Here is a 112902-nt window from a genome sequence, read left to right on the forward strand (position 1 = left end):
AGCTCGAGCGCTCGCCAACCGCGAACGACACTGCCGACCCGCCCTTCGAGATGCCGGGCGACATGCAGCTGAACGGCGCCCATGCGTCCGTGCGGGTGAAGATCACCGTCGAGGTGAGCATCGCCGACACCGCGCCGGCCGGCACCAGCACCTCCTTCAGCATCATGCAGCAGGCCTTCAACTCCGCGCTGCTCCCCGCTTCGCTCGGCGACTACGTGTTCGAGGACAACAACTACAACGGCATCCAGGATGCCGGCGACACGCCGATCGAAGGCGTCACGGTGGTCCTGCTCAAGGACGGGGTCGAGACCGGGCAGGCCGACATCACCGATGCGAACGGCCGCTACGATTTCGCGGGCCTTGCGCCCGGCGACTACAGCGTCCGCTTCGAAACGCCGAACGGCTACGAAAGGACTCTGGAGGATGTCGGCGACGATGCGCTCGACAGCGACATCGACGCGGCCGGCCTCAGCGACGCGGTGACGCTCGGCTTCGGCGAGACCAACACGACGCTCGACGCGGGGTTCATCCGGCGCGCCTCGCTCGGCGACTACGTGTTCTGGGACAAGAACGAGAACGGCATCCAGGATGCGGGCGACGAGGCGATCGAGGGCGTCACGGTCAACCTGCTGAACGCCGACGGCACCCAGGCCGGCGTCTCGACGACCACGGACGCGACCGGCTTCTACCAGTTCTCCAACCTGCTGCCCGGCGACTATCGCGTCGAGTTCGTGACGCCGACGGGCTTTGCCCCGACCGTGGCGGACCAGGGCAGCGATGCGGCGGACAGCGACGCCGACGTCGCGACCGGGCGGACCCCGGTCGTCACGCTCGGCTCCGGCGAGCATGACGACTCGCTCGACGCCGGCTTCGTGAAGCCGATCGTGCAACCGAGCGCCGAGCTCGGCGACCGGGTCTGGCTCGACAAGGACGCCGACGGCATCCAGGACGCCGACGAGAACGGCATCGCCAACATCAAGGTCGAGCTGCTGGACGCGACCGGCACGACCGTCCTGCGCACCGAGTTCACCGACGGCGCCGGCGACTACCTGTTCAGCGGCCTGCAGGCCGGCAGCTATCGCGTGCGCTTCGACACCACGGGCTACCGGCAAAGCCCGGCGGACCAGGGCGACGACGCGCTGGACAGCGATGCCGGCGCGGGGGGCGTGACGGGCATCTACACGCTCGCCGATGGCGAGCAGAACCTCACGGTGGATGCGGGCCTCTATCGGCCCGCCGCCATCGGCGACCGGGTGTGGCTCGACCTGAACGCCAACGGCGTGCAGGACGGCGGCGCCGAGGCCGGCATCCCGGGCATCAAGGTGGAGTTGCTGGACCAGAACGGCGACGTCGTCGCCTTCCAGTTCACCAACCTGACGGGCAACTACCTCTTCACGGATCTCGACCCCGGCACGTACAGCGTGCGCTTCGACACGGCCGGCTACGAGCAGAGTCCGGCGGACCAGGGCAACGACGCCTTCGACAGCGACGCGGGCGTGGGCGGCGTGACCGGCCCCTACACGCTGCTGTCGGGCGACACCAACCTGACGGTGGATGCCGGCCTGTATCGCCTGGCCGGGCTGGGCGACTATGTCTGGCTCGATGCGAACGGCAACGGGCTGCAGGACGACGGCGCCACCGGCCTTGGCGGCGTCACCGTGCTGCTGCTCGATGCGGTCGGCAACCCGACCGGCGCCTCCACCGTCACGGCGGCGGACGGTTCCTACAGCTTCGATGGCCTGGTACCGGGCAGCTACGGCGTGCAGTTCGTCGCGCCCGCCGGCTACGCCTTCACCGCGCCCGACGCCGGCTCCGACAGCAACGACAGCGATGCGAACCCGGCGACCGGCAAGACGCAGAACGTCACGCTGCTGTCGGGCCAGTTCAACGGCACGCTGGATGCAGGACTGGTGCGCCTGACGCCGGTGATCGAGGTGGTGAAGACCACCAGCGGCGACGTGAATGTCGCGGGCACGGACGGGATCACGCTGCTGGCGGGGTCGGACGTGTTCTGGACCTATGCGGTGACGAACACGGGTCCGGTGGACCTGACGAACATCGTGCTGAACGACGACGTGGAGGGGGCGATCACCAACCTCGTCTCGGGCGACGATGGCGACAACGTGCTCGAGGTCGGGGAGACCTGGATCTACAAGGCCTCGGGCACGGCGGTGCTGGGCGACTACGACAATGTCGCGACCGTCACGGGCCAGTTCACCGACGGCCTCGGCACGGCAACCGACGTCCAGGATACGGACCCGAGCAGCTATGTCGGCGTGCGCCCGGATGTGGACATCGAGAAGCTGGTTTCTGTGGATGGCGGCGCGACCTTCGTGGATGCGGACGACCCGACGGGCCCGCAGCTGCTGGAGGGGACGAACCAGCCAATCTTCAAGTTCGTGGTGACGAACACCGGGACGGTGGCGCTGACCAACCTGGTTGTCGATGACGACAAGCTGGACCTGAACGGCGCGGCGGGCGGCGATACGGTGACGATCCCGACGCTGGCGGTGGGCGAGGTCACGGAGTTCACGGTGACGGGCGCGTGGCAGGCGGGCCAGCACGTGAACACGGCGACGGTCGCGGGCAGCTTCACCGACGACTGGGGCAACTCGGCCGATGTCGGCGACAGCGACAAGGCACATTACGTGGGCGTCGAGAACCTGACGCCGGTGATCGAGGTGGTGAAGACCACGAGCGGCAACGCGAATGTCGCGGGCACGGACGGGATCACGCTGCTGGCGGGCTCGGATGTGTTCTGGACCTACGCGGTGACAAACACGGGTCCGGTGGACCTGACGGACATTCTGCTGAACGACGATGTGGAAGGCCCGATCACGAACCTTGTCTCGGGCGATGACGGCGACAGCGTGCTCGAGGTCGGGGAGACCTGGATCTACAAGGCGTCGGGCACGGCGCTGCTCGGCGACTACGACAACGTCGCGACGGTGAGCGGCACCTATACGCCGCCGATCGGCGGGCCGAAGCAGGCGACGGACACGGACCCGAGCCGCTATGTGGGGGTGCGGCCGGATGTGGACATCGAGAAGCTGGTCTCGGTGGATGGCGGCGCGACCTTCGTGGATGCGGACGACCCGGCGGGCCCGCAGCTGCTGGAGGGGACGAACCAGCCGATCTTCAAGTTCGTGATGACGAACACCGGGACGGTGGCGCTCACCGACCTGGTGGTGGACGACGATAAGCTGGACCTGAACGGCGCGGCGGCCGGCGACAGCGTGACGATCCCGACGCTGGCGGTGGGCGAGGTCACGGAGTTCACGGTGACGGGCGCGTGGCAGGCGGGCCAGCACGTCAACACGGCGACGGTCGCGGGCAGTTTCACCGACGACTGGGGCAACTCGGCCAATGTCGGCGACAGCGACAAGGCGCACTATGTCGGCACCTCGGCGCTGCGCAGCCTGGACATCGAGAAGACCACCGACGGTACAAGCAACAGCAACACGACCGACCCGGACTACGACAACGAGGATGCCGCGGACGGCGCCGGCGTGCCGGTCCTGGTCGCGGGCTCCGATGTCACCTGGACGTACAAGGTGACCAACACGGGCCAGGCGTCCTTCGCCGCCGACGAGATCGCGATCGTGGACGATAACGGCACGCCGGGCGATTCCTCGGACGACATGACCATCGCGAATGGGCGGATCGTGCGCATCGCCGACGAGGTCGGCGACAACGACGACCTGCTCGAGGCCGGCGAGGTGTGGCTCTACGAGGCCAGTGGCGTGGTGCAGTCCCTCGGCGGTGCCGGCGCGCCGGTGACCATCCTGATGGAGGGCAACAGCGCGCTCTCCGGCGCGGTCGGCAACACGCGCGAGTTCGGCGCCGGCGGCGTCAACGTGAAGGCCAGCGCCTTCAGCCGCGACAGCACCGGCACCTGGGCCGAGGCCTATCTCGGCGCCTATGGCGGCGGGCTTGGCGTGACAGACGGCAGCGAGGGCAACGGCAGCGGCGAATCGCACACGGTGGACAACACCGGCCGCGACAACTTCGTGCTTTTTGCCTTCGACCAGCAGGTCGTCGTGGACGCGGCCTATCTCGGCTACGTGTTCTGCGACAGCGACCTGCGTCTGTGGATCGGCACGCTGCCCGACGCCTTCACCGCCGACATCATGCTCAGCGACGCGGTGCTTGCGGGCCTCGGCTTCACGGAGGTCAACGAGACCACCCTGAGCACGGCGCGCTGGGCCGACTTCAACAACGGCAACGTCGCGGGCAATGTGCTGGTGATCGCCGCCAACACCGGCGAGCCGACCACGGAGGACTTCTTCAAGATCGAGAAGCTCAAGGTCGCGCCGAGCGGCGAGGGCCTCTACAAGAACATCGCGACCGTCTCGGCGCCCGACACGCCGAGCGACTCCGATGCCAGCCACTACCGGAGCGTTGCGCCGCCGCCGCCCAAGCCGGGCCTCGACCTGGAGAAGACGACGAACGGTCCGAGCAACAGCAACAGCACCACGCCCGACTACGACAACGAGGACACGGCGAACGGGGAAGGCGTGCCGCTGCTGGCAGCCGGCACCCAGGTGACCTGGACCTATCGAGTCGAGAACACCGGCAACACCACCTTCACGGCGGGTGAGATCTCGCTGGTGGACGACAACGGCACGGCCGCCACGGGCGACGACATGTCGATCGCCAACGGAAAGATCGAGCGGATCGCCGACGAGGTCGGCGACAACGACGACCTGCTCGAGGCCGGTGAGGTCTGGCTTTACGAGGCGAAGGGCATCGTCAAGGACCTGACGACGCCGGGCACGACGGTCGGCTTCGACTTCTCCGGCAACAGCTGGACGGATGGCGGCAACGGCAATGTCCGCAGCTGGACCTCGGGCGACGTCTCGGTGAAGGCCAGCGCCTTCAGCCGCACCGAGGCCGGCAGCTGGGCGACCGCCTGGCTCGGCGCCTATGGCGGCGGCCTCGGCGTGACGGATCGCGGGGAGGGCGACGGCAGCGGCAACCGCCACACCGTGGACAACTGGGACCGCGACAACTTCGTGCTGTTCCGCTTCGACCAGCAGGTCGTCGTGGACAAGGCCTTCCTGGGCTACGTCGTCTGCGACAGCGACATCTCGGTCTGGATCGGCACGATCGACAACGCCTTCAACACCACCGTCACGCTGACGGATGGCGTGCTGAACGGGCTCGGCTTCTACGAGGTGAACAACACCACGCTGAGCAGCGCCCGCTGGGCGGACTTCAACAGCGGCAACCTGGCGGGCAACGTGCTGGTCGTCGCCGCCTCTGTCGAGGACAAGACGCCGGACGACTACTTCAAGATCGAGAAGCTGGCGGTCGCCAAGGGTGCCACCGGCGGCGTGTATTCGAACAAGGCGACCGTCTCCGCGCAGGGCGTCAGCGACAGCGACCTCAGCCACTACAAGAACGGCGCGGCCGCAACGCCCGGCATCGACCTGGAGAAGACGACCAACGGGCCGAGCAACAGCAACATCGTCACGCCCGACTGGGACAACGAGGACCTGCCGGATCACGCCGGCGTTCCCATCCTGACGCCCGGATCGGGCGTGACCTGGACCTACAAGCTGTTCAACTCCGGCGAGACGAAGATCGCCGCTGCGGACATCCGGCTGGTGGATGACAACGGCACGATGGGCACGGCCGACGACATGTCCATCGCCAACGGGAAGATCGAGCTGACCGCGAAGCAGGGCGGCAATCAGGACAACATCCTCGATCCGGGCGAGACCTGGTTCTACGAGGCGAAGGGCACGGTGCAGGACCTCACGACCTGGGGCGGCTCTACCACCTTCGACTTCTCGGGCTCCAGCGCGCTGTTCGGGACGCATGGCAACGTCCGCACCTACACGCAGGGCGACCTCTCCGTGAAGGCGAGCGCCTTCAGCGAGGTGAACGGGACGTGGCAGAGCGCCTATCTCGGCGCCTTTGGCGGCGGGCTCGGCGTGACCGACCGCAACGAGGGCGACGGCAGCGGCGACCGGCACACGGTGGACAACATCGGACGCGAGAACTTCATCGTGTTCCGCTTCAACCAGGATGTCGTCGTGGACAAGGCCTTCCTGGGCTATGTCGTCTGCGACAGCGACATCTCGGTCTGGATCGGCAGCGTCAACAACGCGTTCAACACTTCGTTCTCCCTGAACGCCTCGGTGCTCAACAGCCTCGGCTTCACCGAGGTGAACGACACCACCTCCGACAAGGCGCGCTGGGCGGACATCAATGCCGGCAACCTCTCCGGCAACGTGCTGGTGATCGCGGCCTCGCTGGCCGACACCACGCCGGACGACCGCTTCAAGCTCGAGAAGCTGGTCGTCCACAAGGAGCCGGAAGTCGGCTTCTACGAGAATACGGCAACCGTCTGGGTGCCGGGCGCCAGCGACTCCGATGTGAGCCACTACACCAACCCGGATATCTGGCACTGATCGCGATGGCGCCGGGCCGGCCTTGCCGGTCCGGTGCCATCCCGCGTCAATCCGTAAGCAACACCACGTCCTCGGGCGACCACGCCAGGCGCACCATGTCGCCCTCCCCGATGTCCCGCTGCGGCATCGCGTTCGGCGTGTCGGCCGTCATCGTCGCACCGGCACCGGTGCGGCACGCGAAGCGAAGACTTGATCCCATATAGGTCTTCTCGACGACAGTCGCGCCGATGCCCTCTCCATCCGCGCCGTGCGGCAGGATCCGCAGCTTTTCGTAGCGCAGCACCGCAAGAACACCGCCATCCGTGGCGCCATGCGGCGGCGCGATTCCGCGCAGGCGCAGCCCCGCCGGCCCTTCGGCCTCCGCCAGGCCCTCCGCTGCGCGCCCCGTGAGCCGCGCTTCGATCATGTTCGCATGCCCGACGAAGGTCGCGACGAAGCGGTTGGCTGGACGCTCGTAGATCTCGGCCGGTGTGCCGACCTGTTGCAGGCGCCCGGCATTCATCACGGCGATGCGGTCCGACATCGCCATCGCCTCGCCCTGGTCGTGGGTGACGAAGACGAAAGTGGCGCCGAGCTGTCGCTGCAGGCGGCGCAGCTCCTCCTGCATCTGCAGGCGCAGCTGCAGGTCGAGCGCGCCGAGCGGCTCGTCGAGCAGCAGCACGGCAGGGTCGTTCACCAGCGCCCGCGCCATCGCCACGCGCTGGCGCTGGCCGCCGGAAAGCTGGTCCACGCGCCGCTCGCCATAGTCTTCCAGCCGCACCAGGCGCAGCGCCTCCTCCACGCGCCGGGCGGAGGCGGCGCGGTCAGCGCCCTTCATGCGCAGACCGAAGCCGACATTCTCCCGCACGCCGAGATGCGGGAACAGCGCCAGGTGCTGGAATATCATGTTGGTCGGGCGCTCATAGGGCGCCAGGTGCAGCACGCTGCGTCCCTCGATCAGGATGTCGCCCTCGGTCGGCGCCTCGAAGCCGCCGATCGAGCGCAGCAGCGTGGTCTTGCCGCAGCCGGACGGGCCGAGCAGCGAGAAGAACTCGCCCCGCCGGATGTCGAGCGAAACGTCGTCGAGCGCCGCGACGTTGCCGAAGCGCTTGCCGACCTTGCGGATGGAGACGGCGACCGCCTCGGCCGCCATCCCCCTTTCCTGTCCTGGCACTCCGTCTTCTCCGATCAGGCGGCCTTGAAGCGGCCCCAGGCCTCGATCCAGCGATCCATCGCCGCGGGGAAGGCGTAGCGGTGCAGCGGGATGCCCCGCTTCTCCACGTCGTAGCCGAGCCGCGCCTGATCCTCTGCCGAGAAGCTGGCGGCGACGTTGGCGTTGGTGACGGGATACTGCGTCTCCTCGCCGAGCTGCTTGCCGAACTCGTCGGAGAGCGCGCCGTTGATGGCGGCGTGCGCCAGCTCCACGTTGCGGGATTCGCGCGGGATGAAGGCGGAGTGGGTGAACACCAGCAGGCCCTCGCGCGGCCAGTTGTTGGTGACGTTCCGGCCCTGCGCCTGCAGCGCTGCGCGCATCGGGATCCAGCCGAAGATCGCGTCCACCTCGCGCGAGGACATGAGGTTCACTGCTTCCGCGAAGCTACCCCAGATGGTGCGGAAGTTGCGCTTCTTGGAGATCAGGAATTGCGTGACCCTGTTGAGATCCGCCTGCGACATCGTCTCCGGCGAGCGGATGCCGAGATGCAGCGCGGTGAGGCAGATGGACTGGTATGGATCGTCGCGCAGCGCGACGCGGCCGGCGTACTTGTCGTCGAACAACAAGCCCCAGGACTGGGTGAGCGGGTCGTTCTCCGGGATCCGGTCGCGGTCATAGACGACGCTGTCATAGCCCCAGACGACGGGCAGCATGAAGGTGTTGTCGCCACGCTTCGTGATCTCGGACTGGAACAGCGGCGAGATCTTCGCCGCATTCGGGATCTTCGAGAGATCGAGCGGCCGCGCGAGTTCCTGCCCCGCGCGTTCCCGCAGCACGGGCGCCTGGATGAAGCCGGTGGTGGAGTACATCAGGTCGTAGCGGCTGGTGCCGCCCGGCGCCATCAGCTTCGCCGCGGTGTCCGTCGGCGAGACATAGGGCAGGTTCTCGATGCGCGCGTTGATCTGCCGCTCCAGGATGGCGCGCGCGCCATTTGGCAGGAAGGGTCCCGGCATCACCGCGACCAGACGGCGCTCCTGCGCCGAAGCGGGGCCGATGCCCGCGGCGAGCGCGGCACCGCCGGCCAGGCCGAGCGCGGCACGGCGCCCGAAAGCATGTGTCGTCATCGTCACCTCCTCTGTTGTGGCAGTCGTGGAATTCATGTCGAGCGATCGGCTCGGCGGCCGATCGCGAAGGCCGCCAGCGACAGGGCGGTGGAGACCAGGATGATCACCACCGCCATCGCGGGCAGGTGCGGCGCGATCTCGTCCACCACCAGCAGCCAGAACAGCACCGGGATGGTGCGGTCATGGCCGCTGACGAAGACGGTGCGGATGAACTCGTCGAAGGAGAGGGTGAAGGCGAAGAGCGCGGTTGCGACCACCGCCGGCATCAGCATCGGCCAGACCACGTGGCGGAACACCTTCAGCGGCGTCGCGCCCAGGTCCATCGCCGCTTCCTCCAGCGTGCGGTCGAAGCCGTGCACGCGCGGATAGAGCGTGAGGAAGGCGAAGGGCAGCACGTAGTTCACATGCGCGACCAGCACCGTGGTCCACAGGTCGGACCGGATCTCCATGTAGCCGAAGAAGATCAGCAGCACGATGCCGCCCACGATGCCTGGCAGCAGCACCGGCAGCAGGATCAGGTTCAGCACCAGCGACTGCCCGCGCACGCCATGCCGGAAGCCGAGCGCCAGCAAGAGCGCGAGCGAGGTGGAGATCACCGCGGCCGTCGCGCCGACGGCCAGCGAATTGGCGAAGGCCGCGATCAGGTCCGCGCTGTCCAGCACCTGCGCATACCACTTCGTCGTCGCGCCCTGCAGCGGGAAGCCGGTGGAGGTGCTGTCGTTGAAGGACAGCAACAGGATGACGATCAGCGGCAGGTAGAGGAAGGTCAGGAACAGCCCGGTGTAGAGGAAGAGCCCCGTCCGCCACCAGCGATACGGGTCGCGCGCGCGCGGCGCCGCGGCGCTCACTTCTTGCCTCCGGTGAAGACCTCGGCGATCCCGATCCAGCGGCCCGTCACCAATAGCAGCGCGCCGACGATCCCGACCAGCGTGACGGACAGCGCCGCGCCCATCGCCCAGTTGTTGTTCGACAGGAACTGCGAGGCGATCATGTTGCCCAGCATGATGCCCGATGTGCCGCCCAGCAGCCGTGGCGTGACATAGGCCGAGACCGCCAGCAGGAACACCATGATGCAGCCGGAGAGCACGCCCGGCCAGGACAGCGGCAGCACGACGTGGCGAAAGGTCTGCCAGGGTCGCGCCCCGAGATCCGCCGCCGCCTCCAGCAGCTTCGGGTCGATGCGTCCGAGTGCCAGGTAGATCGGCAGCGTCATGAACAGCGTGTACACATAGACCAGGCCGACATAGACCGCGCCCTCGTTGTAGAGCAGCCACTCCACCGGCGCGTCGGTGATGCCCAGCGCCATCAGGCTCTGGTTGATCAGCCCGTTGCGGCCGAGGATCGGCAGCCAGACGAAGGTGCGTACCACGTAGCTGATCCAGAAGGGCACGAAGACCGCGACCAGCCATACCGCCTTCCACGCGCCGCGCCGCGTCGCGAGGAACCACGCGAGCGGATAGGAGACCAGCAGCGAGAGCAGCGTGGTCAGCGCCGCCATGCGCAGCGTCTTGACGATGAGGTCGAGGTAGAGCGGTTCCTCGATGATGCGGGCGTAGCTGTCGAAGACGAAGTCCGGCGTGGTGCCGAAGATCGAGGATCGCCAGAAGGAGACGGCGACCATGAAGGCCACCGGCGCCAGGCCGAAGACCAGAAGCCAGGCGACGCCGGGCAGCATCAGCCAGAACGGCTTTCCGATCGGCCGCACGCCGGGGAAGGGGCGCGGCATCGTTCAGCCGCCCCGCGCGCGGCGTGTCGCGGCAAGGTCCAGCGCGCCGCCCGTCACCACCACGCCGTAGTCGCGCAGGGCCGCCGCCACGCTCACCTTGCCTTCGCGCACATCGGCCAGCACTGCCGCGGGATCGCGCGCGAAGGGATCGCCGTAGCCGCCGCCGCCGCCGAGCGTGAAGCGCAGCCGGTCGCCGGCGTGCAGGCGGCGGTAGATGCCGTGCTCCGCCGGCTGGCCATTCACCCAGAGGCCACCACCGCGTCCCGCGCCGCCGCCCGCGCGCCCGCCGATCGGGAAGCTGCCGCCCTCGCTGCGCCCGTTCAGCCGCACGGAGCTCTCGACATAGCCGCCGGCCAGATCGGCGTTCAGCACCTCGAACTCGACCTCCTGGCCAAGGCCGCCGCGGAATTGGCCGGGGCCGGCGCTGTCGGTCACGAATTCCTTGCGGCGATAGACGATCGGCGCCTCGCGCTCCGTCACCTCCATCGGGATGTTCGCGGTGTTGTTCGGGAAGCAGAGCGTCGGCCAGCCATCCTGCCGCACGCTGCCGCCGAAGCCGCCGGAATGCTGCGAGATGGCGAGGAAGCTGCGCCCGTCGCGCCAGCGCCCGTGCAGGTACATCTCGTTCGCCGGGCAGCCGCCGTTGCCGCCCAGCACCGCTTCCGGCAGCACCTGTTCCAGCGCGCCGTAGATCACCTCCGGCAGCAGGTGCGAGATCATGGTGCGGCCCCAGGTGGAGGCGGGCGGGCGGCTGTTCACCGCCGTGCCCTCCGGCGCCAGGATCGTGATGGCGCGCATGCAGCCATCGTTGTTCGGCACGTCCGGGTCCAGCGCCAGCTTGATGGGATAGGCGCTGTAGCTGCGCGTCATGTTCAGCGTGCAGTTCACCGCCGCGCGCACCTCGCCGGATGTGCCGGCGAAGTCGATCGTCACCTGGTCATCCGCGATCGTCAGCGCCACCTTGATCAGGATCTGCTCGCCGGTGACAGGCAGCGGCGGCAGCAGCGTTTCGCTGCGCCAGGTGCCCTTGGGCAGCTTCGCGATCTTGGCCCGCAGGCTCCGCTCGCTGCGCGCGGTGATCTCCGCGCCGAGCTCGCCCAGGTCCTCGAGCCCCGTTTCCGCCAGCATCGCCGTCAGGCCGCGCGTGCAGACGTTGTTGGCGACGAGCTGCGCGCGCAGGTCGCCCAGCACCTTCTCCGGCACGCGGATATTGGCGCGGATGAAGGCGAAGATCGCCTCGTTGAGCTTGCCCGCCTCGTAGAGCTTCATGATGGGGATCTTCAGCCCCTCCTCGTACATGTCCTTCGATTCAAGCGTGGACATGCGCCCGCCCATGTCGAGGTGATGAACGATGCAGAGGGTGAAGCCGACCAGCTTGTCGCGATGGAAGATCGGCGATGCGACGGAGATGTCGATCAGGTGGCCGCTGGCGGCCCAGGGGTCGTTGGTGATGATCACGTCGCCCGGCTGCAGCGTCTCCGCCGGGAAGACCTTCAGGAAGTTGCGCATCACCTCCGGCACGATGCCGAGGAAGCCGGCTGTCGTGACCGTCGAATGCGCCAGCATGTCCGCGCGCGCGTCGAACACGGCGCAGCAGAAATCGTGGTACTCCTTGACCGAGGGCGTGTAGGCGGTGCGGATCAGCCCCTGGGCCGCCTCATCCACGATGGCGACCAGGCGGTTCCACAGCACCTGCACGGAAACGGCGTCGAGGCGCATCGCTCAGCCCTCCCGATCCGGCGTGGCGAGGTCGATGATCAGCGCGCCCGAGTCGTGCACGCGCAGGATGTCGCCGGGCCCGATCACGGTGGTGGATTCGCGCTCCTCCACGATGGCGGGGCCGACGATCTCCTGGTGCAGCGCGAGGGTCTCGCGGCGATACACCGGTGTCTCCTCGAAGCGCGCGGCGTCGTGCTGCCAAGCCGGGCGTGTCGTGACCGGAGCGCCTGGCTTGCCAGCGCGGGGCGCCGGCAGGGCCGGTGGCGGCTGCGGTTGGCGCGCTTCCACGCGCAGTGCCGCGATCTCGATCGGATTGTCGTCGTCCACCTTGCCGTAGAGCGCCTCATACGCCGCGACGAAGCCGGCCGCGAGCTGTTCGGGCAGCGTCGCATCCAAGGCACCGCCGATCGGGATCTCCAGCGCGTGGTCCTGGCCGTGGTAGCGCAGATCGGCACTACGGCGGACCTCCGGCGTGGCATCGGGCGGCAATAGCGCGACAGCCTCCGCGGCCAGCGCCTCGAGCTCCTGCGCGACCGCGGCGACGTCCAGCCCGGCGAGGCGCCGGTTCACCGGCCGGCTGCGCTCGAAGGCGATGGGCGCGGCGAGCAGGCCGAGGGAGGACATCACGCCGGCCAGCGGCGGGACCACCACGCGGCGGCAGCCGAGACGGCGCGCGAGGCCGACCGCATGGACCGGTCCCGCGCCGCCCGTCACCACCAGCGCAAGCGCGGCCGGCGACTTTCCCTTGTCCGCGACATAGACGCGGCCGGCTGCGGCCATCGTCTCGTTGACGATCGCATGGATGCCAGCCGCCGCGCGTGCCGTGTCGAGCCCTGCCGGCTCGGCGACACGCGCGGCGATCGCGGCCTCGGCCCGCGCGCGGTCCAGCTTCATGTCGCCGCCGAGGAAGAAATCCGGGTTGAGATAGCCGAGCGCGAGATCGGCGTCCGTGACCGTCGGCGCCACGCCGCCCAGGCCGTAGCAGGCGGGCGCGGGATCGGAGCCCGCGCTTTCCGGCCCCACGCGAATCAGGCCGAGATCGTCCACCCGCGCGATGGAGCCGCCGCCGGCGCCGATCTCCAGCAGGTCATAGACCGGCACGGCCACGGGCATGCCGCTCCCGGCCTTGAAGCGGTGCACGCGGTCCACCTCGAAATGACGCGTGCGCGCGGCGCGCCCTTCCTCCACGAGGCAAAGCTTCGCCGTGGTGCCGCCCATGTCGAAGGCAAGCAGGGAGGAGAGGCCGAGCCGGCCGCCGAAATAGATGGCGGCCTCCACGCCTGCCGCGGGCCCGCTTTCGACGATCTGCACCGGGAAGCGCTTTGCGATGTCGGCAGTCGCTGTGCCGCCGTTGGACAGCATCATGAACAGCGGCCGCGCATAGCCGCGCTGCCGCAGGCCGTGCTGCAGCCGGTCCAGATAGGTGGCGGTCAGCCGCTTCACATAGGCGTCCACCACGGTGGTGGAGCTGCGTTCGTATTCCTTCGGCTCGGGATGCACCTCATGCGACAGCGAGAGTTCCGCGTCGGGCAACTCTTCGCGCAGGATTTCGGCGATGCGCCGCTCATGCGCCGGATTGGCATAGGCATGCAGCAGGCAGACCGCGACGGCGTCGACATTCGCTTCGCGGAAGCGGCGCGCCGCCTCGCGCACATCCCCCTCCTGCAACGGTTCCAGCACGCTGCCATCGGCCAGCACGCGCTCCCGCACGCCGAGGCGCAACTCGCGCGGAACCAGCGGCGCTGGGTAGCGGATGAACATGTCGAACAGGTCGTAGCGCACCTCGCGCCGCATCTCGATCACGTCCCGGAAGCCGGCGGTCGCGATCAGGCCGGTGCGCGCGCCGCGCCGCGTCAGGATGGCGTTGGTGACGAGGGTGGTCGCATGGATCACGCCCGCGGCCTCGGCCGCGAAGCCCGGGCGCTCTGCCTCCAGCGCGGCGATGCCGCGGAACACCGCTTCCTCCGGCGCATGCGGCGTGGTCAGGACCTTGGCGGCGAGCACGCTGCCCTCCTCGACCAGCACGAAGTCGGTGAAGGTGCCGCCGATGTCGATGCCAAGCCGCGGGCCTGCGCTCATGCCGGTGCCGTCTCCGTTGCGGGCTGGACGTGGGCGGAAAGCGGTGCAGGATCGCCGGGCACCGCGGAAGGGACAGGGTGATGAGCGTGATGATCGTGGGCGCCAGCGGCTTCGTCGGGCTCGCCCTGGCCGAGCATCTGCTGGCGCGCGGGGACGCGGTGGTCGCCGCCGATATCGAGGCGTTGCCGCCGCGCGCCGCGCGCGACTTCGCCGCGCTGCCTGGCCGGCTGATCGCCGTCGAGCGGCTCGACGCCACGGATGGGGAGACCTATGCGGCGCTGGTCGCGCGCCACCGTCCGCGCGCCATCGTGCATCTTGCCGCGCTCACGCCGCTCGGCCGCGTGCCACCGGCGCTGGCGCGTCGCACGGCGGCGGTGAACGTGCTCGGGCCGCTGAACGCGGTCGCTGCCGCCGCGGCGCTGCCGGGCTGCTTCCTCGTCGTCGCTTCTTCCGGCTCGGTCTTCGGCGCCGCCGGCTTCGATGCGCCTGTGCTGGACGCCAGCATCCGCCCCGACCCGCAGAGCATCTATGGCGTCGCCAAATTCGCCGGCGAGCGGATGAGCCTGCTTGCCGCCGCCGAGGCCGACGTGCCGCTCGCCGTGGCGCGGCTGTCCTCGGTCTTCGGCCGGTGGGAGCGCGCGACGGGCGCGCGCCCGATCGCCTCGCCGCTGCTGCGACTCACGCAGCACGCACTGGCCGGTGAGCCGGCCGTGATCGCCGATGCCGGCAAGCGCGACTTCATCTACTCGGCGGATGTCGCCGCCGGCCTCGCGAGCCTCGTGGACACGGCAAAGCCCGCGCCGAAGCCGCTGCATCTCGCGCCGGGCATCACCTGGTCGCTGGCAGAGTGGTGCGAGGGGCTGGCGCGGCGCGTCCCCGGCTTCACCTGGACGCTCGACGCCGACGACCTTGCCGCCGAGTCCGCCTCCAACGCGCGCGCGCCGATGGAGACGGAGTCGCTCGCCGCCCTCACGGGCTTCCGCGCCGCCTATGACATGGAGCACGCGATGGAGGACGATCTCGCCTGGCGGCGCGCAGCGGCCGACTGACCGAAGCGGCGCCGCGGGCCTCACGCGCCGCCCTCCGTCCAGCCTGCCTCGGCCTGCATCAGCGCGGCGGTGCCCACCACGCCGTCGCGCAACGCCGATGGCGCCATGCGATCCGCGACGCTGCGCCCGTCGCCGTCGCGCAGCACCGCGCGGAAGGCGGCGTCCATGGCCGCGATCGCGGCGCGCTGCGCATCGCCCGGATAGATCACGATGGCGAAGCCGAGTTGGGCAAGGCGTTCGGGCGGCAGCGGCAGGCCATGCGCGCTCATGCTGGCATTCAGCAGTTGCGGCACGCCCGGCAGCGCGGCGCCGGCCGTCTGCATCGCGGCCGCATCCTCCAGCCCTTCGACGAAGGCGATGTCCGCACCCTCGGCGAGATAGGCGCGCATCCGCGCGAACGCCGCATCCAGTCCCTCGGGCTTCACCGCATCGGTGCGCGCGATGATCAGCGGCCCGCCGCCCCCCATCTGCTCGACCGTGGCGCGCGCGGCGCGGATGCGCGCCAGCATCTCCGCCTGCGCCACCACCGCCACGCCCTCGAACAGGCCGCAACGCTTCGGGAAGGGCTGGTCCTCGATGTGGAGCGCCGCGACGCCGAGCCGCGCATAGCGCCGCACGGCATGGGCCAGGTTCAGCAGGCCGCCATAGCCCGTGTCGGCATCGGCGATCACCGGTGCGCCGCCGGCGCCCTCCACGATCTCGCCGATGCGCGCTTCCATCTCCGACAGGCCGAGGATGCCGAGGTCGGGCTGCCCGGCGGCGCGGGCAATGGCGCCGCCGCTCGCATGCAGCGCCGCGGCGCCCGCATGGATGGCGAGCCTGGCCGAGAGCCCGTCCCAGACGCCGGGCGCCAGCACCGGCATCCTGCCGGCGCCTGCCGCCATCAAGGCGCGCAACCTCTCCGCGGCCGCAAAGCCCATTGCCCCGTCCGCTCTCCCTTCCGTCGCTCCGCCCGGACGAGGCTTGATCGCCCGGGCGCTGTTCGGTATGGCGAACACTGTCCGGAAAACAGACTGCATGGGGAGGCCGAGGCTGGTCAAGTCCGCAACCAGGGCGCTGGACGTGCTGGAGCTGCTGGCCGCGCGGCCCGAGGCGATGTCGCATGGCGAGATCGCGCGCGCGCTGCGCATCCCGAAGAGCAGCCTGACCGAGCTTCTCGCCACCCTCGAGCAGCGGCACTACGTGGTGCGCGAGGGCAGCGGCACGGCGGAGCGCATGCGCCTCGGCCCCGCCGTGCTCGGCCTCGCCGGCGTTCTGCTGCGCCGCACCGACGTCACGCGCCTCGCGCAGCCCGTCGTCGCCGCGCTGATGACCCGCACCGGCGAATCCGCCGCGCTGGTCGTGCGCGAGGGCGCGGAGGTCGTCGTGGTCTGCAAGGAGAACTGCAACCAGCCGATCCTCTACTCGCTGCAGCTCGGCGAGCGCGGGCCGGTGAATGCCTCGGCCGGCGGCAAGGCCATCCTTGGCGCGTCCTCCGCCGCCGAGATCGAGGCCTACCTCGCCCTCGGCGCGCTGCCGCGCCTCACGCCGCGCACCATCACCGAACCCGCCGCCCTGCGGCGCGAATTCGCCACCATCGCGCGCAGCGGCATCGCCTTCAGCCGCGAGGAGATGATCGAAGGGATCATCGCCATGGGCCACGCCGTGCTGGACGCCACCGGTCAGCCCTGCGCCGGGCTTTCGGTGGGCGTGCCCAAGGTGCGCTTCACGAAGGAGAAGGAGCGCCTGCTGGCCGACGCGCTGCGCGCCGCCGCGGCCGAGATCTCCGCCATGCTGGGCTGGCGCGACCAACCGAGGAGGGCAGCCGGATGACCGGCGGACAGACGATCACCCAGAAGATCCTCTCGCGCATCTGCGGCCGCCGCGTCGCGCCAGGCGAGGTGGTGATGCCGCAGGCGGAGCTGATCACCGTGCATGACTGGTACACGGTGAACGCCTTCCGCACGCTGGAGGAGTTCGGCGTCACCAAGCTGCACGACGCGTCCCGCGTGCTGCTGGTGACGGATCACGAGCCGCTCGCCGTCTCCCCCCAGGCCTTCGCACGGCAGCAGGCGGTGCGCGGCATCGCGAAGCGCTTCGGTGTGACGCACCGCGACTCCGGCCGCGGCGGCCTCGGCCATGTCTTCCCGGTGGAGGAAGGCTTGGTCACGCCGGGCATGTTCGTCTTCGCCTACGACCCGCATGTGACGAATTTCGGCGCCGTCGGCGCGCTCGGCATCGCCGTGCTGACCGAGATCCCGGAAGTGCTCGCCTGCGGCTCCGTCTGGCTGGAAGTGCCGGAGACGCTGCGTGTCGAGATCACCGGCAGCCTGCCCTTCGGCGTCTTCGCGCGCGACGCGGCGCAGAAGCTGATCGGCAGCCACGATGCCGCGCTGTTCGAGGATGCGGTGGTGGAATATGGCGGGCCGGGGCTTGCCTCGCTCGGCATGGATGCGCGCCACACGCTGTGCAACACGCCGGTCGAGCTCGGCGCCGTCTCCTCCATCGTGGAGCCCGACGCGGTCTGCATGGCCTATGCGACGGCGCGCGCGCAGCGGCCGATCCATGCCGCGCTGCCCGATGCGGATGCGAGCTATCGCGCGCGCATCACGCTGGATCTCTCGTCGCTCGCGCCGCAGGTCGCGCTGCCGCCGACGCCCGACAATGTGGTGGACGTGACGCAGGCCGCCGGCAAGCCGATCGGCCATGCCTTCATCGGCTCCTGCGCGTCGGGGATGCTGGACGACCTGCGTGTCGCGGCCGCGGTGCTGCGCGGACGGCAGGTGGCCGAGGGCGTGCGCATGATCGTCACGCCGGCGACGCAGCAGGTGGCGGCGGACGCCGCGGCCGAAGGGTTGATCGAGGTGTTCCTGCGCGCCGGCGCGATGGTGACGGCGCCGGGCTGCGGCGTCTGCGCCGGCGGGCGCATCGGCGGCGTGACGGCAGGCGAGCATTCCATCGGGACCGGCACGCGCAACGAGCCCGGGCGGCTCGGCGCGCATGAGGCGGTGCTGCACATCGCGGGGCCGGCGACGGTCGCCGCATCCGCGGTGGTCGGCAGCATCGCCGATCCGCGGCCCTTCCTGCGCGAGGCGGCCTGGGGGATGGCGGCATGAGCGAGCTGACGCTGCGCGGACGCGCCTGGGTCTATCCCGACAACGTGGCGATCGACGGCGACCTGATGGCGCTGGAATGGGCGCTGAAGCGCGAGACGCGGCCCGAGGTGTTGCGGGAGCATGTCTTCGCCGGCCTGGATCCCGATTTCCCGAAGCGCGCGCAACCCGGCGACATCGTCGTCGGCGGCAAGCGCTTCGCGCAGGGCAACCCGCACATCCAGGGGATGATCGGCCTGCGCGGCTGCGGTGTCGGGCTGATTGCTGAGAGCATCCCGATCGGCTCCTTCCGCAACGCGCTCGCTGCCGGTTTGCCCGTGCTGCCGCGCTGCCCCGGCGTGCGCGCGATGTTCGCGAACGCCGAGGAGATCGAGGTGGACTTCGCCGCGGCGCGCGTCCGCAACCTGACGCGCGGCACCGAGGCGAGCTTCCCGCCGCTCGGCGCACATCTGGTCGAGATGCTGCGCGCCGGCGGCTGGGGCCCGATGTTCCGCCGTCGCCTTGATGCGATGGCGGCAACCTGATCCGAACCAAACCGGGAGACGACGAGATGACGACGAACTTCGCTCTTACGCGCCGCCACGCTATGGCCGGCGCCGCGCTTGCGACGCTCGCCGCGCCGCGCGCGATGGCGCAGGCCTATCCGGCCCGCCCGGTGCGCCTGGTGGTGCCCTTCCCGCCGGGCAACACCTCCGACATCCTCGCGCGGCTCGTCGCGGAGGAGGTGCAGAAGCGCCGCGGCGTGACGGTGGTGGTGGAGAACCGGCCCGGCGCCTCTGGCGCGCTCGGCGTGCAGGCGGTGACCGGCGCGCGGGCGGATGGGCTGACGCTTCTGGTCACCACGCAGTCGCCCATCGTGGTGAATCCGCCGCTGATGAAGAACCCGCCCTATGATCCGGTGCGCGAACTCTCGCCCGTGGCGCTGTTCGCGCGTACCGGCTTCATCCTGATCGCCGCGCCGGACTTCCCGGCGAACAGCATGGCGGAAGCCGCGCGCGTGCTGCGCGCGGGACCTGCGGGCCGCTTCAGCGCGGCCAATCCCGGCCTCGGCACACTGAGCCACCTGGCGATGGCGCTGATGGCGCTGCAGCTCGGCACGCAGATCGAATCCGTCCCCTATCGCGGCAGCGCCGCCGCGCTCGTGGACGTGACCGCAGGGCGCGTGCCGCTGATGATCGACGGCTTCAATTCCGCCGTGCCGCAGGTGCGCGGCGGCAAGGCGAAGGCGCTGGCGGTCGTGGCGCGCCAGCGCTCCGCGCTGGTGCCGGACGTGCCGAGCATGGCCGAGAGCGGCGTGCCGGAACTGGCGGAGCTGGAGGCGCTGTCCTGGACCGGCCTGTTCGGCCCCGCCGGCACGCCGCCCGAGGTCGCGGCGTGGTGGACCGCCGCGCTGGGCGAGGTGATGCGCGATCCCGCCATCGTCGAGAAGCTCGCCCAGACCTTCATCGAGGCCGTGCCTCCCAACTCCGCCGAGGCCTTCGCGCAGGAGATCGCGGCCGATCTGGCGAAGTGGACGCGCGTGGTGCGCGACGCGCGGATCGAGCAACAGTAAGCATCGCGGCGCCGCGTCAGCCTTTCGGCAAGGCCGACGCGGCGACGACGCGGAACAGCAGGTCCTCGCGCCAGGGTGCCGCGATCAGGCGCGATCAGATGTCGAGATTCGCGACCTTCAGCGCGTTCTCCACGATGAAGTCGCGGCGCGGCTCCACCACGTCGCCCATCAGGGTGGAGAACACCGTCTCGGCATCCTCGATATCCTCCACCCTCACGCGCAGCAGCGTGCGGTTGGCGGGGTCGAGCGTGGTCTTCCAGAGCTGGTCGGGGTTCATCTCGCCCAGCCCCTTGAAGCGCTGGATCGTCAGACCGCGGCGGCCCTGGGCGATGATGCGGTCCCAGACCATCAGCGGGCCGTGCTGCGCGGCATCGGCGCCCGTGTCGAAGCCCAGCATCGCAGGACCAGCCGCGTAGTCGCGCGCGAATCCTTCGCGCCGCTCGTCCAGCCAGCGCGCCTCGGCGCTCTTCAGCGCCGTCGCGTCCAGCACGTGGCGCTCCGCGACGCTGCGCACCACGCGGCCGAGCGAAAGGGTCGCGCCATCGGCGGTCGCCTTCCAGCCGCGCTCATTCTCAGGCGCCAGCGCATCCAGGCGCTGCTGCAGCAGCGCGGCGGCATTCGGCGCGCGCTCCGGGTCGAGCGTCAGCGCGCCGGCCACGGCGGCCTGCTCGACGATCTCGGCGGGCACCTGCGTCGCCAGGCGACGGATGCGCGCCTGCACCTGGCGCAGCCGGTCCACTTCCTCGCGCAGCTCGTCGCCGCGAAGCTCCCGCCCGTCGGCGAAGCGCAGCCGTGCGCCGGCCAGCGCCTTCTCCAGCAGGAAGTCCTCCAGCGCGCGGTCGTCCTTCAGGTAGCGCTCGTCATTGCCGCGCTTGGCGCGATAGAGCGGCGGCTGCGCGATGAAAAGATGCCCGCGCCCGATCAGCTCGTGCATCTGGCGGAAGAAGAAGGTCAGCAGCAGCGTGCGGATATGGCTGCCGTCCACGTCCGCGTCCGTCATGATGACGATGCGGTGGTATCGCAGTTTTTGCGGGTCGAAGCCGCCCTTGTCGGCGGGGCCCGGCCCGATGCCCGTTCCGAGCGCGGTGATCAGCGTGCCGACCTCCGCGCTCGACAGCATCTTGTCCATGCGCGCGCGCTCGACGTTGAGGATCTTCCCCTTGAGCGGCAGGATCGCCTGGAAGCGCCGGTCGCGCCCCTGCTTGGCGGAGCCGCCCGCGCTGTCGCCCTCGACGATGAAGAGCTCGCTCTTCGCCGGATCCTTCTCCTGGCAGTCGGCGAGCTTGCCGGGCAGGGTGGAGATGTCGAGCGCGTTCTTGCGCCCGACCTTCTCGCGCGCGAGCTGCGCCGCCTTGCGCGCCGCGGCGGCGAGCACGACCTGCTCGATGACCTGCTTCGCCTCCTTCGGATGCGTCTCGAACCAATGGCCGAGCGCGTCGGCCACCGCCATCTGCACCACCGGCTGCACTTCCGACGAGACCAGCTTGTCCTTGGTCTGCGACGAAAACTTCGGGTCCGGCACCTTCACGGACAGCACGGCGGTCAGGCCCTCGCGCATGTCCTCGCCCGAGAGCTCGACCTTCTCCTTCTTCGCCAGGTCCTCGGCGTATTTCGCGACGACGCGCGTCAGCGCCTGGCGGAAGCCGGCCTGGTGCGTGCCGCCGTCGCGCTGGGGGATGTTGTTGGTGAAGCACAGCGCCAGCTCATGCGGGCTGTCGTTCCACCACATCGCCAGCTCGACGCGGATGCCGATGTCGGTGTCCTTGCTGACCAGCGAGATCGGCGGCTTGAAGATCGGCTGCTTGCTGCGGTCGAGCCATTCCACGAAGGCGACCAGGCCGCCCTCGAAGCGGAATTTCTGTTCCTGCGCCGGCACATGCCGGTCGTCGCGCAGCTCGATGGCGAGGCCGCTGTTGAGGAAGGCCAGCTCACGCAGGCGCCGCTCCAGCACGGCGAAGTCGTATTCGGTCTTGGTGAAGGTCTTGTCGGAGGGCTTGAAGGTCACCTCGGTGCCGTTCGGGTGGTCGGACGGGCCCACCACCTTCAGCGGCTGCACCGTCTCGCCATGCTCGAAGCGGATGAAGTGCTCCGTGCCGTCGCGCCAGATGCGGACCTCCATCCACTCCGACAGCGCGTTCACCACCGCCGCGCCGACGCCGTGCAGGCCGCCCGAGACCTTGTAGGAGTTCTGGTTGAATTTTCCTCCCGCATGGAGGCGGGTGAGGACGACTTCCGCGGCGGAGACGCCTTCCTCCGGGTGGATGTCCACGGGGATGCCGCGCCCGTCGTCCAGCACGGTGACGCTGCCGTCGCCGTTCAGCGTGACGGCGCAGCGCGTGGCGAAGCCCGCCTGCGCCTCGTCCACGGCGTTGTCGATGATCTCGAATGCCATGTGGTGCAGGCCCGAGCCGTCGTCGGTGTCGCCGATATACATGCCCGGCCGCTTTCGCACGGCCTCGAGCCCCCGCAGCACGGTGATGGAGGCGCTGTCATAGGCCTCCTGCCCCTCGTTTCCGGGGGTCGGTGGCGTGGCGCGCGCGGCGGCGTCGGACATGCCGGCGGATACTCCTGGGGCGATGCGGCTGATCCGCCTGAATATAGGGATTCAGGCGGGATTCGGCACGGGGAATTCCGGCATGGGAACGAGGCCGGAGGGGGTGGCGCGGAACCCTTCCGCGATCCCTTTCAGGGGCGCGAAGATATCGGGCTCGGTGCCTGTCAGGAAGACCTGCGCGGGCAGGTCCGACAGCGCCGCATACAGCGCCTCCCGCCGCGCCTGGTCGAGATGCGCGGCCACCTCGTCCAGCAGCAGCAGCGGCGCGAAGCCGCGTGCGGCGCCGATCAGCGCGGCATGCGCCAGCACCACGGAGACCAGCAGCGCCTTCTGCTCCCCCGTCGAGCAGAGATCGGCCGGCATGTCCTTCGGCAGGTGCACCAAAGCGAGGTCGGCGCGATGCGCGCCCACCGCGGCCCCGCCCGCCGCCGCGTCGCGGCCGCGATTGGCGGCCAGGTCCTCCCGCACGCGGTCCTCCACGGCCAGGGCCGGCGCCTGGTCCAGCGCCTGGGCGATCGGGTCCAGCAGGTCGAGCCGTGCGGCAGGAAATGCGCCGGTCGCCGTGCCGGCCGCGAGCACCGCATTCAGCCGCGTCGCCAGCGCCCGCCGGGCGGCGGCGGCGGCGACGGCGTGGCGTGCCATGGCATCCTCCAGCGCCGCCAGCCAGCGCGCATCGCGCCTTCCCTCGGCCAGCAGGCGGTTGCGGCCGGACATGGCGGTCTCATGCGCCGCGACCTCCCGCGCATGGTGCGGTTCCAGCGCCCAGACCAGGCGGTCGAGGAAGCGGCGGCGGCCGCTCGCACCTTCCTGGAACAGCCGGTCCATCTGCGGCGTCAGCCAGACCGCGGCGGCGCGATCCGCCAGCTCGGCGCCGGAGCGCAGCGGCTCGTTGTCCAGGCGCCATTTGCGCCGCGCATCGGCGCCCTCCTCGCCCACCGTGCCGGTGGCGATGTCGCAGGCGCCGAGCGGCCCCTCGAAGCGGCCCCAGGCGGCCCAGGCGCGGCTTTCGCCGCCCGTGCGCCGGCCGATCTCCGCCGCCCGCGCGCCGCGCAGGCCGCGGCCGGGCCCGAGCAGGCTGATCGCCTCCAGCAGGTTGGTCTTGCCCACGCCGTTCTCGCCGGCGATCGCCACGATGCGCCCGTCGAAGCGCGCCTCGAAGGCCGGGTAGGAGCGGAAATCGGTGAGCCGCAGGCGCGTGAGCCGCAGCGGCGGAGGAGGCAGGGTCAGCGGAAGGTTTCCAGAAGGCGTATGTCGCAGCCGGGAATTGCAAGCCGTGCCAGGCGACGATCGGTGGTGACGAGCGGCAGTGCGGTCCAGATCGCCGCCTCCAGGTAGAGGCAATCGTAGATCGGGTGCCCCAGTTGCAGCGCATGCCGCATGGCGCCGGGCAGCAGCACGGCATCGGGCAGCCGTTCGATGGCGGCTTCACCGATCACCGCCAGCCGTTCCGCCGCTTCGGCCTGCGACAATTCACCACGCCGCGCCGCCTTCCACAGCACGCTCGCGCATTCGATGTCGAGCAGGTCGGGCGCCAGCAGGCGGTGACGGCCGAGCGTGAGCGCCGCATCGCTGTCCGCTTCCGCCAGCACCCATTTCACCACGACGCTGGCGTCGATGACGAAGGCCACCGCTCAGCGCTCGTCGCGCGCCTCGCGCAACAGAACCTCGGAGGGCGTGATGCGCCGCCCGGCCGTCTCCGCCCGCATCCGCGCCGCGCGTTCCCAGAAACCGGCCGGCGCGCTGGCCGCGCGGGCGGCCCGCAGCACCTCCCGGTGCTCGGCTTCCACCGAGCGTCCGTGCGCCGCCGCCCGCGCCTTCAGCCAGGCGACCGTCTCCTCATCCACGTTGCGCACCAGGAGCTGCGGCATCGGCTCCGTTCCGTCCTGCTATCAACGATAGCAAGATACGCGAACGAAGCCGGAACTTCAAGCCAGGGCGGCGGCGGCCCGGGCTTGCGGCGTCGCCGCGATCTCCAGGATCAGCTTCCGCCGTATCGCACTGTGGAAGCCCTCGAATCCCTCGGTCGGGACCAGGAAGGCACCGGCGCCGCCGATCACCTGGCGTCGGTAGTGCTCTTCCAGCTGCGTTTCGCCGGGCTGGCCGGCGGCGGCGAGCAGCCCGCGCTCCTGCAGGATGGGCAGGCCATTGATCGTCACGCCCTCCGCCACCGCCAGGTCGCGCTCGGCCTCGGGCGAAGGGCCTTGGTTGTTCTCGCCGTCGCCGGAGATGTCGATCACGCGGCGCATCGCCGTGAAGGGCGCGGAGCCCAGGTGCCGCCGCGCAACGCCAAGCGCCGCCGAGATCGAGGTCCAGCCGCCGCCGCGCCGCGGCTCCCCGGCGATCAGGCCGGCCACCGCCTCCGCATCCGCCTCGCCGGCCAGGCGCGTCCAGGGCACCAGCACATGCTGGTCGTGCATCCCGGACCATTCGAAGTAGAGCAGGCCGATGGCGCCGACGAAGCCGGAGGCGATCGCCGCCTGCACATCCGGGTGGCGCAGCGCGGTGGCATAGCCTTCGCGCTGCAGGCGCAGTTCGGACGGGCGCATGGATTGCGAGACATCGGCCGCCAGGACCAGCAGCAGGTCCAGTTCCTCGGCGGTGGCGCGCGCCACGCGTGGCGCGGCCAGCAGCCCGCCGGCTGCGGTGAGCAGGGTCCTTCGTCGCATCGAACACGATCTCCCAGCGAGTCCGGTCCCTGTCGGGGACCAGAACCGCCGGAAGCCGCGCCGGTTCGCTGGGGCGGGCGCTCTTCCGCGTGATCGGGCCGGCGGGTCAGACCCGCATCGGCATCAGCACGTATAGCGCCTCGGGCTTTGCGCTGTCGGTCACGATGGTGGGGGCGGAGCCGTCGGCGAAGCGGAACTCCACCTGCTCGACGATCTGGTCGGTGATGTCGTTCAGGTAGCGCGCCTGGAAGCCGATCTCGAGCGGGCTCGATTCGTAGCTGACCGTGTCGCCGTCCAGCTCCTCCTGCGCCTGGCCGAGCTCGGGGCTCGCGGCGGACAGGAGCAGATGGTTGCGGTCCACCGAGAGCTTCACCGGCCGCGACCGCTCGCTGCTGATGCCCGCCACGCGGCCGACAGCTTCGGCAAAATCCTTCTTGGCGACCTTCAGCACCTTGTCGTTGCCGCGCGGAATCACCCGCTCGTATTCGGGGAAGGTGCCGTCGATCAGCTTGGAGGTGAGCTGCACCGGGCCGAGGGTGAAGCGGATCTTGGTGTCCGAAAGCGCGACGGCGATCTCGTCCTGCACTTCCTCGGCCAGCTTGCGCAGCTCGTTCACGGTCTTGCGCGGGATGATCACGCCCGGCATGCCGGAGGCACCCTCTGGCAGCGGTTCCTCCACGCGGGCGAGGCGGTGGCCGTCGGTGGCGACCGCGCGCAGCACCTTGGCGCCGCCGGCTTCGGTCGCGTGCAGGTAGATGCCGTTCAGGTAGTAGCGCGTCTCCTCCGTGCTGATCGCGAAGCGCGTGCGGTCGATCAGCTCGCGGAGCGGCCCGGCGGGCAGGGCGAATTTGTGCGGCAGCTTGCCTTCGGTCATCGAAGGAAAATCGTCCACCGGCAGCACGGCGAGCTTCGCGTCGAAGCGGCCGGCGCGCAGCGTCAGCTGCGCATCGCCGCCGGGATGATCGAGCTCCAGCTTCGCCGTCTCCGGCAGCTTGCGCACGATCTCGTACAGCGTCGCGGCGGGCGCGGTGGTGCGGCCCTGGCGCGTGACGGTGACGCCGGGCACTTCCTCCACCACCGCGATCTCCATGTCGGTCGCGGTCAGCTTGAGGCCGCCCTCGCGCGCCTCGAGCAGGACATTGGCGAGGATCGGGATGGTGTTCCGCCGCTCCACCACGCTCTGCACATGCGCGAGCGCCTTGAGCAGCACTGCCCTGTCCACCGAGAACTTCATGGCACCCGACTTCCCGACGCTTCGTGGTGGCCCCGGCGCGACGCGCCGGAACCCCCATGGCCTCCGATCCGCCTTGCGGCGGGGTCGGGCACCTTACCAGCCGCGAGTCGCGAGTTGAAGGCGGCTAGAGACCTGGAAGCGGCGGCATCGGCGTGCCCGTCTCCAGCCGCATGCCGAACTTCCCGATCGCGCCCCAGGCCCGGTCGTATTGCGGCGGGCCCTTCAGCGCATCCACCCGGCCGAGCGCCGCGGCGGCCCGCATCGGCCAGTAGGGGTCGCGCAGCAGCGCGCGGGCCAGCAGCACCATGTCCGCCTTGCCCTCCGCGATGATGGCCTGGGCCTGCTCGGGCTCCGTGATCATGCCGACCGCCGCCACGGCGACGCCCGCCCCTTCCCGCACGGCGACGGCGCCGGGCACCTGGTAGCCGGGGCCGACCGCGATCTTCTGGCGCTGCGGGTCGATCCCGCCGGAGGAACAGTCCACCAGGTCCACCCCGGCTGCCTTGGCGCGCCGGGCCAGCTCCACGCTGTCGGTGGTGGTCCAGCCGCCCTCGATCCAGTCGGTGTGGGAGATGCGCAGCGCCAGCGGCATGTCCTCCGGGATCGCGGCGCGGACGGCCTTCACCACCTCCAGCGTCAGCCGGGTACGGCCCTCGAAATCGCCGCCCCAGCGGTCGTTGCGCTGGTTCGACAGCGGCGAGAAGAACTGGTGCAGCAGGTAGCCATGCGCGCCATGGATCTCGATGAGCTTGTAGCCCGCGGCCACGGCGCGGCGCGCGCAGGCGGCGAACAGGCCGGGGATCGCCTCGACCTCCTCCGCCGTCATCGCGCGCGGCGTGGCGAAATTCGCGGTCGCCTGGGCGGAGCTGGACAGGATCTCCCAGCCCGGATCGGCCGGCCCGTCGAACCAGGCCGGCAGGCGCGAGCCCTTTCGCCCGGCATGGCCGATCTGGATGGCCGGCACCGATCCGGCATGCGCGATGGCGGCGGCCAGCCGCGCATGGGCGGGGATCTGCCCGTCTTCCCACAGCCCGACATCGCCCGGCGTGATGCGGCCATCCGGCGTGATGCCGGTCGCCTCCACCATCACCATCGCCGCCCCGCCGATCGCGCGCTGCAGCAGATGCGCCAGGTGCCAGTCGGTCGGCTTCCCGTCGTCGGCGCAACAATACATGCACATCGGCGACACGCCGATGCGGTTGGCGAAGGTGACGCCGCGCAGGGTCAGCGGGTCGAACAGGTGGGTCATTCAGCGTGCTCCGGGCGCCGCCGCGGAGGTCGCGGCGGGCAGTGATCCAGGTGTTGCGGGCGGCGCCGCGGCTGTCCAGGGCGGCAGGCGGCCGAGCCGGCTTTCCATCACGACGAGGAAGGGCGGCCAGCCCGGCGGCGCGGGCATCACGCGTCCCCAGCTGTCCGCGGGAAAGCGGGTGAGCATCACCGTGTCGAGCACATTGCCGCCCACCGCCTCGACCACGCCGGGCGCGGTCCGCACCACGATGTCGCAATGCATCGGCCGCGCGCGCCCGTTGTCCGCCGCCCGATGCGTCCAGTGCAGCAGAGGGCGCGGGCTGCGGTCCGAGCAGAGCAGGTCGCCCGGGCGCGGCGCATACTCGGTCGGCGCATGCGGCATGAAGGCGGCGGTGTCCGGGTAGCTCCGCGCATCGGCGATCAGCCCGTCCAGGTAGAAGGCATGCGTGGCGCTCGGCGGGAATTCCCGCGCATCCACCCCGGCCGAGACGAACACCCAGGAGATGAAGGCCGCGGACCAGGCGAAATCGCCCCAGAGGGGGATGCCTGGCGGAAGCTGGCCCGTCAGCACCGCCTCGTAGCGGATGCGGTTGTGCAGGATGGCGCCGTGGTCGGTCGGCACCGCCCGCCAATAGGCCAACACGCGCGGGAAGTTCCGCGGGTCCGATTCGGGGCTGTCCTCCGTCGGCTCGGTGAAGGCGTCGCGCTGGCGCGCGCCCCAGTCCTGCCACTCGGCGAGCGCGATGCGCACCACGCGCTCCGCGGCGGAGGGCGGGTAGGTCACGGGCGGCTTCGCGGCGCAGGCCGCCACGGCGAGGACCGGCAGCAGCGCTAGACCGTGCTTCACGCGGTGGCCGCATCCGTCGGCCGGCACTCCAGCGCCAGCCGGTCCGGCGCCAGCAGTGCCAGCGTGGTCAGCGCCTGCAGGCTGCCCGCCACGCCGTCGCGCCCGACCACCTCGAGCGTGCCGAGACGCGGTCGCACCAGCGGGCGCAGCAGCGTGACCGCCATGCGGTGGATCTCCCGCGCCCGGGCGATCACGTCGTCGGGCAGTCGCGCGCCCGCCTCGGCGGCCAGCACGGCGGCGCCGGCGGCGCGCGCCAGCAGCGCCAGGGCCTCCGGCTCCTCGGCCGCATCCGGCGCGGCGCCGGCGAAGCGCAGCCCGCTGCCCGGCTCGGCCGTGATGGCGCCGAGCAGCGCCGCGAGCGTGCCGAGCGCCGCCCCCCCATCGGGCCAGGCCGCGCCGCGCGCAAAGGCCAGGATGGCGAGCGCCTGCGCCGCGAGCGAGGGCGCCTCGCCCGGCGCCCGCACCAGGCCTTCCGCGTCGCTGAGCGATGCGAGCCGGTCGAGCAGCCCGGCCTGCATCGCCGCCGCCGCGTGTTCCCCGGCGCGGCGCAGGGTGTCCGCGGCCAGCGCCGTCCAGGCGAGTTCGGTCGCATCCATCGCGGACGCTTCCAGCCGCGCCGCATGCCGGGCGGCGAAATCGCGCAGTCGCGCGCGACGCTCAGGATCGAGGCCCTCGGCCCAGGCGCCGCCGGCATCGAGCAGCAGCGCGGCCGCCACGGCCTGCAGCACGGCGCCGGAGGGCGGCGCGGCATCGAGATCGAGGCCCTTGGCGCCGCGCGCCATGGCCGCGGCCATCATCGCCGGGTCGCCGGGGGCGAGCAGCCTTTCCTCCTCGACCACCAGGCTCTCGCCGGCGCGCAGCGTCACCGGGCCGTGGCGCAGCAGCAGCCAGCGGAGCGCACCCCCGCGCGCCGCCTGCGCGGTGACCGACATCACCCGCGCGGGGTCGCGCGGGCGCAGGTGCAGCACCGGCGCGCCCCGCGCCCAGCCGGCGGCGCCGAGCGCAAGATGGGCAACCGGCGTCCCCTCCGCCCAGCGCGTCGCGCCGGGCGCCGCGGGGGGCGTCGCCTCGCGCCAGGCCTCGCCTTCCTGAAGCCGGGCCGCGGTGGCGCCGAGCCCGCCCTCGTCAAGCCCGTCCGCGGCGGTGGAGATGCGCAGCCGCGTCAGGCGCCGCGCCGCGGTGAAGCGCGCCGTGACGCCGAGCACCGGGCTGTCCGCGCGCAGCACGTAGCGCAGCTCGAGGCTGCCGGCCTCCACGCTCCGCTTCCAGAGCAGCCCGGCGGTGGCGCGGATCGTGCTGACCTGGCGCAGCACGATGGCGTCGCCCTCTGGCACGGCCTCGGCGGCGGTGACGTTGTCCTCGACATCCACGCAGAAGCGCCGGTGGCCGAGGCTGAACTCCACCAGGTTGCCGCTGTGGCGGATCGCCGCCCGGCCGCCGCGCAGCTCCTGCACCAGTTCGCCGCGCATCAGGTTGCCGGACAGGCGGCAGAAGGGCGTCAGCACCGCCACCGCCTCGGGCGCGTCGCTCTGCAGGAGAAGGCCGCCCGCGACGGCGCGGCGGCTGGGCACCGGCGCATCGGACATCGCCATGACGAAGTCGAGCAGCGCATCGCCGAGCGGGCCATGCGCCTCCCTGAGGCCGGGCTGCAGCAGCAGCTCCGCCGCCAGCGCCGCCGCCTCGACGGGGTAGAGCCCGCTGCCGAGCGTCTCCGCCACGGCCATGTGGCGCCGGCCATCCAGCTCGACCGCGCCGACCAGCGGGCCGGCCAGCGGCGCCACGAGCCTGTCGCGGTCGGAGTCCTGCAGCAGGTTGCGCATGGCCGGACCATAGTTGCCGGGCGCCCCGGCGGGAAGAAGCTGGGCTGTCGGCAGCCCGGCGGGTAGTCTCGCGGCCATGGCAAGCGACCAGGGCGGCGCCGAGGGCGGCCGGCTGTTCTTCCGCTCGGAGGTGTTTTCGGGCCGCGATCCGTCGCGCCGGCGCAAGCCGACGGGCCTGACGGTGGTGGAGCCGGCGCGGGACGTGCCGGTGCATGCCGTGGTGGACGTGCTGGTGGTGGGCGGCGGCCCGGCGGGCTGGGCCGCGGCGGTGGCCGCCGCGCGGCGCGGCGCCCGCACCCTGCTGCTGGAGCGGCACAACCACCTGGGCGGGCTTTCGACGGGCGGGCTCGTGGTCTGGATCGACCGCATGACCGGCTGGGACGGCAGCCTGCTGATCCGCGGCCTGGCGGAAGAGCTGCTCGACCGCCTGCCGAAGGAGGCCGTGGCCGGCCCGCCGCGCGACGCCTGGGGCAGCCGCGAGGCCGCCACCGCCGCCTGGTGGGCGCTGCGCACCGCCGCCTTCCATGGCATCGTCACCCATTCGCCCACCGTGGGGCCCGAGGAGCTGAAGGCCGCAAGCCTGGAGATGGCGCTGGATGCCGGCGTGGACCTGGTGTTCCACGCCTGGGGCGCCGCGCCGATCCTGCGCGACGGCCGGATCGAGGGCGCGATCTTCGAGAGCAAGCAGGGCCGCCGCGCCGTGCTGGCCAAGGTGACGGTGGACGCCACCGGCGACGGCGACCTCTACGCCGCCGCCGGCGCCGCCTTCGCGGACGACGTGGACGAGCGCGACATCCACCACTGCATGAACACCTCCTGGGTGTTCGGCGCCGTGGACATGCCGCGCTACCTGGCCTGGCGCGCGGAGAAGCCGGAGGAGTTCTCGGAGTTCATGCGCCGCGGGAAGGAGGCGGTCGGCTTCTTCGACAAGGCCTTCGCCAGCTGGCGCGACGACGTGGCGCTGTTCATGGGCCCGCGGCTCGCCGGCTATTCCGCGGTGATGGTGGACGATTTGAGCGAGGTGGAGGTGACCAGCCACCGCCTGATGATGCGCCACCTGGAGCGCTACCGCGCCGAATGCCCCGGCTTCGAGCGGGCCTTCCCGATGCTCTCGGCGCCGCAGCTCGGCGTGCGGCATGCGCGTCGGCTGGGCGGCGTGGCGCCCGTGACGCGCGACTGGTGGGACGGGCGGGTGGCGCCGGACGAGATCGGCGTCTCGCCGAGCCTCGCGCCGAAATTCGCGCCGGTGAGCGTGCCCTATGGCGCGATCGTGCCGGCGGCGCTGGACGGGCTGCTGGCGCCGGGGCGGCACCTCGCCTGCGACGCCACCAGCCACTCCTTCCTGCGCGAGATCCCGCAGTGCTGGCTGACCGGCCATGCCGCTGGCGTGGCGGCGGCGATCGCGGCGGATCGCGGCGTGGCGCCGCGTGCCGTGCCGGTGCCGGAGCTCCAGGCCGGCCTGCGTGCCCAGGGCGCGCTGCTCCGGGATGCCTGCGCAGGCGTTGCGCAACCGCCCGCCGAGGCCGTGTCCGCCGGGTGACACCTGCCCAGGCGGGCGGCAGCTTGCATCGGATTCATGCGGGCTTCACGGCGCTGTGAGCAGCCCTCCCTTAGATTGTATTCCGTCAAGGCGATGCCTCGACGTTTTCTCCCGGCGGTTCCGCACGGTTGTGCGGACCTCACTTCGCCCCGGCCCGCAAGGTGCCGGGGCTTTTTTTCGTCTGGTCTCGATGCTCGCCACGCGCGGGATTGCGGTGGATCAAGGAAGCGGCATTCCCAGATCCGAATATGTGATCATGACAATGTTCAGGCCGCGGAGCCTGCCCGGCCGGCTCGCCTTCGCCCTCCTCGCGCTGCTCGCGGGCTGTTCCACGGCGCAGCAGCCCCCTGTGATATCAAGCTGGGACAGCGCCGCGCTGGGCGGTTCGGTGATGTTGCTGCGCATCCTGCCAGCGGAGGGCGGGCCGGCGGCCTGGGCCCAGGCTTGGCGCTTCGACGGCCCGACTGCGCCGGACGAGTTCCCGCTGCTGGCGGACGGCGGCGGGTGGCGCAGCGCTGCCAGCGTGCCGGGACGCCGCTTCCTGCGCCTTCGGGCCTCGCCGGATGCCACGCCGCAGGACTTCACCTTCACCGTCCCGGATGGCCAGGCCACGCTCGATCTCGGCACCTTCCGGCAGGTGTGCAACAGCACCGCGGAGTGTCGGCTGGTGCGGGAGGCAAGGCCGGCATCGGACGCCGAAGCCGCACTGCCACCGCAGCATCGCGAGCGGCTGCCGGTCGTCGTGACGCCGATGCAGTCCTACCCGCCGCGCCTGGCCGACAGCGGGCTCGCGCTGCCCACCGCACCGGCCATCAGGGTCGATTCCCGCAGCTGGGTTGCCGCCGTGGACTGGACGGCAATCGTGACTGACCTGGAGGCCATGCCGTCGCCGCCGGCGGGCCCGTTCACCTCTGCGGGCGACGATGTCCTGCTCGCGATCATGCTGCTGCCGATCATCGTGCCTCTGCTGGTGATCGTCGCGATCGCCAAGTCCGAGAGCGAGCGTCGCGCCGGTGTCGAGGCCGCGGAAGCCCGCAGCCGCGACCTGGCGCTGCAAGCCCGCGTCGAGGCGGCGCGCGCCGCATGGTCGCCGTGCGAGGCGACCATTGCCGCCGCGCTCGCCCCGGACAGCGTGGCGCAGCACCTCCAATCCGCCTTCGCGCGCCCCCGCGCCGGTCGGCAGGCGGCGGCCAGCCCCTGGGACGCGACCGTCAGCCGCGTCGTCCTGCGCCATTGCGGCGAGGGCCCGGGCAGCTTCGGCGTGGAGGTCGCGACCGACTGGACCGGCCGCGCGCCGGGGTCGGACTCGCCCGCCTACCGCGCCAGCTTCGTCCGCCCGGTGGAAGGCGCGACGCCGGACAGGCGCCTGCGCTGGTCCACGCCCGCCCCGTGGGAGATGCAGGTCGCACCCTCGGGCGCCTGCCGGCCGCTCGCCGAATGGTGCGCCGCCGGCGGCCGCGCGCTGCTCGACGAGGTGGCGGCGGCCGTCACCGGCGCGCGCGACGCGATCGCCGCGACGCGCTGACCAGCCGCGGCGGCGTCACAGCCGCCGCAGGTATTCGAGCAGCGCCCGCTTCTCCGCCGCCGACAGGCCGGTGCCGTATTCATGCCCGCAGCGGCTGTTGCCGGAGTTCCGGTCGCTGCAATCGGTCGTCACGATTTGCCCGCGCGAGCGCGGCTGCTCCCGCGCCAGGCCGACCAGCACCGGGTCGTATTCCGTGCCCACCTCGAACGCCGCCGGCCGGTTTGCCGCCGGCTCCAGCAGGTCGGCCAGCGTCGGCACCGAGCCGTTGTGCAGATAGGGCGCGGCCGCCCAGATCCCCTGCAGCACGCGTGATTCGTACGGCGCGCCGGTGGGCATCTCGGTGCGGATCGCCTGGCGCAGCCGGCGCGTGGTGACCACCGCCGCCGCCGCCCCGGCCTCGCCGGGCAGGGAGATCAGGCGGTCCGGGCTCATCTGTTCGAGCCTGCCGGTGAAGGGATACTGCACGATGGCGCCGATCACCGTCAGCGCCAGCACGGAGACGGCCTTGTCCGTCGTGCCGAGCGTGCCGAAGCCCGGGATGCCCTTGCCGGCCAGCACGCCGGTCTGCACCTGCCGCCCCAGCAGGCCGATCTCGCGGCTGTCCGTGCCGACGTCGCGGATCGTCGTCAGCCAGCTTTCGCGGGCGAGCGAGCGGAAGGCGCCGGGCTGCGGGTCGTGGCACACGGCGCAGCCGCCCTGGTCCGGATCGCGGGCGAAGATCGCGCGGCCCTGCGCGGCCAGGGCATCCGTCTCCGCCGTGCGGCGGATGAAGGGCGCGCGCGGCGGGCCGATGCGCTGGATCAGCTCCTCGAGCCGCCCGAGGCCCGCGAAATTCGCAGAGTTCTGCGCGACGTAGTTCACGCGGAAGATCGGCACGCGCCGGTCGGGCACCGGATGGAAGCTGGCGAAGACGCCATAGACCTGGCCGAGGTTGCGGATCAGCGCCAGCACGTCGTTGCCGTTCTCCGCGAAGCCCGGCCATTGCGTCTGGTCCTGCCGCGAGGCGTTCCACAGGAAGGGGTAGCGCGTCGGCGCATCCGCCGGCGCCATGTTGGCTTCGATGATCCGGTCCGGCCCGGTGCCGATATCCAGCCCGGCGACGCGGTTGAAGATCATGGAGATCGCGTCGAGCCTGCCCGGCCCCCACATGCGCTCATTCGGCAGGGAGCGGTCGATGATCGTGGCGTAGCGCCGCCACCAGACATCCAGCTCCCGCCGCAGCGCGTCCTTGCCGCGGAGGTCGGCGCCCTGGCCGAGCACCTCGGTCGCGAAGGACTCGAAGGCGAGGTGATCGTCCTGCACCCGCGCCACGGCGGTGCGGAGGTCCAGCAGGAAGCGCTCGAAATCAGCGAGCGCCGGGCCGCCGTCGATGCGGTAGGGGCGGCCCTGGATCTCGATCTCGCGGGTGTGGCAGGCGGCGCAGGTCATGCCGACGACCTGCCGCCCCGGCGGGCCGGCCAGGGTGAAGCCGACCGGCAGGCTGGCGGTCGGGTTGGTGTCGTTGACCAGGTAGCCGTAGCGGGTGAGGCGGTCGGCCAGGAAGGGCTGGCCGTCCGGCTGGCGCAGCGCCGCCATCCAGGCGGCCGGCATGATCTCGGAGCCCTGGTCCTGGGTGTAGAAAGCGGCGCGGTCCTCGATCCGCCAGTCAGGACCCTGGTCCACGCTCTGCCAGCCGGCGGGGGGCGGCGGGCCGGGCTCGGGCGCCAGGCCGGCGCAGCCAGCCAGCATGAGCGCGCCGGCGACGCCCGTCACGATGGCCCGCATGGCCTGCGCCCTCCGCTTCCCGTGCGGGAAGGTTAGGGTGCAGGCTCTACCGGCGCGGGTGACAATTCCGCCATGTTCGCGGGATGTCCCCCGCCGTGCGGCAGGGGCACGCCGTCAGGCGCGCCCAGCCGCCTTATCGGCCTCGTAGCGGGCCTTGTGCTCGGCATTGGCGGGATAGAGGCCGGGCAGGGCGAGGCCCTTGTTGACCTCCTTCATGATCCAGCCTTCCAGCCGCTCCTGCTCCACCGCGGCCTCGGTGACGGCTTCCAGCATCGCCTGCGGGATCACCACCGCGCCGTCGCCGTCGGCCACCACGATGTCGCCCGGCACGACCGTCACGCCGCCGCAGCCGATCGTCTCCTGCCAGCCGACGAAGTTCAGCGCGGCGACGGAGGCCGGCGCCACATAGCCCTGGCAGAACACCGGCAGGCCGGTGCCGATCACGCCCTGGCCGTCACGCACCATGCCGTCGGTGACGAGGCCCGCGACGCCCTTCACTCGCATGCGCGCGCAGAGGATGTCGCCGAAGATGCCGGCGGTGGTGAGCCCCATCGCATCGGCGATGGCGACGCAGCCTTCCGGCATGTCCTCGATCGCGGCGCGGGTCGAGCGCGGGGAGGACCAGCTGTCCACCGTCGCCAGGTCTTCCCGCGTGGGCGTGAAGCGCAGCGTGAAGGCAGGGCCGACGATGCGGGTGAAGTTGCCGGGCACGATCGGCCGCGCGCCGTTCACGTAGCAGAAGCGCACGCCCTTCTTCAGCAGCACCGTCGTCAGCGTGGCGGTGGTCACGCCCATCAGGGCGGACTTGATCTCGGGCTTCATGCGCGGGGCTCCGTGGCGCGGGTGAGGGGGCGCTTGAAACGCCCCCTCCCCGGCGCGTCAACCCGCCCGCAGCGCCAGCCCGACGCCCCAGGGGCCGAGCACCTCCGGCAGGCCGGCCGGTGCGCCGGCGAGCGGGACGGTGTTGGCCCAGGCGACGCCCGGCACCGCGGCGGCCTCGGCCGAGAGGTTGAACAGGCAGCGCACCCGCGTGCCGTCCGCCGCGATCCGGTCATGCCCGACCAGCGGCCCGGGCAGGTCGAGCGGCACGAGGTCGCCCGTGACCAGCGCCGGCGTCGCGCGGCGCAGGGCCAGCAGCGCGCGGGTGAAGCGCAGCGTGCTGTCCGGGTCGGCTTCCTGCCGCTCCACGGCGAGGGCCCGATGCGTCTCCGGCACCGGCAGCCAGGGCGTGCCGGTGGTGAAGCCGGCCGCGGCGCCCTCGGCGGTCCAGGGCATCGGCGTGCGCGCGCCGTCGCGGCCGCGGAATTCCGGCCAGAAGCTGCGGCCGAAGGGATCGCGCAGCGCCTCGAAGGGAAGCTCGGCCTCCGGCAGGCCGAGCTCCTCGCCCTGGTAGAGCGCGACGCTGCCGCGCAGCGTCAGCAGCAGCGCAAGCAGCAGCCGCGTCATGCGCGGATCGGGGATGCCGCCAGGCGCCCAGCGCGTGGCGACGCGCACCACGTCGTGGTTGCTGAAGGACCAGCAGGGCCAGCCATGCGGATGCGCGGCCGCTGCGATCAACGCGCGCGCCTCCTCCACGCCGAAGCCGGCGCGCAACGGCGCCAGCGTATAGGCCATGTGCAGCCGCCCCGGCCCCGTCGCGCGCGCGATGCGGGCGAAGGCGCCGGGCTGGGAAGAGAACTCGCCGAGCAGCGCGCGGTCCTCGAAGGCGTCCGTCTCGGCGCGCAGCCGGCGCAGCACGGCGTCGCTGCCCTCGCCCATCATGTCGTGCAGATGCTGCTGCATGCCGAACAGCTTCGCCGGGATTTCCGGCTTCGGTGGCGCGGCGGGGTTCGATCGCAGCAGCGCGTCATGCGCGACGAAGTCCAGCGCATCCACCCGGAAGCCGTCGGCGCCGCGCCGCAGCCAGAAGCGCATCACCTCCGCCATCGCGTCCATCGTCGCCGGGTCGCCCAGGTTCAGCGCGGGCTGTTCCGGCAGGAAGTGATGCAGCGCGTATTGGCGCCGCCGCGGCTCCCACCGCCAGGCCGGGCCGCCGAAGACGCTGAGCCAGTTGTTCGGCGGCGTGCCGTCCGGCTGCGGATCGGCCCAGACATAGCGATCCGCGAGCGGACCCCGGCGCGAGGCGCGAGATTCCAGGAACCAGGGATGCGCCTCGCTGGTGTGGCCGATGATGAAATCCAGCATCACGCGCAGCCCGCGCGCATGCGCCGCCTCGATCACCGCCTCGAGGTCGGCGACGCTGCCGAATTCCGGCGCGATGGCGGTGTGGTCACTGACGTCATAGCCGAAATCCGCGCCCGGCGAGGCATAGACCGGGCAGATCCAGAGCGCGTCCACGCCGAGCGCCGCGATGTGGTCCATCCGTTGCAGCAGGCCCCGCAGGTCGCCGATGCCGTCGCCGTTCGAATCCCGGAAGGAGCGCGGATACACCTGGTAGATCACCGCGCCGCGCCACCACTCCTGCATGCCAGAAATCCCGTGCTGTCCCGTGCTTTCCCAAACCGCCCGGTTCGCGGGGCGTTCCCCTCGCGGGAGGTATGCCACCATGGACGACAAGGACAGGACCGACGAGCCGCGCGGCAGCGTGGACGCGCTGCGGCCGGAACGGCCCGGCGGCGAGCGGAAGGAGCCGGGAGAGACCGATCAGCGGCCGGATCCGGCGAATGCAATCCCGCTCGAGACCAATCCGGGCGGGGTGCAGGGCACGGAGGGCTCGCGCGGACGTGACGAGCGCGCCGCCGGCACGATCGACGATCCAATCAGCGCCGGCGACGGGCCGGGCAGCAACGACTTCCAGACAGGGGATCGGATTGAGCTCGCCACGCAGCGCGGCGGCCCGGTGGACATCTCGCGCGACCGGCCGAAGCGGCGGTAGCGCGGATCGCCACACCGTAGACGCGCCCGCCGAAGGCGGGCGAGGCCCCGACGGGTTCCCGCCAGCGTTGCTTCGCAACGCGCGCGGGGTCCCGGAATGCGGCCCGCGCCTCGTGGCGCGAAGCCGAGCCGCGGAGCGGCGCCGGCGTTTGAGGGCCTTTCCGTGCCAGCGGAAAGGCTCGCGGCCTCAGGCAGCGACCTTGTAGCCTTCCTCCTCGACCGCGGCGGCGACCGCGGCGCGGGGCAGTGCGGTCTCGGCGCGCACCAGGCCCTCGGCCAGCACCACCTCGACCTTCGCCGCGGGATCCTTCGCGCGGATCGCCTCGGTCACCGCCTTCACGCAATGGCCGCAGGTCATGCCCGCGACCTTCAGCTCAACCGTCATGCGGTCTTCCCTTCCAGCTCCTCGATGATCGGGCAGTCCGGCCGGTCATCGCCGCTGCAATGCTGCGCGAGGTGCCGCAGGCTCTGCGCCACGGCGTTGAGCGCGGCGGCCTTCTCCTCCAGCGCCTCGACATGCGCCAGCGCCAAGCGCTTCACCTCCCCGCTCGCGCGCGAGCGGTCGCGCCACAGCGCGAGCAGCTTGCGGATGTCCTCGAGCGGGAAGGCCAGGTCGCGCGCATGGCGGATGAAGCGCAGCACGGCGACGTCCTGCGGTCCATAGCTGCGATAGCCGTTGGCGCGCCGTTCCGACTCGATCAGCCCGATGGCCTCGTAGTGGCGAATCATCTTGGCGGAGACGCCGGAGCGTGCGGCCGCATGGCCGATCGTCATGCCCCGGCCGCCGCGCATCCGGGTCAGGGCCTGTCCGCCCGGATCGGCCGCGGGCGCCAGCGCGCGAGCAGGAGCGCATTCGCCACCACGGACACCGACGACATCGCCATCGCCGCGCCCGCCAGCGCCGGCGAGAGAAAGCCGAGCGCCGCCAGGGGCAGGCCCAGCAGGTTGTATCCGAATGCCCATGCGAGATTCCCCTTCACCTTCCCGTAGGTCCTGCGCGTGATGTCGAGCGCCGCCGGCACCAGGGCCGGGTCGCCGCGCATCAGCGTGATTCCGGCTGCCGCGATGGCGACATCCGTGCCGGTGCCCATCGCGATGCCGAGATCGGCCGCGGCGAGCGCCGGCGCGTCGTTGATGCCGTCGCCCACCATGGCCACCCTTGCGCCGTCCTGCCGCCAGGCGGCGACCTGCGCGGCCTTTCCGTCCGGCAGCACCTCCGCCGCGACGCGCGCGATGCCGAGCCGTTCGGCGGCAGCGCGTGCCGCGGGCGCGACATCGCCCGAGAGCATCGCCACCTCCACGCCGAGGCCGCGCAGCGCGGCCACGGCGTCGGCGGCGCCGGGCTTCGGCGCATCCTCGAAGGCGAGCAGCGCTAGGACGGCATGCCCCGCGGGGTCGAGCAGCCAGGCGAGGCTGCGGCCCGCGGAGGCTTCCTGCTCCGCCAGCGCGGCGAGTTGGCCCGGATCGGCGCCGGATTCCGCCAGCAGCCGCGGGCTGCCGAGGGCCAGGCGACGGCCTTCCACCGCCCCCTCCACGCCGCGGCCGGGCAGGGCGCGGAAGGATTCGGCCGTCGGCTTCGGCGCATCGCCCTGCGCTTCCAGCACGGCGCGCGCCAGCGGGTGCTCGCTGCCGGCCTGCAGCGCGGCGGCCAGCGCCAGCGCCGCCTCCCGCGTCGTGCCGGGCGCAGGATGCAGCGCGGCCAGGCGCGGGCGGCCTTCGGTCAGCGTGCCGGTCTTGTCGAAGGCGACGAGGTCCACGGACTTCGCCCGCTCGATCGCCTCCGCGTCGCGCAGCAGGATGCCGGCGCGCGCGGCGGCGCCGGTGCCGGCCATGATGGCGGCGGGCGTCGCGAGGCCCAGCGCGCAGGGGCAGGCGATCACCAGCACGGCGACCGCATGCAGCACCGCTTCCTCGAAGCCGGCGCCGGCCAGAAGCCAGCCCAGCAGCGTCGCGACGGCGATGCCGAGCACCACCGGCACGAAGACCGCGCTGACGCGGTCCACCAGCTTCTGCACCGGCGCGCGGGAAGCCTGCGCGGCCGCGACCATCGCCGCGACGCGCGCCAGCGTCGTCTCGTTGCCCACCGCCGTGGTGCGCAGCACGAGCCGCCCGTCCAGCACGACCGTGCCGGTGGCGAGCTTCGCGCCGGGCGCCTTCTCGACCGGTCGCGATTCGCCGGTCAGCGCGCTCTCGTCCACGCCGGCCTCGCCGGAGGTGACCTCGCCATCCACCGGCACGCGCTCGCCGGGGCGGACCACGACCATGTCGCCGGCCACGACCGCGGCGGCCGGCACCTCGCGTTCCGTCCCGTCCGCATCGAGCAGGCGGGCGTTGCGCGGGCGCATCGCGAGCAGCGCGCGGATGGCCGCGCCGGTGCCGCGCTTGGCGCGGGCCTCCAGCCACTTGCCGAGCAGCACGAAGAACAGCACCACCACCGCCGCCTCGAAATAGAGGCCGTGCGGATGCGCCGTGCCGTGCCGCCACATGGTCCAGAGCGAGAGCAGGAAGGCCGCGCCGGTGCCGAGCGAAACCAGCAGGTCCATGTTGCCGGTGCGGTCCTTCACGGCGCCCCAGGCGGCGCGCCAGAAGCGCGGGCCGAACCAGGCGAACATCGCGGTCGCCAGCGCCAGCTGCACCCAGGTGCCCGGCATCCAGTCCTGCCCGAAGGCCATGCCGACCATGCCGATCAGGAAGGGCGCGGCGATCGCCGTCGCGACCAGCACCTCCCGGCCCTGGCGCGCGAGCTTCGCGGCCGCGGCCTGTTCCTCGGCCTCCGCGTCGTCTGGGATCGCGCCGAGCCGGTAGCCGGCCTTGGCGAGCGCCGCGGCGAGCGCCGCGTCCTCCACCCCGGCCAGGGTGCGCAGCGTCGCGCGCTCCGCCGCCAGGTTGACGCTGACCGAGAGGACGCCCGGCACCCGCGCCAGCGCGCGTTCGACCCGCGCGGCGCAGGAGGCGCAGGTCATGCCCTCGATCCCGATGCTGCGCTCCGCCTCCGGCACGCCGTAGCCGGCGGCGCGCACCGCCGCGGCGAGATCCGCGACGGCGGCGGTGCCGGCGATGTCGGCCTGCTCCGAGGCGAGGTTCACATGCGCCTCGGTGACGCCGGGAACCTTGCGGAGCGCACGCTCAACCCGGCCCGCGCAGGAGGCGCAGGTCATGCCCTCCACGGGCAGGGAGAGGTGCGGGACGGGGCGGAGCGGTGCCTCGGGCATCGCGGGGTGCTTTTGCGTTTCCATGCGCCGTAGATCGGGTCTCCCATTATGGGAGGGTCAAGGGCCGATCCCGGCGTCTTGCGCAAGCGTGCATGTTTTCCATGCGGGCGACCTTGATCTGGCGCAGGTTCCGGACGCGCCGGGGCCCGTTGACGGTTCCGCGAGGCGCGGCGACATGGCCGCCCATGCGCGCCTCGATCCTTCTTCTGGCCCTGCTGGTGGCCCTGCCCCTGCCCTTGGCCCTTCCCGCCGCCGCCCAGGCGCCCGGCCCCGATCCGGTGCGCATCGTCAACCGCACCGGGGTGGAGGCGACGGCCCTGCATGCGGTGCGCAGCGGCCGGCCGGACTGGGGATCCAACCTGCTGAACCGCGGCCCCCTGCCCGATGGGTTCGGCTTCAACCTGCGCGTGAACCCGGATGCCGGCTGCCGCTTCGATGTGCGGCTGGTGCTCTCCGACGGTCGGGAGAGCGTGGCGCGGGACCAGGACATCTGCGCCACGCCGCGCGTGGAGCTGACCGCCGCGGCCGCGCCGGCGCCGGCGGTGGCGCAGGCGCGGCCCAACCCGAACGCGCGCAATGTCTCCTCCGGCACCGGCTTCGTCGTCGGGGCGGATCTGGTGATGACCAACCAGCATGTGGTGGATGGCTGCGACCGGATCCTGGCGCGCACCCCCGATGGCCGCTGGCTGGCCGCGGTGCCGCCGGCGCGGGTGGATGCGGCGCTCGACCTCGCGACGCTGCGCATCCCGGGCAATCCGGGACCGGCGCTGTCCTTCCGCACGGCGCCGGCCGTGCGCCGCGGCGAAAGCGTCGTGGCCTATGGCTTTCCGCTTGCCGGGCTGCTCTCGGCCGATCCGAAGCTGACGCGGGGCGAGATCAACGCGCTGGCGGGCATCCGCAACGACCAGAACAACTTCCAGATCAGCGCGGAGGTGCAGCCCGGCAATTCCGGCGGGCCGCTGCTGGACATGCAGGGGAACGTGGTCGGCGTGGTGGTGGCGAAGCTCGACAGCCGGCGGGTGCAGAACGTGGACAACGTGAACTTCGCGGTGAAGGGCGAAACGGCGCAGGCCTTCCTGCGCCGCGCCGGGGTGACCTTCCGCACCGCCGAAAGCCGCGGCACGGACCGCAGCGCCGCCGATGTGGGCGACATCGCGCATCGCAGCACCGTGCTGCTGCGCTGCGAGCGTTAGCCGGCGCCGCCGCTCATCCTTCGTCAATCGCCTGCGCCTAGGCTGCGCGCATGGCGAGGATGGTCTCTGCGCCCGCGCTCGGGGCGGCGCGCGCCCTGTTCCTGCTGGATGTCGCGCTCGTTGCCCTGGCCTGGCCGGCGGCGGTCGCGCTGCTGCCCGATCCGCCCGCGCTCAGCGACTGGCCGGGCGCGCTGGCGCTGCTGCTGCATCCGCTGGCCTATCTGCTCGGCCTCTACAGCCTCGGCCTCTATCGCCGCGACGCGCTGAACGAACCGCGGCGAGCGCTGGGGCGCGTGCCGGTCGCCGCGGTGCTGGCCGCGCTCGGCAGTGCCGCGGTGCTGGCGCTGCTGGCGCCGAAGGCCGGCGGGATCGGGCTGTTCTCGGCCGCGACCATCGGCCTCGGGCTGGCGGGCTGCCTGGCGCGGCTGGCCCTGGCAGCGCTGCGGCGGCTCGGCCTGTTCCGCCGGCGGCTGCTGATTGTCGGCGCCGGGCAGCGCGCCTTCGACCTGGTCTGGCTGCTGCGGCGGGAGGCGCGGACCCTCGCCTTCGACATCGCGCTGGTGCATGCGCCCGAGATGGGCACCTTCGATCCGCGCCTTGCCGAGGATCCCGCGCTGCGCATCTTCCCGGCCGGCACCGCCTTCCTCGATGCCGCGCGCGCCTTCGGCGCCGACCAGATCGTCGTCGCCTCCGACGAGCGGCGCGGCCTGCCGATGGAGGCGCTGCTGGCCTGCCGCACGGCGGGCTTCCCGGTCAGCGAGTATCTCCGCTCGCTGGAGCGCGAGATCGGGCGCATCGACATCAAGCGGCTGGAGCTCGGCTTCCTGGTCTATGCCGAGGGTTTCGGCGCCAGCCTGCTGGACCATGCGCTGAAGCGCGCGCTGGACGTCGCGACAAGCCTGCTGCTGCTCGCGTTGTCCTCGCCCTTCCTGCTTGCGGCCGCTTTGGCCGTGAAGCTGCAGGATGGCGGGCCGGTGCTGTATCGCCAGGCGCGCGTCACGCGCGACGGCAGGATCTTCCGCATCATGAAGCTGCGCACCATGCGCGTGGATGCGGAGCGCTTCGGCGCCACCTGGGCCGCCGAGCGCGACCCGCGCATCACGCGCGTCGGCAATTTCCTGCGTCGCACGCGGCTGGATGAGCTGCCGCAGCTGTTCAACGTGCTGCGCGGCGACATGTCCATCGTCGGCCCGCGGCCGGAGCGCCCGGAATTCACCGAGGAGCTGGCGGCGAAGCTGCCGCTCTATCACGAGCGCCACCGGATGCGGGCGGGGCTCACCGGCTGGGCGCAGGTGAATTATCCCTACGGCGCGTCGCTGGACGATGCGCGCTCCAAGCTCAGCTACGACCTTTACTACGTCAAGAATTTCGGCGTGCTGTTCGACCTGCTGATCCTGATGCAGACGCTGCGCGTGGTGCTGTTCCCGGGGAATGCCGTGCGTTAGCCGCGCAAGAATCGCGCCGCGAAGAACCCGTCGATCCCGCCGCGCTCCGCCCACATGTCGGGCCGCGTGCGCAGCGTGCCCTGCGGCGTGATCGCCTCCGGCAGGCCCGGCACCTCCTCCGCGCGGATCGGGTCGAGGCGCAGGCCGAGCGCCGCCGCGCGGGCGAGATGCGCCTCGCCCTCCTCCGGCTGCAGCGAGCAGGTGGCGTAGACGAGGCGCCCGCCGGGCCGCAGCAGCGCCGCGGCATGCGCCAGCAGCCGTGCCTGCGTATCCGCCATCGTCGCCACATCGGCGGCGCGCTTCAGATGCGGGATGTCGGGATGGCGGCGGATGATGCCGGTCGCCGTGCAGGGCGCATCCAGCAGCACCGCGTCGAATTGTTCGTTCGCCGGCGGGGACCAGCTTCCTGCGTCGGCCTCCACCAGCGTCGCGCTCAGCTTCAGGCGGGCAAGGTTCTCGCCGAGCCGGGCGAGCCGGCGCGGATCGCGTTCCACCGCCACCACCGTGGCGCCGGCCGCGGCAAGCTGCGCCGTCTTGCCGCCCGGCGCGGCGCACAGGTCGGCGACGCGCTCGCCCGGCCGCGCGCCGAGCAGCCTTGCCGGCAACGCGGCGGCGGCGTCCTGCGCCCAGAATTGCCCTTCCGCGAAACCGGGCAGATCGGTGATGCGCGTGCCGGCCGGCAGCCGCGCGGTGCCGGTGGGCAGCATCTCCGCCCCCTCGGGTGCCGCCGCGCCGGGGGCAAGCGTCAGGTCCAGCGGGGCGGGCAGCCGGTGCGCGCGCGCGATCGCCCGCACGGCAGCCCCATAGGCGGCGTGCCAGGCGCTCCAGAGCCAGGGCGGCGTGTCCAGCCGTTCCGCGTCCAGGCCCTCCAGCGCCGCCGGGCCCTCCGCCGCCACCTTGCGCAGCACGGCATTGACCAGCCCGGCGAAGGGCCGCGGCACGACGCCGACCGTCGCCGCGACGGCCGCATGGGCCGGCGTGCCGAGCAGCAGCAGTTCCGCCGCGCCGGCCCGCAGCGCTGCGCGGACCGGCGGCGGCGGCTCGCGCCGCAGGAAGGGCTCGAGCACGGCATCCAGGCTGCCGGCGCGGCGCAGCACGGCGGCGGCGATGCGGTGTGCGGCGGCGCGGTCGCGGGGCGCGAGGCCGCCGGGCAGCGCGTCCAGCGCCTCCTCCAGCGGGCGGCGGCGTTCCAGCACGGCGGCGAGCAGCGCCAGCGCCGCCTGGCGGGCGGGGGCGCCGGCCGCGCTGGCGGGGGCTGGACGTCGCGGCGGCGCCGGCGGCCGACGGCCGCCCGATGGCATCGAACTCATTCCCCGGTTTATGGCCGCCTGCCGGGGGGCGTGCTAGGGCGCCGCGATGCAGCGCGTGGAGCAATTCCTGGACCGGCTGCCGGAGACGCGGTGGCCGCGGCTCTGGCTCGTCCTGCTGTGCCTGGCGCTCTGGCTCCCCGGCTTCTTCACCATTCCCCCGGGCGACCGCGACGAAAGCCGCTTCGCCCAGGCGACGCGGCAGATGGTGCAGACCGGCGACTATGTCCGCATCCGGCTGGGCGAGGTGGAGCGCAACAAGAAGCCCGCCGGCATCCACTGGGCGCAGGCCGCCGCCGTGAATGCGCTGGAGACGCTGGGCGTCGAGGATGCGCGCGACCGCATCTGGGCCTATCGCCTGCCCTCCCTGCTCGGCGCGCTGATCGCGGTGCTCGCCACCTGGCATTTCGGCCGCGCGCTGGTGGGCCGTCGCGCCGGTTTCCTGGGTGCCGCGCTGCTGGCCGGCTGCCTGGTGCTGGTGATGGAGACGCACATCGCCAAGACCGATGCGGCGCTGCTCGGCACCGTCGCGGTCGCCATGGGGCTGATGGGCCGCGCCTATCTGAACCCGTCCGCCTTCACGGCGGGGCAGGCGGCGGGGTTCTGGCTGGTGCTCGGCGCCTCGGTGCTGCTGAAGGGGCCAATCGGGCCGGCGGTGCCGCTGCTTGCCGGCGTCACCCTGGCGGCGGCGGACCGGGCCTGGCGCAACCGCGCCCCCTGGCTGCGGGCGCTGCGCCCGGCCTGGGGCGTGCCGCTGATGCTGCTGGCCGCGCTGCCCTGGTTCGTCGCGGTGACCATCGCGACGGATGGCCGCTTCCTGTCGGACGCCATAGGCGGCGACATGCTGAGCAAGGTGGGCGGCGCGGACGAGAACCATTGGGGTCCGCCGGGCTACTACGCCCTGATCTTCGGCGTCGCCGCTTTCCCCGCCGCCTTCCTGGTGCTGCGGGCGCTGCGCGGCGCCTGGGCCGACCGGCTGCAGCCCGCCACGCGCTTCCTGCTGGCCTGGGCCGTGCCGGTCTGGCTGCTGTTCGAGGCCGTCACCACCAAGCTGCCGCACTACACGCTGCCCGCCTTCCCGGCGCTGATGCTGCTGGCGGCTTCCTGGGCGCTGGACCCGCTGCGCCGGGCGCCGCCGCGCTGGCTGCACTGGCTTTCCATGGCGGCGCTGGTCGGGGCGCCCATCGGGCTGGCGCTCGCCGCCGCGATCCTGCCGGTGCTGGCGGATGGCGGGGTTTCCCCCGTCGCGCTGCTCGGCCTGCCGGTGGCGGCTCTCTTTATCCTGGGAACCCTGCGGGCGCTGCGCGCCGGCAATCCGGCGCGCTCCGGGCTGCTGGCCGTGCTGCTCGCCGTGCCGCTGAACTGGGTGGTGCTGGAAGGCGTTTTGCCGCGCCTGACCGCGCCCTGGATCTCCCCCCGCCTCGCCGCGCTGGTCGAGGCGACGCGACCCGGCCTGGCGGACACGCAATTCGGCGTGGTGGGCTATCACGAGCCCTCGCTGCAATTCGCGATGGGCGGCGGCATCGGGCTGCTGCGCGACGGGCCGGAGGCGGCGCGCTTCCTCGCCGCCGCGCCGGGCCGTCTCGTCGCGGTCGCGGACCGGCAGGATGCCGCCTTCCGCGAGGAAGCGGCGCGGCTCGGCCTGTCGCCACGCGAACACGGCGTGGTGTCCGGCTTCAACTACTCGCGCGGACGACGCGTCGCGCTGACCCTCTACGGAGTGGACGGATGATCGAGTGGGTGACGAACATCGTCGCGGCCGGCGGCTGGCCGGGCGTTTTCCTGCTGATGTTCCTGGAGAACCTGTTCCCGCCGATCCCGTCGGAGGTGATCATGCCGCTGGCCGGCTTCGCCGCGGCGCGCGGGCAGATGTCCTTCGTGCTGGCGGTGATCGCGGGCATCGGCGGCACGCTGCTCGGCAACGCTTTCTGGTACGAGCTGGCGCGCGCCATCGGCTCCGCGCGCATCCGTCCTCTGTTCGCGCGCTACGGCCGCTGGTTCGCGGTGGACGACCGGGATTTCGACCGCGCCGAGGCGACGCTGCGCAAATATGGCCCGGTGGCGCTGTTCTTCGGCCGGCTGCTGCCGGCGATCCGCACGCTGATCTCGGTGCCTGCGGGCCTCGCGCATATCCCGCGCCACGTCTTCTACGTATGGACAGCGGCCGGCAGCGCGATCTGGATCCTGTTCCTGACGAGCGCCGGCTACCTGATGGAAGACCACTACGATCGCGTCGAGGGCTGGCTTGAGCCGCTCTCCTACGTCGTCGTCGGCGGCATCGTGGGCGCCTATCTCTGGCACATCTGGTCCACGCGGGTGCGCAAGCCGCGCTGAGCTCAACGCTCAACGCCGCCGGGCGCGCACCGGGATCGGCACCGGCACCAGGTCGGTCACGCCGGTGCCGCCGCCGCGTGGCGGCCGGTCCGGGCGCTCGCCGAGCAGCATCGTCGCCGCGCCGATCTGCACGCTGCCGAAGGTGAGGCCGACGAAGAACCACAGCACCAGCGCGGGCCACCAGTGGCCGGCCGCGCCGAGCAGCACGCTGCCCGCGCCATGCGGGTCGGCGAGCAGGAAGCCGCCGACGAAGACCGCGGCCAGGCCGAAGCCGACCGCGGCGTGACAGAGGAAGAAGCGCACCAGCTTCGGCGTGTCCCGCCAGGCGCGTGCGAGGCTGCGCATCGGCTGCTCCTTTCGGCCGGGCGCCGTGTCGTCGCGGTCGCGCCGGCTCAACCCCAGGGGTTCCTGCGGCCGCCCCCGCTCCAGGGGCCCGGCTGCCGGGATGCAACGCGCGGCGGGGCGGGCGGGATGCGCGGAGCGCCTGGCGGCGGACCCATGCGGCCCGCCAGCTCCTCGAGCGCGGCGACGCGGTTCGCCGTGGCGGGATGGGTGGAGAACAGCCCGTCCATCCGCATGCCTGACAGCGGATTGATGATGAACACATGTGCGCTGGCTGGATTGGCCTCCGCCGCCTCGTTCACCCGGCCCTGCTTGTAGTCCTCGAGGCGCATCAGCGCGGCGGCGAGGCCGCGGGGGTCGCCGGTGATCTCGGCGCCGATCCGGTCGGCCTCGTATTCGCGGGACCGGCTGACCGCCATCTGCACGATCATCGCCGCGATCGGCGCCAGCACGATCAGCAGGATCGTGCCGATCGGGCCGAAGGGGTTCGAGCGGCCGTCGGAGCTGCGCCCGCCGAACAGGAAGCCGAACTGCGCCAGCATGCCAATCGCGCCCGCGAGCGTCGCGGTGATGGTCATGATCAGCGTGTCGCGGTTCTTGATGTGCGCCAGCTCGTGCGCGATCACGCCCGCAACCTCGCGCTCGCTCATCATGTCGAGCAGGCCGGTGTTGACCGCGACGGCGCCCTTCTCCGGGCTGCGGCCCGTGGCGAAGGCGTTGGGCTGGTCCTCGTGGATCACATACAGCGCGGGCATCGGCAGCCCGGCGCGCTGCGCGAGCTCGGCCGTCATCTGATACAGGCGCGGCGCGTCATGCGGGCCGATCGGCTGGGCGTTGTGCATGCCCAGCACCACGCGGTCGCTGTTCCACCAGGCGAACAGGTTCATGCCGCAGGCCATGACGAAGGCGATGACCATGCCCTGCTCGCCGCCGATCGCGGCGCCGACGCCCACGAAGAGCGCGGTCATCGCCGCGAGCAGCAGCGCGGTGCGGAAATAGCCGGCCATGAGGCGACGCTCCCGAATGCCAGCGATGCGCGTTGGTCTCGCGACACCGCGCAGGGAGGTCCTAGATGTGGGGCATGAGCAACGCAAGCAACGGGGGCGGTGACGCCCCGGCGCCCAAGGTGGCGCAGATCCCGATCCCCCCCGGCGACCCGACGGGGCCGCAGCCCGGCCGGCCGGTGCCGGAGCCCAATCCCGGCCCGCCGCCCGCGCCCGACATGGACCCGCCCCTGCCCGGCGAGAAGCGCCCGCCCGCCGGCGACCCGCCGAAGGAGGAGCCGATCCGGCTGAAGGAAGTGGGCGGCCCCAGCGGGCCGGAACCCACCCGCTACGGCGACTGGGAGCGGAAGGGGCGGGTCAGCGATTTCTGACCGATTCGCCCGGGCCGCGACTCGGCGCGACTCGGCGGAACGGCCTTGTGGGTGAAAAAGCGAATCGCCCCAAGGTCTTGTGGCAGTGGAACGCTTGTCCGGGGGTCAGCGATTCGTTCGCGCGACTCGGACCAAGGGACTGAAATTACAAAGTTTCCCTCGGCCGATTCGGCGCATGATTCACGCCCCGTTCCGTTTGCGGGGCGAATCGCGAACCGGTGCGATCTAGGAACGAGTGCCGGCCGGCCGCTTCGCCCCCCCCGCGCCGCCCAGCCAGAAGCCAAGCAGCAGCATCCCCGCCGCCACCGCGAGCAGGGCGGCAACAGGCCCCAGCGTCGCCCGCCCCGCGCCCATCAGAACGGGGCCCAGCGACTGGCCGAGGAAGAAGCTGCAGGCATGCAGCGCCACGGCGCTGCCTCGGGCCTGGGGTGCGACCTCGGTCACCCGCGTCTGGATGGAGGAATGGATCATGTAGAAGCCGGTGCCGAGCACGAGGCAGGCTCCGACCCCGATCCAGGCCGAGGGCGCCAACGCCAGCCCCGCCAAGCCGGTGGCGCAGACCACGCCACCCAGCCGGATCGTCCCCGACTGCCCCACGCGTCGCAGCAGCGCCGGTGCCATGGCGGCGAAGACGAAGCCGCCGAAGGCATAGGCGGCGATGGCGAGGCCCGCCTCCCGCGTGCCGCCCTGCCCGCGCTCGGCGAAGAGCGGCGCGAGGAAGGGGAACACGCCGAGCAGCATCGCGCCTTCCAGGAACACCGCCAGATACAGACGCCGCGCGGCCTTGAGGCCGAGGATGCCGCGATAGCGGGTGAGCGCCTCCACGATGTCGAAGCGCTTCGCCGGGGGCGGCGCGGCCTCGCGCAGCACCAGGAAGCCCGACAGGCTCGCCGCCGCACAGAGCAGGATCACGCCGCGCCAGCCGATGAAGGGCTCGAGCAGCGCGGCCAGGGCGCCGCCGGCGATGGACCCGGTCAGCCCCGCGACGAGCAGGCGCGACAGCGCGACCTGCCGCCGCTCCAGCGGGACGTTGTCGCCGATGCTGGCGATGGCGAGCGGAAACACCCCGCCCGCGGCCATGCCGGCGACCACGCGCAGCGCGCCGAGCGTCGCAAGATCGGGTGCGAAGGCGGAGGCGGCGAGCGCCAGCGTCAGCACCGCGAGGCAGGCGCGCATGACGCGGCGCTTGCCGAGCGCATCGCCGACCGGCCCCAGGATCGGCTGGACCAGCGCATAGGGCAGGGCGAAGGCGGTGGAGAGCAGGGCGACGGTCGCCACCGCCGCGCCGAACTCGCCGGACAGCACCGCGACGAGCGGATCGAGCGCGCGCCCCGCAAGCGATGAGGCGCCCGCGCCGAGGCCGAGGACGAAGATCAGCCGCGTGGTGGGGTCGGAGAGGAGCGGCATGCCCGCCGAGGTCTGCGCCGGACCGCCGCGCCGCGCAATCCGGCGCGGCATCAACCCTCCCCCGCATCGCGGGGGAGGGCTCGTCGGGTCAGCCGACGCGGTTCTCGATCAGGTCCTGCACCACGGTCGGGTCGGCGAGCGTGGAGGTGTCGCCCAGCCCGTCCGTCTCGTTCGCGGCGATCTTGCGCAGGATGCGGCGCATGATCTTGCCCGAGCGCGTCTTGGGCAGCCCCGGCGCCCACTGGATCGCGTCCGGCGCCGCGATGGGCCCGATCTCCTTCCGCACCCAGGCGACCAGTTCCTTGCGCAGCGCCTCGGTGGGCTCCTCGCCGGACTTCAGCGTGACGTAGCAGTAGATGCCCTGGCCCTTCAGGTCATGCGGCATGCCGACCACCGCGGCCTCGGCGACCTTCGGATGCGCGACCAGCGCGCTCTCGATCTCGGCCGTGCCCATGCGGTGGCCGGAGACGTTGATCACGTCGTCCACGCGGCCGGTGATCCAGTAGTAGCCATCCGCGTCGCGGCGCGCGCCGTCGCCGGTGAAATACATGCCCTTGAAGGTGGAGAAGTAGGTCTGCCCGAAGCGCGCGTGGTCGCCATAGATCGTGCGCATCTGGCCCGGCCAGGAATCCAGCAGCACGAGGTTTCCTTCCGCCGCGCCCTCGATGATCTTGCCTTCGCCATCCACCAGCGCGGGCTTCACGCCCGGCAACGGCAGCGTGGCCGATCCCGGCTTCTGCGCGATGGCGCCGGGCAGCGGCGAGATGAGGATGCCGCCCGTCTCGGTCTGCCACCAGGTGTCCACGATCGGGCAGCGCTCGTCGCCGACATTGCGGTAGTACCAGAGCCAGGCTTCCGGATTGATCGGCTCGCCCACGGAACCCAGGATGCGCAGCGACTTGCGGCTGGTCTTCTTCACCGGCGCCTCGCCCTCGCGCATCAGCGCGCGGATCGCGGTGGGCGCGGTGTAGAAGATGTTGACCTGGTGCTTGTCGATCACCTCCCAGAAGCGGGAGACGGAGGGGTAGTTCGGCACGCCTTCGAACATCAGCGTCGTCGCGCCGTTCGCGAGCGGGCCGTAGACGATGTAGGTGTGGCCGGTCACCCAGCCGACATCGGCCGTGCACCAGTAGATCTCGCCGTCGCGGTAGTCGAACACGTTCTCATGCGTGAAGGACGCCCACACCATGTAGCCGCCGGTGGTGTGCAGCACGCCCTTCGGCTTTCCGGTGGACCCGCTGGTGTAGAGGATGAAGAGCGGGTCCTCGGCGCCCATCGGCTCGGGCTCCGCGGTGTCCTTCTGGCGGTCGCAGAGGTCGCTCCACCAGATGTCGCGGCCGGCCTGCATCGGCACATCGCCGCCGGTGTTCTTCGCGACGACGACATGGCGGATGGACGGGCACTGCTTCAGCGCCTCGTCGGCATTGGTCTTGAGCGGCACGGTGCGCCCGCCGCGGCGGCCCTGGTCGGCGGTGATCAGCACGCTGCACTCGGAATCCTGGATGCGGCTGGCCAGGCTGTCGGGCGAGAAGCCGCCGAAGACGATGGAGTGGATCGCGCCGATGCGCGCGCAGGCGAGCATCGCGACCGCGGCTTCCACGATCATCGGCAGGTAGATGCAGACGCGGTCGCCCTTCTTCACGCCGAGCTCGCGCAGGCCGTTGGTCAGCCGGCAGACCTGTGCATGCAGCTGGCGATAGGTGACCTTCGCGTCGCTCTTCGGATCGTCGCCTTCCCAGATGATCGCCACCTGGTCGCCGCGCGTGGCGAGGTGCCGGTCGAGGCAGGAGACGGAGGCATTGAGCACGCCGTCCTCGAACCACTTGATGCTGACATCGCCGTGGAAGTCGACGTTCTTGATCTTCGTCGGAGCCTTCATCCAGGCGATGCGGTTCATCTCGCCGCGCCAGAAGCCGTCCGGATCCTTCTCCGCCTGCTCGTACATGGCGCGGTACTTCGCCGCGTCGATGCGCGCCTTTGCGGCGATCTCGGGCTTCACGGCGATCAGCGCGTCCGACATGCGTTCTTCCCCAAGCTGGGCCGGCTGCCCGTCATGCGGGCCGGCGTCTCTATCCCGGTCTATGGGGCACAGGGCCTTGATATGCGTCAACCGGCCCGAACCATGTGCCTGCGGGCTAGTGGCTTGCGGCGCAATAATCCGCTGCGGAGGCCTGCATTACGGCAATTTCAGCCCGGCACCATCACCGCGAGAGAAGCGCTGTCCCATCCTCATCGTCATGCGGTCCACGGGCGCCTGGCGCACGCGGTCCCATGCCATCGGTGTCGGCCATTTCCCGGCAGGCCGCCGCCGACGAGGCCGGAGCTCCGCGAGGGGCGATCGGCCCTTCGGGCCGGCTGCAGCAATGCGGCCGGCCCTTTCTTTTGCCTGCCGCGCCACGCCGACGCGGTTCAGCCCTTCGGCATCTCGGCGAAGGTCAGTTCCACGGTGATGCCGGTCGGGTCCTGCAGGAAGATCTGGTGCAGCGGGAAGCCGGGCACCGGCGCCTCCCGGAAGGCCACGCCGAGCGCCGCGAGCCGCGCGCGCGTCTCCTCCAGCCCCTCGGCGCGGAAGGCGACATGGCCGAAGGCGCCGTGATCGGCGGGCGGCCAGGGGTCGCTGTCCTTCGCGCGCGCGGCGATGTGCACCACCGGCCGCGCCCCGGACCAGAACCAGATGCCCGGAAAGTCGAAATCCGGGCGGGCGCCTTCGAACAGGCCCACCACCTCGCCCCAGAAGCGGCGCAGCGCCGGCAGGTCGGCCGGCCGGCAGCGGATGTTGACGTGGTCGAGCCCGGTGACGGCCATGGCGCGGTTCCTCCCGCCCGGCAGAGTGCGCCGGGCGGGAGAGCGACGTCCAGGATCCCGCTTCAGGTCCGGCGCACGTTCCAGGGATAGGGCGAGGAGCCCGGCAGGATCCCCGTGATGTCACGCCGGAAGGCCGTGCGGATGACGAACTGGCCGAGCGGCACGAAGGCCGCCTCGTCCAGCGCCAGCCTGCCGAGCTCGGAGGCGAGGGCGCGCTGCCGCGCCGGGTCGGGGGCGAAGAGCCACGCCTCTGCCAGCTCCTCCGCCTTGTCGCTCTTCCACCAGCCGAACCAGCCGCGCTCGCCCTGGCCGCGCACCAGGAAGGACGTGGCGGGGTTGGCCCAGGCCGAGGCGCCGCCGGTGGTGTGCAGCATGGACCAGCCGCCGCGCTCCACGGGCTCGCGGCTGCCGCGGCGCTGCACCACCGTGCCCCAGTCGGTCTCCGCCAGCTCGACATTCATGCCGATCCGCTTCAGCCGGTCGGCCGAGACCTGGCCGAGCGGGCCGATGTCGGGGAAGTCGGTCGGGTTGATGATCACCACCTTCTGCCCGGCATAGCCGGCCTCGCGCAGCGCGGCGCGCGCCTTGTCGAGGTCGCCCGGCATCACCGCCTCGCCGAGGTCCTCGAAATAGGGCGTGTGCCGCGGCCAGAGGCTGCGCCCGACCTCCCAATCGGTGCGATCGTCGCCGCGCGAGGCGCGCATATATTCGTCCTGCGCGACGGAAAGCCGCACGGCGCGGCGGATGCGCACGTCGTCGAAGGGCGGATGGAGGTTGTTCATCCGCATCACCGCCATGCGGCCCGAGGGATCCGTCGCCTCGCGCCTGATGTCGCGCGAGCGTGCGAGGAGCTGCTGCAGGTCGGGATGCGGGCGTTCCCACCAATCCACCTCGCCGGCCTGCAGCGCGGCGGCGGCGGTCGCGGCATCGGGCAGGATGTGCCACTCGATGCGGCGGAAATGCGCGACCTTGGCGCCCATGGTCCAGGTCGGCGCTTCCTGCCGCGGCACATAGCCGTCGAACTTCTCGTAGACGACCTTGCTGCCCGAGTTGAACTCGGACGCGATGAAGCGATAGGGGCCGGAGCCGATCATCTCCGTGACGCCGCGATTGGGATCGGTCTTCGCCAGGCGTTCCGGCATGATGAAGGGAACCGAGGAATCCGGCTTGGCCAGCGCATCCAGCAGCAGCGGGAAGGGGCGCTTCAGCCGGATCACCATGGTGCGGTCGTCCGGCGTGCTCCATTCCTCGACCTGGCGGGCCAGCAGCTGGCCGAAGGGCTCGCGCGCGCACCAGCGCTGGATCGAGGCGACGCAATCCACCGCGCGCACCGGCTCGCCATCATGGAATCGCAGCCCCTCGCGCAGGCGGATGCGCCAGGTGAGCCCGTCGGAGGAGACCTCGTGCCCCTCCGCCATCTGCGGCTTCGGGCTCAGCGCGGCGTCCACGCCGTAGAGCGTGTCGAAGACGTAGAAGCCGTGATTGCCGGTGACGGTCGCGGTGGTGAAGATCGGGTCGAGCACGCTGAGATTGGCCTGCGGCACCAGGCGCAGCGTGGCGGCGCGGGTGTTCTGCGCCACGGCGGGCGCGGCGGGCAGCATGCCCGCGGCCATCGCGGCGGCGCCGCCGGCGAGCAATCCACGTCGTTTCATCATGCTTCCTTGTCCTTCCTCTACCCGGTCGGGAGCCTAGAGCCGTTTCCACGCCGCCGGAAACGGTTCTAAGGAAGGCCCCGATGGATCGGCCTTCCCCATCCCCGCCGGCCGCAGGCGACCGCATCCCGCGCGCCGAGGGTGCCACTCCTGCCATGGCGCAGTGGTTCGCCGCCAAGGCGGCGCATCCCGACGCCCTGGTCTTCTTCCGCATGGGCGATTTTTTCGAGCTTTTCTTCTGCGATGCGGAGGATGCCGCGCCGGTGCTCGATATCGCCGTCAGCCATCGCGGCGAGCATCGCGGCCAGCCCGTGCCGATGGCCGGCGTGCCTGCGCATGCGCTGGATGCCTATCTCGCCCGGCTGATCCGCGCCGGCTGGCGCGTGGCGATCTGCGACCAGATGGAGACGCCGGAGGAGGCGAAGCGCCGCAAGGCAGCGACCATCCGGCGCGAGGTGGTGCGCGTCGTCACGCCGGCGACGGTGACCGAGGACGGGCTGCTCGACGCATCCCGCCCCGCCTGGCTTCTGGCGGTGGCGCCGGGCGAGGACGGGTTCGGCGCGGCCTGGCTCGACATCTCCACGGGCGGCTTCTGCACCGCGACGCTGCCGCGCGCCGAACTCGGCGCGTTGCTCGCCCGGCTGGAACCGGCGGAGGCCGTCACCGCGCCGGAACTATCGGAAGACACCGAGCTTGCGCAGCGCCTGCCGGGCCGCATCGCCCCGCGCCTGGTGCCGCGCGACGCCGCGCGCCTCGTCCGGGAGGCCTATGGCGTCGCGACGCTGGACGGCTTCGGCCGCTTCGCGCCGGCCGAGCTCGACGCCGCCGCGCTCGCCATCGGCTATGTCCGTGAGACGCAGGCCGGGCTGCTGCCGCGCCTCGATCCGCCGCGGCCGCAGACCGACGCCGCCGGCGTGCTGGCGCTGGACGCCGCCACGCGGCGCAGCCTGGAGATCCTGCGCGACCAGCGCGGCGGGACGGAGGCGACGCTGCTCGCCGCCGTGGACCGCACCCTCACCGCCGCCGGCGCACGCGAGCTGGCTGCGCGGCTGGCCGCGCCGCTGGCCGAGGCCGCGCCGATCGCCGCGCGGCACGACGCGGTCGCCTTCCTGCTGGGCGACGCGGCACTGCGGGGCGCCATCCGCGCGGCGCTGAAGGGCGCGCCCGACATGGCCCGCGCCCTGGCGCGGCTCGCGCTTGACCGCTTCGCGCCGCGCGACCTCGGCGCCCTGCGGGCGGGGCTCGATCTCGCCGCGCATCTCGTCGCGACCCTCGCCGCGCCCGCGCTGCCCGTGCCGAAGCTGGTGGCCGAGGCCGCCGCCGCGTTGCGCCTGGATCCCTCGCTGTCTGCCGAACTCGGCCGCGCATTGTCGGAAAAGCTGCCGGCGCGATTGGAGGATGGCGGGATCATCGCCGCTGGCTACGACGGCGAGCTCGATGCGCTGCGCCGGCTGCGCGATGGCGGGCGGGAGGCGATCGCGGCGCTGCAGCTCGACCTCGCCCAGGCCTGGGGCGTGGCGAGCCTCAAGATCCGCCACCACCAGCAATTCGGCTTCCTGGCCGAGCTCCCCGCCGCCCCGGCGGAAAAGCTGCTGCGCGACCCTCCGAAGGGGCTGAGCCCCGAGCACGCCCCGATCCATCGCCAGACCATGGCGAACGCCGTGCGCTTCACCTGCACCGCGCTGGCCGAGCTGGACCGCAAGGTGGCCGAGGCCGGCACCCGTGCCGCCGAGCGCGAGCGCGCATGCGTCAAGCATCTGCGTCGGCTTCTGCTGGACGCTGGCGGCCCGATCGCCGAAGCCGCCCGCGCCATCGCCGAGCTGGACCTGCACGCCGCCGCCGCCGCACTGGCGGAGGAGGGCGGCTGGTGCCGGCCGGAGATCACCGACCGGCCCGACTTCGCCATCGCCGGCGGCCGCCACCCGGTGGTGGAGGCGGCGCTGCGCAAAGCCCGCGGGCCGGCCTTCGTCCCCAACGACTGCGATCTCTCGCCCGGGCGGCGGCTGTGCCTGCTCACCGGGCCGAACATGGCGGGAAAATCAACCTGGCTGCGGCAGAACGCGCTGATCGTGGTGCTCGCCCAGGCCGGCCTCTTCGTCCCCGCCACCTCCGCCCGGCTCGGCCTGGTGGACCGGCTGTTCTCGCGCGTGGGCGGGGGAGACGACATCGCCGGCGGGCGTTCCACCTTCATGGTGGAGATGGCCGAGACCGCCGCCATCCTGAACGGCGCCACGCCCCGCTCCCTGGTGGTGCTGGACGAGGTGGGGCGCGGCACCGCCACCTGGGACGGGCTGGCCATCGCCTGGTCGGTGCTGGAGGCGCTGCACGATCGCATCCGCTGCCGTGCCATCTTCGCCACGCATTTCCACGAACTGACCGCGCTCGCCGGGCGCCTGCCGGAGCTGCGCCTGGGGCAGATGCAGGTGGCGGAGTGGCGCGGCGAGGTGGTGTTCCGCCACCAGGTCGGCGATGGCGCGGCGCAGAAATCCTGGGGGGTGCATGTCGCCCGCCTCGCCGGGGTGCCGCGCGCCGTGCTCGCCCGCGCCAACCAGGTGCTGAACGCGCTGGAGGCGCGCGCCAGGGCCGGCGGGCCGGATGCGCTGGCCGAGGAACTGCCCCTGTTCGCCCGGCCGGCCGCCGCCGCCCCGGCCCCGCCCCCCAGCCCGCTGCACGCGGCGCTTGCAGGGCTGGACCCAGATGCCCTTTCCCCGCGCGAGGCGCAGGAGGCGCTCTACCGACTCAAGGCACTTGTTGCTGAGGATGCCGCAACGCAACACGACGACACTGTTGCAGGCGGCCGCGAGTCGGTATCGTGAAACCGTGATCCGCATGAGCCTTGCGCACGCGCCCGACGCGGCCGGTTCGCCCGCCGCCGAGGCGCCCGAGGTGCTGCCCGACCTGGTCGCCGCGCTGCTGCCCGGCGGGCGGCCGATCCCGCGCGACGAGGCGCTGGGCCAGCTGCGCCGTCAGCTCGGCCGCATCCAGGGCAAGGTACAGCGCGCCTTCGAGGCGCATGAGCTCTCCGGTCTCGCCGCCGCGCGCTGGCTGGCGGCGCTGACCGACGGCCTGGTCGGCGCGATCCACGCCTACACCATCGCCATGGTGCCCTCCGGCCCCGAGGGCGGGACCCAGGCCGAGCCAAGCGTCGCGCTGATCGCCACCGGCGGCTATGGCCGCGGGGTGCTCGCGCCCTATTCGGACATCGACCTGCTGTTCCTCTCGGACCAGCCGGTCGGGCCGCAGGGACGGCGGGCGGTGGAGTTCATGCTCTACCTGCTCTGGGATCTCGGGCTGAAGGTGGGGCACGCCACGCGCACGGTGGCCGAGTGCATCGAGGATGCGCGCGGCGACGCCACCATCCAGACCGCGCTGATCGATGCGCGCTACCTGGCCGGCGATGCGACGGTGCATGCCCGCTTCGACGCCGCCTTCGCGGCCTTCCGCAAGCAGTCGGGGCTCGCCGCCTTCCTCGCCGCCAAGCGCGCCGAGCGCAGCGCGCGGCATGCGCGCTACGGCGACAGCCCCTTCCTGGTGGAGCCGCATGTGAAGGAGGGGCGCGGCGGGCTGCGCGACCTGCAGACGCTCTATTGGCTGGCGCGCCACGCCTTCGGCGTGCAGCGCATGCCCGAGCTGGTCGGCAAGGACAGCCCTGGCGGTGGCCTGCTGACGCCGCAGGAGGCGCGCGCCATCCGCCGCGCCTGGAATTTCCTCTGGACCGTGCGCTTCCACCTTCATTACGTGACGGGACGCGCGGAGGAACGGCTCACCTTCGACCTGCAGCCGGTGGTCGGCGCCCGCATGGGCTACACGCGCCACGGCGTGCAGGACGGCGTCGAGCGCTTCATGAAGCACCTGTTCCTGACGGCGCGCGACGTGGTGCGGCTGACCCGCCTGCTGGAGCCGGCGATCGAGCGCGCCGCGCTCGGCGTGCCGGCGGTGCTGCCGGCGGGCGACGCGGGGCTGGCCCAGGCCGGCATCGCGCTGGCCGACGGCAAGGCGCTGTTCTCGCCCGACCGCGATGTCGCCGCCGATCCCGCCATCATGCTGCGCCTGGTGCGCGCCGCCCGCGACCGCGGGCTGGAGCTGCATCCGCTGGCGCATCGCGCGCTGGTGCGCAATGCGCGCTACGCCGTGCGCCTGCGTGACGACGCGGATGCGAATGCGCTGTTTCTCGACATCCTGTCGGGCCGCGACGCGGCGCGCTGGATGCGCACGCTGAACGAGGTGGGGTTCCTCTCCCGCTTCATCCCGGACTGGGCGCGGATCGTCGGGCTGATGCAGTTCGACACCTACCACGTGTTCACCGTGGAGGAGCACACGATCGAGGCGATCGGCGTGCTGGGCGCGCTGGAACGCGGCGACCTGGCGGAGATCGCGCCCGTCGCCTCCGAGCTGATCGGGCAGGTGCAATCCCGCCGCGCGCTCTATGTCGCGGTGCTGCTGCACGACATCGCCAAGGGCCGCGGCGGCGACCACAGCGAACTCGGCGCGGAGATCGCGCTCGATCTCTGCCCGCGCCTCGGCCTGACGCCGGAGGAGACGGAGACCGTCTCCTGGCTCGTGCTGAACCACCTGCTGGTCAGCCAGACCGCCTTCAAGCGCGACATCGACGACCCCAAGACCATTCTGGACATCGCCGAGACGGTGCAGTCGCCCGAACGCCTGCGCCTGCTGCTGGTGCTGACCGTCGCCGACATGCGCGCGGTGGGGCCGAAGGTGTGGAACGGCTGGAAGGCGACGCTGCTGCGCGAGCTCTACTGGCGCGTCGCGGAAGTGCTGGCGGGCGGGCTTTCCGTGCCGGAGCGCGACACGCGCGTCGCGCGGGCGCGCGCCGCCGCCGCGGCGCTGCTGGACGACCTGACGGAAGCGGAGCGCGAGCATTTCCTCTCGCTCGGCTATCCCGGCTACTGGCTCTCCTTCGACCCCGAGACGCATGCGCGCCACGCGCACATGATCCGCGAGGCCGAGCGCGACGCGGCGCCGCTGACGGTGCGGTCCCGCGTGATCGAGGCGCGTGCGGTGACGGAGGTGACGGTCTACTGCACCGACCATCCTGGCCTGTTCAGCCGCATCGCCGGCGCGCTGGCGGTGGCGGGTGCGAGCATCGTGGATGCGCGCATCCACACCATGACGAACGGCATGGCGCTCGACACCTTCTGGGTGCAGGACGCGGCCGGCGGCGCCTTCGACGCGCCGCATCGCCTGGCGCGCCTGGCGGTGCTGATCGAGCAGTCGCTGTCCGGGCGCCTGCGGCTGGAGGCCGAGATCGGCAAGCTGCGGAGAGAACCGGCGCGGCTGCGTGCCGTGCAGATCCCACCGCGCGTGGTGATCGACAACCACGCCTCGAACTCGCACACGGTGATCGAGGTGAACGGGCGTGACCGGCCGGGCCTGCTGCACGACGTGACGGCGGCGATCAGCGAGCAGGGCCTGCAGATCGGCAGCGCGCACATCACCACCTACGGCGTGCGCGCGGTGGACGTGTTCTACGTGAAGGACGTGTTCGGCCTGAAGGTGGAGAACGAGCGCAAGCTGAAGGCTCTGCGCGACGCGCTGGTGGGCGCGCTCGGCGGCCCGGAGGCCGCTACGGCGGAGGCCGAGGTCCGCGCGGTCTGACGGGCGCGGGCGCGGGCGCAACGCTTCCTGACAATTTCGAACGGCGATGCGCAGCGGAGTCCGTTGCGCGGCCGGCGCGGCCTGCCCCAGGCTGCCGCGATGCGGCTCGCTGTCCTGATCGACGCGGAGAATGCGCAGGCACGGCTTGTGGCAAGCGTGCTGCAGGCCGTGGACAGGCATGGCAGGGCGACGCTGCGGCGCGCCTATGGCGACTGGTCCGCACCGGCGCTTTCCGGCTGGCGCGACGCCGTGGACACCCACGCCATCGAGCCGATCCAGCAGTTCCGCAGCCGTTCGGGCAAGAATTCCAGCGACTGCGCCATGATCGTGGACGCGATGGACCTCCTGCACGGCGGACGCTTCGACGGCTTCTGCCTGATGTCCAACGACAACGACTTCGCCAGCCTGGCGCGTCGGATTCGCCGCGAGGGTCGCCACGTCTTCGGCTTCGGCACCCGAGGCGCGGGCGAGCAACTGCAGCAGGCCTGCGATCGCTACCTGATGGTCGACGACGCACCGCGTCGCATCGCCGCCGCCGACGACGACGCGGCAATGTGCAGGGCCGAGCAGGTCGCGGTGCTGGCCGCCGCTGTGGAGGGCTGCCGCGAGGCGTCCGGCTGGTCGCCCCTGACGGCCGTCGGGCAACGCGCGAAGCAGGAGGGTGTCACGCCGGCGGAGCTGGGCTTCTCCTCGCTCCGGAAACTCCTCGAGGCCTTCGCCTTCTTCGAGATCTCGTCGGCCGAATCAGGCGCAGGCACGAGGCCCAACGAGTTCGTGCGGCGGATCCCCGCCTCGCGATGAAGCGCTACCACCGCCACCCATAGGGCCGGCGGTAATAGGGATAGCCGTAGCCGCGATAGTAGCCCAACGAGATGCTCGGCCCCCAGTAGTACGGATAGGCGTAGGGGTACGCATACGGATAGGCGTATGGATACGGGTAGGCCGGCGCCGCATAGGGCATCACGGCCACCCGCGGCGGCGCCTGCAGCTGGTTTCCGGCGCTCGCCATGCATTGCGCATAGGCCGCATCGTAGCGGGCCTGCAGCCCCGCGGTGGACGCCGCGGCATTGCCCGCGCCGACCGCCGATCCCGCCACGAGGCCGGTGCCCGCGCCGACAGCCGCGCCCGCGCCGGCCTGTCCGGTGGCCGAGCCGACCAGCGCGCCGGCCGCCGCGCCGAGCGCGGTGCCGACCGCCGCGCTGCCCACCGCCGCGTTGGCCGCGGCCTGCGCCGGCACGTAGCCGATCTGGCCGAAGGCGTAGTTGCGGCACTGCGCGTCCTCCGCCTGGAAGCGCTGCAGGTCCTTCCCCTCCGGCGGCAGGGCGAAGACTGTCGGCCCGGCCGGCGGCACGACCGCGCAGGCACCGAGCGCGAGCAGGGGGAGAAGCAGGACAGGGCGGGGCATGCGCATGGCAGGCGGCCTTCCGAAGGTGCGAGAGCCGATCAGCTTTCGGATATATAGTGTCTTGCAGGTTTCTGCGGCATCGCCGTGGCAATCCTGCCCCGCCTCGCGCTCTATACGCCTGCGCACGGGCTGCCCTCCGCCGCGCGCACCGACAGGAGATGCCGCCGTGACGAACGAACCGCCCGCCTCGGCAAAGCTTGCGGTGCTGATCGACGCAGACAACGCCCAGCCCGCCGTGATCGAGGACCTGCTGGGCGAGGTCGCGCGTTATGGAATTGCCTTCATTCGCCGCGCCTATGGCGATTGGACCACGCCGAACCTTGGTGGCTGGAAGTCGGCCCTGCTCGACCATTCCATCCAGCCGATGCAGCAGTTCCGCTACACGGTCGGGAAGAACGCGACCGACAGCGCCATGATCATCGACGCCATGGACCTGCTGCATTCGAAGCGTCTCGACGGGTTCTGCCTTGTCTCGAGCGACAGCGACTTCACAGGATTGGCCCGGCGCATCCGCGAGGAAGGGCTTCTGGTGGTGGGCTTCGGCGAGAGGAAGACGCCGCGTCCCTTCGTCGCCGCCTGCGACCGCTTCGTCTTCACCGAGATCCTGTCCCGCAAGTCGCCGCAGGCAGCGGCGCCGAGCGAGAGCGCCAAGCGGCCCGCGGACGACAAGCGGCTGATCGAATTGCTCACCGAAGCTCTGGACGCGGCCTCGGACGAGGCGGGCTGGGCACATCTCGGTGCCGTCGGCAGCAAGGTGGCACAGCAGGCGCCGGAATTCGATTCGCGCTCCTGGGGCTTCGCCAAGCTCAGCGGCCTCGTGGCGGCGATCCCGATCTTCGAACTGGAGGAACGCCGCGGGCCGGACGGCACTTCCCGCGCGCTGTTCATGCGCCGGCGGCCCTCGCCGCCCGCGGCACGTGCCAGGCGATAGCGCGCCTGAGCCGCCGCCACTTCGCTGCGTTGCTCCGCACATGCGCAGGTCGAGAGGACAAAAAGGGCACTGCGGGGCGGTGCACCCTGCCTCGGCGGGCGCGTCACGAGCGCCAGGATGGTGCGCCCCGGCATCCGTCGCCGCCCGACCGCCTACCCCAGCAGCCGCCCGATGACCCGCGCCGTGTAGTCCACCACCGGCACGATCCGCCCGTAGTTGATCCGCGTCGGCCCCACCACGCCGATCGCGCCGACGATCCGCTGGTCCTGAGCGTTGCGGAACGGCGCGACGACCATCGAGAGGCCGGCGCTGTCGAACAGCCCGCTCTCGGCGCCGATGAAGATCTGCACGCCCTCGCCCCGCTGCGCGAGATCGAGCAGGCGCAGCATCGTCTCCTGCGTCTCCAGCCGGTCGAACAGGGCCTGGATCTCCTGTACGCGCGCCACCTGGTCCAGGTTCTGCAGCAGCTTCGCCTGGCCGCGCAGGATCAGCGTGCCGCCGACGCCGCCCGACCAGGTGGCCAGCCCCGCCGCGATCACCTGCTGCGTCAGCTCATCCAGCGCGGTGCGGTGTGCGGCGATCTCGGCCTGCACGGCGCTGCGCGCCTCGTCCAGCGTGCGGCCGGAGAGGCGGGCATTGAGGTAGTTGCTGGCCTGCACCAGAGCGGAGGGCGGCAGGCCGGGCGGGACCTCGATGACGCGGTTCTCCACCTGGCCGTCCGCCGTCACCAGCACCACCAGCGCGCGGCCGGGACCGAGGGCGACGAACTCGATATGGCGCAGCGGCGCCTCGCTCTTCGGCGCCACGACGAGGCCCGCCGCGCCGGCGAGGCCCGACAGCATCTGCCCCGCCTCGGCCAGCGTGTCCTGCAGGCTGCGCCCGCCGCCGGCGCAGCGCGCGGCGATGGCGTCACGCTCCTCCTCCGCCAGCGCGCCGAACTGCAGCAGCCCGTCGACGAAGAGGCGAAGGCCGCGCTCCGTCGGCAGCCGCCCGGCGGAGGTGTGGGGGGCGTAGAGCAGACCGGCATCCTCGAGATCCGCCATCACGTTCCGGATGGTGGCGGGCGAGAGCGCCTGCGGCAGCCGGCGAGATAGGGTGCGGCTGCCCACCGGCTCGCCGGTGGCGACATAGAGCTCCACCAGCTCGCGCAGGATCGCGGCGCCGCGATCGTCCAGGCCAGCCGGCAAGGGCGGCGTGACCGCGGCGGAGAGACTCATGGCCGGCGCCCCGCTGGGGCGCGGTGGCCGGTGCATCGGACCCATGGTGGTGCGCGTCCCGGACCGTCTTGCTTCGGGGAACAGTATGGAAACGCCGTGGCCCGGGTCAACCACGCCCGGCGCTGGACCGCGGCCGGCTGGCATCGCAGGCTGCGCCGCCATGCGCCGCCCGATGCTCCTTGCGCTGCTCGCCGCCCTGCTGGCGACGCCCGCGCGGGCCGATCCCTGGACCGCCTGCGGCCGCGCCATCGCGGAGGCCGAGCGCGGCGCCGGCATCCCGGCCGGGCTGCTGCTGGCCATCGCGCGGGTGGAGAGCGGGCGGGCCGCGCCGGGCGGCGGCATCGCGCCCTGGCCCTTCGCGATCAATGCCGACGGCGCCGGCCGCTACCCCGAGAGCAAGGCCGCCGCCATCACGGAGGTGGAGGCGTTGCGGGCGCGCGGCATCGCCTCGGTGGATGTCGGCTGCATGCAGGTGAACCTGTTCCACCACCCGCAGGCCTTCCCCGACCTCGACGCCGCCTTCGACCCGCCGCGCAACGTTGCCTATGCGGTGCGCTTCCTGCGCGACCTGCATCGGCGCACCGGCAACTGGTCCGACGCGATCGTGCAGTATCACTCGGGCGAGCCGGGGCGGGGCCTCGCGTATCATTCGCGGGTGCGGGTGGCGCGCGTCGCGGGCGGGACACTGCTCTCCTCGCCGGCGGCGCTGCGCGGCCTCTGCGCGCCGGGGCGGCGTGCGGCGGTGCTGGTCGGGCGGAACGGGCGGCCGCGGATCGTCTGCCGGGCGTGACCCTGGACGCGCCGCCGCTCTGGGATTAGCTGCCGGCCATGATCGACTTCCCCGCCGGCTTCAAAGCCCCCTTCTTCCGCCCCTCCAGCCGCAAGGCCGACGAGCTGCGCCAGGTGACGCTCACCCCCGGCGCCTCCCGCCATGCGGAGGGCTCCTGCCTGGTGCGCTTCGGCGTGACGGAGGTGCTCTGCACTGCCAGCATCGAGGGCAAGGTGCCGCCCTTCCTGCGCAATTCCGGTCAGGGCTGGGTCACCGCCGAATACGGCATGCTGCCGCGCGCGACGCACACCCGCAGCGACCGGGAAGCCGCGCGCGGCAAGCAGTCCGGCCGCACGCAGGAGATCCAGCGCCTGATCGGCCGTTCGCTCCGCGCCGTGACGGATCTGAAGGCGATGGGCGAGATGACCGTCACGCTGGATTGCGACGTGCTGACCGCTGATGGCGGCACGCGCACAGCCTCCATCACCGGCGCCTGGGTCGCGCTGCACCTGGCCTTCGAGCATGCGATCGGTAAGAACATCCTGAAGAAGAACCCGCTGCGCGACCAGGTCGCCGCGATCTCCTGCGGGATCTGGCAGGGCACGCCGGTGCTCGACCTCGACTATGACGAGGACAGCAAGGCGGAGACGGACGGCAACTTCGTCATGACCGGCGCGGGCGGCGTGGTGGAGGTGCAGGCCACCGCCGAGGGCGCGCCCTTCAGCGAGGAAGAACTGACCGCGCTGCTTGGGCTGGCGCGCAAGGGCACCGCCGAGCTTTTTGCGAAGCAGAAGGACGCCATCCGCAAGTGAGCCATCGGCTGCTGACCGGGCCGAAGCTGGTGCTGGCCACGCACAACGCCGGCAAGGTGCGGGAAGTCGCGGAGCTTCTGGCGCCCTGGGGCTTCGCGGTCGTCAGCGCCGGCGCGCTCGGCCTGCCTGAGCCGGCGGAGACCGAAAGCAGCTTCCTCGGCAATGCGCGGATCAAGGCGCTGGCGGCGGCCACCGCCTCGGGCCTGCCGGCGCTGGCCGACGATTCGGGCTTCTCCGTCGCCGCGCTGGATGGCGCGCCGGGCGTGCATACCGCCGACTGGGCGCAGACGCCCGATGGGCGCGACTACGCCATGGCCATGGCCAAGGTGGAAAGGCTGGCCCGGCACGCGAAGGATCGGCGCGCCTGGTTCTCCTGTGCGCTGGTGCTCGCCTGGCCCGATGGCCACACCGAGGGCTTCCTGGGCGAGGCGCATGGGCAATGGGTCTGGCCGCCGCGCGGGACCAACGGCTTCGGCTACGACCCGATGTTCGTCCCCGATGGCGGCGCGCAAACCTTCGGCGAGATGGCGCCGGCGGCGAAGCACGCCATCAGCCACCGCGCCGCAGCCTTCGCGCAGCTTTCGGCCGCCTGCCTGCCGCCGCGACCCTGAGATGCGCACCGCCCGCCTCGTCCTGCTGCTGCTGGCCCTGACGCTGGGCGGCGCGCGGGCCGAGGAGGCGGGTGCGCTCCGCAGCGATCCGTCGCTGCCTCTGCGCGGCGGCGCCGCCGCGGCCGGCGCGCTGGTCTGGATCCATCCCTTCACCCGCGACCCGCAGCCCCCCGCGGCGCCCGGATGGAGCCACCGGCTCACTGAGGCCGGCTGGGATCTCTGGCGGTTCGACCGGGTCGGCGGCCCGGACCCGCTGGCGGCGGGAGCGGAACGCCTAGCCGCCGGCACCGCGGCGCTGCGCGCGCGCGGCTACCGGCGGATCGTGCTGCTCGGCGAGAGCCGCGGCGCCTTCATCGCCCTGGTCGCGCTGCGGTATCCGGGGCTTGCGGATGGCGTGGTGCTCGCCGCGCCCGCCGCGCATGGCCGCAGCGTGGAGCGGCGGCCGCAGGCGCTGGCGGATTTCGCCGCCGCGCTCGACGCCGCCTCGCCGGATGCGCCGGCGCGGCTGGCGCTGTTCCTCTTCGCCGACGATCCCTGGGACCCCGACCCCGCCCGCCGCGCCGCGCTGTTCCGCGCCGCCGCGGAACGCCTGGGCCGCCCGGCACTGGTGGTCGAGCACCCGCCGGCCCCGATCGGCCATGGCGGCGTGCAGGACCCGGAGTTCGACGCGATCTTCGGCGCCTGCCTGGTCGCCTTCCTGGATCTTGACCGCGCCTCGCCCGCCGCCTGCCCTTGAAGCCCGCGCGGCCTGCCCAACCTCCCGCCGCAATAAGCCGGGAGAATGAGGATGCGTGTGTTGCGCGGTGCGCTGCTGGCCTGCCTTCTGGCGGGCGCGGCCCATGCCCAGCCTGTCCTGAGCGAGTCACGGCCGCCGGAGGTGGCCGGCGTCCGGCTCGTCACCGTGGCCGAGGGGCTGGAACGGCCCTGGGGCATGGCCTTCCTGCCGGATGGCGCGATCCTGGTCACCGAGCGGCCCGGGCGGCTGCGCATCGTCCGCGATGGGGTGCTCGATCCCACGCCGATCGCCGGCGTGCCGGCGGTGCATGCGCAGGGGCAGGGCGGGCTGCTCGATGTCGCGCTGCATCCCGATTTCGCGCGCAACCGCACGATCTTCCTCAGCTACGCGCATGGCTCGGCGCAGGCGAACCGCACGCGCCTGGCCAGTGCCGTGCTGGACGGCACCGCGCTGCGCGACCTGCGCGTGCTGTTCGAGGTGAACCGCGAGAAGCCGGCCAACGCCCATTTCGGCAGCCGCATCCTGTTCCTGCCGGACGGCAGCCTGCTGCTGACCATCGGCGATGGCGGCAACCCGCCCAATTCACTGGATGGCCGCCTGATCCGGGAGAATGCGCAGGACCTGTCGAACCATCTCGGCAAGATCCTGCGGCTGAATGCCGATGGCAGCGCGCCGGCCGACAACCCGTACGCCGGCCGCGCCGATGCGCGCGCCGAGATCTGGACCGTCGGCAACCGCAACAGCCAGGGCATCGCCTGGGACCCGATCCGCAACGCGGTCTGGGCGAACGAGCATGGCAGCTCGGGCGGCGACGAGCTGAACCGCATCGAGCGCGGCCGGAACTATGGCTGGCCGGTCGCCTCCCACAGCGTGGAGTATCGCGGCGGCGCGCAGATCGGCGTCGGCCGCAGCGCGCCGGGCACCACGGACCCGGTGCTGGTCTGGATGACGACGACGGCGCCATCCGGCCTTGCGGTCTACACGGGCGACCGCTTCCCCGCCTGGCGCGGCGACCTCTTCTCCGGCGGGCTGCGCGGGCAGGATGTGCGCCGCATCCGGCTCGATCCGGCCGGCCGCGTGCTGGGAGAGGAGACGATCCCCGTCGGGCGGCGCGTGCGCGACGTGCGGCAGGGGCCGGACGGCCTGCTCTACCTGCTGACCGACGAGCCCTCCGGCGCGCGCATCATCCGGGTGGAGCCGGGCTGACGAACGGCCGGCGGCCCCGGGCGTTGCGGTTTCTCGACACAGGGGAGAGCCGCCATGAGCCGCAAGCCGCAGCCGCATCGTGACCAGGGCAAGCCGGGCCTCGACACCACCGGCACCGCGACGGGCGGAAAGGGCCAGCCGCCCGGCGGGGAGAAGGATGCGCGCGGCCTGACCCGCGACGGCACCGGCTTCGGCGAGGAGCCGGAAGGCGGTAAGCCGACGGATGCGCGCAGCGGCCCCTGGGCCGTGCACCCCGAGCCCAAGGGCGACTGATCGCTACAGCGTCGCCGCCGCCAGTCCCAGCAGCGCGGCGGCGGCGACGCCCATCATGGTGAAGGTCAGGCTGGTGCCCAGCACGCGCCACTTGAAGTCCTCGGGCTCCTTCGCGATGCCCTGGGCGTGCAGCACGCGGCCCGCGACCAGCACCACGCCCAGCACATGCAGCGCCCAGTCGGGCAGGCCGTTGATCTCGCAGAGCGCGAGCAGCAGCAACGCGAAGGGGACGTATTCGGCGAAGTTGCCATGCGCCCGCGCGGGCCGCTCCACCAGCCGGTGCGACGTGCCGAGCCCGACGCGATGGATGCGCCGCGCCTTGATCACGCGCGTGGCCAGCCAAATGAAATAGAGGCCGAGCAGCCCCGCATAGAGCGCCGTGACGGGCAGCATCAGGCAGCCTCCTTTACATCGGCCCTTGTGCCGCCGGACAGCGCCAGCAAGGCTTCGGGCGTGGTGGCGAAGACATGCATTGGCGAGCCCGCCGCGGCCCAGACCTGCTCGAAGGCAAAAAGATCCTCGTCCACCAGCACCACCGGCGGCGTCAGGTGGCCGAGCGGCGCGACGCCGCCGATGGCGAAGCCGCTCCGGTCCCGCACCCAATTGCCGTCGGCCCGCTTCACCGGCAGGCCGGTCGCCGCGGCGACCTTGGCCATGTCCACCCGGTTGGCGCCCGAGGCGATCACCAGGACGACGCGCTCGCCGCCGCGGAAGACGATGGATTTGGCGATCTGCGCCACCTGGCAGCCGACGGCCGCTGCGGCATCGGCGGCGCTGCGCGTGCCTTCGGGGAAGGCCTGCACGGAATCCGCATGTCCGGCCGCCAGCAGCGCCGCCCGCACCCGTTCGACAGACCCGCCGGACATCGCCATATCCTTTCCTCTTGCACGCGCTCCGCGTGTGCCCTCAAACGCCGGTGCCGGCATCCGCCGGCTTGGCTTCGCGGCACCTGCCGCGGGCCGCATTCGCGGCCTCGGCCGGCTTTGCCGGCCGCCTTACCGGACCCATCTGCGGAAAGCGATGCGCGAGCCCCTCGCCCTCTACATCCACTGGCCCTTCTGCGCCGCCAAGTGCCCGTATTGCGACTTCAACAGCCATGTGCGGGAGCGGGTGGACCACGCCGCCTTCGCCGCCGCGCTGCGCGCCGAGCTGGCGCGGGAAGCCGCGCGCACCGGGCGCCGGCCGCTGGCCTCGATCTTCTTCGGCGGCGGCACGCCGAGCCTGATGCGGCCCGAGACCGTCGCGGCGCTGATTGCGGACGCCACCGCGCTGTTCGATCCGCTGCCCGATCTCGAGATCACGCTGGAGGCCAACCCGACCAGCGTCGAGCGCGACAAGCTGCGGGGCTTCCGCGAGGCCGGCGTGAACCGCGTTTCCCTCGGCGTGCAGGCGCTGGAGCCGGAATCCCTTGCCTTCCTCGGCCGCCGCCACGATGCGGGCGAGGCCATCGCCGCGCTGGAGACAGCTCGGGCGATCTTCTCGCGCGTGTCCTTCGACCTGATCTATGCCCGCCCCGGCCAGGCGGAAGCCGACTGGCGCGCGGAGCTGCGCCGCGCGCTTGCGCTGGCGGCCGATCACCTCTCGCTCTACCAGCTCACCATCGAGCCCGGCACGCAATTCGCCACCCTGCACGGCCGTGGCGACTTTCGGCTGCCGGAAGGCGAGGACGCCGCGCGGCTCTACACCGCGACCGCCGAGGAAGCCGCCGCCTTCGGCCTGCTCAGCTATGAAATCTCCAACTACGCGAAGCCGGGCGCGGAGAGCCGGCACAACCTCGCCTATTGGCGCTATGGCGACTACATCGGCATCGGCGCCGGCGCGCATCAGCGGCTGACGCTGGATGGCGAGATCATCGCCGCACGCCGCCACCGCGCCCCTGAGGAATGGCTTCTGCGCGTGCAGCGGGACGGCCACGCGGTCGTCGACGAACAAGAACTCTCGGCGCGCGACCGGGCGCGGGAGGCGCTGCTGATGGGGCTGCGCCTTACCGAGGGCGTGGACCCGGCGCGCATCGAAGCGCGCAGCACCATGCCCTTCGCCGAGGCGGTGGATCTGCGCATGCTGGACTCGCTCGCCGGGGAAGGGCTGCTGGCCTGGCGCGACGGCCGGCTGGTCGCGACAACGGACGGGCTGCTGCGGCTGGACGCGATCCTGCCGCTGCTGGTCAACTGAGCGGATGCGCACCGCCTTCCTCGGCGCCTATGGCTACGGCAATCTCGGCGACGAGCTCTGCCTGATGGAGGCGATGCGCGCCTTCCCGTCGACCGATGCGCATGCCTTCAGCGTCGCGCCGGAGTGGACGATGCGCTGCGCGCCGGGACTCTCCGGCTGCTTCCGCGACGGCGGGGAGATGCTGGCGTTGCGGCCCGCGCGCGTCGTGTTCGGCGGCGGCATGTTCGGCACACCGGACGCCTTCCGCGCCTGGCTGCCGCATCTCGCAACGGCCGAGGCCGCCGGGGCGGAGATCAACTTTCACAATCTCGGCGTCTCCTGGCTGGCGAAGGACCTGCGCTGGCTGGACGAGACGGCGCGCGGCGTCTTCCTCCGCGCCGCCTCCTTCACGGTGCGCGACGTGCTCTCGGTGGAGTATGCGGCTATGGCCGGGATCGGCCGGCTGCCGCGCATTACCGGCTTTCCGGAAGCCGACATCCCCGCCGATCCCGCGCTGGCCGATGCGCTGCTGCCGCGCGGGCGCAAGCTGCTCGGCGTCTCCATCATCCCGATGCCGCTGATGCGCGCGGCGCTCGACCACGAGGCTGCGCGGGTGCGCGGGCTGTTGGCGGAATTCGCGGACCATGCCGTGCTGCCCGTGGTCAGCACCGTGCATCTCGACACGCCGGAGGAGGACGACGTCGCCGGCTGCCGGGCGTTCCTCCAAAAATTCCTGCCGAAGGCGCAGGTGGTCGCGCCGATCCTGCTCGACCGCGATTTCTGGCGGGCGGAGATGACGCCCGCGCGGCTGAAGGGCCTGATCGCGCGCTGCGACACGCTGCTGACGCACCGCAAGCACAACGCCATCCACGGCATCGGCGCCGGCGTGCGGGTGATCGGGCTGCATCCGCTGATCGACAACAGCCTGCGCCGCACCTTCGTCACCCTCGCCCATCGCCTTGCGCCCGGCTCGCGTTGCGTCGGGCTGGAGACGCCGGCGTGACGCGCATCCTGGTCCTGGCCGAGCGACCGTTCCGCGGCCTGCGCTCCCGCGCGATCATGGCGGAGGTCGCGGCGGCGCTGCGGGCCGAACCGCCGCCCTTCCTCGCGATGCATGTCGCGGCCGAGGTGCCCGGCTTCGCGACGGCGGAGAACGAGCCCGATCCGGCCGCGCTCGGCATCGGGCGCGTGGTCCTCGCCGGTGTCTTCACGCGCCGCGCTGAGCTCGAGCGCGCGCTGCGCGTCGCCGCGCGGGCGCGGGCGCAGGCGCGCGGCGCGACGGTGGAGACGCTGTGCTTCTCCGTCGAGCGCGAGGCGGCGCGCACCGATGCGCCGGAGGGCGTCGGCGTGCTCGACAGCGCGACGCCGCTCGACCTGCGCGAGCATGTGACGGCGAATGCGCTGCTGGTCTGGCGCGTCGCCGCGGCGCAGCGCATCCGCCCCTTTCCCGAGCGTGCCGTCGCGCCCGATCCTGCCCTGGCGGGCGCGCTGCCGGACGGCAAGCTGCTCGGCCTCGCCATCCTCGGCGGCGAGGAGACGGCGCGCGCCATCGCCGAGCGCGGGGCGGCGATGGCGGCGCTGCTTGCGCCCTTCCGGGGCTGGCCGGTCCTGCCGCTGCCGGTGGAACAGCCCGAAGGCCCGGCCGACGACCTGCCCGCGACGCTCGACCTCGCCGCGCGCTTCCTGCCGGGTTCGCCCGTTCTGCTGCCCGAGCTGGGCGAGACGCGCTGGCGCCGGCGCCACCTGACGCCGGCGCGGCTCAAGGCGCTGGTGGCGCGCTGCGCTTCCGTGGTGGCCACGCAGGACCTGCCGCTTGCCTACGCCGTCGCGTCCGGCGTGCCCGCGATCGGCATCGCGCTCGGGCAGGACCGTCGGGCCGCCTCCTGCCTGTCCTCCCTGGCGAATGAGCTGCCGGCGGGGTCGGACCTGGTCTTCCCGCAGCGCGATCAGCTCTCCCGCGAAAGCTCCAGCGCCCGCGCATAGACCTGCTTGCGCGGCAGGCCGGTAGCGGTGGCGACCATGGCCGCGGCGTCGCGCAGGCTCGCGCCCTGCAGCGCCGCGCGGAGCTGCGAATCGAGGTCGGCTTCCGCCGTCGTCTCCTCCGGCGCCGGGCCGACCACGATGCAGATCTCGCCGCGGGCCTCGGCCGTGGCGTAGTGGGCGGCGAGGGCGGCGAGGCTGCCGCGCCGCACCTCCTCGAAGCGTTTGGTCAGTTCGCGGGCGACGGCGGCCGGGCGGTCGGGGCCGAGGCCCTCGGCCAGGGCGGCCAGCGTCTCGGCCAGGCGGTGCGGCGCCTCGAAGAACACGATGGTCGCGGACAGCCCGGCCCGCTCCGCCGCGCGGAGCCGCCCGATGGCGGCCGCCCGCGGCCCGGCCTTCGGCGGCAGGAAACCCTGGAACAGGAAGGGGTTGGGCGGCAGGCCCGACAGCGTCAGCGCCATCACGGCCGCGTTGGGACCGGGGATCGCGGTGATCGGCAGCCCCGCCTCGATCGCCGCTCGGACCAGCCGGTAGCCGGGGTCGGAGACGAGCGGCGTGCCGGCATCCGAGACCAGCGCCAGGCGTTCCCCGGCGCGGAGACGGTCCAGCAGTCGCGGGACCATCTCTGCTTCGTTATGGTCGTGCAGTGGCAGGAGCGGCACGGACATGCCATGACGGGCCAGCAACTGGCCGGTCACCCGCGTATCCTCGCACAGCACGGCGTCCACCCCGCCGAGCACCGCGAGCGCCCGCGGCGACAGGTCGCCGAGATTGCCGATCGGCGTCGCCACCAGCGACAGCCCCGCCGGGGCCTCGTTTGGATGCGCCGCCGACCGTTGAGGAGGATCGCCGCTTGCCATCATCCGCTACGCCGCCTCCCCGCCCGGCGCTGTCCTGGTCCCGCCGCAGCCTGGGCGAGATTGCCGTCGCCGCCCTTCTCGGCCTGGCGGCCTGTGCTCCGCAAGCCTCCGTCCCGGTCGCGGTGCCGGCCGCGCCGCCGATCGGCGGTGCCGCGGTCACGGCCCAGGCGACCGCGCGCGCCGCGCTGCTGCTGCCGCTGACCGGCCCGCAGGCGCCGCTCGGCCAGGCGCTGCTGCAGGCCGGCACCATGGCGCTGTTCGACGAGACGACGAGCGGGGTGGAGTTCCTGCCGCGCGACACCGGCGGCACGCCCTCCGGCGCCGCCGCCGCGGCCCGCGCCGCGCTGGCCGAGGGCGCGCGCGCCCTGGTCGGGCCGCTGACCAGCGGCGAGACGGCCGCGGTCGCCCCGGTCGCGCGGGCGGCCGGGGTGCCGCTGCTCGCCTTCACCAATGACAGCCAGCGTGCGGGCGAGGGCGTCTGGGTGCTGGGGATGACGCCGGAGCAGCAGGTGCGCCGCGTGGCCTCCGCCGCGGCGCGGGAGGGCGCCCAGCGCTTCGTGCTGGCGGCGCCGGCCAACGAGTTCGGCCGCGCCCTGGCCGCGGCGCTGCAGGGCGCGATGCGCGACCTGCGCCTGCCGCCGCCGGCGATCGCGCTGCATCCGGCGAATGTGGACCTGGCGATGGCCGCCAGCGCCGCGCGCATGGCCGCGCCGCAGGCCGATGCGCTGCTGCTGGGCGAGACCGGCGAGCGGGCGCGCCGCTTCGTTGCCGCCTATGTGGCCGAGGCCTCCGCCGCTCAGCCGGGCGGGCAGGCGCCGCGGCTGCTCGGCACGGCGCTGTGGCTGAACAACCCGGCGCTTGCCGGCGAGCCCGCGCTTGGCGGCGCCTGGTTCCCGGGGCCGGACGCCTCGTATCGAACGCGCTTCGAGGAGCGCTACCGCGCGGCCTTCGGCGAGACGCCGCCGCGCATCGCCGCCTCCGCCTACGACGCGGCGGCCCTGGCGGCGCGCGCGCTGCGCTCCACCAGCCCGGTGGCGACCGTCACGGCGCAGCAGAGCTTCCCCGGCGCCGATGGCCCGGTGCGGCTGCTCTCGGACGGACAGACGCTGCGCGGTCTCGCGATCTATGCCCTTTCGCCGGAGGGCGAGGCGGTGCTGGTGGAACCGGCGCCCGAGCCGGCCGGCGCCGGCTTCTAGCCGGCCGATGCCCCTGCCGGTCACGCCGGCCGGCCGTACCGCCGCCGCCGCGGCGCTGATCGGCGGCGTGCCGGCGGCGTTGCTGCTGCTGCTGTTGCTGGCCGGCTGGTTGGAGCCTGCGGCCGGGCTGCTCGCCCTGGCCGCGACCATTGGCGCGGCGGTGCTGCTGGCGCGGCTCTGGCTCGGCAATCTGTGGCGCCTGCGCGAGGCGCTCCGCCGGGCCGAGGCGGGCGAGGCGATGCTGGAGCCAGAGCCCGGTGCGGCGCTGCTGCCCTCGGTGGAGGAGATCGCCGAAGCGGCGCGACGCCTGGCGCGCAGCGTCAACGAGCGCGCCGAGCTCGTGGTGCGGCTGCGCCGCGCCGACGAGGCCATCGTGGAGCGCCTGCCCGATCCGCTGGTGGTGCTCGATCGCGGCGGCGCCGCGCTCCGCGCCAATGCCGCGGCGCGCGCGCTGTTCGGGACTTCGGCGGGCCATGCCGGTGACCTCGCGGCGCTGCTGCGCCATCCCGCGCTGGCCGATGCGCTGGATGCCGCGCTCGGTTCCGGCACGCCGCGCGACGTGGACATCGCGCTGCCGGTGCCGGTGCCTCGCGAGCTGAAGGTGCATGCCATCCCGATGGAGCCGCCGCTGGCCGATGGCGGGCGGCTGGTGCTGGTGCTGTCGGACCGCACGCGGGAACGCGCGCTGGAACGCACCCGCGCAGACTTCGTCGCCAATGCAAGCCACGAGCTGCGCACGCCGCTGGCCAGCCTGATCGGCTTCATTGAGACTCTGCGCGGCCCGGCCCGGGACGACCCGGAGGCGCAGCAGCGCTTCCTCGGCATCATGGCGGAGCAGTCCGAGCGCATGCGCCGGCTGATCGACGACCTGCTCGGCCTGTCGCGCATCGAGATCACCGAGCACCAGCCGCCGACCGGGCGGGTGGATCTCGGCGCGCTGGTCGCGGCGGAGGCGGAGGCGATGCAGCCGATCCTCGCAGCGCGCCGCGTCCGCCTGGAGATGGATCTCGTTCCCGATGCGGTGGCGGCGCCGGCGGATCCCGAGCAGGTGGCGCAGGTGGTGCGGAACCTGCTGGACAATGCTGCGCGCTATGGCCGGGCGGGGGGCAAGGTGCGGCTCGCGGTGGGCCAAGCCGCGCCGGGCGGCCGCTGGCCGGCGCGGCCGGGCGTGGTGCTCAGCGTGGGCGACGACGGGCCGGGGATCGCGAAGCACCACATCCCCCGCCTGACGGAGCGGTTCTACCGCGTCGATCGCGGCCGGTCGCGCAGCGAGGGCGGCACCGGCCTAGGCCTCGCGATCGTGAAGCATGTCGTGAACCGGCATCGCGGACAGTTGCTGATCGAGAGCGAGGAAGGTGCAGGCGCCACCTTCAGCGTCTGGCTGCCCGCCGACCCTGCCACCAGCTGACGGGGCGAGGGAAGGCGGCGCGCAAACCGCGCCGAGGCCGCGAACGCGGCCCGCCGCGAGTGCGGCGAGCCAAGCGCGCGGATGCGCGCGCCCGGCGCCTGAGGGCACCAGAAAGAGCGTATCTGTTCGCTTCGTCCTACGACGAAGCGAACAGATACGCCGGCATGGGCTGGGTGTTGTCCACAACGCCCTTCACGCCCGGCACGTTCTCCGCCAGCACGCGCAGGCCGCGCTGCACGGCGGCGCTGCGGCTGAAGCCGTGGAACTCCACGATGCCGTTGTTGACCTCGACCAGCGTGTAGAAGGTGTCGGCCCAGGGCTCCTTCTTCATCGCCGCCATCACGGCGCGGCGGATGCGCTCATCGGGGAACTCGCCGCCCTCGGGCGGCGGGCCGACCAACGCGCGCAGCAGGTCCGCGCGGGAGACCAGCCCCTTGAGCTTGCCGTCCTGCGTCACGACCACGCGGCGGATGCCGCGATCCTCCATCATGTGCGCGACCTGCGAGGCCAGCGTGTCGGGATCCACCGCGACCACCTCGGCCGTCATCACGTCGCGGGCGGTGACGCCATGGGTGCGCGCATAGCGCTCCGCATCGCGTTCCTGGTTGCCGAACAGGCTCGCGAACCAGCCGGTGGGCTTGTCGGCCTCTCCGGCCAGGCGGCGGATCAGGTCGGCCTCCGTGACGACGCCGAGCACCTGGCCCTGCGCGTCCACCACGGGGACCGCGGAGATGCCGCGATCGGCAAGCAGCCGCGCCATCGCCATCACCGGCGTCTCCGGCGGTACCGTGACGACGTCGGCGGTCATGAGGTCGCGTGCTCTGAGGCTGGTCATCGGGGCGTTCCCTCTGCTCCGGTGCAGGATGACACGATGGTAGGCTCGATCGGGTCGATAATCCTTGACGCATGTCAATCGGCCGGCGGTTTGACAGGTGGCGATGCGCCTGTATTCCTGGCCGACGGAACAAGGGAGGAAATGTGACCGTGACGCATGCAATCGGCCGGCGCGACCTGGGTCTGCGCATCGCAACGCTGGCGGGGGCCGCCGCCATGGGCCTGCCCCGCCTCGCGCAGGCGCAGGCGGCCATGCAGATGTCCATCGCCACGGGCACGACCGGCGGCGTGTACTACCCGCTGGGCGGCGCCCTCGGGAACCTGCTCTCCCGCGAGATCCCGGGCATGAGCGCGACGGCCGAGGTCACGGGCGGCTCCGTCGCCAACTTCCAGCTGCTCGGCGCCGGGCGCGTGGGGATGCTGTTCGGCCAGGTGGACGCGGCGGTGGACGCGATCAACGGCGCCGGCCCCTTCCGCGGCCGCACGGTGCCGGCACGGGCCATCGCGGTGCTCTACACCAACCGCATGCAGGTGGTGACCACGGCCGCCACCGGCATCCGCAGCATCGCGGACCTGAAGGGCAAGCGTGTCTCCACCGGCGCGCCGGGTTCCGCCACCGAACTCTTCGCCTTCCGCGTGATCGAAGCCGCCGGCCTCGACCGGGAGAAGGACTTCCGCGCGCGCGAGCGTCTCTCGCCGGCGGAATCCACCAATGCGATCCGGGACGGCAAGCTCGACGCCTATTTCTTCGTCTCCGGCGTGCCGACCAGCGCGATCACCGATCTCGCGGCCACGCCGGGCACGCAGATCGTGCTGGTGGACCATGCCGACCTGCACCAGAAGATCGTGGAAAAGAACGGCCCGGTCTATTTCCCGGAAGAGATCCCGGCCAACACCTATCCGGGCCAGACGACGCCCAACAAGCAGCTCTCCGTCGCCAACATCCTGGCGGTGCGGGAGGACATGGCGGCGGATCTGGTGACGAAGATCCTGCAGGTCGCCTGGGGCCGGCGCGAGGACCTGGTGCGCACGCACTCCGCCGCGCGGGACTTCACGCTGCAGGCGCAGAAGAGCGCGGCCGCCGGCATCCCCTGGCATCCGGCCGCCGAGGCCTTCTGGCGCTCCGCCGGCGCCAACCTGGGCTGAGACGGCGCGGCACCGCGGGCGGATGAGCACCACCCTGATCCCGCCCGAGGTGCCGAAGGGCGCGCTCGACGAGGCGACCGCCGCCCGGCTCGAGGAATTGATCGAGCAGGAGGAAGGCGTCCAGAACCGCCTTCCCGGCCTGCTCGGCCACGCCACGGTGGCCGTGGCGCTGGCCATGTCGCTGTTCCACCTGTGGGCGGCGTGGGACATCGTGCCCACCACCACGCTGCGCTACGTCCATGTCGGCTTCGCGCTGGTGCTGGGCTTCGCGCTGTTCCCGGTGGGGCGGCGCTGGCGGCACCGGCTGATGCCCTGGGACATGGCGCTGGTCGCCGCCGGCATCTACGTGACCTGGTACCTGATCTCGGGCGGCGACGCGCTGCAGGACCGCTACGTCTTCCCCGAGCCGATGGACCTCGTCGTCGGCTGGATGCTGATCGCGCTGGTGCTGGAGGTGACGCGCCGCGCCACGGGGCCGGTCATGCCCGTGGTCGCGCTGGTGTTCCTGCTCTACGGCTTCTTCGGCAACCTGCTGCCGCCGCCCTGGCAGCATCAGGGCTACGACGCCGAGCGGCTGGTGCCGCACCTGACCATCACGCTGGAGGGCATCTTCGGCACGGCGGTGGATGTCTCGGCCTCGCTCATCGTGCTGTTCACGATCTACGGCGCGATCCTGCAGGCCTCGGGCGCGGGGAAGTTCTTCGTCGACTTCTCCTTCGCGCTGACCGGCGGCAAGCCGACCAGCGCGGGCCGCACCGTGGTGCTGTCTTCCTTCCTGCTCGGCGGGCCTTCGGGATCGGGCGTCGCGACGACGGTCACGCTCGGCACCGTCGCCTGGCCGATGATGAAGCGCGTGGGCTATCCGGCCGCGGATGCAGGCGGGCTGCTGGCCGCGGGCGGCCTGGGCGCGATCCTGTCGCCGCCGGTGATGGGCGCGGCGGCCTTCCTGATCGCCGAGTACCTCAAGATCGGCTACCTCGAGGTGCTGGTGATGGCGATCATCCCCACCTGCCTCTACTACGCGTCGCTGCTGTTCATGGTGGAGCTGGACCAGCGCCGCATCGCGGCGCGCGCCGCTTCGGGCGATGCCGATGCGGCGGCGGCGATGCAGGTGGACCCGGTCGGCAAGCTGCTGCGGCTCTATGGCTTCCACTTCTCCACGCTGATCGCGATCGTCGTGTTCATGGGGATGGGCTACTCGGCGACGCTGTCGGTGCTCTACGCCATGATCGTCGCGGTGGTGCTGAGCTACCTGCGCCGCGACACCGCGCTGACGCCGCGGCGCCTGGTGCAGGCGCTGTCGGCGGGCGCGGTGCAGTCGGTCGGCATCGCGGCCACCTGCGCCTGCGCCGGCATCATCGTGGGCGTGATCACGCTGACCGGGCTCGGGCTGAAATTCTCGGACATCGCGATCCAGGCGGCCGGCGGGTCACTGGTCGTGACGGCGGTCTACACCGGTCTGATCGTCTGGGTGGTCGGCCTCGCGGTGCCGGTCACCGCCAGCTACATCATCTGCGCAGTGGTGGCCGCGCCGGCGCTGATCAAGCTCGGCGTGCCCGACTACGCGGCGCACATGTTCGTCTTCTACTACGCGGTGCTGAGCGAGGTCTCGCCGCCCACCGCGCTCAGCCCCTTCGCGGCCAGCGCGATCACCGGGGCGGGGCCGTACCGCACCACGCTGATGGCGTGGAAATACACCCTGCCTGCCTTCGTGCTGCCTTTCGTCTTCGTCACGGACCCCGAGGGCGTGGGCCTGCTGCTGCAGTTCCGCGAGGGCATGGGCTGGGCCGACGTGGCCTGGCAGGTGCTGCTGGCCACGCTCGGCCTTGCCGCGCTCGCCGCCGCGACGCAGGGCTGGCTGCGCCGCGCGCTGGCGGGGTGGGAACGCGGCCTGCTGGCGCTGGCGGGCGTGCTGATGGTGTTTCCCGCCGCGCTGGAGGCGCTGGCGGCGGACCTCGTGCCGTATCCGCACTGGATCGGGCTGGTGCTGGCGCTGGGGCTGATGGCGCTGCAGCTGCGTGTGCGCGAGCGGCCGGCGTGACCGGCGCGTTCTCGCCCGGGCGTTCCATTTCACAGGGTCATATTCTATCCTGGATTGCATGATCCTGCCCGGCTGGGAGGCCACGCGGCGCTGGCGGATCGTCGGCGCCCTCGGTCTGGTCGCGCTGCTCGGCGCCTGCGGCGACACGCCCACCGCCCAGGCGCTGCGCCGCACCGCGCCCGAGGCCGCAGCGCCGCCGCCGGTGCAGGGCCCGCATCTGCTGCTCGTGGCGCCGCGCCGGGCCGTGCTGCTGCCGGTCAGCGGCGGCGCGCCGCGGGCGATCTGGCGGAGCGAGGCAGGCAATATCGCGATCGCCACCGAAGGCCCGCGCATCGTCGCGACCGCCGGCCTGCGCCAGATGCTGATGGCGACCCGCTTCGAGGGACCGGATCCGCTGGATCATCCGCTGGCGCTGCGCGGGACGGAGGCCTTCGCACGGCGCAGCGTGGACCTCGCCACGAATGAGCGCGACCCGTCCACGATGCGCTTCGGCGTGGCGCTGGACTGCCGCCTCTCGGGCCGCGACGAAGCCGGCTGGGTGGTGGTGGAGGAACGCTGCACCGGCGGCGGCGCGTCCTTCACCAACCGCTTCTGGGTGCAGCCCGAAAGCGGCGCGGTGCTGCGCAGCGAGCAATGGGCCGGCGACGAGGCGGGCGTGCTGACGCTGGAGATGCGCGGCTTCTGACCCTCTCTACCGCCAGCCGATCCCCGCTTCATTCATCCGTCGCATGACATAGGCGAGCCACAGCAGCTGCACCGCCAGCGCGGGCAGCCCCGCCACCGCCTTGTACGGCGCGGGGATCGTCAGGAAGGCGACGACCATCAGCGCATTGAACGCCGCGAAGAACCAATGCACCGCGGCCACCTGGCGCACGCCCATGCCGGAGCGTTGCGCGAGTTGATACAGATGCGTGCGGTGGCCTTCCGTCAGCCTCGCCCCCATCAGCGCGCGACGCGCCAAAGTGAAGGTGGCGTCGAACAGCAGCCCGAACATCAGCAGCGGCACGATCACGAAGGAGAGCTGCTGGGAATCGAACCGCGCCGCGGCGATACCCAGCACCGCCATCATGAAGCCGGCGAACTGGCTGCCGACATCGCCCATGAAGATGCGCGCGGGATGCAGGTTGAAGGGCAGGAAGCCGGCGAAGCCCGCAGCGAGGAACAGCGCGGCGGCATAGACGAACCAGCCGCCCTGCCAGGCGGCAATGGCGCAGAGCGCGGCCGAGACGATCAGCAGCGTGCCGCCGACCAGCCCGTCCAGGCCATCCATGAAGTTCACGGCGTTGGTGCAACCGACGATCCAGACCAGCGTGACCAGCGGCGCCAGCCAGCCGAGCTGCAGGATGCCGCCCCAGGGCATGGCGAGCTGGTTCACCACCAGCCCCATCGCCACCGCGACGAGCGCCGCGGCGCATTGCGCCAGAAGCCGGAAGCGGGCGGAGAGGTCGCGCATGTCGTCCGCCAGCGCGACCCCGGCGATCGCCAGTGCTGCCGCGATGACGCCGAGGAAAGGTCGCTCCGCGATGCGCGCGAAATCGGCGGCGAGATACAGCACCAGCATGCCCGCCACGAAGGCCAGCACCACCCCCACGCCGCCACCGCGCGGCGTCGGAAGCGTATGGGCGCTGCGCGCGTTCGGGTGGTCGAGGATCGGGAAGGCGATCATCAGCCGCACGGCAAGGGCGGACAGCAGCGCAAGGCACAGCGCGAAGCCGAGGTGCTGGAGGAGGGCCGTCGTCTGCATCGGACGGCGTCATGCCGTGCCCCGGCCCGCCCGTCCATGGGCGGCCCGCGCACCATCCTCGGGCGTCAGCCGTGCGGGGTGTCCGCGGCCTCCGTCAGGGCGGTCCGCAGCAAGGCGGCGGTGCTGCGCATGATCAGGCAGGCTCGCCGCTTGCCAAGGGTCGCGGTCTCGGCGAGCAGGTCGAGTTGCAGGGCGATGCGCTGGATCTCCGTGCGAAGATCAAGGCTGCCGGCGGGGCTGTCGCGTTCGGGGAGATGATCCAGCATCGGTGTATCCGCTCAAGACGTCATCGGGCGGTGGGCGATGCCGTGTATATACAGTATACCCATAAAGTGTAGTTCGTTATTGCAAGAAAATGGCTACTGCGGCGCGAGCATTGTCAGGTGCGCAACCGCGCCGGATCCAGACTCGCATAGATGTCACCAGAATTCGCCTCGTGCGGCAACGAGGCGATCCAGGCAGCCATCGCCGTCGCTTCCACCGGCGCCGCATGGGCGAACTGCATCGCTTCGCCGAGGCAGGCATTGAAGGCGCGGTAGCCCAGCGAGCGCAGCCGATCGAGGCATTGCGCGGCGACGTCGCGCTGGATGGTCGTGAATTCGAAGGACAGGCTGCGCGGCGCGAAGGAGAGGCCCGCCAGCGCCACGGCCTCGTAGCCCTCCACGTCGATCTTCACGAAGTCCGGCCGGCCGTGCTCCGCGGCGAGCGCGTCCAGGGTGGTGACCGGCAGGCGGAGCTCCGTGTCCCACACCTGGCCTTCCCAGCCCGCTGCGCCCTCCGCCGCCGCGACAAACTCCTCCGACGCCGTGGCGACGGTGGGGTTGGCGGTGTTGAGGCGCAGCACCGCCTCGCCGGGCTCGGCGCCGACCAGCGCAGCGACGCGGACCACGCCGGGATCGCGAAAGAAAAGCAGCCGCAGCAGTCGGGCGAGGCGCGGCTGCGGCTCCACCGCAACGGCGCGGGCGCCGAGGCGCCGGAAGCTCGCTGTGCGGTCGCCGACATGCGCGCCGACATCGAAGCCGAGCTCGCCGGGCGCGAGGAAGCGCGCGTGGAAGGCATCCAGCGCCGCCGCGCGACCCGGCGCGTAGTAGGTGCGGAGCGACTTGCGGATCGCGGCGGTGGTGGTCATGCGAAGATGACGGCCGCCCCGCCGGCATGCTCGGGCGGCACCATGACGCCTTCCGGCGCGTCGCGCAGCGGCAGGTCCGCCAGCAGAGCGCGCGCGCTGGCGGCCCGGTCGTTGGTGCGGATGATGAAGCCCGCCATGAAGGGCAGCGCCGGCGCCGTCACGCCGGGCAGGGCGCGGTCCAGCGCCTCGGGCGGCAGCACGCGGATGCGCGTCTCCATCGCCGGGCTGTCCGGCCCCGCCGCACGCGGCGCGCCGGGCAGGCGCAGCCGGAAGCCGGCGAGCGGATCGGGCTCGGCCGGCACCCCTGCCAGCCGCGCGAGGCGGGCCATGGTCTCGGCCGGTTCGGCGCTGGCGACGATCACGCTTTCCAGCGCCTCGGCGCCGTTGCGGTGGCCCATCCAGCGCGCATCCCAGACGAGTTCGGGCGTCAGGTGCTGCACGAGCTGCACGCGGCCTTCCGGCGCGTCCGGGAAGGGCAGGCGGGCGAAGCGCGCGGTGGGGCCGCCGGGCTCGACCGGGCGCTGCAGCCAGGCGATGCCGGGAATCGCCAGGCCGCCGGCGCGCAGCCGCGCCAGGTTGCCCTCCGCGTCATCCATCGCCAGCGCCACGATATGCGCGCCGGTGTAGCGCGCGACGAATCGGTCCACGCCATTGGCGAAGAGGTTCGGGTCGGCGATGCCCAGCAGCTCGACATAGCCGTGGCGCAGGAAGGCGCAGCGATTGACGGTGCCGAAGGGCTCCACATCGCTGTCCGGCGTGCGGCGCCCGGATTGCTGCGCGACGGGCGAGAGGGCGAAGCCGAGCCGTTCCCACGCCGACCAGAGCGGCGCGGGGTCGGCCGTGCAGAGGCCGACATGGTCGAGGGCGAGGGCGATGCCGGTCATGGCTTTGTCTTCCCCCTCCCCCGCCTGCGGGGGAGGGCTGGGGTGGGGGCGGCGCGACCTATGGCCGGATGGAAGCGGGGTGAGGCGCGCGGCCCCCACCCCGACCCTCCACCGCGCGCGGGGGAGGGAGCCTTGGCGCGCGCCCCCACCCCGCTCACGCCGGGTTCTCGTACTTCTCGAGCAGCCACTCCTGCGGTTCGGCCGCCGCCTCGCGGTACCAGCGATCCACCAGCGGATGTGCCCGCACCGCCTGGCAATAGGCCTTCGTCGCGTCCGAAAGCTCCGGCTGCCAGGTCAGGAAGCGGGTGACGACGGGCGCGTACATCGCATCGGCCAGCGTGAAGGCGCGGCCGAACAGGAAGGGGCCGGTATGTGCCGCCAGCGCCTCCGCCCAGATCGCCTCCACCCGCGCGATGTCGGCGAGGCATTCGGGATTGCGGCCCTTGCCCGGGAAGCTGCGGCCCAGATTCATCGGCATGGCCATGCGCAGCGCGCGGAAGCCGGCATGCATCTCGGCGGCGATGCTGCGGGCATGCGCGCGGGCGATGCGATCGGCAGGCCACAGCGTCGGCGCGATCTCGGAACAATATTCGGCGATGGCGATGCTCTCCCATATCCGCGCGCCGAGATGCTCCAGATAGGGCACCAGCCCGTTGGGCGAGATTGCCTTGATCTCCTGGGTCCCGCCGCCGCCGGCCAGCGGCACCAGCACCTCCTCCACGTCGAGCCCGGCCATGTGGACCATGAGCCAGCCGCGCAGGCTCCAGGAGGAGTAGCGCTTGGTCCCGATCACCAGCCTGCCATCGGCCATTTCAGCAATGCCTCCCTCAAGTCGTCGCCCGCTACGAGACTGTCGATTGGCACGCCGCTGCGCGGTCTGGCTAGCCGGTGATCAGAACGCCTTGCGAATCGCGCATCGCGCAACCAGACTCAAGGCATGGCTCGTGGAAAGGTGGTATCGGGCTGGGCTGTCTCGGCACTTCTTGCCGTCGCGGCTGCTGCGATAGAGTGGGGCTTGCCAGCTCTTGGAATAGACGCGCCAAGATGGATTGGACTAGCTCTCGGGGCAGTAGCGGGTTCTCTGTCGTTGTGGCTCACACTCTACATATCCCGCGCGAAGACCGCGCCGGAGCATACGGCGTCAGGCGCGGCGACATCCGTTGTCTCATTCAATCAGTCAGGCGGAATCACCGCAGGCACTGTGAAAATCGGAGCCGACCATGACAGAAAATGAGCGCCCGATGGTTGCATCCTATTTTCAGAGTGGAGGTATAACGGCTGGCAGCGTGTCAATAGAAAAATTGTTTTTAGACGCTCCAGACCGAGTGCTTGACTCAGCGGCAAAAGAAAAACTTCTTCAGATGGTGCCGCGCAGCCGTGAAATTCTGATCGCGCATTCTTCAGGCGATCTTGAAGGCTTCAACTATGCCAAGCAGATTTTCGAATTTTTGGTCGCCAGCGGATATAACGTCTCCCGCGACGGCTTCCTCCAACCACTTGGGGGTGAGCCCTTCCGGGGGGTTCAAATTGATGTGCCGCCAGGATCGGAGCGAGCCTGCGTTCATGTGGGTTCGCGTTAGGTCGTAGCGACAGATGCGCTAGCGCCGCGGATTGCCAACGCCGATTCCGGATCCTGCCTTCCGGCCACGCCCGGCCGGGTCTATGGGGTCCGGGCCATGGCCGCCACGGCACGCGACCGAATCCTGACGAATCTGGCCCTCGACGCTGCGCTTGCGGCGCTCGCCGTGCCGGGCGCCGTGTGGCTGGCCGCGCCGGGGGCCTGGCCGCCCGCCGTCTGGTGGCTGCTCGGCCTGCCCGGTGGGGCGGCGGCGCTGCTGCTGGCGGGCTGGCCGATCGGGCTGCCGCGGCAATACTGGCGCTTCGCCTCCCTGCCCGACCTGCTGACCATCGCGGGCTCCGCGGCGCTGGGCGCGGCGCTGTTCTGGGGGCTGCTGCACGCGACCGGCGCCTGGCGGCCGCCCAACCTCGCCTTCCCGGCCATTCACGCCCTGCTGCTCGGCGCGCTGCTGGGTGCGCCGCGGGTGGCGGCCCGGTTGCGCCATGCGGGGCGGACGGGGCCGATCAACGGATCCCCGGTGCAAAGTGTGCTGCTGGTCGGCGCGGGCGACGGCACCGACCTCTATATCCGCGCCCTTTCGCAGGAACGTGGCGCGGCCTATCGCGTGATGGGCATCCTGTCGCTCCGCTCGCGCCAGATGGGGCGGCGCATCCAGGGGGTCGAGGTGCTCGGCACCGCCGAGGACGCGGCCGGCATCCTCGACACGCTGCGCGACGAGGGCCGCCTGCCGGCGGTGGTCGCCATCGCCACCACACAGTTGCAGGGGCAGGAGCTCCAGCACCTGCTCGATGCCTGCGACCGGCATGGCGTGCCCGTGAAGCGTCTGCCGAACCTGACCGCGCTGCGCCCCGCCGCCCGCCGCCCCGGCGAGCGGGCGGAGCCCGAGGCGCCGGTCGCGCTCCGTCCCATCGAGATCGAGGACCTGCTGGACCGCCCGCAGGTGCCGCTCGACCGGGAAGGCATGGCGCGGCTGATCCAGGGAAGGCGCGTGCTGGTCACCGGCGCCGGCGGCACCATCGGCGGCGAGCTGGCGCGGCAGGTCGCGGCGCTCGGCCCGGCGCATCTGACGCTGCTCGATCACGGCGAATACGTGCTCTACGAGATCGACCTGGAACTGCGGGAGCGCCACCCGGAAGTGCCGCGCACCGCCGTGCTGGCCGATGTGCGGGACGAGGCGCGCATCCGCCGGCTCTGTGCCGAGATCCGCCCGGAGCTGGTGTTCCACGCCGCCGCGCTGAAGCATGTCCCGATGGTGGAGAACGACCCGCTGGAGGGGCTGCTGACCAACGCGCTCGGCACGCGGGTGGTGGCGGATGCGGCGCGGGATGCGGGCTGTTCGCTGATGGTGTTCATCTCCACCGACAAGGCGGTGAACCCGACCAGCGTGATGGGTGCGTCCAAGCGGCTGGCGGAGATGTATTGCCAGGCGCGGGATCGGGAGGCCCGGGCGGCAGGCGGCATGCGCCTCGTCACCGTGCGGTTCGGGAACGTGCTGGGCTCCACCGGCTCGGTCGTGCCGCTGTTCCGCCGCCAGCTGGAGCGCGGCGGGCCGCTGACCGTCACCCACCCCGACATGAGCCGCTACTTCATGACGGTGCGGGAGGCGGTGGGGCTGGTGCTGCAGGCGGCGGTGGTCGGCGCGACCGATCCCGTGGACGCGCCGGGCGAGCTGCGCCAGGGCGGGATCTTCGTGCTGGACATGGGCGATCCGGTGAAGATCGTGGACCTCGCCCGCCGCATGATCCGCCTGGCCGGGCTGCGACCGGAGGAGGATGTGGAGATCCGCTTCACCGGCCTTCGCCCCGGCGAGAAGCTGTTCGAGGAGCTGTTCCACGGCCAGGAGCCGCCGCGGGCGACGAGCTTCCCGGGCCTGCTGGTGGCGGTGCCGCGCACCACCGACGCGGCGGAGATGGCGGCGGCCATCGACCGCGTCGCGGCCCTCGCGACCGCGGGCGAGCGGGACGCGGCCCTGGCCGAGCTGGGCCGCCTGGTCCCGGAATTCAGCCTGACGCCGGGCTGAACCGGCGCCAACTGCCTCTATTGCGCCGGCGGCGCGGCCGGGCGGCCGGAGCGGGCGGCGTTGTAGCCCTGCAGGTAGGTGTTCCGCTGCTGCTCCAGGTGGTGGTTGTAGAGCGCACCGCCCGCCAAGCCGACGCCGGCGCCGATCAGCGCGCCGACCCCCGCCTGGGCCGTCAGCGAGCCGATCGCCAGGCCGCCCAGCGCGCCGGCGGCGGCGCCGATGGCCAGCCGCTCCTCCTGCGGGGTGATGGTGACGGGCTGCAGGTTGCCGCCCGAGCAGGCCGAGAGGCCGAGAAGCCCGACGACGGGCAGGATCATGAGGCGTCGCATGGTCCGGCTTCCTCTCAGCGGCGGTTGCGGGCCGGGGTGGCGGCTTGCGGGCAGGGCCAGGTGGCGGCGGCGAAGCGGATCAGCCCGTCCACCGCGCTCTCCTGCGCGAATTGCGGGTTGGCGCGGCCCCAAGCGACGAAGGCGGCCTGGAATTCCTGATGCGTCGGCCCGGGATTCGGCATGCAGAAGGCCGGCTGCTGGCCGGCGACGCGTGCCACGGCCTGGTGATGCTGCCCGGCGCCGATGATGAAGCCGCGGCAGAAGGCGGTGGCCGGCGCCTCCGACATGGTCGGCGCCGCGCCGCAGAGCTCGACCAGCGTGGCGGTGTTCAGCGGTTGCGTCGGCGCGGTCTGCGCCAGCGCCGGACCCGCGGCGCAGGCGAGCGCCAGGGCGGCGGCCGGAAGCCATCGCGTCATGGGCTTGTCCCTCCTCCGGCCGGGCGTGCTGCCCGGCTTGCCGGGGAGGCTAGACGGCGGATTCGCGCCGTTCCAATCCTCCGCCAGAACTTTCGCTATCCAAATCGCGCAGTTCAGCGGGGATCAGAGCCCCGCATCGGCCGGGACGATCACCCGTCCCTCTTCGTCCAGGCGCACCGGCACGGCCTCCAGGCTCTCGCCGTAGCAGGGGCCGGAGAAGCAGCCGCCATCCTCGATGCGGAAACGGGCGCCATGGGCGGAGCAGACGATGTGTTGCTTCTTGGCATCCAGGAAGCGGTTCGGCGCGGGGTCCAGCGGCAGGCCGACATGCGGGCAGGAATTCACGTACACGAAGACCTGCGCCCCGCGGCGGATGGCGAACAGGCCGGTGAAGCCGCCCGGCGCCGCCGGGAAGCCGCGGCTTTCGCCATCCGGGATCTCCTCCAGCCGGCAGAGCACGCGCTCGGTCGCCGAAATCCCGCTCATTCCTTCCAGCCGCCCATGCGGCAAAGCTTGCGCCAATGCTCCGCGCTCACCGGCATCACCGAAAGCCGCGACTGGCGCACCAGCGCGAGCTCGGTGAAGGCGGGGTCCGCCTTGATGGCCGCGAGCGTCACCGGCTGCGGCATCGGGCCCACCGCCTTCACGTCCACGCAGACCCATTCGCCCTTGGGGTCGTCCGGGCCGACGGTGGGGTCGGGATAGGCCTCCCGCACCACCTCCACCACGCCGACGATCTCCTTGCCGATGTTCGAATGGTAGAAGAAGGCGAGGTCGCCCTTCTTCATGGCCTGCAGGTTGGCCTTGGCCATGTGGTTGCGCACGCCGGTCCAGGGCTCGACCCCGTTGGCAACCTGCTGGTCCCAGGAGAAGGCATCGGGCTCGGACTTCACGAGCCAGTGGCTGCGGCCCCGCGCCATCTCAGGCACGATCCTTTCCTGCGGCGCGGCGGAGGCGCATGGTGGCGACAGGCTCCCGGGTTTCGTCCCGGAAAGGCTCGTAACGCGCGACGGCTGTGGCTTCAATCCGCCGCGAGTCGCCCCTAGGTTAGTCTCGTGGACGCCAGCTCTTCCGCACCGACCCGGCCAACCGGGCCCCGCACCACCGTCCCGCCGCAGGGCGGCCGGTCCTTGCATCGCTTCGCGAATCCGGGGCGCTTCCTGCGCCTGACCGATGCCTGGATGCCCTGGCTCTGGGCGCTGGCGATCGCCGTGACGGCGGCCGGCGCGTATTGGGCGCTCGTCGTCTCGCCGACCGACTGGCAGCAGGGCGAGACGGTGCGGATCATGTACGTCCACGTGCCGATGGCCTGGCTGGCCATGGGCGGCTACACGGGCCTCGCGATCGTCTCGATCATGTCGCTGATCTGGAGGCACCCGCTGGCCGACCTGACGGCGCGGGAGCTGTCGCCGGTCGGCGCCGCGGCCACCGCGCTGTGCCTGGCCACCGGCAGCCTCTGGGGCAAGCCGATGTGGGGCACCTGGTGGGTGTGGGATGCGCGGCTGACCTCGGTGCTGGTGCTGTTCTTCCTCTGGCTCGGCCATGCCGCGCTGGTGCGGGCTTTCGACGATACGGAGCGCGGCGCGCGGGCCGGGGCGATCCTCGCGCTGGTCGGGATCGTGAACATCCCGATCGTGAAGTTCTCGGTGGACTGGTGGAACACGCTGCACCAGCCCGCGAGCGTCACGCGGCTGGATGCGCCGGGAATGCATGTGGACATGCTCTATCCGCTGCTGACCTGCGCGCTGGGCTTCACGCTGCTGTTTGCAGTGGTCGTGCTGGCCCGCACGCGCGCGGCGGTGATGGAGCGACGGGTGCGCGCGCTGGAGATGGCGCGCGCCCGCCGGCTTGACGCACCGCAATGACCACGCACTGGCTTCATGTGACCTTGTCCTGGGCCATCACGGCCCTGGTCTTCGGCGGCCTCGCCGTCGGCGCCTTCCTGCGCCAGCGCGCGGCGGCCGCGCGGCTGAAGCAACTCGATCCACGCGGGGAGCGGGAAGCGTGACGTATCGGGCGACATGGGCCGCCACGGGCGGCCCCGCGCACAGACCGACCGTGTGGCCGGGCACAGCCGTGCTGAGGCGCGAAAGCCAAGGCCGCGGATGCGGCCGCCCGGCGTCTGAGGGCATCGCATGACTTCTCGCAAGAAGCGCCGCATGTGGATCCTGGTCCTCTGCGGCATCGGGCTGGGCAGCGCCACGGCGCTGACGCTCACCGCCTTCCAGGACAACCTCGTCTTCTTCCGATCGCCCTCCGACATCGTGGCGGAGCGGCCGACGCCGGACCGCGCCTTCCGCCTCGGCGGGCTGGTCGAATCGGGCAGCGTGGAACGCCAGCCTGCTGTGGCTGGGCAGCGCCCGGTGGTGCATTTCCGTGTCACGGACGGCGCGAACATGATCCCCGTGGTCTATCAGGGCGTGCTGCCCGACCTGTTCCGGGAGGGCCAGGGCGTGGTCACCATGGGGCGCCTCGGCGTGGACGGCGTGTTCCGTGCCTCGGAAGTGCTGGCGCGCCATGACGAGACCTACATGCCGCCGGAGGTCGCGGACGCGCTGAAGCGCGCCGGCCACTGGAACCCGGCGCAGGGCGCGGCGCCGGACGCCGCCACCTGGAACACGCTCAATCCGCGCACGCAGCAGCCCACCATCCCCGGAAGGACCGGTTCTTGATCGCCGAGCTCGGCCACTTCGCCCTTGCCCTCGCGCTCGTCCTCGCGGTCGCGCAGACCTTCCTGCCGCTGGTCGGCGCGGAGCGGCGCGATGCGCGGCTGATGGCCGCCGCCGGGCCGCTCGCCATCGGCCAGACGCTCGCCATCGCCGCGAGCTTCGCCTGCCTGATGTATGTCTATGCGGTGAACGACACGACGGTTCTCAACGTCGTGCAGAACAGCCACAGCGCGAAGCCGATGCTGTTCAAGATCACCGGCACCTGGGGCAACCATGAGGGGTCGCTGATCCTGTGGGTGCTGATCCTGGCGCTGTGCGGCCTGGCGGTGGCCGGGTTCGGGCGCGACCTTCCCTCCACGCTGAAGGCGCGCGTGCTCGGCGTGCTCGGCCTGATCTCGGTCGGCTTCCTCGCCTTCATCATCAAGACGTCCAACCCCTTCGAGCGGATGTGGCCGCCGCCGCCCGACGGGCAGGGGCTGAACCCGCTGCTGCAGGACATCGGGCTCGCGATGCATCCGCCGCTGCTCTACCTGGGCTATGTCGGCTATGCGGTGACCTTCGCCTTCGCCATCGCGGCGCTGATCGAAGGGCGCGTGGACGCGGCCTGGGGGCGCTGGGTGCGGCCCTGGTCGCTGGCCGCCTGGGCGTTCCTGACGCTCGGCATCGCGCTCGGCTCCTGGTGGGCCTATTACGAGCTCGGCTGGGGCGGCTACTGGTTCTGGGACCCGGTCGAGAACGCGTCCCTGCTGCCCTGGCTGATCGGCACGGCGCTGCTGCACTCCGCGATCGTCGTGGAGAAGCGGGAGGCGCTGAAGACCTGGACCGTTCTGCTGGCGATCATCGCCTTCGGGATGAGCCTGCTCGGCACCTTCCTGGTGCGGTCGGGCGTGCTGAACTCGGTGCACGCCTTCGCCAACGATCCCGAACGCGGCATGTTCATCCTGGCGCTGCTGCTGTTCTACGTGGGCGGCGCCTTCCTGCTGTTCGCCTGGCGCGCGCAGATCATGGCGCCCACCGGCATCTTCGCGCCGATCTCGCGCGAGGGCGCGATCGTGCTGAACAACCTGCTGGTCTGCTCGATCACCGCGGTGGTGTTCGTCGGCACGCTGTGGCCGATGTTCGCCGATGCGCTGTTCGGCGCGAAGGTCTCGGTAGGGCCGCCCTTCTTCAACATGGCGTCCTTCCCGCTGGTGGTGCCGCTGCTGCTGGCCATGGCGGCGGGGCCCCTGATGCCGTGGAAGCGCGCGCAGCTCTGGCCCGTGGTGCAGCGGCTGTGGGCTGCGGCGGTGATCGCGCTGCTGGCCTTCTTCGTCGCGCTGCTGCTGAGCGGCGAGCGCGTGCTGCCCGCCATCGGCTTCGCCTTCGCGGCCTGGACCATCGGCGCGGCGCTCACCGACATCGCGGATCGTACGGCCCTGTTCCGTACGCGGCTGTCGAATTCCTGGGCGCGCGCCAAGGGGCTGCCGCGCGCGGCCTGGGGCGCGGCCATCGCGCATGCCGGCGTCGGCATCGTGGCGGCCGGCATCGCGGGCATGGGCCTTGCGCAGGAGAAGCTTGTCGCGATGGCGCCCGGCGACACCACGGAGATGGCGGGCTACACGTGGCGCCTGGACGGTGTGCGCGACTTCACCGGGCCGAACTTCACGGCGCGCAAGGCGACGATCACCGTGCTGCGCGACGGCGAGGTGCTGCATGTGATGGAGCCCTCGCGCCGCTGGTTCCCGATCGGCCGCCAGCACACCACCGAAGTCTCGATCCGCACCAACCTGCTGTATGACCTCTATGCCGTGGTCGGCGAGGAGGACCCGGCGACGGGCAAGGCGGTGGTGCGCATCCACTACAACCTGCTCGCGCCCTGGCTGTGGATCGGCGCGGCGATCATGGCGCTCGGCGGCGGGCTGTCGCTGGCGGACCGGCGCGTGCGCGTCTCGGTGCCGAACCGCAAGGCCGCGCTGCCGCGAGGCGCCGCCACCACATGAGAGTCTTCGTTATGCCCTCAAGCGCCGGGCGCCGCCTCCGGCGGCTTGGCTCGTCACGCCGGAGGCGTGCTGTTCGCACGACGCATAGGCGGCGGCGGCCATTCGGCCGCTCGGGCGGCTGCGCCGCCCGCCTGCCCCGCGGAGTGGGCTGACATGTCGCCTGCGTCGCGCCGCGCGCTGCTCTTCGCGCCTTTCGCCGTGGCGGCCGCCGGCGGCGTCGCCTTCTACGGCATGCTGCAGGGGATGAAGACCGGCGAATACAACCCGCGCGGCGTGCCCTCCGCGCTGATCGGGCAGCATGCGCCGGATTTCACGCTGCCTCCGCTCGATGGAGCGGACAGGCCGGCGCTGAGTGCCGCTGACCTGCGCAACCTGCCGGGCCCGGTGCTGGTGAATTTCTGGGCCAGCTGGTGCGTGCCCTGCATCATCGAGCATCCGCAGCTGATGCGCCTGTCGAACGAGGGCGTGCCGGTGTTCGGGATCGCCTACAAGGACAAGCCCGCGGACAGCCTGAAATTCCTGCGCGAGCGCGGCAACCCGTTCCGTCGCCTGTCGAAGGACGAGCCCGGCCGCGTGGCGATCGACTGGGGCGTCTACGGCGTGCCGGAGACCTATCTGCTGGACCGCCAGGGCATCATCCGCTGGCGCTTCGCCGGCCCCGTCACGCCCGACGTGCTCGACCAGGATATCCGGCCGTTGCTCCGGCGGCATGCGTCATGAGGTGCCCTCAGACGCCGGGCGGCGGCTCCGCCGCCCTGGCTTGGCGCAGGCCACCGTTGCGCGTGGCAGGGCTGTCGGTTTGTGCGCGGCGCGCATTCGCGCGCTCGGCCCGTGTCGTGCGGACAGCACGCCTCCGGCGTGGCGCGGGCCGCCTTCTGCTTCTCGTTTCCCTGCTGCTGCCGCTGCACGCTTTGGCGGTCAGCAATCCCGCGGACATGCTGCCCGACCCCGCGATGGAAGAGCGGGCGCGCAATCTGGGGCGCGACATCCGCTGCATGGTCTGCCAGAACCAGTCCATCGAGGACAGCGAAGTGGGCCTCGCACGCGACCTGCGGCTGATCGTGCGGGAGCGCATCGCCGCCGGCGAGACGGATGAGCAGGTGAAGGCCTTCCTGCACGCGCGCTACGGCGACTTCGTGCTGCTGAAGCCACCCTTCGCCTGGTCCACCGCCGCGCTCTGGGCGACGCCCGCCATCGCGGTGCTGCTCGGCCTCGGGCTGATCATCGCGATGCGCCGCCGGCAGGCCCAGGTCGCCGGCCCGCCGCCGCTGACCGAGGAGGAGCGGCGCAGGCTCGCCGCGCTGGGCGTGACACCGGGCGGCACGGGACAGGACGGAAAGCGGGCGTGACCATCTGGATTCTGATGGGCGCCCTCGCCCTTCTGGCGATGCTGCCGCTCGTCGTCATGCTGCTTCGCCCCGCCCGCGCGCGGGGCCGCGCCGAGGCCGATCTCGCGCTGTATCGCGCCCAGCTCGCCGAGCTCGACCGGGAGCGCGAGACCGGCCGGCTGGACGAGGCGGCGCATGCCGCCGCGACGCTCGAGGTGCAGCGGCGCATCCTCGCTGCGCCGAAGGACGATGCCGCCGGGGCCGGCAAGCGCAGCGCCGCCTTCCTCGCCGCCGCGCTGTTCCTGGTGCCGGCTGCCGCCATGGGCCTCTATCTGGTGCGCGGCATCCCCGACATGCCGAGCGCGCCCTACGACCTGCGCCGCCAGCAGGCGGAGGCGGAGGAACAGCTGCTGACCGCGCTGCGCGCCCGCATCGCGCAGTTCGATCCGGGCAGCGAGCAGGCGCGGCAGGGCTTCATCCTGCTCGGCAATGCCGAGCGCAACCGTGGCCGCAACGCGGAGGCGCTGCAGGCCTGGACCCGTGCCCTTGCCGTGCGCTTCGAGCCGCAGCTCGCCGCCGACATCGCGGAGGTGCAGATGGAGGAGGGCAACTTCAACGAGGCCTCCGCCCTGCTCGCCCGCGCGCTCGCGCAGCAGCCGCAGGACATCCGCCTGCGCTTCATGACGGGCCTGGTGGAGGAGCGCGCCGGCCGCCCGGCGAATGCACGCCGCGTCTGGCAGTCCATCGTGGACGAGGCGCCCCCCGGCGCGCCCTGGCGCGAGATGATGGAGCGGCGCATCCAGCGCCTGCCGTGAGCAGCGCTATCCCGATTTCCCGCTGAGCATGACCTGCGGCCCGCGCCGAGTGGCGCGAAGCGAGGCCGGCGGAGGCCGGCGCCGGCGACTGAGGGCGGATCGGTCACGATCCGCACCAATCAGACTTTCGCGGCCTGCAGGAAGTCGAGCAGACGCGCGTTGAAGGCCTCGGGCTGCTCCCAGTTGATGGCGTGCCCGGTCTCCGGCAGCACATGCCAGTCGTGGCGCGGCAGATGCGCGGCCCAGATCCGCATCAGCGCCGGCGGCGCGTAGAGATCGGCGCCGGCCGCCATGACCATCACCGGGCAGAGGATGGCGGCGAGCTTCGCATAGGTGTTCGGGCTGCGCAGCGGCTGCGCCGTCGCGCCCTGCTGCTGCGCCGTCCGCTCGATCGCGACCCATTGCGCCGTGCCCTCAGGGTCGAGGGCGCGGAAGGTCGCGCCGACCTCGCGCAGCACGCCGGGCAGCGCCTTGAACTCGGGCGGCGTCAGGCGCGCATAGATCGCCTGCAGGTCGGGCTCGCTGAACTGGCCGTTGCTGGCGGCGACCGTCAGGCTCAGCACCCGGTCCGGCCGCCAGCTTGCGTAGTCGAGCGCCGCGAAGCCGCCGCCGGCGACGCCGACCAGGTGGAAGCGGGCGAGGCGAAGATGATCGGCCAGCGCGTCGAGATCCTCGGCGATGCTGCCCGGCTGCGTCCCTGTCTCCGGCTGGGCGAGGCTGCGACCCCAGCCGCGCCGGTCGAAGGCGATGGCGCGGAAGCCGGCCGCGACCAGCGCCGGCACCTGCTTCGCCCAGATCGCGCTGGTGCCGGTGTTGGGATGCAGCAGCACCACGGGCGGCGCGTCGCCGCCGCTGTCGGTGAACCACAGCTTCACGCCGGGAAGATCCGCATGACGGCCCGGCGGGCCCTCCGCGTCCGTCATCGCCATCGTTTCCTCCGCGCGCATCCTGCGGCAAGCATAGGAAGCTTCCGCGGCGACCGCATCAGGCGGCCATGGAGCGCGACGAGCCGCGCCGCTTCCGCCTGCCAGCCGAAGCGCGTGAGCGCCGCCTCGCGCCCGCGCGCCCCCATCGCACTGCGCAGCGCGGGATCGGCAAGGCGCTGCGCCGCTTCCGCGACCGCGCGTGGATCGGCGGTGTCCACCGCGAGGCCGCAGGCGGCGTCCGCCACGACGGCGGCGACTTCATCGGCGAAACCGGGCACGATCACCGGCACGCCGAGCAGCATGGCGTCGAACAGCTTGTGCGGCAAAGCGAGGCGATGATTCTCGACGCCGGGCTGGAACAGCACCAGCGCGATGTCGCATTCCGCCGCCCTTGCCAGCGCCGCCTCGCGCGGCAGCCAGCCATGCTTCTCGATGCGTTGCGTCAGGCCGAGTGCTGCGGCACGCGCGTCGAAGGCGGCTTCGCTGCCATCGGTGAAGCGCCCGATGAGCACCAGCCGCGTCTCCCCCGGCAGCAGCGCCAGCGTGTCGAGCATGGTGAAGGCGCCGCGCGCGGCGCCGAGCGCGCCGAGATGCAGCAGCCGCAGCGGGCCCGGAGCATGGCGGCGCGGCGGCAGGCCGGGATCCTCGGCGTAGTTGCGCACCTTGGTGCAGCGCGCGGCGCCGCCGAAGGCGTCATCCAGCCCGTCCTTCGCCACCACCACCGCATCGGCGCCGAGCGCCAGGCCGCGGCACAACAGCCGGAGCGCGGCGCGCGCGGCCGGGCGCAGCGCGGGCGGCAGGCGCGGATCGAGGCGGGAGGGATAATGCTCATGCACGTCCAGCACGACGCGGGCGCCGCAGCGCCAGGCGGCGATGCGCGCGGCGAGCCAGGAATCCGGCTCATGCGCATGGATCACCGCGGGACGCTCGGCCGCCGCCGCGCGCGCCAGCGCCGCGATGCCGAGGACGCGGCCGCGCCAGCCGCGCCGCTTCGGCCCGTGGCTGCGCAAGGCCACGCCATGCAGCGCAGGCGCGGGCGGATCGCCCGGCGCGAGATGCATCACGCGATGACCCGCCGCAGCGAGCGCCGCCCCTTCCTTCGCTACGATGCGCACATCGTCGGGCGGATGCGCGGCCGACAGCATCAGCACCAGTCCGCTCACGCCGCCGCTGCCTCCGCCACCTGCACGAACTCCGTGGCGATGCGCCGGGCATCGAAGCGCCGCTCCGCGAGCATCCGGCCGTTGCCACCCATTCTCGCGCGCAAGGCGCGGTGTCCGGCGAGGCGCCGCAGCGCGCCGGCCAGCGCCACGGCATCGCCAGGCGGCGTCGCGATGCCGCATCCGGCTTCCGTCACCAGCCGCGCCGCGCGGCCGGGCACGTTCGTCAGCATCGGCAGCCCCGCCGCGAAGCCGTCCACCAGCTTGTTCGGCGCGGTCCATTCGGCGAATTCCGGCACCGCCGCCAGGCAATGCAGCCCGATATCGGCGCCGCGGAGCAGCGCGGCGAGGCGTGGCTTCGGCAGCGGATCAAGGAAGCGCACCGGCAGACCCTCCGCCGCGGCGCGCGCCATCAGCCCCGGCTTGCGCGCACCCTCGCCCACCAGCAACAGCGTGATGCCGGCGCCGCGCAGCAGCGCCGCGGCGTCCAGCAGCGCCTCCAGCCCGTTCGCCGCGCCATGCGCGCCGGCATAGACCGCGAGCATGTCCTCCGCCGCGATGCCATCCGGGCGCCAGGGCGCGACATGCGGGCCGAACAGGTCGAGATCCACGCCTTGCGGCAGGACATGGACGCGCTCCGGCGCGGCGCCGCGCGCGACCGCGGTCTCGGCGATGCCCTCGGTCAGCACGACCACCGCGGCGGCGTCGTGGCAGGCGGCGTCGGCCAGGCGCCCCATCGCCGCCAGCACCGGCTTCGGCACGCCGCCCGCCGGCGAGGACAGTGCGCGCGGCAGTTCCGGCCAGGGATCGCGGATCTCGAACAGGAAGGGCACGTGGCGCCGGCGGCGCGCCAGCAGCGCCGGGATGGCGACGGTGAGCGGCGTGGAGGAGGCGACCACCAGGTCCCAGCGCTCCGCCAGCGCCACGCGCGCCGCGCGCGCGGCGAAGCGCAGGAAGGCCAGGCTGCGCGCCGCGAGCCCCTGCGCATTGCCGCAGGGAATGTCGAATTCCCGCAGTTCGAAAGCCTCCATCCGCCCGCAGCGCAGGCCGTTCCGGAACGGCCCGTCGAGCCCCGTGACGGCGCCCTGGTAGCGCCCGCAGAGCAGCGTCACCGCATGCCCCGCCGCCGCCAGCGCACGCGCATGGTGGAAGGATCGCGTCGCGGTGCTGCCCTCGGGGCGCGAGAAGTGCTGGTGCAGGTAGAGGATGCGCAGCGGACCCCGGATGCCCGGCGCCCGGTCAGCGTCTTGCACAGCTCCGCACCACCTCGATCACGCGGGCCTGATCCGCCGCCGTCATGGCGCTCCCGGAAGGCAGGCACAGCCCGCGCTCGAACAGCACGGCGGCGACCTCCCCGCCGACAAGCGGCGCGTCGCGGAAGGCCGGCTGCAGGTGCAGCGGCTTCCAGGCGGGGCGGGTCTCGACGCCCGCGGCATCCAGCGCGCGGCGCACCGCCTCCCGGTCGGCGCCGAAGGCGGCCGGCTCGATCAGCACGACGCTCAGCCAGCGGTTCGACCGTCCCCAGTTCGGCTCCGCCAGGAAGGAGAGGCCGGGCAGGTCGCCAAGCCCCTCGGCATAGGCCGCGAAGATCGCGCGGCGCCGTGCCACGCGCTCCGCCAGGCTCGGCAGTTGCGCGAGGCCGACCGCGGCGAGGACCGAGGACAGGCCGTAGGCGTAGCCCGTCGTCTCGTGCTGGTAATGCGCCGCGGGCTCCCGCGCCTGCCCTGCGAGGGCCCGGGCGCGGGCGATCAACGCCGGATCGTCGCCGGCCAGCGCGCCGCCACCGCCGGTCGTCACGATCTTGTTGCCGTTGAAGGAGAAGGCGGCGAGACGCGCACCGCGGCCCGCATGCTGCCCCCCGCGCCCGCGCGAGCCCATGGCGGCGGCGCTGTCGCTCAGAACCGGCACGCCCCAGGGCTCGCACGCGGCGACGATGCCGTCGAGGTCGCAGCACTGGCCATAGAGGTCCACCGGCACCACCGCGCGCGGCAGCCTTCCGCGTCGCGCGGCGCGGGCGAGTTCCTCGGCCAGCAGCCCCGGATCGAGCGTGCCGCCCGGCCCCGTCGCGTCCAGGAAGCGCGGGACCGCGCCCATCTGCACCGCCGGCGCGACGGTGGCGACGAAGGTCAAGGTCGGTGCCCAGACCTCGTCGCCGGGCGCCACGCCGAGCACGCGATAGCCGAGATGCAGCGCCGCCGTGCCGGAGGTGGTGGCGAGCACGGAAGGGAAGCCGGTGACCTCGGCCAGCGCGGCCTCGAAGGCGGCCGGGGCGGGGCCTGCCGGCGCGACCCAGCCCGATTCCAGCGTGGCGCGGAGACTATCCAGTTCGCCGCCGGCGAGCGCCGGGGGCGACAGCAGCAGGCGGGAGGCCGGCACGCGCGGAAACCGCAGCAAGGCGCTGGTCTGGGTGGGCCCGGGCAGCGTTGCGGCATGAACCGACAAGGTGACACATCCGAGTCTGTAATTCGCATTTTGGTTGAGATTTCGTTAACGGCGCAAGCCCTGAATGCGCCCGGAACGAACCACTCAACCGTCCCGTTGCCCCGTGCCGCTGAAGGGCGGCATGGTCGCATGGCCGGGCGCCGTCGCCCCGCGGCCAGACACCCAGACCTTCAGCGTGCCCAGGATCAGCCCCAGGTCGCGCCCGAGGCGCGGCCGCGCCGTCGCATAGGCGACGCCGAGTTCCACCCGCTCCGCCCAGGGCACGGCGTTCCGGCCGGCCGCGACCCCAGGACCCGCGATGCCCGGCCGCACCCGCAGCATGCGTGCCTGGCGCACCGAATAGTGGCGCAGGTAGTCGAGCGGAAGGGGCCGCGGCCCGACCAGGCTCATCTCGCCGCGCAGCACGTTGAACAGCTGCGGCAGCTCGTCCAGCCCCGTCAGGCGCAGCACGCGGCCGAAGCGGTCCAGCCGCTCCGCGTCGCTGCCCGGCCCGGCGCGCATCGAACGGAACTTGAGGAGCGAGAAGGGCTGTCCCCCGCGCCCGGCGCGCAGCTGCACGAAGAGTACCGGCGCCCCGAGCCGCCAGCGCACCGCCAGCGCCACCAGGAGGAAGACCGGCGCCGTCGCGACCAGCAGCGTCAGCGCGCCCGCGATGTCGAAGGCGCGCTTGCCCCAGCGCTCATACATGGCGCGGTGCCACGGCGTGGGCGGGCGCGGAGGCCACGCCCAGGCTGAGCGCCAGCCCCAGCGCGAACCAGGCCATGCGGTTGCCGAGATCGGTCGAGACCATCACGGTCAGCGCCACCGGCAGCACCATCGCGGCGATGCGCGCGGCGCGCGCGGGTGCCACGCGCCGCAGCAGCCGGATCGCCGCGAGCAGCCCGCCGCCGAAGGCGAGGAGCCACAGCAGCAGCCCGGGCAGGCCGGCTTCCGCCAGCGCCTCCAGCGCGTGGTTGTGGGGGTAGAGGCCGCGCCGCTCGCCATGACCCGCCGCGATGGTGAAGCCGCCGGCGCCTAGGCCGAAGGGCGCGGCGCGTCCCGCCCAGTCTAGCGCCGCCGCCCAGAGGCCGAGGCGCGCTTCGAGGCCCGCGGCCTCTCCGGAAAGCCGTTCCAGCGTGCGCAGCCCCTCGGCCTCTTCCGGCCGCAGCATGAGAAGCAGCAGGAACAGCAGCAGGGCGGCGAGGCATGCCGAAAGCCAAGTGCCGCAGGCACCATGGCGACCATCCAGCCAGAGCCGCAGCGCCGGCGCGAGGGCGACGCCGAGGCCGAGCGCCAGCAGCGCCGTGCGCCCGCCCGGCAGCAGCGCCGCCACCGCAAGCGCACCGACGACGAGCAGCCAGCACACGGCGCGCAACGCGCTGCGCGATTCCACCGCGCGCAACGCGGCGAGGCCGGCGGCGATGGCGAGCGCGAGGCCGGCGAGCTGGTGATGCACCTTGCCCGCATCGGGATCGAGCGCCGCCTGCCATCCCCCCGCGAAGCGCCACAGGATCACCGACGCGAGCGCCAGGCCGATCAGCAGCGACGCCGCGACGAGGCCGCGCCGCGCAGCTTGCTCCGCGCCGACCAGCAGGCCGGTCGCGAGCATCGCGGGGCCGGCCAGCACGATCTCCGGCAGCTTGTCGGAGGCGACATCACGGGATGCGGTCCAGCTTCCCGCCACCACCCACCACAGCGGCAGCACCAGAGCCGCGGCCAGCGGCAGGGCCAGCGCCGGGTCGAGACGCCAACGCGCCGTCGCGGCCAGCACCGCAAGCACCGGCAGCAGCGCGGCGAAGGCGAGGAGCGAGAGATCGAAGGGCAGCCCCGCGAGCGGCGGCGCGGTCTTCAGCGCGCCCGCAAGCTGCAGCGTCGCGGCCAGCCACCCCGCCAGCAAAGCCAGCACCGGGCGCGCGTCGAAAATCATTCGGCCGGTTCGGGCAGCGCGGCGAAGCACGCGGGCCGGCGCGGCAGGCGCAGCAGCACGCCGGCCGCGACCAGCGCCAGCGAGGCCAGCGGCGCGGCGACCAGCAGCAGAAGCAGCAGCAGCGGGCGGTTCGGCAGGCTCGGCCGGATGCCGACGCTCGGCGCGGAGACGAGCCGCGCCGCCACCGCCTCGTCCGCCGCCGCGACGACGCCGGCGCGCTGGCTCTGCGCGAGCAGCTCATATAGCGACTGGCGGATGTAGAGATCGCTCTCCCGGTTCAGCCGCTGTTCCAGCGCGGCCACGCGTCGCCGCGCCAGCTGCTCGAGATCGGCGCGCACCTTCGCCTCGGCGAAGGCGTGCAGGCGCCGCAGCAGGGCCAGCGCCTGCTCGCGGTCGGGATGCGCCAGAGAGATGGTCCAGGTGACGGCGCCGAGGGTCTGCGTGACGGCGAGATTGCGTTCGACCCAGGACCGCAGGTCGTCCAGGTCGGCGTCCTGCCGCAGCCCGAGCAGGGCGCGGAGCTCGCCGCGCAGGCCACCGCTGCGCCAGGCGGTCAGGTCGGCAAGAATCGTGGTCTCCGCCGCCAGCGCGCGCGCCGCCTCCACCGAGCGCAGCGCGCCGAGATAGATCGCGAAGTTGCCGGTCGGGCGCGGGTCGAGCAGGCCGCCGATGGTCGGCGCGGCGGAGAGCAGGGTGGATGTCGCGATGCCCGTGGTCTCCGCCGGCGCCACCGTCGCCTCGGCCACGTAGCTGCGCGGCCAGAGCAGGATGGTGGCGGCGCCCGCGGCGAAGAACAGCAGCGCGATCACCGCCACGCGCAGGCGCCGTGCCCAGACGCCGGCCAGCAGGTCATCCAGCGGCATCGGCGAGTCCTTCGGCCGGGAGGTCGATGGTGGTTGTCACGCGGCGGATCGGCGCCGCGGCGCTGACGCGCAGCACCGGCACGCGGCGGATGCGGCCATAGTCCGGGCTTTCCCAGCCCAGGATCAGATCGAGCGCCACCTTCGCGTCGGCCTGGATGCGAAGGCACGCGTGCGGGCTGGCGACGCCGTCCTCCCGCAGCGCCCAGGGCCCTGGGCGCAGGCGCCAATGCCAGGAGACGGTGCGGAACGGGCCGCTGACCACGTCGCGCACGGTCCAGACGCGGCCCTCGACCGCGATGCGGCGTTCGGTGCGGTTGCCGCGCGAATCCTGCGCGGCGGCGCCGTCGGGCAGGGCCGTGATGCGGGGCCAGCGCGCGAGCAGGAAGCGGCCGGCGCGGGGCATCGGCTCTGCGTCGTCGAAGACCGGCGCGTTGTGCGCGGCGCCACCCGAAAGCGCACCCCACCACCACGCCTCGGGCGGGTCGTAGCTGCCGGTGCCGCCGTCGCGGATGATCCACTCCGCGCCGTCGCGCAGCGAGAGGTGCAGCAGGTCGCACTGGAAGGGCCGAAAGCGCAGCGGCCCGGTGCGCAGCAGCGCGACGCTTCCGGCCGCGCGCCAGCCGGAGGTGCCGGAAGCGCGCCAGCTTGTGGGCCGTTCCAGCGTCGCGGCGGGACGCGGCAGGCCGAGCCAGGCGCAGCCTGGATCATCCGGCGCATCGGCCGAGGCCGCGCAGAACAGCCGCGCCGCGCGCTCCACGCTGCCGCGCGCATCGCCGGGGCCGCGGAGCGCGAGATCTGCGAGAGCCGACCCATCCTCCAGCCCGAGCGGCGGCGTCGCGCCGGTGCGCGGCTCCACCAGCCCGTGCAGCCAGCGCGCGAGGGCTGCCGCGCGTTCGGCAAGCGGCGCCGGGAAGGGCGGCGCGCCGTGCCGGCGCCGCAGCCACTCCACGAGTGAGAGCGTGTCGAGCAGCACCCGCGCATAGCCTGCGGAGACCTGCGCGAACCCGCCATCGGGCGCGACCAGCCGCGCGACGCCTCGCGCCAGGCGCGCTGCCGCCGGCCGCGTCTCCTCGCCGCGCAGCAGCGCGCAGGCGAAGGCGCCGGCCGCCTCGCTGATCGGATGGTTGTTGTCCTGCGCGAGCGCATAGAGCGGCGTCGCGGCGATGCGCGCCGCGCAGAGGCCGAGCAGGTCGCGCGCGCCCTGCGGCGGATCGCGGTCGGCATCGAGCAGCGCGAGCGCCAGCGCCAGGTGCAGCGCACGGAAGGCGGCCTCCTGCCCGCAGGCCCAGGCGACCCCGCGGAAGGGCGGGTTGGCGCGGCACCAGTCGCGCAGCAGCGATTCGGCGCGCGCCAGATGGCCCGCTTCGGGCGCGATGCGCGCCGCCTGCGCCAGCAGGGGCAGCGCGGCGAGGCGGCTGGCTTCCCACACCGGGCGCGCGCCGGCGCCCCGATGCAGGACGAGATCCAGCGCATGCGCCCGCGGATCGAAGCCGCCATGCCAGTCCGGCCTTTCGGGCAGGGCCGCGGCGGCGGCCAGCACGCGCGCGGCCACGTCGGCGGGCAAGGCGGGCGGCGGCGGCGCATGGGGCGGCAGGAAGGGCGGCTTCGGCACGACACGGTCGCGCAGGCGCCGCCGCGCCACGCCGAGCCGCCGCGCCACGTGGTCGACCGCGCGGCACGCCACTGGGCGCAGACCCAGGCGCCAGGCCGCATCGGCCGCGAGCCAGCGCGCATCCGCGCCGGGTGACGGCGCCAGAGTGGCCTCAACCTGGGCGTCAACACCCGCTGAAGTTGTGACTTGGTCGAACATGGATGGCCTGCCTATGCTACAGCAGGTCGTGAATCATGCAGCAACATTTCATTCTTCGGTTGATACCAGGGCTGTTGCGGATGCTGTCGCTTGTGCTGGCCCTCTCCGCGGCCATGCCGGCGCTTGCCCAGACGGCCGCCACCCCGCCCACCGCACCGGCCACTCCGGGCGGCTCCACGCTCGCACCGCCGCCGCTGCCGCCGACTCTGCCCGGCGGCCTGCCGCTGCCGCAGCTGCCGGCCGCGACGCAGCAGGAGATCCTGCAGCGCATCCTGGATGCCGCCGGCGGCCGCACGCCCCCGCCGGCCGGGCCGCTGCCCGCCCCCGCCGCCCCGGCGGCCGCCGCGCCGACGCAGCGCTACGCGCCGCAGCTTCCGCCGCCCGCCTGGCAGGCGAATGCCGAGCCGCTGTCCCACACCGAGGCCTTCTTCGCGGAACGCCTCGGCATGCCGCTGCGCCAGTTCGGCTATGACAGCTTCCGCGAAGGGCCCGCCGCCACGCCGGTGATCGGCGCGCTGCCCGACGACTACCTGGTCGGGCGCGACGACGAGCTGGTACTGGCGCTGCGGGGCCGCACCCGCGCCACGCTGACGCTGCGCGTCCTGCGCGACGGCACCATCCTGGCGCCCGACTTTCCGCCCATCCCCGCAGCCGGACGCACCCTTCGCGAACTGCGCGCCGATCTCGAGGCGCGGGTGGCGCGCGACATGCCGGGGACCGAGCTGTTCCTCTCCATCGGCCAGGTCCGGCAGATGGCGATCTTCGTGGGCGGGGAGGTGATGCGGCCGGGGATGCAGCCGCTGAACGCGCTCGCCACCGTGCTCGACGCGCTGCAGCTCGCGGGCGGCGTGCGCAAGACCGGCTCGCTCCGCGCCATCCGCATCGAGGGGCCGGGCGGGCGCCGCGTGTTGGACCTCTACACCGTCATCGCCGGCGCGCCGGGCGACCCTGACATCCGGCTGCGCGAAGGCGACCGCATCCTGGTGCCGGCGCTCGGCGGTGTCGTCGCCGTGGCCGGGGAGGTCACGCGGCCCGGCATCTACGAACTTCCCGCCGGCGCGACCTCGGCGTCCGTGACCACCATGCTCGGCCTGGCAGGCGATCCGCTGCGGCCGGCCGGGAACCGGCTGCTGGTGCAGGGCACGGACGGCGCAGGCCGGCGCTCCTTCACCGAGCTCGGCGCGGGCGGCGTGGTGCGTCGCGGCGATTCGGTGCTGGTGCAGCCCGGCGCCGACGTGGTGGCGAATCAGCTGCGGCTCGCCGGGCATGTCTCCGCGCCCGTCACGCGTGCGGCGGCGCGCGGCGGCACGCTGCGGGCGCTGCTGGCCGATCCGCGGCTGCTGAAGCCCGATCCCTATCCGCGGCTCGGCGTGGTGCTGCGGCTCGATCCGCGCACGCGGGTGCGGCAATTCGTGCCCTTCGACCTCGCGCGCGTGATGCAGGGCGGCGCCAATACCGGTCTGCAGGAAGGCGACGAGGTGATCGTGCTCGGCAATGCCGACATCGCCTTCCTTGCCAGCCCGCCCGTGCAGCGCGCGCTGCGCGGCGAGGCGCCGCCCGAGGATGCCTGCCCCGCGCTGTCGCAACTGGCCATCGCCGCGCGATCGGCGCCGGCGCGCTTCGCCTTCGCGCGCGGCGCGGGCTTCCCCGACATCGGCACGCCGACCTGTCCGCAGGTGTTCCTCGACTACCCGCCGCTGCTGGCCTTCCTGCTGGATACCGCCGTGCTCGTCGCCGGCGAGGTGAAGCAGCCGGGCCTGTTCCCGATCCTGAACGACACGGGCCTTGACCTCGTCCTCGCCGCCGCGGGCGGCGTGACGGATGGCGCGGATCTCTCGGCCGTGGAGCTCGCGCGCGAGCCGAACGACCAGAGCGGCGCGATCCCGCTGACACGCACGCTGCTCGACCTGCGCAGCCGCAACTTCCGGGCCGTGCGCCTTTCGCCGCGCGACGTGGTGCGCGTGCCGCGCGGCTTCACCGACCGCGAGACGGGGCCCGTGACCCTGGTCGGCGAGGTGCTGCGGCCCGGCGTCTACGACATCCGTCGCGGCGAGCGACTCTCCGAATTGCTGGCGCGCTCCGGCGGGCTCACCTCGCAGGCCTATGCCTTCGGCGCGGTCTTCACGCGCGAAAGCGTGCGCACCCGCCAGCAGCAGGGCTTCGAGCGCACGGCGCGCGATCTGGAATCGTCTTTGCTCTCCGTCGCCGCGGGCCAGGCGAATGCTGGCGGCTTCGGGCAGCAGCGCGTGGATCTCGGCGGGCTGGTGACCGCCGGCCGCGAACTGGCGAACACGCTGCGCCAGGCACAGGCCGCGGGACGCATGGTGGTGGAGGCGAACCCGGTCGTTCTCGCCGCCCGCCCCGAGCTCGACGTGCTGCTGGAGCCCGGCGACCTGATCGTCATCCCGAAGCGGCCGAACGAGGTCACCGTCGTCGGCGCCGTGCTGAACGCGGGCAGCCTGCAATTCGTCTCCGGCTGGCGCGCCAGCGACTACGTGCGCGCGGCCGGCGGCACGCAACGCTTCGCCGACACATCCCGCGCCTTCGTCGTGCTGCCGAACGGCCAGTCGGCACCCGCCGGCATGTCCGGCTGGCAGAGCGGCGGGCCGCCCGTGCCGCCCGGCAGCCTGGTGGTCGTGCCGCAAGACCCCTCGCCCTTCGAAACGCGCGGGCTGATCCGCGACCTCACCGCGATCCTGAGCCAGGTGACGATCTCCTCCGCGGCCCTGGCTGTGATCGCGCGCGAATTGCAGTGAGGTATGCGCCCAGGGGGGCTTCGCCCCCCTGCACCCCCCACCAGGAGCCTGAGGCTCCTGGACCTGCATTCGCTTCATGCCCGGAAGGGAGGGGGGCCGAAGTGCCCCCCTCCCTTCCGGGCATAAACTGATGTCGGGGTCCGGGGAGCTTCAAGCTCCCCGGCGGGGGCGCGGGGGCGGAGCCCCCGTGGCGCTCACCCTCATCGCACTTCTCGCCGCGACGCCCGCCTTGCCGCAGGAGGTGCCCGGCACCGGGTCGGATCTCGGTGGCGTGGGTCTGCTCGAGATGCGCAATGCGCGGTTCCGGCCGGATGGGACGCTGGAGGCGGGGACGTCGTTGCGGCATCAGCGGCGCTTGTGGTTCGTGAATTTCCAGGCGCTGCCCTGGCTGGAGACCACCTTCCGCATCGCCGAGCGGCTCGACGGCACGACCGGGCGCGGGATGACGAGCGACCGCTCCTTCGATGTGAAGATCCGCCTGATCGAGGAGGATGATGTCTGGCCGGCGGTGGCGATCGGGCTGCAGGACTTCATCGGCACGGGCATCTATGGCGGCGAGTACATCGTCGCGTCGAAGCGGTTCGGGCCGCTCGACGTGACGGCGGGCGTGGGCTGGGGGCGGCTCGGCACCTACAACGACATGCAGAACCCGCTCACGCTGATTTCGCCGCGCTTCGAGCAGCGGGATCGCGATGTGGGCGAGGGCGGGCTGCTCGGGCCGGGCACCTATTTCCGCGGCGAGACTGCGTCGCTGTTCGGCGGGCTGGAGTATTCGCTGCCGCCGCTCTGGACGCCGCTCGGCAGTGTGGAGGGCATCCGCGCGAAGGTGGAGTTTTCGGGCGATGCGCTGCGCGACGAGCGCGGCGGCTATCCGGCGAATACCACGGACCTCCGGGGCTATGCGCGCAGCCGGGTGAATTACGGGCTGCAATGGTCAAATGGCTGGCTCGATATCGGCGCGGGCTGGCTCTACGGCACGGATTTCGTGGTGCGGCTCTCGGCGCGCTTCGATCCGGCGAACCCGCCGGAGGTGGAGCAGCCTTCGCCACCGGCCCTCTCGGCGCGGCCGCTCGCGCCGCTGCCCGATCCCGAGCAGGCGGCGCGGGATGCGTTGCGCGCGGCGGGCTTCCGGCCGGTCGCGGTGGGGATCGCGGGCGCGGAGGCGCGCATCGCGGTGGCGGGCGGATCGCAGCGCACCTTGGCGCAGGCAGCCGGCCGCGTGATGCGCGCGGTGCAGCCCTTCCTGCCGGCGGAGGTGCAGCTTGTCGTGCTCTCGTGGCGGCATGCGGGTGTGGAGATCGCGCGGCTTGCCATTCCGCGCGCCGCCTTCGAGGCCGCAGCGCGCGGCCATGGCAGCGCGGAGGAGCTGTTCTACGTGACGCAGCTCGACCCCGCCGGCGCGGACGAATTTGGCCGCATGGATGGCGGGCCAGGCTTCACCTGGGGCGTCGAGCCGCGCCTGCAGACGATCCTCGGCGATCCGAGCCGCACGCTGCGCTGGCAGGCCGCCGCCGTGGCGGGCGGGCGGGTCGAGCTCGGGCACGGCTTCGCGCTGGCCGGCAGTGTCTCGCTCGCGATCATGGGCAACCTGGACGGTGCGCCGCCGTCGGACAGCCTGCTGCCGCATGTGCGCAGCGACTATGCGCGTTACGCCCAGGGCGGCAGCACGGCGATCCCCGCGCTCTATGCAGAGCGCATCTGGGCGCCGGCGCGCGACATCTTCGCGCGGGTGACGGCAGGCGTGCTGGAGCCGATGTTCACCGGCGTCTCGGCCGAGCTGCTGTGGCGGCCCTACGACAAGCCCTACGCGCTCGGCGTGGACATCGCGCAGGTGGTGCAGCGCGACTTCGACGGGGGCCTCGGCACGCTGGGCTACAACGTGACCACCGGGCATGTGTCGCTCTACGCCGACCTGCCCTGGTACGGGATGTATGCGGTGCTGCGCGGCGGACGCTACCTGGCCGGCGACTGGGGCGGCACGGTCGAGATCGGGCGGCGCTTCGACAGCGGCATCGAGGTGGGCGGCTTCGCCACCTTCACCGACGTGCCCTTCTCCACCTTCGGCGAGGGCAGCTTCGATCGCGGCATCTATGTGCGCGTGCCACTCGAGCTGTTCGGCATCGCGACCCGCAACGTGGCGAGCGCGATCATCCGCGGCGTGCAGCGCGACGGCGGGCAGCGCCTGGCGGTGGACAACCCGCTGTGGGAGATCACGCGCGAAGGCCGCGCGGCGGCCTTCGAGGAAGGGTTTCGCGGGTTCCTGCGCTGACCGCGGGCCTAGTAACCCGCGGCGGCGTAGGGCGTGGGCGCGTCGCGGCGATAGACCAGCAGGTCGCGCCGATAGGAGACGACGATGCGCCCCTGCATGTCGCGCGCCTCGGTCTGCACGCTCAGGATTCCCTCATGCGGGCGCGACTTCGAATCGCGTTTGCCCAGCACGCACGATTCCGCCTGCACCGTGTCGCCGGCATGCACCGGATGCGGCAGGCGGATCTCCGTCCAGCCGAGATTGGCGACGACGCGCCCGAAGCTGCGGGTGGAGAGCGCGGCGGCGGCGCCGATGACGAAGGTCTCGGGCACCTTCATGCGCCCCGCGCCGTGGCGCGCGATCCAGTCCAGGTCCTGGGTGCGCGGATCGGTGTCGAAGGCGCGGCGGCCGTATTCCACGCATTCATGCGCGTGGAAGCTGCGGCGCGGCGCGTGGAGGAAGCTGTCGCCTTCACGGAAATCCTCGAAGAAGAGGCCGACCTGCTCGGTCAGCGTGCCGTCGGCTTCCGTGCGATAGCCGGAGAAGCGCGGATCCGGATCGGCCTCGCCTTGCGGCGCATCGGGCGCGGCGCCGCGGCGATGGATCGCGAGCGTACCGCGCAGCTTGGCCACCACCGCCCCGTCCGGCTTCACGCAGCGGAACTCCACGGTGACGGCGCCGGTCGGCCCGGTGCCGCCGGCATCCACCGCCAGCACCTCGCTCTCGGCATAGATGGTGTCGCCGCCGAACAGCGGCGCGGAGAGCGTGATGCTGTCGAAGTTGAGGATTGCGGCGCGGTCGCCATAGGTCTTGTTCGCCATGCCGACCACGCGCTGCACCGTGGCGGTGGAGACCATCAGCGGGCGCTTCCACGTCGTCTGCTCGGCGTAATGCGCATCGTAGTGCAGCATCGCGGCGTTGAAGGTGTCGAGCGCTTCCTCGACGTTGTCGCGTTGCGAGAGGGTGATGCCCGGGCGGTGGCGGAAGCGCATGCCCGGCGCGAAGGATTCGAGGGGCAGGCCCCAATGCTCGCGCCAGCGCTGCGGGCCGATGGGGTAGTAGAAGCCGGGCATCAGGTGGTTTCTCCCAGGTCAGGCAGGCCGGCGCGGCGCAGCGAGGCGGTGTGCACGTAGCGTCCGGCGGGAAACAGGCTTCGGCTGGCGAGCAGGACGCGCCCGGATCGGCCGAGATACACACGCCGCGTCAGCAGCGCCGCGCCACCCGGCGGCGCCTGCAGCGTCGCGGCATCCTCTGGCGGCAGGGCTACCGCTTCCAGGCTCTGGCGGATCGCCTCGATGGCTTCGCCGTTGGCGCGCGCCAGGCGTGTGGCGAGCGAGCCGGAAAAGTCATCGAGCGGCGCTGCCGCCTTCGCCAGCGTGGCGGGCAGGCGATGGACGGAAAGGCACACCGGCAGCCCGCCCGTTCCGCAGCGCAGGGCGCGCAGGGTGACGATCCTCGCGCCGGTCGCCACGCCGAATTCCCTGGCGGCTTCGGCATCGGCCGGCGCCTGGCTGCGCGACAGCAGGCGGAAGGAGAGATCCGTGGTGAAGCGCAGCACCTCGTCCACGCTGCTGGCGTCGTGCACATAGAGGTCGCGTGCCTCGGTCGCTTCCACGCGCGTGCCCGCGCCGCGGCGGCGGCTCACCATGCCGCGCCGCTCGAGCTCCGCAAGCGCGTGGCGCAGCGTGATGCGGCTGGCGCCGAAGGTGGCGCAGAGCGCGTGCTCGCCCGGCAGCAGCGCGCCCACCGGCGGATCGCCGGCGCGGATGCGCTCGGCCAGAGCCTGCGCGATCGCCTGCCAGCGGGTCGGCATCACACGACGCCGGCATTCCGCAACGCTGCGATCTCCGCCGCGTCGAAGCCGGCCTCTGCCAGCACCGCCTCGGTGTCCGCGCCGAGCACCGGCGCGGGCGAGGAGGGCCGCGCGGCGACGCTGCTGCGCACCGGGTTCGCCAGCAGCGTCACTTCCGCGCCCTCGGCGCTGCGCAGCGTCTCGACCATGCCGCGCGCGTGGATGAACGGATTCTCCAGCGCCTGCGCCACGTCGTGGATCGGCGCGGCGGGGATCGCGCCGCCGAAGGCCGCGAGCCATTCGGCGGTGGTGCGTTGCGAGAGCAGGCCGTCCAGCAGCTCCGTCAATTCGTCGCGCGCGCGCAGGCGGTCGGGGAAGCGGGCATAGCGCGGATCGCGGCCGAGCTCCGGCACGCCCATCTTCTCGCAGAGCAGGGGCCAGAACTTCTCCTTGTTGCACATCAGGTAGATCCAGCCGTCGCGCGTGCGATACGCCTGGCAGGGCACGAGCGAGGGATGCGCCGAGCGCGGCAGCCGCGTGGTGACCGCGCCGGCGTTCAGGTACCAATGCGCGATGTAGTTCAGGTCGAACAGCGCCAGGTCGAACAGGCTGACATCCACATCCATCCCCTGGCCCGTCGCACGCGCCCGCATCACGCCCGAGACCAGCGCGAGGCCGAGCACCACGCCCGTCATCAGGTCGATCACCGAAAGGCCCATGCGGGAGGGCGCGCCGGCGGGATCGCCCGTCAGGTGGAAGATCCCGGCCTCGGCCTGCATCAGGTAGTCGTAGCCGGGCCATTTGGCGCGCTCGCCGTCGCGGCCATAGCCCGAGAGATGCGCGCAGACGATGCGCGGATTGACCTCGGCGAGCGCCGCGTGATCGAGGCCGAGCGCCTTCGGCACGTCGCCGCGCAGGTTGGTCGCCACCGCATCCGCCTTCGCGGCCAGCCGCGCGAAGGCCGCACGCCCCTCCGCGCGGCCGAGATCGAGGGTGACGCTGCGCTTGCCGCGGTTGAGCCCCTGGAAGAAGACGCTCCGCGCCGTCTCCGGCATCTCGGGCAGGAAGTGCGGGCCGACGCCGCGGGCCATGTCGCCGCCATCCGTCGGGTTCTCGATCTTGATCACCTCGGCGCCGAGATCGGCGAGGAACTGCGTCCCGAAGGGCCCCGCGCCATACTGCTCGACCGACAGGATGCGCACGCCTTCGAGCAGGGGCAGCATGATCTCTCCTCCGGTACGGAACGCGTTGCGGGGCCCGGTGACTTGTCATAACAATTGACCGCGAAAGATCCCGGCGCAAGCAGGCGGCCGGGCGGAGGGAGGAAGTGCATGTCGGCAGCGAGGATCACGCGCCGCGCGGCGGGTCTGGCCGCGCTGGGCGCGATGGCGGCGGGCGGTGCACGCGCGCAGGCCTGGCCGACGCGCCCGATCCGCCTGATCGTGCCCTTCCCCGCAGGCAATGCCGGCGACATCACCGCGCGCGTGATGGGCGAGGAACTCTCGAAGCGGCTGGGCCAGCCCGTCGTGGTGGACAACCGCGCCGGCGGGTCCGGCGCCATCGGCATCCAGGCCGTGCTGCAGGCGCCGCCGGACGGCTACACGCTGCTCGTCACCTCACTCTCGCCGCTGACGATCGTGCCGGCGCTCAACCACAACCTGCCCTATGACGTGGAGCGCGACCTGATGCCCGTCGCGCTGGTCGGCTGGACCGGGATGATGCTGGTTGCCGCGCCCGAATTTCCGGCGGGCGACCTGGCCGGGGTGATCGCGGAGCTGCGCGCGAATCCGGGCAAGCACAACTTCGCCAATGTCGGCCCCGGCACGCTGAGCCACCTGACGGCGGAGCTGTTCCGCATCAGCCTCGGCCTGGAGTTCGA

The 112902-nt window shown here is 72.4% G+C and carries 99 protein-coding genes (2 of these 99 cut by a window edge); 44 read left to right on the forward strand and 55 right to left on the reverse strand.

Features of this window, described 5'->3' with window-relative positions:
* Positions 1-6419: the 3' portion of an SdrD B-like domain-containing protein gene (locus DFH01_RS05515; protein ID WP_109869339.1), read on the forward strand. The gene continues 385 nt to the left of window position 1, outside the view; only the last 6419 of its 6804 coding nucleotides appear in the window; its start codon lies off the left edge, out of view; its stop codon occupies positions 6417-6419.
* Between the two features lie 46 nt (positions 6420-6465).
* Here DFH01_RS05515 and DFH01_RS05520 read toward each other — a convergent pair whose 3' ends face one another.
* From DFH01_RS05520 to DFH01_RS05545, 6 genes are read right to left on the reverse strand one after another with little or no spacing between them, the layout of a single operon-like run.
* Positions 6466-7551 carry an ABC transporter ATP-binding protein gene (locus DFH01_RS05520; protein ID WP_109869340.1) on the reverse strand — a complete coding sequence of 362 codons (1086 nt, stop codon included), beginning with the start codon at positions 7549-7551 and terminating at the stop codon, positions 6466-6468.
* A 35-nt stretch (positions 7552-7586) separates the two neighbouring features.
* On the reverse strand, positions 7587-8675 hold the full coding sequence (locus DFH01_RS05525) for an ABC transporter substrate-binding protein (RefSeq protein WP_158287623.1): 1089 nt from the start codon (positions 8673-8675) through the stop codon (positions 7587-7589).
* A gap of 32 nt (positions 8676-8707) precedes the next feature.
* Entirely contained in the window at positions 8708-9523 is an 816-nt protein-coding gene (locus tag DFH01_RS05530) for an ABC transporter permease (RefSeq protein WP_158287624.1), read from the reverse strand.
* Complete coding sequence (locus DFH01_RS05535) at positions 9520-10401, reverse strand: ABC transporter permease (protein ID WP_109869342.1); 882 nt, start codon at positions 10399-10401, stop codon at positions 9520-9522. Before DFH01_RS05535 ends, DFH01_RS05530 begins: the two co-directional genes overlap by 4 nt.
* Before the next feature lie 3 nt (positions 10402-10404).
* Positions 10405-12120 (reverse strand): hydantoinase B/oxoprolinase family protein, encoded by a 1716-nt coding sequence (locus DFH01_RS05540; RefSeq protein ID WP_109869343.1) that lies wholly within the window; start codon positions 12118-12120, stop codon positions 10405-10407.
* Between the two features lie 3 nt (positions 12121-12123).
* A complete protein-coding gene (locus DFH01_RS05545) occupies positions 12124-14199 on the reverse strand; it encodes a hydantoinase/oxoprolinase family protein (RefSeq protein WP_109869344.1) in 2076 nt (691 codons plus the stop codon).
* Positions 14200-14279: 80 nt separating this feature from the next.
* On the opposite strand from DFH01_RS05545, the gene DFH01_RS05550 reads away from it, so the two are divergent.
* Complete coding sequence (locus DFH01_RS05550; protein ID WP_109869345.1) at positions 14280-15248, forward strand: NAD-dependent epimerase/dehydratase family protein; 969 nt, start codon at positions 14280-14282, stop codon at positions 15246-15248.
* A 20-nt stretch (positions 15249-15268) separates the two neighbouring features.
* Here the strand turns inward: DFH01_RS05550 and DFH01_RS05555 are convergent, their stop codons facing one another.
* Positions 15269-16111 (reverse strand): isocitrate lyase/PEP mutase family protein, encoded by an 843-nt coding sequence (locus DFH01_RS05555; protein ID WP_199231136.1) that lies wholly within the window; start codon positions 16109-16111, stop codon positions 15269-15271.
* Positions 16112-16265: 154 nt separating this feature from the next.
* On the opposite strand from DFH01_RS05555, the gene DFH01_RS05560 reads away from it, so the two are divergent.
* The 4 genes from DFH01_RS05560 to DFH01_RS05575 are packed head-to-tail and all read left to right on the forward strand — an operon-like array spanning position 16266 to position 19892.
* On the forward strand, positions 16266-17060 hold the full coding sequence (locus tag DFH01_RS05560; protein WP_158287625.1) for an IclR family transcriptional regulator: 795 nt from the start codon (positions 16266-16268) through the stop codon (positions 17058-17060).
* Positions 17057-18343, forward strand: coding sequence for a 3-isopropylmalate dehydratase large subunit (locus DFH01_RS05565; RefSeq protein ID WP_109869348.1), 1287 nt, complete (start codon positions 17057-17059; stop codon positions 18341-18343). The genes DFH01_RS05560 and DFH01_RS05565 overlap by 4 nt, the downstream gene beginning before the upstream one ends.
* Positions 18340-18864: a 3-isopropylmalate dehydratase small subunit gene (locus DFH01_RS05570; RefSeq protein ID WP_109869349.1), complete on the forward strand. Its 525-nt coding sequence runs from the start codon at positions 18340-18342 to the stop codon at positions 18862-18864. The genes DFH01_RS05565 and DFH01_RS05570 overlap by 4 nt, the downstream gene beginning before the upstream one ends.
* A 26-nt stretch (positions 18865-18890) precedes the next feature.
* Positions 18891-19892, forward strand: coding sequence for a Bug family tripartite tricarboxylate transporter substrate binding protein (locus tag DFH01_RS05575; RefSeq protein ID WP_109869350.1), 1002 nt, complete (start codon positions 18891-18893; stop codon positions 19890-19892).
* Between the two features lie 94 nt (positions 19893-19986).
* Here DFH01_RS05575 and gyrB read toward each other — a convergent pair whose 3' ends face one another.
* The 9 genes from gyrB to DFH01_RS05620 form a co-directional block, all read right to left on the reverse strand.
* Positions 19987-22446, reverse strand: coding sequence for a DNA topoisomerase (ATP-hydrolyzing) subunit B (gyrB, locus tag DFH01_RS05580; RefSeq protein WP_109869351.1), 2460 nt, complete (start codon positions 22444-22446; stop codon positions 19987-19989).
* Between the two features lie 51 nt (positions 22447-22497).
* Entirely contained in the window at positions 22498-23703 is a 1206-nt protein-coding gene (gene recF / locus DFH01_RS05585; RefSeq protein WP_332903271.1) for a DNA replication/repair protein RecF, read from the reverse strand.
* Positions 23670-24074: a type II toxin-antitoxin system VapC family toxin gene (locus tag DFH01_RS05590; protein ID WP_109869352.1), complete on the reverse strand. Its 405-nt coding sequence runs from the start codon at positions 24072-24074 to the stop codon at positions 23670-23672. Before DFH01_RS05590 ends, recF begins: the two co-directional genes overlap by 34 nt.
* 3 nt (positions 24075-24077) lie before the next feature.
* Positions 24078-24314, reverse strand: a complete 237-nt coding sequence (locus tag DFH01_RS05595) for a FitA-like ribbon-helix-helix domain-containing protein (protein ID WP_109869353.1) — start codon at positions 24312-24314, stop codon at positions 24078-24080.
* 57 nt (positions 24315-24371) lie between these two features.
* Entirely contained in the window at positions 24372-25112 is a 741-nt protein-coding gene (locus DFH01_RS05600) for a DUF1194 domain-containing protein (protein WP_109869354.1), read from the reverse strand.
* Between the two features lie 106 nt (positions 25113-25218).
* Positions 25219-26346 carry a DNA polymerase III subunit beta gene (gene dnaN, locus DFH01_RS05605; protein ID WP_109869355.1) on the reverse strand — a complete coding sequence of 376 codons (1128 nt, stop codon included), beginning with the start codon at positions 26344-26346 and terminating at the stop codon, positions 25219-25221.
* Between the two features lie 124 nt (positions 26347-26470).
* Positions 26471-27595 (reverse strand): NADH:flavin oxidoreductase/NADH oxidase, encoded by a 1125-nt coding sequence (locus DFH01_RS05610; protein ID WP_109869356.1) that lies wholly within the window; start codon positions 27593-27595, stop codon positions 26471-26473.
* The gene (locus DFH01_RS28645) at positions 27596-28441 is read right to left on the reverse strand and encodes a DUF2272 domain-containing protein (protein WP_233255974.1); all 846 of its coding nucleotides are present in this window, start codon (positions 28439-28441) and stop codon (positions 27596-27598) included.
* Positions 28438-30261 carry a hypothetical protein gene (locus DFH01_RS05620; RefSeq protein ID WP_109869357.1) on the reverse strand — a complete coding sequence of 608 codons (1824 nt, stop codon included), beginning with the start codon at positions 30259-30261 and terminating at the stop codon, positions 28438-28440. Before DFH01_RS05620 ends, DFH01_RS28645 begins: the two co-directional genes overlap by 4 nt.
* Before the next feature lie 76 nt (positions 30262-30337).
* On the opposite strand from DFH01_RS05620, the gene DFH01_RS05625 reads away from it, so the two are divergent.
* Positions 30338-31801 carry an FAD-dependent oxidoreductase gene (locus DFH01_RS05625; RefSeq protein WP_109869358.1) on the forward strand — a complete coding sequence of 488 codons (1464 nt, stop codon included), beginning with the start codon at positions 30338-30340 and terminating at the stop codon, positions 31799-31801.
* 256 nt (positions 31802-32057) lie between these two features.
* Complete coding sequence (locus DFH01_RS05630) at positions 32058-33326, forward strand: hypothetical protein (RefSeq protein ID WP_146217000.1); 1269 nt, start codon at positions 32058-32060, stop codon at positions 33324-33326.
* Positions 33327-33341: 15 nt separating this feature from the next.
* On the opposite strand, the gene DFH01_RS05635 is transcribed toward DFH01_RS05630, so the two are convergent.
* The 3 genes from DFH01_RS05635 to DFH01_RS05645 form a co-directional block, all read right to left on the reverse strand.
* Complete coding sequence (locus DFH01_RS05635; RefSeq protein WP_199231137.1) at positions 33342-35090, reverse strand: di-heme-cytochrome C peroxidase; 1749 nt, start codon at positions 35088-35090, stop codon at positions 33342-33344.
* Between the two features lie 114 nt (positions 35091-35204).
* Positions 35205-35912: a ribonuclease activity regulator RraA gene (locus DFH01_RS05640; protein WP_109869360.1), complete on the reverse strand. Its 708-nt coding sequence runs from the start codon at positions 35910-35912 to the stop codon at positions 35205-35207.
* A 57-nt stretch (positions 35913-35969) separates the two neighbouring features.
* Positions 35970-37556, reverse strand: coding sequence for an alpha-amylase family glycosyl hydrolase (locus DFH01_RS05645; RefSeq protein WP_109869361.1), 1587 nt, complete (start codon positions 37554-37556; stop codon positions 35970-35972).
* Positions 37557-37635: 79 nt separating this feature from the next.
* On the opposite strand from DFH01_RS05645, the gene DFH01_RS05650 reads away from it, so the two are divergent.
* Positions 37636-37965 carry a hypothetical protein gene (locus DFH01_RS05650; RefSeq protein WP_109869362.1) on the forward strand — a complete coding sequence of 110 codons (330 nt, stop codon included), beginning with the start codon at positions 37636-37638 and terminating at the stop codon, positions 37963-37965.
* Between the two features lie 186 nt (positions 37966-38151).
* On the opposite strand, the gene DFH01_RS05655 is transcribed toward DFH01_RS05650, so the two are convergent.
* From DFH01_RS05655 to DFH01_RS05665, 3 genes are read right to left on the reverse strand one after another with little or no spacing between them, the layout of a single operon-like run.
* On the reverse strand, positions 38152-38349 hold the full coding sequence (locus tag DFH01_RS05655; protein ID WP_109869363.1) for a cation transporter: 198 nt from the start codon (positions 38347-38349) through the stop codon (positions 38152-38154).
* Positions 38346-38738: a MerR family transcriptional regulator gene (locus DFH01_RS05660; protein WP_109869364.1), complete on the reverse strand. Its 393-nt coding sequence runs from the start codon at positions 38736-38738 to the stop codon at positions 38346-38348. The genes DFH01_RS05655 and DFH01_RS05660 overlap by 4 nt, the downstream gene beginning before the upstream one ends.
* A 23-nt stretch (positions 38739-38761) precedes the next feature.
* A complete protein-coding gene (locus DFH01_RS05665; protein ID WP_269846216.1) occupies positions 38762-41200 on the reverse strand; it encodes a heavy metal translocating P-type ATPase in 2439 nt (812 codons plus the stop codon).
* Positions 41201-41361: 161 nt separating this feature from the next.
* On the opposite strand from DFH01_RS05665, the gene DFH01_RS05670 reads away from it, so the two are divergent.
* Both DFH01_RS05670 and DFH01_RS05675 read left to right on the forward strand, forming a co-directional pair.
* Entirely contained in the window at positions 41362-42369 is a 1008-nt protein-coding gene (locus DFH01_RS05670) for a S1C family serine protease (RefSeq protein ID WP_109869366.1), read from the forward strand.
* A 50-nt stretch (positions 42370-42419) separates the two neighbouring features.
* Entirely contained in the window at positions 42420-43814 is a 1395-nt protein-coding gene (locus DFH01_RS05675; protein ID WP_109869367.1) for a TIGR03013 family XrtA/PEP-CTERM system glycosyltransferase, read from the forward strand.
* Here the strand turns inward: DFH01_RS05675 and DFH01_RS05680 are convergent.
* On the reverse strand, positions 43811-45124 hold the full coding sequence (locus DFH01_RS05680) for an RsmB/NOP family class I SAM-dependent RNA methyltransferase (RefSeq protein WP_408609174.1): 1314 nt from the start codon (positions 45122-45124) through the stop codon (positions 43811-43813). The genes DFH01_RS05675 and DFH01_RS05680 overlap by 4 nt on opposite strands.
* A 46-nt stretch (positions 45125-45170) precedes the next feature.
* Here DFH01_RS05680 and DFH01_RS05685 point away from each other — a divergent pair, with 46 nt between their 5' ends.
* Positions 45171-46853, forward strand: coding sequence for an ArnT family glycosyltransferase (locus DFH01_RS05685; RefSeq protein ID WP_233255975.1), 1683 nt, complete (start codon positions 45171-45173; stop codon positions 46851-46853).
* On the forward strand, positions 46850-47455 hold the full coding sequence (locus DFH01_RS05690; protein WP_109869369.1) for a DedA family protein: 606 nt from the start codon (positions 46850-46852) through the stop codon (positions 47453-47455). Before DFH01_RS05685 ends, DFH01_RS05690 begins: the two co-directional genes overlap by 4 nt.
* Positions 47456-47464: 9 nt before the next feature.
* On the opposite strand, the gene DFH01_RS05695 is transcribed toward DFH01_RS05690, so the two are convergent.
* Entirely contained in the window at positions 47465-47800 is a 336-nt protein-coding gene (locus DFH01_RS05695) for a hypothetical protein (protein ID WP_146217001.1), read from the reverse strand.
* 47 nt (positions 47801-47847) lie between these two features.
* Positions 47848-48804 (reverse strand): zinc metalloprotease HtpX, encoded by a 957-nt coding sequence (gene htpX / locus DFH01_RS05700; RefSeq protein ID WP_109869371.1) that lies wholly within the window; start codon positions 48802-48804, stop codon positions 47848-47850.
* Between the two features lie 74 nt (positions 48805-48878).
* On the opposite strand from htpX, the gene DFH01_RS29125 reads away from it, so the two are divergent.
* On the forward strand, positions 48879-49172 hold the full coding sequence (locus DFH01_RS29125) for a DUF1674 domain-containing protein (RefSeq protein ID WP_408609175.1): 294 nt from the start codon (positions 48879-48881) through the stop codon (positions 49170-49172).
* Positions 49173-49397: 225 nt separating this feature from the next.
* On the opposite strand, the gene DFH01_RS05710 is transcribed toward DFH01_RS29125, so the two are convergent.
* From DFH01_RS05710 to DFH01_RS05725, 4 genes are all read right to left on the reverse strand, one after another.
* The gene (locus tag DFH01_RS05710; RefSeq protein WP_233255976.1) at positions 49398-50630 is read right to left on the reverse strand and encodes an MFS transporter; all 1233 of its coding nucleotides are present in this window, start codon (positions 50628-50630) and stop codon (positions 49398-49400) included.
* Between the two features lie 37 nt (positions 50631-50667).
* Positions 50668-52599 carry an acetate--CoA ligase gene (acs, locus tag DFH01_RS05715; protein WP_109869372.1) on the reverse strand — a complete coding sequence of 644 codons (1932 nt, stop codon included), beginning with the start codon at positions 52597-52599 and terminating at the stop codon, positions 50668-50670.
* 389 nt (positions 52600-52988) lie between these two features.
* Positions 52989-53384, reverse strand: a complete 396-nt coding sequence (locus DFH01_RS05720) for a VOC family protein (protein WP_109869373.1) — start codon at positions 53382-53384, stop codon at positions 52989-52991.
* Positions 53385-53446: 62 nt separating this feature from the next.
* Positions 53447-55036, reverse strand: a complete 1590-nt coding sequence (locus DFH01_RS05725) for an ABC transporter substrate-binding protein (RefSeq protein ID WP_109869955.1) — start codon at positions 55034-55036, stop codon at positions 53447-53449.
* A gap of 83 nt (positions 55037-55119) precedes the next feature.
* Between DFH01_RS05725 and mutS the strand changes: the two genes are divergently transcribed.
* The 3 genes from mutS (at position 55120) to DFH01_RS05740 (ending at position 61453) form a co-directional block, all read left to right on the forward strand.
* Positions 55120-57852 carry a DNA mismatch repair protein MutS gene (gene mutS / locus DFH01_RS05730; protein WP_109869374.1) on the forward strand — a complete coding sequence of 911 codons (2733 nt, stop codon included), beginning with the start codon at positions 55120-55122 and terminating at the stop codon, positions 57850-57852.
* Between the two features lie 13 nt (positions 57853-57865).
* The gene (locus tag DFH01_RS05735; RefSeq protein WP_109869375.1) at positions 57866-60652 is read left to right on the forward strand and encodes a [protein-PII] uridylyltransferase; all 2787 of its coding nucleotides are present in this window, start codon (positions 57866-57868) and stop codon (positions 60650-60652) included.
* Positions 60653-60751: 99 nt separating this feature from the next.
* On the forward strand, positions 60752-61453 hold the full coding sequence (locus DFH01_RS05740; RefSeq protein WP_109869376.1) for an NYN domain-containing protein: 702 nt from the start codon (positions 60752-60754) through the stop codon (positions 61451-61453).
* A gap of 4 nt (positions 61454-61457) precedes the next feature.
* Here the strand turns inward: DFH01_RS05740 and DFH01_RS05745 are convergent, their stop codons facing one another.
* Positions 61458-62057: a glycine zipper family protein gene (locus DFH01_RS05745; RefSeq protein WP_233255977.1), complete on the reverse strand. Its 600-nt coding sequence runs from the start codon at positions 62055-62057 to the stop codon at positions 61458-61460.
* A gap of 166 nt (positions 62058-62223) precedes the next feature.
* Here DFH01_RS05745 and DFH01_RS05750 point away from each other — a divergent pair, with 166 nt between their 5' ends.
* The gene (locus DFH01_RS05750) at positions 62224-62988 is read left to right on the forward strand and encodes an NYN domain-containing protein (protein WP_233255978.1); all 765 of its coding nucleotides are present in this window, start codon (positions 62224-62226) and stop codon (positions 62986-62988) included.
* Positions 62989-63140: 152 nt separating this feature from the next.
* Here DFH01_RS05750 and hrcA read toward each other — a convergent pair whose 3' ends face one another.
* The gene (gene hrcA / locus DFH01_RS05755) at positions 63141-64241 is read right to left on the reverse strand and encodes a heat-inducible transcriptional repressor HrcA (RefSeq protein WP_408609176.1); all 1101 of its coding nucleotides are present in this window, start codon (positions 64239-64241) and stop codon (positions 63141-63143) included.
* A 136-nt stretch (positions 64242-64377) separates the two neighbouring features.
* Between hrcA and DFH01_RS05760 the strand changes: the two genes are divergently transcribed.
* Genes DFH01_RS05760 through DFH01_RS05785 form a run of 6 tightly spaced genes read left to right on the forward strand, consistent with a single transcriptional unit; the run spans position 64378 to position 68612 of the window.
* Positions 64378-64995: a transglycosylase SLT domain-containing protein gene (locus DFH01_RS05760; RefSeq protein ID WP_158287626.1), complete on the forward strand. Its 618-nt coding sequence runs from the start codon at positions 64378-64380 to the stop codon at positions 64993-64995.
* Positions 64996-65033: 38 nt separating this feature from the next.
* Complete coding sequence (gene rph, locus DFH01_RS05765) at positions 65034-65786, forward strand: ribonuclease PH (RefSeq protein WP_109869380.1); 753 nt, start codon at positions 65034-65036, stop codon at positions 65784-65786.
* On the forward strand, positions 65783-66397 hold the full coding sequence (locus tag DFH01_RS05770) for a non-canonical purine NTP pyrophosphatase (protein ID WP_109869381.1): 615 nt from the start codon (positions 65783-65785) through the stop codon (positions 66395-66397). Before rph ends, DFH01_RS05770 begins: the two co-directional genes overlap by 4 nt.
* A gap of 1 nt (position 66398) precedes the next feature.
* Complete coding sequence (locus DFH01_RS05775; protein ID WP_109869382.1) at positions 66399-67133, forward strand: alpha/beta fold hydrolase; 735 nt, start codon at positions 66399-66401, stop codon at positions 67131-67133.
* Between the two features lie 51 nt (positions 67134-67184).
* Positions 67185-68339 (forward strand): PQQ-dependent sugar dehydrogenase, encoded by a 1155-nt coding sequence (locus DFH01_RS05780; protein ID WP_109869383.1) that lies wholly within the window; start codon positions 67185-67187, stop codon positions 68337-68339.
* Between the two features lie 54 nt (positions 68340-68393).
* Positions 68394-68612 (forward strand): hypothetical protein, encoded by a 219-nt coding sequence (locus DFH01_RS05785; RefSeq protein WP_109869384.1) that lies wholly within the window; start codon positions 68394-68396, stop codon positions 68610-68612.
* A gap of 3 nt (positions 68613-68615) precedes the next feature.
* On the opposite strand, the gene DFH01_RS05790 is transcribed toward DFH01_RS05785, so the two are convergent.
* Entirely contained in the window at positions 68616-69005 is a 390-nt protein-coding gene (locus tag DFH01_RS05790) for an MAPEG family protein (protein ID WP_109869385.1), read from the reverse strand.
* Positions 69005-69478: a YbaK/EbsC family protein gene (locus tag DFH01_RS05795; protein WP_109869957.1), complete on the reverse strand. Its 474-nt coding sequence runs from the start codon at positions 69476-69478 to the stop codon at positions 69005-69007. The genes DFH01_RS05790 and DFH01_RS05795 overlap by 1 nt, the downstream gene beginning before the upstream one ends.
* Before the next feature lie 154 nt (positions 69479-69632).
* Between DFH01_RS05795 and hemW the strand changes: the two genes are divergently transcribed.
* Genes hemW through DFH01_RS05810 form a run of 3 tightly spaced genes read left to right on the forward strand, consistent with a single transcriptional unit; the run spans position 69633 to position 72746 of the window.
* Positions 69633-70784, forward strand: a complete 1152-nt coding sequence (hemW, locus tag DFH01_RS05800; protein ID WP_109869386.1) for a radical SAM family heme chaperone HemW — start codon at positions 69633-69635, stop codon at positions 70782-70784.
* 4 nt (positions 70785-70788) lie between these two features.
* Positions 70789-71766 carry a polysaccharide pyruvyl transferase family protein gene (locus DFH01_RS05805; protein WP_109869387.1) on the forward strand — a complete coding sequence of 326 codons (978 nt, stop codon included), beginning with the start codon at positions 70789-70791 and terminating at the stop codon, positions 71764-71766.
* Positions 71763-72746 carry a hypothetical protein gene (locus DFH01_RS05810; protein WP_109869388.1) on the forward strand — a complete coding sequence of 328 codons (984 nt, stop codon included), beginning with the start codon at positions 71763-71765 and terminating at the stop codon, positions 72744-72746. The genes DFH01_RS05805 and DFH01_RS05810 overlap by 4 nt, the downstream gene beginning before the upstream one ends.
* Here DFH01_RS05810 and rsmI read toward each other — a convergent pair.
* A complete protein-coding gene (rsmI, locus tag DFH01_RS05815; RefSeq protein ID WP_199231164.1) occupies positions 72710-73603 on the reverse strand; it encodes a 16S rRNA (cytidine(1402)-2'-O)-methyltransferase in 894 nt (297 codons plus the stop codon). The genes DFH01_RS05810 and rsmI overlap by 37 nt on opposite strands.
* Here rsmI and DFH01_RS05820 point away from each other — a divergent pair.
* Positions 73597-74799 carry a penicillin-binding protein activator gene (locus tag DFH01_RS05820; RefSeq protein WP_158287627.1) on the forward strand — a complete coding sequence of 401 codons (1203 nt, stop codon included), beginning with the start codon at positions 73597-73599 and terminating at the stop codon, positions 74797-74799. The genes rsmI and DFH01_RS05820 overlap by 7 nt on opposite strands.
* A gap of 7 nt (positions 74800-74806) precedes the next feature.
* Positions 74807-76207 carry an ATP-binding protein gene (locus DFH01_RS05825; RefSeq protein ID WP_109869391.1) on the forward strand — a complete coding sequence of 467 codons (1401 nt, stop codon included), beginning with the start codon at positions 74807-74809 and terminating at the stop codon, positions 76205-76207.
* Positions 76208-76343: 136 nt separating this feature from the next.
* Here DFH01_RS05825 and DFH01_RS05830 read toward each other — a convergent pair whose 3' ends face one another.
* Positions 76344-77042: a CBS domain-containing protein gene (locus tag DFH01_RS05830; protein WP_233255979.1), complete on the reverse strand. Its 699-nt coding sequence runs from the start codon at positions 77040-77042 to the stop codon at positions 76344-76346.
* 149 nt (positions 77043-77191) lie between these two features.
* On the opposite strand from DFH01_RS05830, the gene DFH01_RS05835 reads away from it, so the two are divergent.
* The 3 genes from DFH01_RS05835 to DFH01_RS05845 are packed head-to-tail and all read left to right on the forward strand — an operon-like array spanning position 77192 to position 80913.
* Entirely contained in the window at positions 77192-78187 is a 996-nt protein-coding gene (locus tag DFH01_RS05835) for a TAXI family TRAP transporter solute-binding subunit (RefSeq protein WP_233255980.1), read from the forward strand.
* A gap of 22 nt (positions 78188-78209) precedes the next feature.
* Complete coding sequence (locus DFH01_RS05840) at positions 78210-80228, forward strand: TRAP transporter permease (RefSeq protein WP_109869394.1); 2019 nt, start codon at positions 78210-78212, stop codon at positions 80226-80228.
* A gap of 58 nt (positions 80229-80286) precedes the next feature.
* Positions 80287-80913 (forward strand): YjbF family lipoprotein, encoded by a 627-nt coding sequence (locus DFH01_RS05845; RefSeq protein ID WP_109869395.1) that lies wholly within the window; start codon positions 80287-80289, stop codon positions 80911-80913.
* A 6-nt stretch (positions 80914-80919) separates the two neighbouring features.
* Here the strand turns inward: DFH01_RS05845 and DFH01_RS05850 are convergent, their stop codons facing one another.
* The 5 genes from DFH01_RS05850 to DFH01_RS05870 all read right to left on the reverse strand — a co-directional run bounded on the left by DFH01_RS05850 (position 80920) and on the right by DFH01_RS05870 (position 84796).
* Positions 80920-81972, reverse strand: a complete 1053-nt coding sequence (locus tag DFH01_RS05850; RefSeq protein ID WP_109869396.1) for a glycosyltransferase family 4 protein — start codon at positions 81970-81972, stop codon at positions 80920-80922.
* Positions 81973-82037: 65 nt separating this feature from the next.
* Positions 82038-82238 carry a hypothetical protein gene (locus DFH01_RS05855; RefSeq protein ID WP_109869397.1) on the reverse strand — a complete coding sequence of 67 codons (201 nt, stop codon included), beginning with the start codon at positions 82236-82238 and terminating at the stop codon, positions 82038-82040.
* A gap of 113 nt (positions 82239-82351) precedes the next feature.
* Positions 82352-83101, reverse strand: a complete 750-nt coding sequence (locus DFH01_RS05860; RefSeq protein ID WP_109869398.1) for an FkbM family methyltransferase — start codon at positions 83099-83101, stop codon at positions 82352-82354.
* Positions 83098-83985, reverse strand: a complete 888-nt coding sequence (locus DFH01_RS05865; RefSeq protein ID WP_109869399.1) for a VOC family protein — start codon at positions 83983-83985, stop codon at positions 83098-83100. Before DFH01_RS05865 ends, DFH01_RS05860 begins: the two co-directional genes overlap by 4 nt.
* A gap of 154 nt (positions 83986-84139) precedes the next feature.
* Entirely contained in the window at positions 84140-84796 is a 657-nt protein-coding gene (locus DFH01_RS05870) for a glutathione S-transferase family protein (protein ID WP_109869400.1), read from the reverse strand.
* 409 nt (positions 84797-85205) lie between these two features.
* Here DFH01_RS05870 and DFH01_RS27775 point away from each other — a divergent pair, with 409 nt between their 5' ends.
* Together DFH01_RS27775 and DFH01_RS05875 are read left to right on the forward strand one after the other, a co-directional pair.
* A complete protein-coding gene (locus DFH01_RS27775) occupies positions 85206-85565 on the forward strand; it encodes a hypothetical protein (protein WP_146217002.1) in 360 nt (119 codons plus the stop codon).
* 96 nt (positions 85566-85661) lie between these two features.
* The gene (locus tag DFH01_RS05875) at positions 85662-87584 is read left to right on the forward strand and encodes a polysaccharide biosynthesis protein (RefSeq protein WP_109869401.1); all 1923 of its coding nucleotides are present in this window, start codon (positions 85662-85664) and stop codon (positions 87582-87584) included.
* A 17-nt stretch (positions 87585-87601) separates the two neighbouring features.
* On the opposite strand, the gene DFH01_RS05880 is transcribed toward DFH01_RS05875, so the two are convergent.
* The 4 genes from DFH01_RS05880 to DFH01_RS05895 form a co-directional block, all read right to left on the reverse strand.
* Positions 87602-87913, reverse strand: a complete 312-nt coding sequence (locus tag DFH01_RS05880) for a YMGG-like glycine zipper-containing protein (RefSeq protein ID WP_109869402.1) — start codon at positions 87911-87913, stop codon at positions 87602-87604.
* 14 nt (positions 87914-87927) lie between these two features.
* A complete protein-coding gene (locus DFH01_RS05885; protein ID WP_109869403.1) occupies positions 87928-88329 on the reverse strand; it encodes a Rap1a/Tai family immunity protein in 402 nt (133 codons plus the stop codon).
* A 123-nt stretch (positions 88330-88452) separates the two neighbouring features.
* On the reverse strand, positions 88453-88815 hold the full coding sequence (locus DFH01_RS05890; protein WP_109869404.1) for a Rieske (2Fe-2S) protein: 363 nt from the start codon (positions 88813-88815) through the stop codon (positions 88453-88455).
* Positions 88812-89249 (reverse strand): EVE domain-containing protein, encoded by a 438-nt coding sequence (locus DFH01_RS05895; RefSeq protein ID WP_109869405.1) that lies wholly within the window; start codon positions 89247-89249, stop codon positions 88812-88814. Before DFH01_RS05895 ends, DFH01_RS05890 begins: the two co-directional genes overlap by 4 nt.
* Positions 89250-89459: 210 nt before the next feature.
* Between DFH01_RS05895 and DFH01_RS05900 the strand changes: the two genes are divergently transcribed.
* The 7 genes from DFH01_RS05900 (at position 89460) to ccmI (ending at position 95120) form a co-directional block, all read left to right on the forward strand.
* Entirely contained in the window at positions 89460-90194 is a 735-nt protein-coding gene (locus DFH01_RS05900; protein WP_408609177.1) for a heme ABC transporter permease, read from the forward strand.
* On the forward strand, positions 90191-90337 hold the full coding sequence (ccmD, locus tag DFH01_RS05905; protein WP_109869406.1) for a heme exporter protein CcmD: 147 nt from the start codon (positions 90191-90193) through the stop codon (positions 90335-90337). Before DFH01_RS05900 ends, ccmD begins: the two co-directional genes overlap by 4 nt.
* Before the next feature lie 127 nt (positions 90338-90464).
* Complete coding sequence (gene ccmE, locus DFH01_RS05910) at positions 90465-91001, forward strand: cytochrome c maturation protein CcmE (protein WP_109869407.1); 537 nt, start codon at positions 90465-90467, stop codon at positions 90999-91001.
* Positions 90998-92977, forward strand: a complete 1980-nt coding sequence (locus tag DFH01_RS05915; protein WP_109869408.1) for a heme lyase CcmF/NrfE family subunit — start codon at positions 90998-91000, stop codon at positions 92975-92977. Before ccmE ends, DFH01_RS05915 begins: the two co-directional genes overlap by 4 nt.
* A 153-nt stretch (positions 92978-93130) precedes the next feature.
* On the forward strand, positions 93131-93697 hold the full coding sequence (locus DFH01_RS05920) for a DsbE family thiol:disulfide interchange protein (RefSeq protein WP_109869409.1): 567 nt from the start codon (positions 93131-93133) through the stop codon (positions 93695-93697).
* 155 nt (positions 93698-93852) lie between these two features.
* Positions 93853-94326 (forward strand): cytochrome c-type biogenesis protein, encoded by a 474-nt coding sequence (locus DFH01_RS05925; protein WP_233256021.1) that lies wholly within the window; start codon positions 93853-93855, stop codon positions 94324-94326.
* Entirely contained in the window at positions 94323-95120 is a 798-nt protein-coding gene (gene ccmI / locus DFH01_RS05930; protein WP_109869411.1) for a c-type cytochrome biogenesis protein CcmI, read from the forward strand. Before DFH01_RS05925 ends, ccmI begins: the two co-directional genes overlap by 4 nt.
* 119 nt (positions 95121-95239) lie before the next feature.
* Here the strand turns inward: ccmI and DFH01_RS05935 are convergent, their stop codons facing one another.
* The 8 genes from DFH01_RS05935 to DFH01_RS05970 all read right to left on the reverse strand — a co-directional run bounded on the left by DFH01_RS05935 (position 95240) and on the right by DFH01_RS05970 (position 104227).
* Positions 95240-96043, reverse strand: coding sequence for an alpha/beta fold hydrolase (locus tag DFH01_RS05935; RefSeq protein ID WP_158287628.1), 804 nt, complete (start codon positions 96041-96043; stop codon positions 95240-95242).
* Positions 96040-97209, reverse strand: a complete 1170-nt coding sequence (locus DFH01_RS05940) for a glycosyltransferase (RefSeq protein ID WP_109869413.1) — start codon at positions 97207-97209, stop codon at positions 96040-96042. Before DFH01_RS05940 ends, DFH01_RS05935 begins: the two co-directional genes overlap by 4 nt.
* Entirely contained in the window at positions 97206-98459 is a 1254-nt protein-coding gene (locus DFH01_RS05945) for a glycosyltransferase family 4 protein (RefSeq protein ID WP_233255981.1), read from the reverse strand. The genes DFH01_RS05940 and DFH01_RS05945 overlap by 4 nt, the downstream gene beginning before the upstream one ends.
* Positions 98446-99600 (reverse strand): DegT/DnrJ/EryC1/StrS family aminotransferase, encoded by a 1155-nt coding sequence (locus tag DFH01_RS05950; protein ID WP_199231138.1) that lies wholly within the window; start codon positions 99598-99600, stop codon positions 98446-98448. Before DFH01_RS05950 ends, DFH01_RS05945 begins: the two co-directional genes overlap by 14 nt.
* A gap of 132 nt (positions 99601-99732) precedes the next feature.
* On the reverse strand, positions 99733-100335 hold the full coding sequence (locus tag DFH01_RS05955; RefSeq protein ID WP_109869414.1) for a sugar transferase: 603 nt from the start codon (positions 100333-100335) through the stop codon (positions 99733-99735).
* The gene (locus DFH01_RS05960; protein ID WP_109869415.1) at positions 100328-101554 is read right to left on the reverse strand and encodes an O-antigen ligase family protein; all 1227 of its coding nucleotides are present in this window, start codon (positions 101552-101554) and stop codon (positions 100328-100330) included. Before DFH01_RS05960 ends, DFH01_RS05955 begins: the two co-directional genes overlap by 8 nt.
* Complete coding sequence (locus DFH01_RS05965) at positions 101551-102417, reverse strand: hypothetical protein (protein WP_109869416.1); 867 nt, start codon at positions 102415-102417, stop codon at positions 101551-101553. The genes DFH01_RS05960 and DFH01_RS05965 overlap by 4 nt, the downstream gene beginning before the upstream one ends.
* Positions 102404-104227: a heparinase II/III domain-containing protein gene (locus tag DFH01_RS05970; RefSeq protein WP_109869417.1), complete on the reverse strand. Its 1824-nt coding sequence runs from the start codon at positions 104225-104227 to the stop codon at positions 102404-102406. The genes DFH01_RS05965 and DFH01_RS05970 overlap by 14 nt, the downstream gene beginning before the upstream one ends.
* A gap of 80 nt (positions 104228-104307) precedes the next feature.
* On the opposite strand from DFH01_RS05970, the gene DFH01_RS05975 reads away from it, so the two are divergent.
* Positions 104308-106983: an SLBB domain-containing protein gene (locus tag DFH01_RS05975; protein ID WP_233255982.1), complete on the forward strand. Its 2676-nt coding sequence runs from the start codon at positions 104308-104310 to the stop codon at positions 106981-106983.
* Positions 106984-107170: 187 nt separating this feature from the next.
* A complete protein-coding gene (locus DFH01_RS05980) occupies positions 107171-109252 on the forward strand; it encodes a YjbH domain-containing protein (protein ID WP_233255983.1) in 2082 nt (693 codons plus the stop codon).
* Positions 109253-109260: 8 nt separating this feature from the next.
* On the opposite strand, the gene DFH01_RS05985 is transcribed toward DFH01_RS05980, so the two are convergent.
* Genes DFH01_RS05985 through DFH01_RS05995 form a run of 3 tightly spaced genes read right to left on the reverse strand, consistent with a single transcriptional unit; the run spans position 109261 to position 112246 of the window.
* The gene (locus DFH01_RS05985; RefSeq protein WP_109869419.1) at positions 109261-110304 is read right to left on the reverse strand and encodes a MaoC family dehydratase; all 1044 of its coding nucleotides are present in this window, start codon (positions 110302-110304) and stop codon (positions 109261-109263) included.
* Positions 110304-111044 carry a GntR family transcriptional regulator gene (locus DFH01_RS05990; protein WP_109869420.1) on the reverse strand — a complete coding sequence of 247 codons (741 nt, stop codon included), beginning with the start codon at positions 111042-111044 and terminating at the stop codon, positions 110304-110306. Before DFH01_RS05990 ends, DFH01_RS05985 begins: the two co-directional genes overlap by 1 nt.
* On the reverse strand, positions 111044-112246 hold the full coding sequence (locus DFH01_RS05995; protein ID WP_109869421.1) for a CaiB/BaiF CoA transferase family protein: 1203 nt from the start codon (positions 112244-112246) through the stop codon (positions 111044-111046). Before DFH01_RS05995 ends, DFH01_RS05990 begins: the two co-directional genes overlap by 1 nt.
* Before the next feature lie 108 nt (positions 112247-112354).
* Between DFH01_RS05995 and DFH01_RS06000 the strand changes: the two genes are divergently transcribed.
* On the forward strand, positions 112355-112902 hold the 5' portion of the coding sequence (locus DFH01_RS06000; protein ID WP_109869422.1) for a Bug family tripartite tricarboxylate transporter substrate binding protein. It continues 448 nt past the right edge of the window; the window shows 548 of its 996 coding nt (coding positions 1-548); it begins with the start codon at positions 112355-112357; its stop codon lies beyond the right edge, outside the window.

This window comes from Falsiroseomonas bella (genome assembly GCF_003173615.1).
In the GTDB taxonomy this organism is placed as follows: Bacteria; Pseudomonadota; Alphaproteobacteria; order Acetobacterales; family Acetobacteraceae; genus Falsiroseomonas; species Falsiroseomonas bella.

Bases quoted from the DNA above. Each gene is read 5' to 3' on its own strand.
- DFH01_RS05520 (WP_109869340.1), bottom strand. From the start codon at position 7,551: ATGGCGGCCGAGGCGGTCGCCGTCTCCATCCGCAAGGTCGGCAAGCGC.
- DFH01_RS05525 (WP_158287623.1), bottom strand. From the start codon at position 8,675: ATGACGACACATGCTTTCGGGCGCCGTGCCGCGCTCGGCCTGGCCGGC.
- DFH01_RS05535 (WP_109869342.1), bottom strand. From the start codon at position 10,401: ATGCCGCGCCCCTTCCCCGGCGTGCGGCCGATCGGAAAGCCGTTCTGG.
- DFH01_RS05540 (WP_109869343.1), bottom strand. From the start codon at position 12,120: ATGCGCCTCGACGCCGTTTCCGTGCAGGTGCTGTGGAACCGCCTGGTC.
- DFH01_RS05545 (WP_109869344.1), bottom strand. From the start codon at position 14,199: ATGAGCGCAGGCCCGCGGCTTGGCATCGACATCGGCGGCACCTTCACC.
- DFH01_RS05550 (WP_109869345.1), top strand. From the start codon at position 14,280: ATGAGCGTGATGATCGTGGGCGCCAGCGGCTTCGTCGGGCTCGCCCTG.
- DFH01_RS05555 (WP_199231136.1), bottom strand. From the start codon at position 16,111: ATGCCGGTGCTGGCGCCCGGCGTCTGGGACGGGCTCTCGGCCAGGCTC.
- DFH01_RS05560 (WP_158287625.1), top strand. From the start codon at position 16,266: ATGGGGAGGCCGAGGCTGGTCAAGTCCGCAACCAGGGCGCTGGACGTG.
- DFH01_RS05565 (WP_109869348.1), top strand. From the start codon at position 17,057: ATGACCGGCGGACAGACGATCACCCAGAAGATCCTCTCGCGCATCTGC.
- DFH01_RS05570 (WP_109869349.1), top strand. From the start codon at position 18,340: ATGAGCGAGCTGACGCTGCGCGGACGCGCCTGGGTCTATCCCGACAAC.
- DFH01_RS05575 (WP_109869350.1), top strand. From the start codon at position 18,891: ATGACGACGAACTTCGCTCTTACGCGCCGCCACGCTATGGCCGGCGCC.
- gyrB (WP_109869351.1), bottom strand. From the start codon at position 22,446: ATGTCCGACGCCGCCGCGCGCGCCACGCCACCGACCCCCGGAAACGAG.
- DFH01_RS05595 (WP_109869353.1), bottom strand. From the start codon at position 24,314: ATGCCGCAGCTCCTGGTGCGCAACGTGGATGAGGAGACGGTCGCCTGG.
- DFH01_RS05600 (WP_109869354.1), bottom strand. From the start codon at position 25,112: ATGCGACGAAGGACCCTGCTCACCGCAGCCGGCGGGCTGCTGGCCGCG.
- dnaN (WP_109869355.1), bottom strand. From the start codon at position 26,346: ATGAAGTTCTCGGTGGACAGGGCAGTGCTGCTCAAGGCGCTCGCGCAT.
- DFH01_RS05610 (WP_109869356.1), bottom strand. From the start codon at position 27,595: ATGACCCACCTGTTCGACCCGCTGACCCTGCGCGGCGTCACCTTCGCC.
- DFH01_RS05620 (WP_109869357.1), bottom strand. From the start codon at position 30,261: ATGCGCAACCTGCTGCAGGACTCCGACCGCGACAGGCTCGTGGCGCCG.
- DFH01_RS05625 (WP_109869358.1), top strand. From the start codon at position 30,338: ATGGCAAGCGACCAGGGCGGCGCCGAGGGCGGCCGGCTGTTCTTCCGC.
- DFH01_RS05630 (WP_146217000.1), top strand. From the start codon at position 32,058: ATGACAATGTTCAGGCCGCGGAGCCTGCCCGGCCGGCTCGCCTTCGCC.
- DFH01_RS05635 (WP_199231137.1), bottom strand. From the start codon at position 35,090: ATGCGGGCCATCGTGACGGGCGTCGCCGGCGCGCTCATGCTGGCTGGC.
- DFH01_RS05640 (WP_109869360.1), bottom strand. From the start codon at position 35,912: ATGAAGCCCGAGATCAAGTCCGCCCTGATGGGCGTGACCACCGCCACG.
- DFH01_RS05645 (WP_109869361.1), bottom strand. From the start codon at position 37,556: ATGCAGGAGTGGTGGCGCGGCGCGGTGATCTACCAGGTGTATCCGCGC.
- DFH01_RS05650 (WP_109869362.1), top strand. From the start codon at position 37,636: ATGGACGACAAGGACAGGACCGACGAGCCGCGCGGCAGCGTGGACGCG.
- DFH01_RS05655 (WP_109869363.1), bottom strand. From the start codon at position 38,349: ATGACGGTTGAGCTGAAGGTCGCGGGCATGACCTGCGGCCATTGCGTG.
- DFH01_RS05660 (WP_109869364.1), bottom strand. From the start codon at position 38,738: ATGACGATCGGCCATGCGGCCGCACGCTCCGGCGTCTCCGCCAAGATG.
- DFH01_RS05665 (WP_269846216.1), bottom strand. From the start codon at position 41,200: ATGGAAACGCAAAAGCACCCCGCGATGCCCGAGGCACCGCTCCGCCCC.
- DFH01_RS05670 (WP_109869366.1), top strand. From the start codon at position 41,362: ATGCGCGCCTCGATCCTTCTTCTGGCCCTGCTGGTGGCCCTGCCCCTG.
- DFH01_RS05675 (WP_109869367.1), top strand. From the start codon at position 42,420: ATGGCGAGGATGGTCTCTGCGCCCGCGCTCGGGGCGGCGCGCGCCCTG.
- DFH01_RS05680 (WP_408609174.1), bottom strand. From the start codon at position 45,124: ATGAGTTCGATGCCATCGGGCGGCCGTCGGCCGCCGGCGCCGCCGCGA.
- DFH01_RS05685 (WP_233255975.1), top strand. From the start codon at position 45,171: ATGCAGCGCGTGGAGCAATTCCTGGACCGGCTGCCGGAGACGCGGTGG.
- DFH01_RS05690 (WP_109869369.1), top strand. From the start codon at position 46,850: ATGATCGAGTGGGTGACGAACATCGTCGCGGCCGGCGGCTGGCCGGGC.
- DFH01_RS05695 (WP_146217001.1), bottom strand. From the start codon at position 47,800: ATGCGCAGCCTCGCACGCGCCTGGCGGGACACGCCGAAGCTGGTGCGC.
- htpX (WP_109869371.1), bottom strand. From the start codon at position 48,804: ATGGCCGGCTATTTCCGCACCGCGCTGCTGCTCGCGGCGATGACCGCG.
- DFH01_RS29125 (WP_408609175.1), top strand. From the start codon at position 48,879: ATGAGCAACGCAAGCAACGGGGGCGGTGACGCCCCGGCGCCCAAGGTG.
- DFH01_RS05710 (WP_233255976.1), bottom strand. From the start codon at position 50,630: ATGCCGCGCCGGATTGCGCGGCGCGGCGGTCCGGCGCAGACCTCGGCG.
- acs (WP_109869372.1), bottom strand. From the start codon at position 52,599: ATGTCGGACGCGCTGATCGCCGTGAAGCCCGAGATCGCCGCAAAGGCG.
- DFH01_RS05720 (WP_109869373.1), bottom strand. From the start codon at position 53,384: ATGGCCGTCACCGGGCTCGACCACGTCAACATCCGCTGCCGGCCGGCC.
- DFH01_RS05725 (WP_109869955.1), bottom strand. From the start codon at position 55,036: ATGAAACGACGTGGATTGCTCGCCGGCGGCGCCGCCGCGATGGCCGCG.
- mutS (WP_109869374.1), top strand. From the start codon at position 55,120: ATGGATCGGCCTTCCCCATCCCCGCCGGCCGCAGGCGACCGCATCCCG.
- DFH01_RS05735 (WP_109869375.1), top strand. From the start codon at position 57,866: ATGAGCCTTGCGCACGCGCCCGACGCGGCCGGTTCGCCCGCCGCCGAG.
- DFH01_RS05740 (WP_109869376.1), top strand. From the start codon at position 60,752: ATGCGGCTCGCTGTCCTGATCGACGCGGAGAATGCGCAGGCACGGCTT.
- DFH01_RS05745 (WP_233255977.1), bottom strand. From the start codon at position 62,057: ATGCCCCGCCCTGTCCTGCTTCTCCCCCTGCTCGCGCTCGGTGCCTGC.
- hrcA (WP_408609176.1), bottom strand. From the start codon at position 64,241: ATGCACCGGCCACCGCGCCCCAGCGGGGCGCCGGCCATGAGTCTCTCC.
- DFH01_RS05760 (WP_158287626.1), top strand. From the start codon at position 64,378: ATGCTCCTTGCGCTGCTCGCCGCCCTGCTGGCGACGCCCGCGCGGGCC.
- rph (WP_109869380.1), top strand. From the start codon at position 65,034: ATGATCGACTTCCCCGCCGGCTTCAAAGCCCCCTTCTTCCGCCCCTCC.
- DFH01_RS05775 (WP_109869382.1), top strand. From the start codon at position 66,399: ATGCGCACCGCCCGCCTCGTCCTGCTGCTGCTGGCCCTGACGCTGGGC.
- DFH01_RS05780 (WP_109869383.1), top strand. From the start codon at position 67,185: ATGCGTGTGTTGCGCGGTGCGCTGCTGGCCTGCCTTCTGGCGGGCGCG.
- DFH01_RS05785 (WP_109869384.1), top strand. From the start codon at position 68,394: ATGAGCCGCAAGCCGCAGCCGCATCGTGACCAGGGCAAGCCGGGCCTC.
- DFH01_RS05790 (WP_109869385.1), bottom strand. From the start codon at position 69,005: ATGCTGCCCGTCACGGCGCTCTATGCGGGGCTGCTCGGCCTCTATTTC.
- DFH01_RS05795 (WP_109869957.1), bottom strand. From the start codon at position 69,478: ATGTCCGGCGGGTCTGTCGAACGGGTGCGGGCGGCGCTGCTGGCGGCC.
- hemW (WP_109869386.1), top strand. From the start codon at position 69,633: ATGCGCGAGCCCCTCGCCCTCTACATCCACTGGCCCTTCTGCGCCGCC.
- DFH01_RS05805 (WP_109869387.1), top strand. From the start codon at position 70,789: ATGCGCACCGCCTTCCTCGGCGCCTATGGCTACGGCAATCTCGGCGAC.
- rsmI (WP_199231164.1), bottom strand. From the start codon at position 73,603: ATGGCAAGCGGCGATCCTCCTCAACGGTCGGCGGCGCATCCAAACGAG.
- DFH01_RS05825 (WP_109869391.1), top strand. From the start codon at position 74,807: ATGCCCCTGCCGGTCACGCCGGCCGGCCGTACCGCCGCCGCCGCGGCG.
- DFH01_RS05830 (WP_233255979.1), bottom strand. From the start codon at position 77,042: ATGACCAGCCTCAGAGCACGCGACCTCATGACCGCCGACGTCGTCACG.
- DFH01_RS05840 (WP_109869394.1), top strand. From the start codon at position 78,210: ATGAGCACCACCCTGATCCCGCCCGAGGTGCCGAAGGGCGCGCTCGAC.
- DFH01_RS05845 (WP_109869395.1), top strand. From the start codon at position 80,287: ATGATCCTGCCCGGCTGGGAGGCCACGCGGCGCTGGCGGATCGTCGGC.
- DFH01_RS05850 (WP_109869396.1), bottom strand. From the start codon at position 81,972: ATGCAGACGACGGCCCTCCTCCAGCACCTCGGCTTCGCGCTGTGCCTT.
- DFH01_RS05855 (WP_109869397.1), bottom strand. From the start codon at position 82,238: ATGCTGGATCATCTCCCCGAACGCGACAGCCCCGCCGGCAGCCTTGAT.
- DFH01_RS05860 (WP_109869398.1), bottom strand. From the start codon at position 83,101: ATGACCACCACCGCCGCGATCCGCAAGTCGCTCCGCACCTACTACGCG.
- DFH01_RS05865 (WP_109869399.1), bottom strand. From the start codon at position 83,985: ATGACCGGCATCGCCCTCGCCCTCGACCATGTCGGCCTCTGCACGGCC.
- DFH01_RS05870 (WP_109869400.1), bottom strand. From the start codon at position 84,796: ATGGCCGATGGCAGGCTGGTGATCGGGACCAAGCGCTACTCCTCCTGG.
- DFH01_RS27775 (WP_146217002.1), top strand. From the start codon at position 85,206: ATGACAGAAAATGAGCGCCCGATGGTTGCATCCTATTTTCAGAGTGGA.
- DFH01_RS05875 (WP_109869401.1), top strand. From the start codon at position 85,662: ATGGCCGCCACGGCACGCGACCGAATCCTGACGAATCTGGCCCTCGAC.
- DFH01_RS05880 (WP_109869402.1), bottom strand. From the start codon at position 87,913: ATGCGACGCCTCATGATCCTGCCCGTCGTCGGGCTTCTCGGCCTCTCG.
- DFH01_RS05885 (WP_109869403.1), bottom strand. From the start codon at position 88,329: ATGACGCGATGGCTTCCGGCCGCCGCCCTGGCGCTCGCCTGCGCCGCG.
- DFH01_RS05890 (WP_109869404.1), bottom strand. From the start codon at position 88,815: ATGAGCGGGATTTCGGCGACCGAGCGCGTGCTCTGCCGGCTGGAGGAG.
- DFH01_RS05895 (WP_109869405.1), bottom strand. From the start codon at position 89,249: ATGGCGCGGGGCCGCAGCCACTGGCTCGTGAAGTCCGAGCCCGATGCC.
- ccmD (WP_109869406.1), top strand. From the start codon at position 90,191: ATGACCACGCACTGGCTTCATGTGACCTTGTCCTGGGCCATCACGGCC.
- ccmE (WP_109869407.1), top strand. From the start codon at position 90,465: ATGACTTCTCGCAAGAAGCGCCGCATGTGGATCCTGGTCCTCTGCGGC.
- DFH01_RS05920 (WP_109869409.1), top strand. From the start codon at position 93,131: ATGTCGCCTGCGTCGCGCCGCGCGCTGCTCTTCGCGCCTTTCGCCGTG.
- DFH01_RS05935 (WP_158287628.1), bottom strand. From the start codon at position 96,043: ATGACGGACGCGGAGGGCCCGCCGGGCCGTCATGCGGATCTTCCCGGC.
- DFH01_RS05955 (WP_109869414.1), bottom strand. From the start codon at position 100,335: ATGTATGAGCGCTGGGGCAAGCGCGCCTTCGACATCGCGGGCGCGCTG.
- DFH01_RS05960 (WP_109869415.1), bottom strand. From the start codon at position 101,554: ATGATTTTCGACGCGCGCCCGGTGCTGGCTTTGCTGGCGGGGTGGCTG.
- DFH01_RS05965 (WP_109869416.1), bottom strand. From the start codon at position 102,417: ATGCCGCTGGATGACCTGCTGGCCGGCGTCTGGGCACGGCGCCTGCGC.
- DFH01_RS05970 (WP_109869417.1), bottom strand. From the start codon at position 104,227: ATGTTCGACCAAGTCACAACTTCAGCGGGTGTTGACGCCCAGGTTGAG.
- DFH01_RS05975 (WP_233255982.1), top strand. From the start codon at position 104,308: ATGCTGTCGCTTGTGCTGGCCCTCTCCGCGGCCATGCCGGCGCTTGCC.
- DFH01_RS05985 (WP_109869419.1), bottom strand. From the start codon at position 110,304: ATGCCCGGCTTCTACTACCCCATCGGCCCGCAGCGCTGGCGCGAGCAT.
- DFH01_RS05990 (WP_109869420.1), bottom strand. From the start codon at position 111,044: ATGCCGACCCGCTGGCAGGCGATCGCGCAGGCTCTGGCCGAGCGCATC.
- DFH01_RS05995 (WP_109869421.1), bottom strand. From the start codon at position 112,246: ATGCTGCCCCTGCTCGAAGGCGTGCGCATCCTGTCGGTCGAGCAGTAT.